Annotated in this window: 99 protein-coding genes, 1 tRNA gene, 1 rRNA gene, 1 pseudogene and 1 riboswitch (1 of these 103 running past the window's edge); of the genes and pseudogenes, 66 read left to right on the top strand and 36 right to left on the bottom strand. The window is 69.4% G+C overall.

Annotated elements, in window-relative coordinates; translation table 11 throughout:
- The first annotated feature begins 209 nt into the window (after nucleotides 1-209).
- From rrf to HQ308_RS00125, 25 genes are all read left to right on the top strand, one after another.
- Nucleotides 210-326: ribosomal RNA gene (rrf, locus tag HQ308_RS00005) — 5S ribosomal RNA — on the top strand.
- A gap of 134 nt (nucleotides 327-460) precedes the next feature.
- The gene (locus HQ308_RS22845; protein ID WP_373425223.1) at nucleotides 461-1,480 is read left to right on the top strand and encodes a hypothetical protein; all 1,020 of its coding nucleotides are present in this window, start codon (nucleotides 461-463) and stop codon (nucleotides 1,478-1,480) included.
- Complete coding sequence (locus HQ308_RS00015) at nucleotides 1,477-2,481, top strand: HAD-IIA family hydrolase (RefSeq protein ID WP_222645163.1); 1,005 nt, start codon at nucleotides 1,477-1,479, stop codon at nucleotides 2,479-2,481. Before HQ308_RS22845 ends, HQ308_RS00015 begins: the two co-directional genes overlap by 4 nt.
- Nucleotides 2,482-2,540: 59 nt before the next feature.
- Entirely contained in the window at nucleotides 2,541-2,795 is a 255-nt protein-coding gene (locus tag HQ308_RS00020; RefSeq protein ID WP_222631329.1) for a hypothetical protein, read from the top strand.
- 1 nt (nucleotide 2,796) lies between these two features.
- Complete coding sequence (locus tag HQ308_RS00025; RefSeq protein ID WP_222645164.1) at nucleotides 2,797-3,630, top strand: TlyA family RNA methyltransferase; 834 nt, start codon at nucleotides 2,797-2,799, stop codon at nucleotides 3,628-3,630.
- On the top strand, nucleotides 3,627-4,571 hold the full coding sequence (locus HQ308_RS00030) for an NAD kinase (protein WP_027505467.1): 945 nt from the start codon (nucleotides 3,627-3,629) through the stop codon (nucleotides 4,569-4,571). The genes HQ308_RS00025 and HQ308_RS00030 overlap by 4 nt, the downstream gene beginning before the upstream one ends.
- Nucleotides 4,572-4,576: 5 nt before the next feature.
- Entirely contained in the window at nucleotides 4,577-6,346 is a 1,770-nt protein-coding gene (gene recN / locus HQ308_RS00035) for a DNA repair protein RecN (protein WP_027505466.1), read from the top strand.
- A gap of 111 nt (nucleotides 6,347-6,457) precedes the next feature.
- A complete protein-coding gene (gene steA, locus HQ308_RS00040; RefSeq protein ID WP_027505465.1) occupies nucleotides 6,458-7,642 on the top strand; it encodes a putative cytokinetic ring protein SteA in 1,185 nt (394 codons plus the stop codon).
- Entirely contained in the window at nucleotides 7,639-8,586 is a 948-nt protein-coding gene (locus tag HQ308_RS00045) for a copper transporter (RefSeq protein ID WP_027505464.1), read from the top strand. Before steA ends, HQ308_RS00045 begins: the two co-directional genes overlap by 4 nt.
- A gap of 150 nt (nucleotides 8,587-8,736) precedes the next feature.
- The gene (locus tag HQ308_RS00050; RefSeq protein WP_222632474.1) at nucleotides 8,737-10,473 is read left to right on the top strand and encodes a CTP synthase; all 1,737 of its coding nucleotides are present in this window, start codon (nucleotides 8,737-8,739) and stop codon (nucleotides 10,471-10,473) included.
- The gene (locus HQ308_RS00055; RefSeq protein WP_056444399.1) at nucleotides 10,470-11,108 is read left to right on the top strand and encodes an NUDIX hydrolase; all 639 of its coding nucleotides are present in this window, start codon (nucleotides 10,470-10,472) and stop codon (nucleotides 11,106-11,108) included. Before HQ308_RS00050 ends, HQ308_RS00055 begins: the two co-directional genes overlap by 4 nt.
- A complete protein-coding gene (xerD, locus tag HQ308_RS00060) occupies nucleotides 11,098-12,024 on the top strand; it encodes a site-specific tyrosine recombinase XerD (RefSeq protein ID WP_222631321.1) in 927 nt (308 codons plus the stop codon). Before HQ308_RS00055 ends, xerD begins: the two co-directional genes overlap by 11 nt.
- Nucleotides 12,025-12,130: 106 nt before the next feature.
- The gene (locus HQ308_RS00065; RefSeq protein ID WP_051613290.1) at nucleotides 12,131-13,030 is read left to right on the top strand and encodes a ParA family protein; all 900 of its coding nucleotides are present in this window, start codon (nucleotides 12,131-12,133) and stop codon (nucleotides 13,028-13,030) included.
- 14 nt (nucleotides 13,031-13,044) lie between these two features.
- A complete protein-coding gene (locus HQ308_RS00070) occupies nucleotides 13,045-13,875 on the top strand; it encodes a segregation/condensation protein A (RefSeq protein WP_308115629.1) in 831 nt (276 codons plus the stop codon).
- Entirely contained in the window at nucleotides 13,872-14,546 is a 675-nt protein-coding gene (gene scpB, locus HQ308_RS00075) for an SMC-Scp complex subunit ScpB (RefSeq protein ID WP_051613243.1), read from the top strand. Before HQ308_RS00070 ends, scpB begins: the two co-directional genes overlap by 4 nt.
- Before the next feature lie 9 nt (nucleotides 14,547-14,555).
- Nucleotides 14,556-15,593: a pseudouridine synthase gene (locus HQ308_RS00080; protein WP_081821205.1), complete on the top strand. Its 1,038-nt coding sequence runs from the start codon at nucleotides 14,556-14,558 to the stop codon at nucleotides 15,591-15,593.
- 29 nt (nucleotides 15,594-15,622) lie between these two features.
- Nucleotides 15,623-16,315, top strand: coding sequence for a (d)CMP kinase (gene cmk / locus HQ308_RS00085; RefSeq protein WP_222645414.1), 693 nt, complete (start codon nucleotides 15,623-15,625; stop codon nucleotides 16,313-16,315).
- Nucleotides 16,312-17,757, top strand: a complete 1,446-nt coding sequence (gene der, locus HQ308_RS00090) for a ribosome biogenesis GTPase Der (RefSeq protein ID WP_056444408.1) — start codon at nucleotides 16,312-16,314, stop codon at nucleotides 17,755-17,757. Before cmk ends, der begins: the two co-directional genes overlap by 4 nt.
- Nucleotides 17,758-17,863: 106 nt before the next feature.
- Nucleotides 17,864-17,937: transfer RNA gene (locus HQ308_RS00095), tRNA-Pro, on the top strand.
- A gap of 233 nt (nucleotides 17,938-18,170) precedes the next feature.
- Nucleotides 18,171-18,776 carry a helix-turn-helix domain-containing protein gene (locus tag HQ308_RS00100; protein WP_308115630.1) on the top strand — a complete coding sequence of 202 codons (606 nt, stop codon included), beginning with the start codon at nucleotides 18,171-18,173 and terminating at the stop codon, nucleotides 18,774-18,776.
- 83 nt (nucleotides 18,777-18,859) lie between these two features.
- On the top strand, nucleotides 18,860-19,207 hold the full coding sequence (locus HQ308_RS00105; RefSeq protein ID WP_222645166.1) for a hypothetical protein: 348 nt from the start codon (nucleotides 18,860-18,862) through the stop codon (nucleotides 19,205-19,207).
- Nucleotides 19,200-20,711 (top strand): ATP-binding protein, encoded by a 1,512-nt coding sequence (locus HQ308_RS00110; RefSeq protein ID WP_222645416.1) that lies wholly within the window; start codon nucleotides 19,200-19,202, stop codon nucleotides 20,709-20,711. The genes HQ308_RS00105 and HQ308_RS00110 overlap by 8 nt, the downstream gene beginning before the upstream one ends.
- Nucleotides 20,708-21,367 (top strand): response regulator transcription factor, encoded by a 660-nt coding sequence (locus tag HQ308_RS00115; protein ID WP_056444417.1) that lies wholly within the window; start codon nucleotides 20,708-20,710, stop codon nucleotides 21,365-21,367. Before HQ308_RS00110 ends, HQ308_RS00115 begins: the two co-directional genes overlap by 4 nt.
- Entirely contained in the window at nucleotides 21,364-22,869 is a 1,506-nt protein-coding gene (locus tag HQ308_RS00120; RefSeq protein ID WP_056444421.1) for an SLC13 family permease, read from the top strand. The genes HQ308_RS00115 and HQ308_RS00120 overlap by 4 nt, the downstream gene beginning before the upstream one ends.
- 28 nt (nucleotides 22,870-22,897) lie before the next feature.
- Nucleotides 22,898-24,118 carry a glycerate kinase gene (locus tag HQ308_RS00125; protein WP_222645167.1) on the top strand — a complete coding sequence of 407 codons (1,221 nt, stop codon included), beginning with the start codon at nucleotides 22,898-22,900 and terminating at the stop codon, nucleotides 24,116-24,118.
- 18 nt (nucleotides 24,119-24,136) lie between these two features.
- Here the strand turns inward: HQ308_RS00125 and HQ308_RS00130 are convergent, their stop codons facing one another.
- Nucleotides 24,137-24,922, bottom strand: coding sequence for a hypothetical protein (locus HQ308_RS00130; protein WP_056444429.1), 786 nt, complete (start codon nucleotides 24,920-24,922; stop codon nucleotides 24,137-24,139).
- A gap of 234 nt (nucleotides 24,923-25,156) precedes the next feature.
- On the opposite strand from HQ308_RS00130, the gene HQ308_RS00135 reads away from it, so the two are divergent.
- The gene (locus HQ308_RS00135; RefSeq protein WP_222637488.1) at nucleotides 25,157-25,453 is read left to right on the top strand and encodes a DUF3263 domain-containing protein; all 297 of its coding nucleotides are present in this window, start codon (nucleotides 25,157-25,159) and stop codon (nucleotides 25,451-25,453) included.
- Nucleotides 25,454-25,546: 93 nt separating this feature from the next.
- Here HQ308_RS00135 and HQ308_RS00140 read toward each other — a convergent pair whose 3' ends face one another.
- Nucleotides 25,547-27,382: an NAD(P)/FAD-dependent oxidoreductase gene (locus tag HQ308_RS00140; protein ID WP_222645168.1), complete on the bottom strand. Its 1,836-nt coding sequence runs from the start codon at nucleotides 27,380-27,382 to the stop codon at nucleotides 25,547-25,549.
- Between the two features lie 193 nt (nucleotides 27,383-27,575).
- Between HQ308_RS00140 and HQ308_RS00145 the strand changes: the two genes are divergently transcribed.
- The 11 genes from HQ308_RS00145 to gcvP all read left to right on the top strand — a co-directional run bounded on the left by HQ308_RS00145 (nucleotide 27,576) and on the right by gcvP (nucleotide 38,664).
- Nucleotides 27,576-28,622, top strand: a complete 1,047-nt coding sequence (locus HQ308_RS00145) for a 2,3-butanediol dehydrogenase (protein WP_222645169.1) — start codon at nucleotides 27,576-27,578, stop codon at nucleotides 28,620-28,622.
- A 41-nt stretch (nucleotides 28,623-28,663) separates the two neighbouring features.
- Entirely contained in the window at nucleotides 28,664-29,443 is a 780-nt protein-coding gene (locus tag HQ308_RS00150) for an acetoin reductase (protein WP_027505446.1), read from the top strand.
- 58 nt (nucleotides 29,444-29,501) lie between these two features.
- Nucleotides 29,502-30,806 carry a GAF domain-containing protein gene (locus tag HQ308_RS00155; protein ID WP_222637492.1) on the top strand — a complete coding sequence of 435 codons (1,305 nt, stop codon included), beginning with the start codon at nucleotides 29,502-29,504 and terminating at the stop codon, nucleotides 30,804-30,806.
- A gap of 19 nt (nucleotides 30,807-30,825) precedes the next feature.
- A complete protein-coding gene (locus HQ308_RS00160) occupies nucleotides 30,826-31,434 on the top strand; it encodes a CoA pyrophosphatase (RefSeq protein ID WP_222645170.1) in 609 nt (202 codons plus the stop codon).
- Nucleotides 31,435-31,480: 46 nt separating this feature from the next.
- Nucleotides 31,481-32,101 carry a CDP-alcohol phosphatidyltransferase family protein gene (locus HQ308_RS00165; RefSeq protein ID WP_051613241.1) on the top strand — a complete coding sequence of 207 codons (621 nt, stop codon included), beginning with the start codon at nucleotides 31,481-31,483 and terminating at the stop codon, nucleotides 32,099-32,101.
- A 109-nt stretch (nucleotides 32,102-32,210) separates the two neighbouring features.
- Nucleotides 32,211-32,615: a glycine cleavage system protein GcvH gene (gene gcvH / locus HQ308_RS00170; RefSeq protein ID WP_027505442.1), complete on the top strand. Its 405-nt coding sequence runs from the start codon at nucleotides 32,211-32,213 to the stop codon at nucleotides 32,613-32,615.
- A gap of 185 nt (nucleotides 32,616-32,800) precedes the next feature.
- Nucleotides 32,801-33,301, top strand: coding sequence for a glycogen accumulation regulator GarA (garA, locus tag HQ308_RS00175; protein ID WP_027505441.1), 501 nt, complete (start codon nucleotides 32,801-32,803; stop codon nucleotides 33,299-33,301).
- Nucleotides 33,301-34,044 carry a MerR family transcriptional regulator gene (locus tag HQ308_RS00180; RefSeq protein WP_027505440.1) on the top strand — a complete coding sequence of 248 codons (744 nt, stop codon included), beginning with the start codon at nucleotides 33,301-33,303 and terminating at the stop codon, nucleotides 34,042-34,044. The genes garA and HQ308_RS00180 overlap by 1 nt, the downstream gene beginning before the upstream one ends.
- 124 nt (nucleotides 34,045-34,168) lie before the next feature.
- Nucleotides 34,169-34,642, top strand: coding sequence for a bifunctional nuclease family protein (locus HQ308_RS00185; RefSeq protein ID WP_027505439.1), 474 nt, complete (start codon nucleotides 34,169-34,171; stop codon nucleotides 34,640-34,642).
- 234 nt (nucleotides 34,643-34,876) lie between these two features.
- Nucleotides 34,877-35,479 (top strand): MerR family transcriptional regulator, encoded by a 603-nt coding sequence (locus HQ308_RS00190; RefSeq protein ID WP_027505438.1) that lies wholly within the window; start codon nucleotides 34,877-34,879, stop codon nucleotides 35,477-35,479.
- A gap of 36 nt (nucleotides 35,480-35,515) precedes the next feature.
- A riboswitch (glycine riboswitch) is annotated at nucleotides 35,516-35,634 on the top strand.
- Nucleotides 35,635-35,802: 168 nt separating this feature from the next.
- Nucleotides 35,803-38,664, top strand: coding sequence for an aminomethyl-transferring glycine dehydrogenase (gene gcvP, locus HQ308_RS00195; protein WP_222637494.1), 2,862 nt, complete (start codon nucleotides 35,803-35,805; stop codon nucleotides 38,662-38,664).
- 18 nt (nucleotides 38,665-38,682) lie between these two features.
- Here gcvP and HQ308_RS00200 read toward each other — a convergent pair whose 3' ends face one another.
- The 3 genes from HQ308_RS00200 to HQ308_RS00210 are packed head-to-tail and all read right to left on the bottom strand — an operon-like array spanning nucleotide 38,683 to nucleotide 43,858.
- Nucleotides 38,683-39,825, bottom strand: coding sequence for a metallophosphoesterase (locus HQ308_RS00200; RefSeq protein WP_222645171.1), 1,143 nt, complete (start codon nucleotides 39,823-39,825; stop codon nucleotides 38,683-38,685).
- A 31-nt stretch (nucleotides 39,826-39,856) separates the two neighbouring features.
- On the bottom strand, nucleotides 39,857-41,635 hold the full coding sequence (locus tag HQ308_RS00205) for a VWA domain-containing protein (protein WP_222645172.1): 1,779 nt from the start codon (nucleotides 41,633-41,635) through the stop codon (nucleotides 39,857-39,859).
- Between the two features lie 42 nt (nucleotides 41,636-41,677).
- On the bottom strand, nucleotides 41,678-43,858 hold the full coding sequence (locus HQ308_RS00210; RefSeq protein ID WP_222645173.1) for a malate synthase G: 2,181 nt from the start codon (nucleotides 43,856-43,858) through the stop codon (nucleotides 41,678-41,680).
- Nucleotides 43,859-44,010: 152 nt separating this feature from the next.
- On the opposite strand from HQ308_RS00210, the gene HQ308_RS00215 reads away from it, so the two are divergent.
- Complete coding sequence (locus HQ308_RS00215; RefSeq protein ID WP_222645174.1) at nucleotides 44,011-44,886, top strand: aldo/keto reductase; 876 nt, start codon at nucleotides 44,011-44,013, stop codon at nucleotides 44,884-44,886.
- A 9-nt stretch (nucleotides 44,887-44,895) separates the two neighbouring features.
- Here HQ308_RS00215 and HQ308_RS00220 read toward each other — a convergent pair whose 3' ends face one another.
- The 9 genes from HQ308_RS00220 to HQ308_RS00260 form a co-directional block, all read right to left on the bottom strand.
- On the bottom strand, nucleotides 44,896-45,789 hold the full coding sequence (locus tag HQ308_RS00220; RefSeq protein ID WP_374198514.1) for a 3-methyladenine DNA glycosylase: 894 nt from the start codon (nucleotides 45,787-45,789) through the stop codon (nucleotides 44,896-44,898).
- A complete protein-coding gene (locus tag HQ308_RS00225) occupies nucleotides 45,786-46,874 on the bottom strand; it encodes a hemolysin family protein (protein WP_222645175.1) in 1,089 nt (362 codons plus the stop codon). Before HQ308_RS00225 ends, HQ308_RS00220 begins: the two co-directional genes overlap by 4 nt.
- The gene (locus HQ308_RS00230; protein WP_222645176.1) at nucleotides 46,867-48,264 is read right to left on the bottom strand and encodes a hemolysin family protein; all 1,398 of its coding nucleotides are present in this window, start codon (nucleotides 48,262-48,264) and stop codon (nucleotides 46,867-46,869) included. The genes HQ308_RS00225 and HQ308_RS00230 overlap by 8 nt, the downstream gene beginning before the upstream one ends.
- Nucleotides 48,265-48,620: 356 nt before the next feature.
- Nucleotides 48,621-50,057, bottom strand: coding sequence for a GuaB1 family IMP dehydrogenase-related protein (locus HQ308_RS00235; RefSeq protein ID WP_222645177.1), 1,437 nt, complete (start codon nucleotides 50,055-50,057; stop codon nucleotides 48,621-48,623).
- A gap of 58 nt (nucleotides 50,058-50,115) precedes the next feature.
- Nucleotides 50,116-50,979 carry a DMT family transporter gene (locus tag HQ308_RS00240; RefSeq protein WP_231476281.1) on the bottom strand — a complete coding sequence of 288 codons (864 nt, stop codon included), beginning with the start codon at nucleotides 50,977-50,979 and terminating at the stop codon, nucleotides 50,116-50,118.
- Between the two features lie 8 nt (nucleotides 50,980-50,987).
- Nucleotides 50,988-52,436 carry an NADP-dependent phosphogluconate dehydrogenase gene (gene gndA / locus HQ308_RS00245; protein ID WP_027505429.1) on the bottom strand — a complete coding sequence of 483 codons (1,449 nt, stop codon included), beginning with the start codon at nucleotides 52,434-52,436 and terminating at the stop codon, nucleotides 50,988-50,990.
- Nucleotides 52,437-52,500: 64 nt separating this feature from the next.
- Nucleotides 52,501-54,042, bottom strand: coding sequence for a DEAD/DEAH box helicase (locus HQ308_RS00250; protein ID WP_051613283.1), 1,542 nt, complete (start codon nucleotides 54,040-54,042; stop codon nucleotides 52,501-52,503).
- A gap of 284 nt (nucleotides 54,043-54,326) precedes the next feature.
- Nucleotides 54,327-55,280: a M56 family metallopeptidase gene (locus HQ308_RS00255; RefSeq protein ID WP_222645178.1), complete on the bottom strand. Its 954-nt coding sequence runs from the start codon at nucleotides 55,278-55,280 to the stop codon at nucleotides 54,327-54,329.
- Nucleotides 55,281-55,322: 42 nt separating this feature from the next.
- Complete coding sequence (locus tag HQ308_RS00260; RefSeq protein ID WP_027505427.1) at nucleotides 55,323-55,712, bottom strand: BlaI/MecI/CopY family transcriptional regulator; 390 nt, start codon at nucleotides 55,710-55,712, stop codon at nucleotides 55,323-55,325.
- 130 nt (nucleotides 55,713-55,842) lie between these two features.
- Here HQ308_RS00260 and HQ308_RS00265 point away from each other — a divergent pair, with 130 nt between their 5' ends.
- Both HQ308_RS00265 and HQ308_RS00270 read left to right on the top strand, forming a co-directional pair.
- Nucleotides 55,843-57,141 (top strand): esterase family protein, encoded by a 1,299-nt coding sequence (locus HQ308_RS00265; RefSeq protein WP_027505426.1) that lies wholly within the window; start codon nucleotides 55,843-55,845, stop codon nucleotides 57,139-57,141.
- Entirely contained in the window at nucleotides 57,138-59,741 is a 2,604-nt protein-coding gene (locus tag HQ308_RS00270; protein ID WP_374198515.1) for a bifunctional lysylphosphatidylglycerol flippase/synthetase MprF, read from the top strand. Before HQ308_RS00265 ends, HQ308_RS00270 begins: the two co-directional genes overlap by 4 nt.
- A gap of 3 nt (nucleotides 59,742-59,744) precedes the next feature.
- Here the strand turns inward: HQ308_RS00270 and HQ308_RS00275 are convergent, their stop codons facing one another.
- The 3 genes from HQ308_RS00275 to HQ308_RS00285 all read right to left on the bottom strand — a co-directional run bounded on the left by HQ308_RS00275 (nucleotide 59,745) and on the right by HQ308_RS00285 (nucleotide 63,228).
- On the bottom strand, nucleotides 59,745-60,602 hold the full coding sequence (locus HQ308_RS00275) for an ABC transporter ATP-binding protein (RefSeq protein ID WP_056444458.1): 858 nt from the start codon (nucleotides 60,600-60,602) through the stop codon (nucleotides 59,745-59,747).
- A complete protein-coding gene (locus tag HQ308_RS00280) occupies nucleotides 60,599-61,627 on the bottom strand; it encodes an iron chelate uptake ABC transporter family permease subunit (protein ID WP_081821226.1) in 1,029 nt (342 codons plus the stop codon). Before HQ308_RS00280 ends, HQ308_RS00275 begins: the two co-directional genes overlap by 4 nt.
- Nucleotides 61,628-61,692: 65 nt before the next feature.
- Entirely contained in the window at nucleotides 61,693-63,228 is a 1,536-nt protein-coding gene (locus HQ308_RS00285; protein ID WP_222637501.1) for an iron ABC transporter permease, read from the bottom strand.
- Nucleotides 63,229-63,387: 159 nt separating this feature from the next.
- Here HQ308_RS00285 and HQ308_RS00290 point away from each other — a divergent pair, with 159 nt between their 5' ends.
- The 8 genes from HQ308_RS00290 to HQ308_RS00325 all read left to right on the top strand — a co-directional run bounded on the left by HQ308_RS00290 (nucleotide 63,388) and on the right by HQ308_RS00325 (nucleotide 69,296).
- Complete coding sequence (locus tag HQ308_RS00290; protein ID WP_156380490.1) at nucleotides 63,388-64,101, top strand: hypothetical protein; 714 nt, start codon at nucleotides 63,388-63,390, stop codon at nucleotides 64,099-64,101.
- A 159-nt stretch (nucleotides 64,102-64,260) separates the two neighbouring features.
- Nucleotides 64,261-64,698: a PaaI family thioesterase gene (locus HQ308_RS00295; protein ID WP_222631273.1), complete on the top strand. Its 438-nt coding sequence runs from the start codon at nucleotides 64,261-64,263 to the stop codon at nucleotides 64,696-64,698.
- A gap of 81 nt (nucleotides 64,699-64,779) precedes the next feature.
- Nucleotides 64,780-65,082, top strand: coding sequence for an urease subunit gamma (locus HQ308_RS00300; protein ID WP_027505419.1), 303 nt, complete (start codon nucleotides 64,780-64,782; stop codon nucleotides 65,080-65,082).
- A 10-nt stretch (nucleotides 65,083-65,092) separates the two neighbouring features.
- On the top strand, nucleotides 65,093-65,425 hold the full coding sequence (locus HQ308_RS00305; protein WP_027505418.1) for an urease subunit beta: 333 nt from the start codon (nucleotides 65,093-65,095) through the stop codon (nucleotides 65,423-65,425).
- A complete protein-coding gene (locus HQ308_RS00310) occupies nucleotides 65,425-67,146 on the top strand; it encodes an urease subunit alpha (protein WP_027505417.1) in 1,722 nt (573 codons plus the stop codon). The genes HQ308_RS00305 and HQ308_RS00310 overlap by 1 nt, the downstream gene beginning before the upstream one ends.
- Nucleotides 67,146-67,808: an urease accessory protein UreF gene (locus tag HQ308_RS00315; RefSeq protein ID WP_222645180.1), complete on the top strand. Its 663-nt coding sequence runs from the start codon at nucleotides 67,146-67,148 to the stop codon at nucleotides 67,806-67,808. The genes HQ308_RS00310 and HQ308_RS00315 overlap by 1 nt, the downstream gene beginning before the upstream one ends.
- Before the next feature lie 26 nt (nucleotides 67,809-67,834).
- Nucleotides 67,835-68,515 (top strand): urease accessory protein UreG, encoded by a 681-nt coding sequence (ureG, locus tag HQ308_RS00320; protein WP_027505415.1) that lies wholly within the window; start codon nucleotides 67,835-67,837, stop codon nucleotides 68,513-68,515.
- Nucleotide 68,516: 1 nt separating this feature from the next.
- Nucleotides 68,517-69,296, top strand: a complete 780-nt coding sequence (locus HQ308_RS00325) for an urease accessory protein UreD (protein ID WP_308115631.1) — start codon at nucleotides 68,517-68,519, stop codon at nucleotides 69,294-69,296.
- 169 nt (nucleotides 69,297-69,465) lie between these two features.
- On the opposite strand, the pseudogene HQ308_RS00330 reads toward HQ308_RS00325, so the two are convergent.
- Nucleotides 69,466-70,804, bottom strand: a pseudogene (locus HQ308_RS00330) (NAD(P)/FAD-dependent oxidoreductase); the annotation flags it as partial.
- 78 nt (nucleotides 70,805-70,882) lie between these two features.
- A complete protein-coding gene (locus HQ308_RS00335) occupies nucleotides 70,883-71,833 on the bottom strand; it encodes an NADP-dependent oxidoreductase (protein ID WP_222645181.1) in 951 nt (316 codons plus the stop codon).
- A 90-nt stretch (nucleotides 71,834-71,923) separates the two neighbouring features.
- Here HQ308_RS00335 and HQ308_RS00340 point away from each other — a divergent pair, with 90 nt between their 5' ends.
- Nucleotides 71,924-72,799, top strand: a complete 876-nt coding sequence (locus HQ308_RS00340) for an LLM class F420-dependent oxidoreductase (RefSeq protein ID WP_222645182.1) — start codon at nucleotides 71,924-71,926, stop codon at nucleotides 72,797-72,799.
- Nucleotide 72,800: 1 nt separating this feature from the next.
- Nucleotides 72,801-73,478: an SDR family oxidoreductase gene (locus HQ308_RS00345; RefSeq protein ID WP_222631246.1), complete on the top strand. Its 678-nt coding sequence runs from the start codon at nucleotides 72,801-72,803 to the stop codon at nucleotides 73,476-73,478.
- A gap of 6 nt (nucleotides 73,479-73,484) precedes the next feature.
- On the opposite strand, the gene HQ308_RS00350 is transcribed toward HQ308_RS00345, so the two are convergent.
- A complete protein-coding gene (locus HQ308_RS00350; protein WP_285184736.1) occupies nucleotides 73,485-74,498 on the bottom strand; it encodes an AraC family transcriptional regulator in 1,014 nt (337 codons plus the stop codon).
- 81 nt (nucleotides 74,499-74,579) lie between these two features.
- Here HQ308_RS00350 and HQ308_RS00355 point away from each other — a divergent pair, with 81 nt between their 5' ends.
- Nucleotides 74,580-76,178, top strand: a complete 1,599-nt coding sequence (locus HQ308_RS00355; protein ID WP_222645183.1) for an NAD(P)/FAD-dependent oxidoreductase — start codon at nucleotides 74,580-74,582, stop codon at nucleotides 76,176-76,178.
- A 3-nt stretch (nucleotides 76,179-76,181) separates the two neighbouring features.
- Nucleotides 76,182-76,901 carry a Clp protease N-terminal domain-containing protein gene (locus HQ308_RS00360; RefSeq protein WP_222645184.1) on the top strand — a complete coding sequence of 240 codons (720 nt, stop codon included), beginning with the start codon at nucleotides 76,182-76,184 and terminating at the stop codon, nucleotides 76,899-76,901.
- Nucleotides 76,902-76,918: 17 nt separating this feature from the next.
- On the opposite strand, the gene HQ308_RS00365 is transcribed toward HQ308_RS00360, so the two are convergent.
- A complete protein-coding gene (locus HQ308_RS00365; RefSeq protein WP_037185420.1) occupies nucleotides 76,919-77,743 on the bottom strand; it encodes an SDR family oxidoreductase in 825 nt (274 codons plus the stop codon).
- Between the two features lie 126 nt (nucleotides 77,744-77,869).
- Here HQ308_RS00365 and HQ308_RS00370 point away from each other — a divergent pair, with 126 nt between their 5' ends.
- Genes HQ308_RS00370 through HQ308_RS00385 form a run of 4 tightly spaced genes read left to right on the top strand, consistent with a single transcriptional unit; the run spans nucleotide 77,870 to nucleotide 81,740 of the window.
- On the top strand, nucleotides 77,870-78,364 hold the full coding sequence (locus tag HQ308_RS00370; protein WP_056444477.1) for an SRPBCC family protein: 495 nt from the start codon (nucleotides 77,870-77,872) through the stop codon (nucleotides 78,362-78,364).
- Between the two features lie 27 nt (nucleotides 78,365-78,391).
- Nucleotides 78,392-79,306, top strand: coding sequence for a TIGR03620 family F420-dependent LLM class oxidoreductase (locus tag HQ308_RS00375; RefSeq protein WP_222645185.1), 915 nt, complete (start codon nucleotides 78,392-78,394; stop codon nucleotides 79,304-79,306).
- Between the two features lie 56 nt (nucleotides 79,307-79,362).
- Nucleotides 79,363-80,352 carry an ABC transporter substrate-binding protein gene (locus HQ308_RS00380; RefSeq protein WP_222645186.1) on the top strand — a complete coding sequence of 330 codons (990 nt, stop codon included), beginning with the start codon at nucleotides 79,363-79,365 and terminating at the stop codon, nucleotides 80,350-80,352.
- Nucleotides 80,353-80,411: 59 nt separating this feature from the next.
- Entirely contained in the window at nucleotides 80,412-81,740 is a 1,329-nt protein-coding gene (locus HQ308_RS00385; RefSeq protein WP_222645187.1) for a lipase family protein, read from the top strand.
- Between the two features lie 61 nt (nucleotides 81,741-81,801).
- Here the strand turns inward: HQ308_RS00385 and katG are convergent, their stop codons facing one another.
- The gene (katG, locus tag HQ308_RS00390; protein WP_222645188.1) at nucleotides 81,802-83,982 is read right to left on the bottom strand and encodes a catalase/peroxidase HPI; all 2,181 of its coding nucleotides are present in this window, start codon (nucleotides 83,980-83,982) and stop codon (nucleotides 81,802-81,804) included.
- Nucleotides 83,983-84,074: 92 nt separating this feature from the next.
- A complete protein-coding gene (locus HQ308_RS00395; RefSeq protein ID WP_037185410.1) occupies nucleotides 84,075-84,479 on the bottom strand; it encodes a Fur family transcriptional regulator in 405 nt (134 codons plus the stop codon).
- Nucleotides 84,480-84,638: 159 nt separating this feature from the next.
- Between HQ308_RS00395 and HQ308_RS00400 the strand changes: the two genes are divergently transcribed.
- Entirely contained in the window at nucleotides 84,639-84,980 is a 342-nt protein-coding gene (locus HQ308_RS00400) for a nitroreductase/quinone reductase family protein (protein ID WP_222645189.1), read from the top strand.
- Here the strand turns inward: HQ308_RS00400 and HQ308_RS00405 are convergent, their stop codons facing one another.
- The 5 genes from HQ308_RS00405 to HQ308_RS00425 all read right to left on the bottom strand — a co-directional run bounded on the left by HQ308_RS00405 (nucleotide 84,981) and on the right by HQ308_RS00425 (nucleotide 87,325).
- Nucleotides 84,981-85,316 (bottom strand): hypothetical protein, encoded by a 336-nt coding sequence (locus tag HQ308_RS00405; protein WP_222645190.1) that lies wholly within the window; start codon nucleotides 85,314-85,316, stop codon nucleotides 84,981-84,983.
- Between the two features lie 346 nt (nucleotides 85,317-85,662).
- Nucleotides 85,663-85,863, bottom strand: coding sequence for a hypothetical protein (locus tag HQ308_RS00410; RefSeq protein ID WP_027505403.1), 201 nt, complete (start codon nucleotides 85,861-85,863; stop codon nucleotides 85,663-85,665).
- Nucleotides 85,864-85,868: 5 nt separating this feature from the next.
- A complete protein-coding gene (locus tag HQ308_RS00415; RefSeq protein ID WP_222645191.1) occupies nucleotides 85,869-86,492 on the bottom strand; it encodes an FKBP-type peptidyl-prolyl cis-trans isomerase in 624 nt (207 codons plus the stop codon).
- A gap of 15 nt (nucleotides 86,493-86,507) precedes the next feature.
- Nucleotides 86,508-86,984 (bottom strand): SRPBCC domain-containing protein, encoded by a 477-nt coding sequence (locus HQ308_RS00420; protein ID WP_056444490.1) that lies wholly within the window; start codon nucleotides 86,982-86,984, stop codon nucleotides 86,508-86,510.
- Nucleotides 86,981-87,325, bottom strand: coding sequence for a helix-turn-helix transcriptional regulator (locus tag HQ308_RS00425; protein WP_056444493.1), 345 nt, complete (start codon nucleotides 87,323-87,325; stop codon nucleotides 86,981-86,983). The genes HQ308_RS00420 and HQ308_RS00425 overlap by 4 nt, the downstream gene beginning before the upstream one ends.
- A 114-nt stretch (nucleotides 87,326-87,439) precedes the next feature.
- Here HQ308_RS00425 and HQ308_RS00430 point away from each other — a divergent pair, with 114 nt between their 5' ends.
- The 3 genes from HQ308_RS00430 to HQ308_RS00440 all read left to right on the top strand — a co-directional run bounded on the left by HQ308_RS00430 (nucleotide 87,440) and on the right by HQ308_RS00440 (nucleotide 89,919).
- Nucleotides 87,440-88,003 carry a dihydrofolate reductase family protein gene (locus tag HQ308_RS00430; protein ID WP_222645192.1) on the top strand — a complete coding sequence of 188 codons (564 nt, stop codon included), beginning with the start codon at nucleotides 87,440-87,442 and terminating at the stop codon, nucleotides 88,001-88,003.
- Between the two features lie 11 nt (nucleotides 88,004-88,014).
- Nucleotides 88,015-88,575: a dihydrofolate reductase family protein gene (locus HQ308_RS00435; RefSeq protein ID WP_222645193.1), complete on the top strand. Its 561-nt coding sequence runs from the start codon at nucleotides 88,015-88,017 to the stop codon at nucleotides 88,573-88,575.
- Nucleotides 88,576-88,728: 153 nt separating this feature from the next.
- Nucleotides 88,729-89,919: an FAD-dependent monooxygenase gene (locus HQ308_RS00440; RefSeq protein ID WP_222645194.1), complete on the top strand. Its 1,191-nt coding sequence runs from the start codon at nucleotides 88,729-88,731 to the stop codon at nucleotides 89,917-89,919.
- Here the strand turns inward: HQ308_RS00440 and HQ308_RS00445 are convergent.
- From HQ308_RS00445 to HQ308_RS00455, 3 genes are read right to left on the bottom strand one after another with little or no spacing between them, the layout of a single operon-like run.
- Entirely contained in the window at nucleotides 89,910-90,323 is a 414-nt protein-coding gene (locus tag HQ308_RS00445; RefSeq protein WP_222645195.1) for a VOC family protein, read from the bottom strand. The genes HQ308_RS00440 and HQ308_RS00445 overlap by 10 nt on opposite strands.
- Nucleotides 90,324-90,333: 10 nt before the next feature.
- The gene (locus HQ308_RS00450; RefSeq protein ID WP_222631207.1) at nucleotides 90,334-90,777 is read right to left on the bottom strand and encodes a helix-turn-helix transcriptional regulator; all 444 of its coding nucleotides are present in this window, start codon (nucleotides 90,775-90,777) and stop codon (nucleotides 90,334-90,336) included.
- Between the two features lie 11 nt (nucleotides 90,778-90,788).
- Nucleotides 90,789-91,367: a TetR/AcrR family transcriptional regulator gene (locus HQ308_RS00455; RefSeq protein ID WP_222645196.1), complete on the bottom strand. Its 579-nt coding sequence runs from the start codon at nucleotides 91,365-91,367 to the stop codon at nucleotides 90,789-90,791.
- A gap of 116 nt (nucleotides 91,368-91,483) precedes the next feature.
- On the opposite strand from HQ308_RS00455, the gene HQ308_RS00460 reads away from it, so the two are divergent.
- From HQ308_RS00460 to HQ308_RS00480, 5 genes are all read left to right on the top strand, one after another.
- Nucleotides 91,484-92,869 (top strand): cytochrome P450, encoded by a 1,386-nt coding sequence (locus HQ308_RS00460; protein WP_222645197.1) that lies wholly within the window; start codon nucleotides 91,484-91,486, stop codon nucleotides 92,867-92,869.
- 25 nt (nucleotides 92,870-92,894) lie between these two features.
- The gene (locus HQ308_RS00465) at nucleotides 92,895-93,449 is read left to right on the top strand and encodes a TetR/AcrR family transcriptional regulator (protein ID WP_222645198.1); all 555 of its coding nucleotides are present in this window, start codon (nucleotides 92,895-92,897) and stop codon (nucleotides 93,447-93,449) included.
- Between the two features lie 91 nt (nucleotides 93,450-93,540).
- Entirely contained in the window at nucleotides 93,541-94,821 is a 1,281-nt protein-coding gene (locus HQ308_RS00470) for a lipase family protein (RefSeq protein ID WP_222645199.1), read from the top strand.
- A 110-nt stretch (nucleotides 94,822-94,931) separates the two neighbouring features.
- Nucleotides 94,932-96,380 carry an aldehyde dehydrogenase family protein gene (locus tag HQ308_RS00475; RefSeq protein WP_056444508.1) on the top strand — a complete coding sequence of 483 codons (1,449 nt, stop codon included), beginning with the start codon at nucleotides 94,932-94,934 and terminating at the stop codon, nucleotides 96,378-96,380.
- Complete coding sequence (locus tag HQ308_RS00480) at nucleotides 96,377-97,243, top strand: oxygenase MpaB family protein (protein WP_222645200.1); 867 nt, start codon at nucleotides 96,377-96,379, stop codon at nucleotides 97,241-97,243. Before HQ308_RS00475 ends, HQ308_RS00480 begins: the two co-directional genes overlap by 4 nt.
- Nucleotides 97,244-97,249: 6 nt before the next feature.
- Here the strand turns inward: HQ308_RS00480 and HQ308_RS00485 are convergent, their stop codons facing one another.
- The gene (locus HQ308_RS00485; protein ID WP_051613280.1) at nucleotides 97,250-97,618 is read right to left on the bottom strand and encodes a hypothetical protein; all 369 of its coding nucleotides are present in this window, start codon (nucleotides 97,616-97,618) and stop codon (nucleotides 97,250-97,252) included.
- 142 nt (nucleotides 97,619-97,760) lie between these two features.
- Between HQ308_RS00485 and HQ308_RS00490 the strand changes: the two genes are divergently transcribed.
- Nucleotides 97,761-98,105 carry an RNA polymerase-binding protein RbpA gene (locus HQ308_RS00490; RefSeq protein WP_027505388.1) on the top strand — a complete coding sequence of 115 codons (345 nt, stop codon included), beginning with the start codon at nucleotides 97,761-97,763 and terminating at the stop codon, nucleotides 98,103-98,105.
- 78 nt (nucleotides 98,106-98,183) lie between these two features.
- On the opposite strand, the gene HQ308_RS00495 is transcribed toward HQ308_RS00490, so the two are convergent.
- The 4 genes from HQ308_RS00495 to HQ308_RS00510 form a co-directional block, all read right to left on the bottom strand.
- Nucleotides 98,184-111,710 (bottom strand): amino acid adenylation domain-containing protein, encoded by a 13,527-nt coding sequence (locus HQ308_RS00495; protein WP_222645201.1) that lies wholly within the window; start codon nucleotides 111,708-111,710, stop codon nucleotides 98,184-98,186.
- Nucleotides 111,711-112,048: 338 nt separating this feature from the next.
- Nucleotides 112,049-113,629 carry an apolipoprotein N-acyltransferase gene (gene lnt, locus HQ308_RS00500; protein ID WP_308115632.1) on the bottom strand — a complete coding sequence of 527 codons (1,581 nt, stop codon included), beginning with the start codon at nucleotides 113,627-113,629 and terminating at the stop codon, nucleotides 112,049-112,051.
- Nucleotides 113,626-115,215 carry an amidohydrolase gene (locus HQ308_RS00505; protein WP_308115633.1) on the bottom strand — a complete coding sequence of 530 codons (1,590 nt, stop codon included), beginning with the start codon at nucleotides 115,213-115,215 and terminating at the stop codon, nucleotides 113,626-113,628. The genes lnt and HQ308_RS00505 overlap by 4 nt, the downstream gene beginning before the upstream one ends.
- A 43-nt stretch (nucleotides 115,216-115,258) precedes the next feature.
- Nucleotides 115,259-115,343, bottom strand: the 3' end of a protein-coding gene (locus HQ308_RS00510; protein WP_222645202.1) for an FxsA family protein. The gene runs 467 nt beyond the window's last position; the window shows 85 of its 552 coding nt (coding positions 468-552); its start codon lies beyond the right edge, outside the window; its stop codon occupies nucleotides 115,259-115,261.

A 115,343-nucleotide genomic window follows, 5' to 3' on the forward strand; every position in this document is an offset into this window, starting at 1 on the left:
GCCAGAACTGGAAGCCCAGCAATGGGTGCAGGTGACTGGTACTAATAGGCCGAGGACTTACCACAAAGAAGCTACGCGTCCACTGTGCAGTATCTGAGACAACACACGAGTTGGTCAGCAGATAACTCCAAACCCGCACCACCGATCCATCACCAGCAGCACCGGTGACAGGAAACGTGTGTGCCTCGTGCTCTGTTGTTTCACAGAGTTTCGGTGGCCATAGCGGAGGGGAAACGCCCGGACCCATTCCGAACCCGGAAGCTAAGCCCTCCAGCGCCGATGGTACTGCACCCGACAGGGTGTGGGAGAGTAGGACACCGCCGAACAATCCGTTCCGAAAGGGGACCCATTCACATGGGTCCCCTTTCGTGTTTCTGCACTCCGATCGTGAGTGCGGCATGATGACACCACCGGTGACGAGCGGGAGAGCTCGGTCGCCGATCGATCGAAAGGAACCACCGTGCCGGAAGAGCCGTCATCGGAAGGTCGTACGTCCGATTCGGACCGCCGGCCGCCCGCGCGCGACAACCGGGCACCTCGCCGCGACAGCGCGGGGGAACGCGGGTCGTTCCGATCATCGGCCCCTCGCTCCGGTGACCGTTCCGGGAGCCAGGACGAACGTCGCCACACCGGCGACCGTGGGCGCTCCGGGGATCGATCGACGTCCGGCGACCGTCGGCAGGGTTCCGGCAGGGGCCAGGCACCCGACCGCACTCGAGGACAGGGTGCACCTCCCCGTCGTCGCGGCGGTGAAGGGAGCGCAGGTCCGCGCGCCGGCGGTGGGCGAGGCCCTGATTCTCGCGCTCCTCGTCCGGTCGAGCCCGATCTGCCGGACGACGTCGACGCGAAAGATCTCGAACCCGGGGTCCGTCGAGACCTGTTGAGCCTTGACAAGAGCAACGCGGAAGCTGTTGCACGACACATGGTCATGGTCAGTCAGCTGATCGGAGACGATCCCGCCGCAGCACTGCTGCACGCGCGAGCGGCGCGGCAGCGTGCCGGCCGCATCGCCGTGGTCCGAGAGACGGCCGGCATCGCCGCGTATCACGCAGGGGAGTGGGCGGAGGCTCTGTCCGAGCTCCGCGCCGCCCGCCGTATGGCCGGTGGGCCAGGCCTGCTGTCCGTCATGGCTGATTGTGAGCGGGGCCTCGGTCGGCCGGAGCGCGCCATCGAGCTCGGACGCAGCGACGAGGCTCGCCAGCTGACGGGTGACGATGCGTCCGAACTGCGCATCGTCGTCGCGGGTGCCCGCATGGACATGGGGCAGTACGACCAGGCGGTGGTGACGCTGCAGACTCCGGATCTCGAGGGAGATCGCACGGGGTCGGCTGCAGCGCGGCTGTACTACGCCTACGCCGACGCTCTCGTGGCCGCCGGTCGAGCGGACGACGGGGTGCAGTGGTTCCTCCGTGCCGCCGCCGCCGACGTCGAGGGTGAGACGGACGCCGAGGACCGAGTCGACGAACTGACCGGTCAGTGACCCGTCTGACCGACGCTCACGACGCCCTGCTGCTCGATCTCGACGGGACTCTGTACCGGGGTCCCGATCCGATCGACGGTGCCGTCGACATTCTCCGCGAGTGCTCCTCTCAGCTCTGCTACGTCACCAACAACGCCAGTCGGTCTCCCGCTCAGGTGGCCGAGCACCTACGCGATCTCGGTTTCCGTGCGCCCGACGAGTCGGTGGTGACGAGTTCCCAGGCGGCGGGGCGGCTTCTCGCTGGTCTCCTGCCCGCAGGTGCGTCCGTGCTGGTCGTCGGAACCGAGGCCCTCGAGGCAGAGGTGTCCGCCGCCGGCCTGGTGCCGGTTCGTACAGCGGACCCCACTCCGGCCGCGGTCGTCCAGGGACATTCCCCCGAGACGGGGTGGGCGAACATCGCCGAGGCGACCTACGCGGTCCGTGCCGGCGCACGCTGGGTGGCCACGAATGCCGACACCAGCCTGCCGACGCCTCGCGGTCTCGGGCCGGGAAACGGTGCCATGGTCGCGGCGGTCGCCGCGGCGACGGGGGCCGCCCCGATCGTGGCGGGCAAGCCCGAGGCACCTCTCATGAAGGACGCGCTCGAGCGCAGCGGGTCGACCACGCCGCTGGTGGTGGGTGACCGTCTGGACACGGACATCGCGGGAGCCAACGAGGTGGGTGTGCCGTCACTCCTCGTGCTCACCGGAGTGAGCACCGTGCACGACGTGCTCACTGCCGTCCCGCACGAGCGCCCCACGTACCTCGCGTCGTCCCTGTCGGCTCTGCTCGAGGAGCCGGCCGCGTCTCTCGTTCCCTCCGAGCCTTCCGACACCTGGTCGGTGTCGCTGTCCGGTTCCGTGCTGCGAGTCGAGACCACGGGCGACGTCGACGCCGACGGCGACCTCTGGATCGAGGCACTGCGCGAAGTTCTCCCTGCGGTCTGGGCGCTCGGCGGCTTCGACACCGTCGAGGGCGCGTCCGGTGCGGCTGCGGATGTCGTCGCGCGGTGGACCGCCTGACTCTGACGGTCACCACCGCCGACCGACGTCGTCGGGGGTATCGGCTAGCGTTGTCCGCGATGAGCACGCCCGTTCCCCGCCCCGGTCAGCACTTGCCGTCGCACTCCGATGTCGAGGGCACGTCCGTCGATCCCGACGCCGTCGTCTCGGCTGTCGACGCGCTGGTCGCCGAGGCTGACGTGGCGGCGTCGGCGCCGTTCGGCGAGGGTACGGACGACCCGCACGGCCTGGTCACGCTGACGCGGCAGGCCCGCATCCTCGACCGCGCGCACGAGGTACTCGTCGACGCGCTCGCGTCCGTGGACAAGAACTGACATGGCACGTCGCGCTCGGGTGGACGCCGAACTCGTCCGCCGCGGTCTGGCCCGCTCTCGGGATCACGCCTCGGAACTCATCTCGGACGGTCGAGTGCTGATCGCCGGCACCGTGGCCACGAAGCCCGCCACCGCGGTCGAGCCCGGCACGGCGCTACGGGTCACCGAGGTCTCCGACGAGGTGTCGTGGGCCTCTCGAGGTGCACACAAGCTGCTGGGCGCGCTCGCCGCCTTCGAGCCACGCGGTGTCACGGTGGAGGGCGCGCGGTGTCTCGACGCGGGTGCGTCCACCGGTGGGTTCACCGACGTGCTGTTGTCCAAGGGTGCACGCGAGGTCGTAGCGGTCGACGTCGGCTACGGACAGTTGGTGTGGCGGCTACGGACCGACGAGCGGGTGCGAGTCCTCGACCGTACGAACGTCCGCGGCATCGATGCCGAGGCCATCGGCGGGCCGGTCGACCTCGTGGTCGCCGACCTGTCCTTCATCTCGTTGGCTCTCGTACTCCCGGCGTTCGCCGCGTGCGCCCGTCCGGGTGCCAGCATCCTCCCGATGGTCAAGCCCCAGTTCGAGGTCGGCAAGGATCGCGTCGGTGCAGGGGGAGTGGTCCGCGATCCCGCCCTGCGCGCGGACGCGGTGCTCGGAGTCGCGCGCGCCGCGGCCGACCTGGGCCTGGTCACGTCCGGTGTGGAGCCGAGCCCACTGCCCGGTCCGTCCGGGAACGTCGAGTACTTCCTGTGGCTCACCGTTCCGGGTCCGGACGACGATCCGAGCACAGCCCAGTCGACGTCCGTCAAGCAACTGGTGTCCGACGCCGTGGAGAAGGGGCCTCAGTGAGCGAGTCGACCGTGCCCGAGCGCACCATCCTGCTCGTCGCGCATCCGGGTCGCCCGGACATCGAGCAGACGGCTCTGCGCGCGGCGAAGGTGTTCCACGATCACGGGATCGCCCTGCGCGTGCTCGTCGACGAGCACGACACGTCGCGGTTGGAGTCGACGTCGGGGATCGACGCGCTCTCCACACCGCAGTCCGACGTCTCCGTCGTGGAGTTCGGTCCGTCGGCGGCGGTGGGCTGCGAGCTCGTCCTGGTCCTCGGCGGCGACGGAACCTTCCTGCGCGCTGCGGAACTCGCGCGGGTGGCGTCCATCCCGGTGCTCGGCGTGAACCTGGGACGCATCGGATTCCTCGCCGAGGCGGAGGCCGACGATCTCGAGGAGACCCTGGCCATCGTGGTGCGCCGCGAGTACCGCATCGAACCGCGGATGACGCTGGACATCACCGTGCACGTCGACGGCGAGATCATCGAACGTGGGTGGGCGCTGAACGAGGCCAGTATCGAGAACGGGTCGCGGCTCGGGGTGCTCGAGGTGGTGCTCGAGGTGGACGACCGTCCGGTGTCCTCGTTCGGGTGCGACGGTGTTCTGCTGTCGACCCCCACCGGGTCCACCGCCTATGCGTTCTCGGCCGGTGGTCCGGTCGTGTGGCCGGAGCTCGAGGCGATCCTCGTCATCCCCAGTAACGCCCACGCGCTGTTCGCGCGGCCGCTGGTGACCAGTCCCGAGTCACACATCGCCATCGAGACCTTCGACGGTGGACACGACGCGGTGGTCTTCTGCGACGGCAGGCGCACCCTGCGCCTGCCCGCCGGTGCTCGCGTCGAGGTGGTGCGAGGATGTGAGCCGATCAAGTGGATCCGGCTCGACTCCGCGCCGTTCGCCGATCGACTCGTACACAAGTTCGCCTTGCCGGTCACCGGCTGGCGGGGGAGGGTGACGTAACCGACGTGTTGTCCGAAATTCGTATCGACGGCCTGGGAGTCATCGCCGAGGCGACGGCGTCGTTCTCGGAGGGCCTGACGGTGCTCACCGGTGAGACCGGTGCCGGCAAGACGATGGTCGTCACCAGCCTGCATCTGCTCTCCGGCGCGCGCGCCGACGCCGGGCGTGTCCGTGTCGGCGCCGACCGCGCGGTGGTCGAGGGTCGTTTCACCACCGACCACGTCACCGACCAGGTCCGCGGCGACGTGGAGCAGTTGCTCGAGTCCACCGGCGGTCGGCGCGACGAGGACGACAGCATCATCGCCCTCCGGACGGTCGGCAGCGACGGCCGATCACGTGCTCATCTCGGCGGCCGCAGTGTGCCCGCAGGCGTCCTGTCGGAGTTCACGGGATCGTTGCTCACGGTGCACGGACAGAACGATCAACTGCGTCTGCAACGCAGCGATCAGCAGTTGGCCGCTCTGGACCGCTTCGCTGCGGACGCCATCGGGCCGCTGCTCGAGACGTACCGCACTCGCCGCTCGCAGTGGGTCGCTGCGGTGACCGAACTGCGGGAGCGGACGGAGAAGGCTCGCGAACTCGCGCGCGAGGCGGACCAGCTCACGTTCGCCCTGAACGAGATCGACGCGGTCGCACCGGCACCGCACGAGGACACCGACATCGCGGCGACCGTCCGGCGGCTCAGCGATCTCGACTCGCTCCGCGATGCGGCGTCCGCCGCGCACACGGCGCTCACCGGTGGCGACGACCCCGGCGACGTGTCCGTCATGGCGCTGTTGGGCGAGGCCCGCGATCGACTCGCCTCGACCGACGACGAGATTCTCTCGGCCGTCGGCCCACGTCTCGCCGAGGCTATCGCGGTGGTGACCGACGTCGGAGCCGAGCTCACCTCGTACCTCGAGGATCTGCCCGCCGATCCGGAGTCACTGGACACGCTGCTCTCGCGTCAAGCGGAGCTCAAGAGTCTGACTCGCAAGTACGCCGCCGACGTGGACGGAGTGCTCGCGTGGGCGGAGGACGCACGAACCCGCCTGACGGGACTGGACGTCTCCGCCGACGCCGTGGCAGCGCTGACCGAGCGCGTCTCCACCACCGGTGCAGCGACCGCCGAGGTCGCACGCAAGCTGTCGGCCGCGCGGGTGAAGGCTGCGGCGAAACTGTCCAAGGCGGTCAGCGCCGAACTCGCCGGCCTGGCAATGGGCAAGGCCAAGCTGGACGTCGAGGTGCGCCCCCGCGCTGCGGGTGCGGACGATCGGTCGGCGCTGTCCGTCGACGGAACCGCGCTGCACGCCGGGTCGACCGGCACCGACGAGATCGAGTTCCGTCTGTCCGCGCACAGCGGTGCGCAGTCGCTGCCGCTCAACAAGAGCGCGTCCGGCGGTGAGCTCTCCCGCGTGATGTTGGCGCTCGAGGTGGTCCTCGCGCGATCGGATGCCGGAGCGACCATGGTCTTCGACGAGGTCGATGCCGGCGTGGGTGGTCGCGCCGCCGTGGAGATCGGCAAGCGGCTGGCACGCCTGGCCAGGACGCACCAGGTCATCGTCGTGACGCACCTCCCGCAGGTCGCGGCGTTCGCCGACACGCACCTGGTGGTGAACAAGACCGACGGAAAACGTGGCGGCCCCAACAGTGGTGTGCGCACTTTGACGGATTCCGAGCGTGTCGTGGAACTCGCGCGCATGCTCGCCGGGCTCGACGACACCGAGACCGGCCGGGCACATGCCGAGGAACTGTTGCGCACCGCGACGGCGGAACGGGAGTCCGCGACCGCCTGAGAGCGATGTGCTGGTGTGACTCATGTGCCGATGTGACTCATGTGAATGATGTGGTAGTTGTTACGGCGCGCCTCCGCCGATGCTGCCGTGTTGTTGTCCATCATCGTGTGCATGAAGATGCCGGCTCTGCTCTCGCGTAGTCATGACTCACTTCCCGGAGTCACGGGAATCGCTCGGGTCGATCGCTCCACGGCCAAGCTCCTGCGCCGTGTCGGTCCCGGAGACATCGTCGTTCTCGACGAACTCGACCTCGACCGGATCACCGCCGACCTGCTGGTACAGGCCGGCGTGACGGCCGTGGTCAACGCCTCCGCCTCGATCTCGGGGCGCTACCCCAATCTCGGTCCGGAGGTGCTCGTCGCCAACGGCATCGAGCTCATCGACGAGGTGGGCTCCGACGTCTTCAAGAAGGTCAAGGACGGTTCGAAGATCCGCCTGCACGACGGCAACGTGTACGCCGGGGAGCGACGTCTCGCCACCGGCACCGAGCAGTCCGAGGCCGACATCTCCGACCGCATGATCGAGGCCAAGTCTGGTCTGATCGATCACCTGGAAGCGTTCTCGGGCAACACGATCGAGTTCATCCGCACCGAGTCGCCGCTGCTGATCGACGGCGTCGGAGTGCCCGAGGTGGACGTCGACATGAACGGTCGTCACGTCGTGGTCGTCGCCGAGGGCACCGACCACGTGGCCGATCTCAAGTCGCTCAAGCCGTTCATCAAGGAGTACTCGCCGATCCTCATCGGTGTCGGCGCCGGCGCCGACACGCTGTCGGAGGCGGGATATCGCCCGGACCTGATCGTCGGCGACCCGGACGACGTGAGCAGCCGCACGCTGAAGTCCGGCGCCGAGGTGGTGCTCCCCGCCGATTCCGACGGCCACGCCAAAGGCCTCGAGCGCATCCAGGACCTGGGCATCGGAGCCATGACGTTCCCGGCCACGGGCACCCCGGCGGACCTCGCGCTCCTGCTCGCCGACCACCACGGCGCCTCACTCATCGTCACGGTCGGATGTGCCGCGTCGCTCGACGAGTTCTTCGACGCCAGCAAGCGCGCGGACACACCGTCGACGTTCATGACCCGACTCAAGGTCGGTCCGAAACTGGTGGACGCCAAGGCCATGGCGACGTTGTACCGCAGCCGGGTCTCCGGTGGCGCGGTGGCGCTGCTCGTCCTCGCAGCCCTCATCGCCGTCATCGCGGCGCTCGTCGTGACCAACGGCAGCGGTGCGACTCTGGACTGGGCGATCGAGACCTGGAACAGCTTCGCCCTGTGGGTGCAGGGGCTGCTTCAGTGATTTCGCTTCGTCAGCACACCATCTCGTTGATCGCGGTGTTCCTGGCGCTCGCGGTCGGAGTCGTCCTCGGCTCCGGCCTGCTGTCCGGTCGAGTGCTGTCCGGACTGCGCGACGACCGGGACGATCTGCAGACCGAGGTGAACGACCTGCAGTCGGCGAACAACGCACTCGGTGAGCAACTCAACGCCGCCGACGGTTTCGACGCGGCCGTCGCGACCCGGGTGGTCGCGGGAGCGCTGGCCGACCGCACCGTCGTGCTGGTCACCACGCCCGACGCAGACCCCGCCGACGTGGAGGGTGTGCAGCGCACCATCGCCGACGCGGGCGGGTCGGTGACCGGACGAGTGGGGCTCACCGAGGCGTTCGTGTCCGCCGCCAGCGGCGACGATCTCCGCACGCGCCTCACCAACGTGGTTCCCGCAGGCGCGCAACTGCGTACGGGATCGGTGGATCAGGGCAGCCTCGCCGGCGATCTGCTCGGTACGGTGCTGTTGCTGAACGCACAGACCGCCCAACCGCAGAGCACGCCGGAGGAACTGGGCCTGGCCCTCGACACCCTGCGCGGCGGCGGCTTCATCACGTACGACGACGGTGCCGTGGCACCGGCACAGCTCGCGGTGGTGGTCTCCGGACAGGCCGCCGACTCGGGTGAGGACGGCAACCGCGGCGCGATCGTGGCTCGCTTCGCCGGCGCTCTGGACGGACGCGGAGCCGGAACCGTGCTCGCGGGCCGTGCCGGTTCGGCCGAGGGCAGCGGTCCCATCGCGGTGGTGCGGTCGGATTCCGCCCTCGCAGCCGGGACCAGCACCGTCGACGACGTCGATCGCACGTCGGGGCGCATCACCGTCGCCTTGGCACTCGGTGAGCAGCTCGCCGGTGGTACGGGTCGGTACGGAACGGGTCCTGCCGCGACGGCCGTGACGGTCGGGGCGACCCCGAGTTAGGTACTCCAGCCGTCGTCGCCCGCGTGGTGTCGACCGAACTCGCGTGAAGGTGTTACCGTGAAGTCCCGTGGGTCGGCCAGGTTCCGAACCACTCGATGTTGAGCGATTCGCTCGCTGTCACCATCGGGTCGCACCGTCACGGGAGTCTCTTTGCAGTCACGCATTCACACGCGGGCCGACATCAAGCACATCTTCGTCAGCGGCGGCGTCGCGTCGTCGCTCGGCAAGGGGCTCACGGCCTCGAGCCTCGGTCAGCTTCTCACCTCACGTGGCCTTCGCGTCACGATGCAGAAGCTCGATCCCTACCTCAACGTCGATCCCGGAACGATGAACCCGTTCCAGCACGGCGAGGTCTTCGTCACCGAGGACGGCGCGGAGACCGACCTCGACGTCGGCCACTACGAGCGGTTCCTCGATCGGGATCTCTCCGGATACGCCAACGTGACCACCGGCCAGGTGTACTCCACGGTGATCGCCAAGGAGCGTCGCGGCGAGTACCTCGGCGACACCGTCCAGGTCATCCCGCACATCACCGACGAGATCAAGGCCCGCATCCTCGCGATGCGCGGACCGGATCTGCAGGGCCAGGAGCCCGACGTCGTCATCACCGAGATCGGTGGCACCGTCGGCGACATCGAGTCGCAGCCCTTCCTCGAAGCGGCGCGTCAGGTCCGCCACGACGTCGGCCGGGAGAACGTCTTCTTCCTCCACGTCTCGCTCGTTCCGTTCCTCGCGCCCTCGGGTGAGCTCAAGACCAAGCCGACGCAGCACTCGGTGGCGGCGTTGCGCAGCATCGGTATTCAGCCCGACGCGCTGATCCTGCGATCAGACCGCGACGTGCCGCAGGCTCTCAAGGCGAAGATCGCGCTCATGTGCGACGTGGACGTCGACGGGTGCATCTCCACACCCGACGCGCCCTCCATCTACGACATCCCGCGCGTGCTGCACGGCGAGGGTCTCGACGCGTACGTCGTGCGGCAGCTCGGACTGCCGTTCCGGGACGTCGACTGGACCGTGTGGGGAACCCTCCTCGAGCGAGTGCACCAGCCTCGTGAGACGGTGCGCGTCGCCCTGGTCGGCAAGTACGTCGATCTGCCCGACGCCTACCTGTCGGTGACCGAGGCGCTGCGGGCCGGCGGTTTCGCCAACCGCGCGAAGGTCGAACTCGTGTGGGTGCAGTCCGACGACTGCGACACCGCGGCCGGCGCCAAGCTGGCGCTCGCCGACATCGACGCCGTGGTGATTCCCGGCGGCTTCGGCATCCGCGGTATCGAGGGCAAGCTCGGCGCGATCACCCACGCCCGGACGCACAAGATCCCGACGCTCGGGCTCTGCCTGGGTCTGCAGTGCATGGTCATCGAGGCGGCGCGGTCCGTCGGTCTCACCGATGCGAACTCGGCCGAGTTCGAGCCCGAGACGACACAGCCGGTCATCTCGACGATGGCGGACCAGGAGCAGGCGGTCGCCGGCGAGGCGGACCTGGGCGGCACGATGCGCCTCGGGGCCTACCCCGCCACGCTCACCAAGGGGTCGGTGGTGTCGCAGGCCTACGGCAGCGAGTCCGTCTCCGAGCGTCACCGCCATCGCTACGAGGTCAACAACAGCTACCGCGACCGCATCGCGGAGAGTGGACTGCAGTTCAGCGGCACGTCCCCGGACGGCCACCTGGTCGAGTTCGTCGAACTGCCGCGGAGCGCGCATCCGTTCTTCGTCGGCACGCAGGCGCATCCCGAACTCAAGAGCCGGCCGACGCGGCCGCACCCGCTCTTCGCGTCGCTGATCTCCGCTGCGCTCTCGTACAAGTCCGAGGAGCGGCTGCCCGTCGACGTCCACGGCGACGAGTCCGACACGGCGCAGCCGGCCGAACCCGCCGCGACGAAGGCCTGACCATGGCCGATCGTCACGAGTTCGAGATCCTCGAGTCGTCCGTCGAGTACCAGGGTGCGATTCTCGCGCTCCGGCTCGATCAGGTGACGATGCCCGGCGGTCGTCGGGCCGAACGTGAGGTCGTCGAACATCACGGTGCGGTCGCCGTCGTCGCGCTGGACGACGACGAGCGCATCGTGCTGATCAGCCAGTACCGGCACCCTCTGGGGCGTCGCCTGCTCGAGCTTCCCGCGGGTCTGTTGGACGAGCCGGGGGAGGACCCCGTCGAGGCCGCGAAGCGTGAGCTGACCGAGGAGACGGGGCTCGCCGCGGCGTCCCTGTCGTTGCTGGTCGACGTGGCGGCGTCACCCGGGTTCACGGACGAGACCGTGCGGATCTACCTGGCCGACGAGGTGACCGAGGTCGATCGACCGGAGGCACACGACGAGGAAGCCGACATCGAGCTCGTCCGCGTCCCGGTGGACGAGGCGGTGTCGCGGGTGTTCAGCGGCGAGATCGTGAACGCGTCGGCGGTGGCGGGAATCCTGGCGCTGGCGGCGGTGCGGTCACGCTCGGTTCCGTTGCGGCCGAGCGATGCACCCTGGCGTGATCGACCCACCGCGTTCGAGAAGCGCAAGGGCGCGCATGGCAGCTGACTCGCCGGGCGAGGTGATCGCGACCTATCTCGATCACCTCGCCGTCGAGCGCGGGTCAGCTCGCAACACCATCACCTCGTACCGCCGCGACCTCTCGCGCTACGCCAGCCATCTGGGTGAACTCGACCGGAACAGTCTCCGCGACGTCACCGAGGTGGACGTCGCGGAGTTCGTGACGGCCCTCCGGTCCGGCAACGAGCTGTTCCCGCCGCTCGCGGCGAGCAGCGCCGCGCGTACGGTCATCGCGGTTCGCGGAGTCCACCGCTTCGCGCTGGCCGAGGGCATCGTCGACGTCGACGTCGCTGCCGGGGTCAAACCGCCGGCGCCGGGCCGCCGGCTCCCGAAGTCGCTCTCCGTCGAGCAGGTGTTCGCGCTCCTCGATGCCGTCGCCGGGGAGGCCGCGGACACCCCGCGCGGTCTTCGCGACCGGGCGCTGCTCGAGCTCCTCTACTCCACCGGTGCGCGCATCTCCGAGGCCGTGGGTCTCGACGTCGACGACATCGACTCCGACTCGCGGTCCGTGGTCCTGCACGGCAAGGGTGGCAAGGAGCGCATCGTGCCCATCGGTCGTCCCGCACTCGACGCCGTCGACGCGTACCTCGTCCGTGGTCGACCCGCACTGGTGTCGCAGGGCACGCCCGCCCTGCTGCTGAACGTGCGAGGCGGCCGGTTGTCACGCCAGAGCGCCTGGCAGGTCCTCCAGACCGCGGCGGAGCGCGCCGGGATCGGAGCCAGCGTGTCCCCGCACACGTTGCGGCACTCCTTCGCGACCCACCTGCTCGACGGCGGCGCGGACGTACGTGTGGTGCAGGAACTTCTGGGTCACGCCTCGGTGACCACCACGCAGATCTACACACTGGTCACCGTCACGACGTTGCGCGAAGTGTGGGCCGAGGCGCATCCGCGCGCACGGTAGCGTGTCCGCACGAAGCTGCACCCGACACGCGGTAGCGTTCAGGGGAACTGCAGCACGAGGTGAGGATGGAGGTCCGGTGGTGTCAGCGGCGCACGACGACGGAGCACTGTTCCGCACTCGTCAGCCCGAACCGGAACATCCCACGCTGGCCCACCCGTCGGGCATGGGGCCGACGGGCCGCCCGTACCGCGACATCCCGGATCCGCAGCCGCTGTCCTCGCACGGACCGGCGACGGTCATCGCGATGTGCAACCAGAAGGGCGGCGTCGGCAAGACCACGTCGACCATCAATCTGGGTGCGTCGCTGGCCGAGTACGGACGTAGGGTCCTGCTGGTCGACCTCGATCCGCAGGGCGCGCTCTCCGCGGGTCTCGGTGTGCCACACCACGAGTTGGACCTCACGGTGCACAACCTGCTGGTGGAGCCGCGGGTCGCGATCGACGACGTCCTCATGCGTACGCGGGTGGACGGGATGGACCTGCTGCCCAGCAACATCGATCTCTCCGCGGCCGAGATCCAACTGGTCACCGAGGTCGGCCGCGAGCAGACGCTGGGACGCGTGCTGCACCCGATTCTCGATCGCTACGACTACGTCCTCATCGACTGCCAGCCGTCGCTCGGCCTGTTGACGGTCAATGCCCTCGCGTGCGCCGATTCCGTGCTCATCCCGATGGAGTGCGAGTACTTCAGTCTGCGCGGACTCGCATTGCTCAACGACACTGTCGACAAGGTGCGCGATCGTCTCAATCCGCGGCTGAAGCTCGAGGGCATCGTGGTCACGATGTTCGACGCCCGCACGCTGCACTCGCGAGAGGTCATGAATCGCGTGGTCGAGGTGTTCGGTGACGTCGTCTTCGACACCGTCATCACGCGCACCGTGCGTTTCCCGGAGACGAGCGTCGCCGGCGAGCCGATCACCACGTGGGCGCCGAAGTCCGCGGGTGCCGACGCGTACCGGTCGTTGGCCCGCGAGGTCATCCACCGGGACACCGCACCCCAGTCTTGACCGACGGGACGGTCGTGACGGACACGGCGGTCGGGGACGCGCCGACGCCCACCGGATTCCAGGTGCGGCTCACCAACTTCGAAGGCCCTTTCGACCTGTTGCTGACCCTGATCGGGCAGCACCGACTCGACGTCACCGAGGTCGCACTGCACACTGTCACCGACGACTTCATCGCGTACACCCGCGCGATGGGCGCGGAGATGGGTCTCGACCAGACCACCGAGTTCCTGGTGGTCGCGGCGACCCTGCTGGACCTCAAGGCCGCCCGCCTCCTGCCGTCGGGCGAGGTGGACGACGCCGAGGACCTGGCACTGCTCGAGGTGCGGGACCTGCTGTTCGCCCGGCTGCTGCAGTACCGGGCCTACAAACAGGTGGCGCAGTTGTTCGGCGAACTGGAGAACGCCGCGCTGCGGCGCTATCCGCGATCGGTCTCGCTCGAGGACTCGTTCGCGTCGCTGCTGCCGGAGGTGTTGCTCGGTGTGGATCCGCGCCGCTTCGCCGAGATCGCCGCGGCGGCGTTCACCCCGCGCGAGGTGCCGACGGTCGGTCTCGGCCATCTCCACGCGTCGGCGGTGTCGGTCCCGGAACACGCGCGGGCGATCCTGGCGATGCTGCGCGACCGCGGAGTGGGTGAGTGGGCGACGTTCGCCGACCTGGTCCGCGACTGCGAGGTCACCGTCGAGGTGGTCGCACGGTTCCTCGCGCTGCTCGAGCTGTATCGCGAGAAGGTCGTCGCGTTCGACCAACCCGAGGCGATGGGCGATCTCGCGGTCACCTGGACCGGCGACGACGACGCTGCCGACATCGACCGGATGGACGTCTCGAGGATGGAGGACTACGGATGACAGCGAGCGAGGACGCTCCCGACGCCCTGTCGGACGCCGAGGTGCGCGCGGCGCTCGAGTCGGTGCTGCTCGTCGTCGACACCCCGGCATCCGTCCCGCAGCTCGCCTCCGCCCTGGACTGTGACGAAACGCGCATCCGGCAGGCGCTGACCGCCATGGCCGCCGACCTCACCGCCCGCGGCAGTGGCATCGACCTGCGGTTCGCCGGCGACGGGTGGCGTTTCTACACCCGCACCGAGTACGCGCCCTATGTCGAACGGCTGCTCCTCGACGGTGCGCGGTCCAAGCTCACCCGAGCGGCACTGGAAACCCTCGCTGTGATCGCCTATCGTCAACCGGTTACCCGCGCACGAGTCAGTGCTGTGCGCGGAGTGAACGTGGACGGCGTGATGCGCACTCTCCTCGCGAGAGGTCTCATCGCCGAGGCGGGTCCCGACCCGGACTCTGCGGCGACGCAGTACGTCACCACGGAAATGTTCCTCGAACGGTTGGGGTTGGCGTCACTGTCCGACCTCCCCGAACTTGCTCCGCTGCTTCCGGGCGTGGACATGATCGACGACATCAGCGACAGCATGGACTCCGATCCGCGGGTCCTGCGTGCCGAGCGTCGACGAGAGAACACCGAGTCGAACTCGACCACCGAGTTCGGCACCGACACCACAGACGAATAGGTAAGAAACGTGAACGACTCCGCTCGCCGTGATGGCACACCGGACCGGGACGGCGCATCCGACGCCTCCACTCCCGAACGACAGAAGAAGCGCCCCAACAAGAAGGTCGCCGCTGCTGCGTACAGCAAGCGCACCGAGAGCCGCAAGCCCGGCGGCAAGTCCGGGTACCCCCGGGTGGCTCCCAAGAACAGCGGCTCCAAGCCCGGCAAGTCGCCGAAGCCGGAGCGCAAGACGACGGCTGCTCCGACCATCAGCAACGCCAAGCCCGCCCGCCATCAGCACACCGACGGCCCGCGGCCGCACGTGGCTCCGGAGGACGGTGTGCGCTTGCAGAAGGTGCTCGCCCAGGCAGGTGTCGCCTCGCGTCGCGCCGCCGAGCAGCTCATCGACGAGGGACGCGTCGAGGTCGACGGCCGCATCGTCACCGAGCAAGGTGTCCGCGTCGACCCCGAGGTCGCGGTCGTGCGGGTGGACGGCACCCGTGTCGTCATCAAGGCCGATCTGGTCCACATCGCGCTGAACAAGCCGCGCGGATGGCAGTCCACGATGTCGGACGACCTCGGTCGGCCCTGCATCGGCGACATCGTCTCGGAGCGGGTCCAGGCAGGACAGCGGCTCTTCCACGTCGGCCGACTCGATGCCGACACCGAAGGCCTGATCCTGCTCACCAACGACGGCGATCTGGCCCACCGGCTGATGCACCCCTCCTTCGAGGTGTCCAAGACGTACCTCGCCACGGTGCAGGGTGTCCTGGACCGCGACGCGGGCAAGAAGCTGCGTTCCGGAGTCGAACTCGACGACGGACCGGCGAAGGTGGACTCCTACGCGGTGCTCGACGTGAACGAGGGCAAGACGCTCGTGAAGGTCGTTCTGCACGAGGGTCGCAAGCACATCGTGCGCCGACTGTTCGACTCGGTCGGGTTCCCGGTGAAACGCCTGGTGCGCACCGACATCGGGGCCGTCGCCCTCGGCGACCAGCGCCCCGGCACGCTGCGGGTGCTCGGTCGCGGCGAGGTCGGCAGTCTGTACGGGGCGGTCGGCCTGTGACCGCGTCGGAGGATCGACTGATCGTCGCGATGGACGGCCCGTCCGGTACCGGCAAGTCGTCCGTCTCCCGCCAGTTGGCGACCCGGCTCGGTGCGTCCTACCTCGACACCGGTGCGATGTACCGCGCGGCGACGGCATGGGTGCTGACGAACGACGTCGATCCCGGAGACGCCGACGCCGTCGCTGCGCTCACCGAGTCCATCGACCTCTCCATCGGCACCGATCCCACGGGGGAGCGGGTCGAGGTGTCGGGCGAGGACGTCACCGGTCCGATCCGCGGGTCCGCCGTGACGGCGGCCGTCTCCGCGGTGTCCGCCGTGCCCGCTGTGCGCGAGAAACTCGTTGCGCTGCAACGACAGATCGCGGACACTGCCGGTCGCATCGTCGTGGAGGGTCGCGACATCGGCACCGTCGTCCTCACCGACGCTCACATCAAGATCTATCTGACCGCGTCCGCGGAGACGCGCGCCACGCGTCGTAACGACCAGAACATCGCCGAGGGCCGCGGGGACGACTACGACGCCGTGCTCGCCGACGTCCAGCGTCGGGACCACGCGGACTCCACACGTGCCACGTCCCCGCTGCGACCCGCGGACGACGCGGTCACCGTGGACACCAGCGACCTCGACAAGGACGCGGTGATCGACGAACTGATGCGTCTGGTCACCGAGCGTCTGGACATCGGGCGTCCGACTCATGCCCCGGAAGGAGCACGCTCATGAGCGACAACACATTCGACACGCTCGACGCGACCGAGGTCTACGCCTCGGACGGCATCTGGTCCGAGGAGTCGGACTGGGAGGACATCGACTTCGAGGGTGACGGCGAGGCCGAGGCCGAGGTCGCCGTTCCCACCCTCGCCGTCGTCGGTCGGCCCAACGTGGGCAAGTCCACGCTCGTCAACCGCATCATCGGCCGCCGCGAGGCCGTGGTGGAGGACGTTCCCGGCGTCACCCGCGACCGTGTCTCGTACGAGGCCAACTGGTCCGGACGTCGATTCATGGTGCAGGACACCGGCGGTTGGGAGCCCGACGCCAAGGGGATGCAGCAGTCGATCGCCCGGCAGGCCGAGATGGCGATGCAGACGGCGGACGCCATCCTGCTCGTCGTCGACGCCGTCGTCGGTGCGACGGCGACGGACGAGGCCGTGGCACGAGTCCTGCGTCGGTCGAAGACGCCGGTCATCCTGGTGGCCAACAAGGTCGACGACGAGCGCACGGAATCCGAAGCGGCACTGCTGTGGTCGCTGGGTCTCGGTGAGCCCCGTCCGGTCAGTGCGACGCACGGCCGCGGTACGGGCGATCTGCTCGACGACGTCCTGGCAGTCCTGCCCGAGACGCCCCGCGAGGGAACCGGTGTCGCCGGCCCTCGTCGTGTCGCCCTGGTCGGCAAGCCGAACGTAGGCAAGTCCAGCCTGCTGAACAAGCTCACCGGCGACGAGCGATCGGTCGTGCACGACGTCGCCGGCACCACCGTCGACCCGGTGGACTCACTGGTGGAACTGGGCGGCAAGGTGTGGCGTTTCGTCGACACCGCGGGGTTGCGCAAGCGCGTCAGCCACGCCAGCGGCGCCGAGTTCTACGCCTCGCTCCGCACCAAGGGCGCCATCGACGCGGCCGAGGTCGCGATCCTGCTGCTCGACGCGTCCGAGGTCATCTCCGAGCAGGACCTGCGGGTGCTCTCGATGGTCGCCGACGCCGGCCGCGCACTGGTCATCGCGTTCAACAAGTGGGACCTCGTAGACGACGACCGTCGTGGCCAGCTCGAGAAGGAGATCGACCGGGACCTGATGCGCGTGCCGTGGGCGCAGCGCGTCAACGTCTCGGCCAAGACCGGTCGTGCGGTGCAGAAGCTCGTGCCCGCTCTGGAGACGTCGCTCGCGTCGTGGGACAAGCGCATCTCGACCGGTCAGCTGAACTCCTGGCTCAAGGAGGTCGTGGCCGCGACGCCGCCGCCGATGCGTGGCGGTCGACTGCCGCGCGTCATGTTCGCCACGCAGGCGAGCACGCGCCCGCCGACGTTCGTGCTGTTCACCACCGGTTTCCTCGAGGCCGGGTACCGCCGGTTCCTCGAGCGCCGACTGCGTGAGGAGTTCAACTTCGACGGCAGTCCGGTGCGGATCTCGGTGCGTATCCGGGAGAAGCGGGACCGCAAGAAGAAGTAGGCGACTGCCCCGGTGGTGCTGCTGAGGCGATTGGCGTCCAGCGTCGCCACTGGGGTAGTGTTTGCTCGTTCCCTTCGGGGCACACACGATCCCTTTCGAGGGATCGCGGGCTGTGGCGCAGCTTGGTAGCGCACCTGACTGGGGGTCAGGTGGTCGCAGGTTCAAATCCTGTCAGCCCGACACAGAAATGGCTCCGGACGGTTGTCCGGGGCCATTTTCCATGTTCGCGTCCAGTGTCGCGGGCGCACCGCACGTCGATCAGCGCAGGATGCAGCGTGCGCGGAGGACCGTGCGGTGCGCGCGGAAGCCGCGCGCCCGTGGTCGTCGACTTCCTCGGCAGCTGAGAGAGCCTGCCGTGGGAGAATGACGGGAGTACATCACCCGTCAGGAGTGCGCGAAGGAGGGCAGCGGCGGTGTCTTCCTCCCCGGCGATGAGCCGTCGAGAACGGAACAAGCAGGACAAGCTCGACCGCATCACCACGGCGGCACGCGACCTCTTCGCCGAGTACGGCGTGAGTGAGGTGACCACACAACAGGTCGCCGACCGCGCCGACGTGGGAACCGGAACGGTCTTCCTGTACGCGAAGAACAAGGGTGAACTGCTTCTTCTGGTGCAGAACTCGGACTATGCGAGCGCGCTCGAGCGGGGCATCGCCGCGGCCGCCCACGTCGTGGATCCGGTCGAGGCCGTCATGGCCGTCCTCATGCCGGTCGTCGAGTGCAACCGCAAGCAGATCGAGAACGGCCGGACCTATCAGCGAGAGGTCGTGTTCGGTGACGACACGGAACCTCATCGTCGTGAAGCGTTGTCACTCGCCGCGCGGACCGAGGCGGTCGTCGCGGAGATCCTCGGCCGCGACGACGACGACGCGACGCACCACCCGGACCGGCAGGTGCAGGCCCACATCGTCTCCGCCATCCTGTTTCTCAGCATGGCTCTGACGGCGAACGCGACCAAGAGTGTCGCGGACGTGGCGACAGAGATCGAGAATCAGATCGGTGTCCTGCTCGGCCGTTGACGCCACTCACGGCGTGTCGAACATGAAGAAACCTTCATCGTCGTCTCATGGGACGGTCATGGACCCCCGGCATAGTTGCTGTCATGCGCTCCTCCCGCCCACTCGCCGCGGCCGCCGTCCTGGTGGCCATCGCGTGCGTTCTCGTCGCCGGGGTCCTGGTGACGCGATCACCGGCGCCACGCCTCGACCCCTCGCCCGTCGTGGTGAGTGTGGCGCCGGAGCCGACGCCCGAGGTGATCGCTCCCACACTTGATGTCCCGTCTGCCTCTCCCGCGCCCGCGCCGGCCGCTCCCGCTCCGATCACACCGCCGCCAGTTCAGGCCCCAGTGCAGGCACCGCCGATCGTCGACTTCTCCGACGACGACGCGGACGACGGCGATGACGGCGCCGACGACGTCGACGACGTCGACGGCGGTGACGACGATGAGTGACGCCGCCGGTGTCTCGGCTCGCCGTGGATCGGCACTTCCGGCACGGTGGAAGATCACCGCCTGGATCATGTTGACGACCCTTCTTCTGTTGGTGGTCGTGCTGGTGACCGCCCGCAATCTGCTGTTGCGCGACGTCGACGTGCGCGCCAACGGGGACGTCGCGCAGGAAGCCGAGGAGTTCCGGACCTTCGCCTCCGAGGGGGTCGATCCCACGACGACGCAGCCGTTCGTCTCGGTGGAGCGGCTTCTCGAGGTGTACCTCGCCCGGCAGTCGGCCGGCACGGGTGAAGTGATGTTCGGCGTCGTGGGCGACTCGGTACTGACTCAGCCCGGCGTCGATGTGCCGACCGTGCTCGCACCGGGGTCACCGATCCTGACGACGGTCGTGCAGTCGGCCGAACCCGCCGGAGTGCTGGACACCGACAACGGCGAGATGCGGTGGGGGCACGTCGTCATCGACGACGCGACCGGCCGCGCCGGCACGTTCGTCGTCACGGCGTTCACCGGTGCGAACCGTGATCTCGTCGATCGGACCATGCAAACCATGGCAGTGGTCGGCGCCGTCGGACTGCTGCTGACGACAGGAATCGCGTATCTCGTCGCCGGTCGCATTCTCGCTCCCGTCCGCACGGTGCGCACGGTCGCGGCCGAGATCGGGGAGACGGATCTGACCGCGCGCGTCCCGGTCCACGGGCGCGACGACATCTCCGATCTCGCCGAGACGTTCAATGCGATGCTCGACCGGCTGGAGCAGGCGTACATCACCCAGCGACAGTTCGTCGACGATGCCGGACACGAACTGCGCACGCCGATCACGATCGTCCGGGGGCATCTCGAGCTCATGTCGGAGGACCCGGAGGAGCGGCGGCGTACGTTGGCGCTCGTCGACAGCGAGCTCGCCCGCATGGGGCGGATCGTCAGCGATCTGCTCATGTTGGCCAAGGCCGAGCAGCCCGATTTCGTCGTGCCCGCCCCCGTCGATGCGGCGCAGCTCGTCCTCGACATCGAGTCGAAGGTGCAGACGCTCGGCGATCGGCAGTGGTTGCTGATGCAGGTCGCGGAGGGCTCGTGTGTTCTGGACGCCCAGCGCGTCACGCAGGCCATGGTCCAGCTCGCGGCCAACGCCGTCGGACACACCGAGGACGGGAGCCGCATCCGGCTCGGATCGACCTTCCACGACGACGGGGACGCTCGACGGTTGTCGCTGTGGATCGCCGACGACGGGCCCGGTGTCCGCCCCGAGGACGCGCCCGTCATCTTCGACCGTTTCCAACGCGGATCGCCCGCCGACCGGACGTCACCGGCAGCGCGGTCGGGAGCCGGCCTCGGACTCGCCATCGTCCGTGCCATCGCCGACGCCCACGGCGGCTCCGCCTGGGTGCGCAGTGTGCACGGCGAGGGGGCGACGTTCGGCCTCGACCTCCCGGCTCCGGGCCACAGCCCGCGGTCCGAGACCGGCCCGGCGCTCACGACAGACGATGCACTCACGAAGGAGATCCGATGAGCCGAATCCTGATCGCGGAGGACGACATCCACATCGCCTCCTTCGTCGGCAAGGGTCTGCGGGCCGCCGGGTACACCACCGAGCACGTCGCCGACGGCGAGACCGCGCTCATGATGGCGCGTGGCGGTGGCTTCGACATGGTGGTGCTCGACATCGGCCTGCCGGCGATGGACGGGTTCACGGTGCTCCGACAGTTGCGCGGCGAGGGTGTGTCGACACCCGTGGTGGTCCTGACCGCTCGGGACAGCGTGCGCGACACCGTTGCCGGGCTCGAGGGCGGCGCCAACGACTACATGACCAAGCCCTTCCAGTTCGCCGAGCTCCTCGCACGGGTACGCCTGCGGTTGCAGGACGACACCGCAGGTTCGGCGGACAACTCGCTGACCTCGGGGGACCTTCGTCTCGATCTGCGGTCACGCCGTGTGCACGTGGGGGAGTCGGTCGTCGATCTGACGGCGCGCGAGTTCGCTCTGCTCGAGACGTTCCTGCGCCACCCCGACCAGGTGCTGTCCCGTGAGCAGATCCTCGGGCAGGTGTGGGGATACGACTTCGATCCGGCCTCGAACGTGGTCGACGTCTACGTGCGTGCGTTGCGCGCGAAGATCGGCGCCGAGCGCGTGGAGACCGTGCGCGGGATGGGATACCGCGTCCGATGACCGTCACCGAGTTCGCGACGACGCCGCCCGGGCGGCGTACTCCCACCAGTCCTGTCCCGACCCGGACGCCGCGGCGAGTTCCGACGCCGTCGCCGCGGACCCTCGTCAGTGCCGTCATTCTCGCGGTGCTCGCCGTCGGTGTCGTCCTGGCAGGAGTGGCCGGCGATCTGACCGCACACGGGACCATCACGGTGCTGGTCTTCCTCGTCGCGGTGTGGATGTGGATCTTCTCGCCCCTCGACGACACCCACGTCGCTCTGGGCGCCGCTCTGACGTTGGTGATCCTGGGTCCCGTGTCCACCGAGACCTTCACGCGCACACTGGGTGACACCGTGATCTGGCTGTTGGTCGGGTCGTTCGTCATCGCCGCGGCGGTGACGGCCAGCGGCCTGTCCGCTCGGGTTGCGGCACGCGTGCTGTCGGTCGCCCGGTCGCCGCGGCAGCTCGTCCATCTGGTCACCCTCGTGCTGCTCCTGACGACCTTCGCGATCCCGTCGACGTCGGGCCGGGCTGCGCTCGCGCTGCCGGTGTTCCTCGCTCTGGCGACCGTTCTGCGTGAACGGCCCCGAGTGGTGCTGACGCTGTCCCTGGTCTTCCCCGCGGTGATCCTCTGCTCCGCGGTCGGGTCGCTGCTGGGGGCCGGCGCGCACCTCATCACCAGTGAGATCGTGCGCACGACGACCGGATCGGGCATCGGGTTCCTGCAGTGGGCGATCCTCGGACTGCCGCTCGCGATCGTGTGGTCGCATCTCGCGGCGGAGATCGCGCTGTCCCTGTTCACCGATCGAGCGGAGCGACGCCGACCGCTCTCGGTGACACGCGACGCGTTCGGCGGGTCCGCCGGACCACTCACCGTCCCGCAGAAGCGTGTCCTGCTCGTCCTGGTCGCCGTCGTGACCCTGTGGTGCACCGAGCCGGTGCACGGTGTCGAACCGGCCATCGTCGCGATGATCGGCGCACTGCTCGCGTCGGCACCGTTCGTCGGGGCCACCACGCTGCCTGCTGCCGTCCGCACCATCCCGTGGAGCCTGCTGCTCTTCATGGCCGGAACACTGTGTCTCGGAGTGGCGCTGACCACGACGGGTGCCGCCGAGTGGTTCGCCGACCTGGTCTTCGGGCCCATCAGCGCGCTCGGGTCGTCCGCCGCGACCGTGTTCGTGGTCGTACTGGTGCTGGTGTCGCTGCTGTCCCACCTCGTGGTCCAGTCACGGTCCGCCCGCTCCGCGGTGCTCGTCCCCGTCGTCGTCGCCACTGCGCCGGTGCTCGGCATCGATCCCGCCGCCGCGGCGTTCGCTTCCACCGCTGCCGCCGGCTTCTGCCTCACCCTCACCAGTTCGGCCAAACCGGTGGCGATGTTCGCCGCGAGCGACTCCGTCCCGGGGTTCTCGGCAGGCCACCTTCTCCGCCTGTCCGCCGCGGTCGCCCCGGTGTCCGTCGCTCTCGTTCTCGTCTGCTCGGTATGGCTGTGGCCTGCCCTCGGTCTTCCGCTGTACCTGCCCTGACTGCTCCCACCCCTATCTCAGGAGAACCATGTCCACACGAGTTCCCCAGCGCATCCTCGTCGCCCCCAGCGGTTTCAAGGAGAGCCTCTGCGCCGAGTCCGTCGCGTCCGCCATCGCATCGGGGGTGCAGCGCGCACTACCCGGAGTTCGGGTCGACACCGCGCCCATCGCCGACGGCGGTGAGGGAACGGCACGCACACTGGCGGCCGCGACGCGCGGCACCCTCCACGAGACGACGGTCGTCGGACCGGTGGGGGAGCCGGTGCCCTCGCACTGGGCCCGACTCGGTGGCTCCGAGCGCTCCGTCGCCGTGGTGGAGATGGCGGCTGCGGCGGGGCTCTCCCTCGTACCGCACGATCGGCGCGATCCCGGCGCGACCACCACCTACGGTGTCGGCCAGCTCATGGCCGCGGCGCTCGACGCGGGCGCGGACACGATCCTGGTGGGTTGCGGCGATTCCGGCACCTGCGACGGGGGAGCCGGGGCACTGCAGGCGCTCGGCGCCAGGATCCTCGACGTGCAGGGCCATGAGATCGGCCGCGGCGGTCGAGAACTGATCCGGGCGCACCACCTCGATCTGACGGCGCTGCATCCCCGTCTCACCGAGGTCGACGTCGTGCTCGCGTGCAATCCGCACAACGTACTGTGCGGACCCAGCGGTGTCGCCCGCGTGTTCGGACCGCAGAAGGGGGCGTCCCCGGATCAGGTGGACGAACTCGCCGCCGCCCTGGACAACTGGGCGCGCGTCCTCGAGCAGGACGGTGTGGCCACCGGCGATGTGGCGACCGGAGCGGGCACGGGAGCGTCGGGCGGACTGGGTGCAGGACTCGCGGCCGGGGTCGGGGCGCAGTTGCGGTCCCGCTTCGATGCGTTGCTGGACTCGGGCCTGTCGGGAATCGACCTCGACCGCCGAATCCGCAAGGCGGACCTCGTCATCACTGCCGAAGGGTCCATCGACTTCCAGACCCCGCGTGGCAAGGTCCCGGCGGAGGTGGCGCGGCGCTGCCAGCAGTTCGGCGTGCCGGTGATCGCGTTGGCGGGATCACTCGGTCGCGGAGCGCCGGCGGTGCACGACGTGGGCATCGCCGCCATCGCGTCCATCATCACGGTGCCGATGCCGTTGTCCGAAGCGGTCGCGAACGGCGAGCGGTTGCTCACCGACGCCGCCGAACGGACCATGCGCATGATCCTGCTCGGTGGTGCGGTCTCCGCTCGATCCGGTAATCGGAGTCGTAAGAAGTCGGCGTGAGGCCGGTCGATGTCGGTGTCAGCGAATGCCGAGGATGGCGTCCAGCAGCGACGGAACACTCGGCGCGGTCACGATCGTCGGGGTCGCCAGATCGAACGCCCCCAGCGCGGTGAGTACGTCGTCGCTCTGGGTCGCCGGGCCGCCGTAGGTGTTGGCCGCGACCGTGAAGTCGTCGCCGATGGAGGCCGAGGCGACGACGCTGGACCCGTCGTCCGCCCAGCCCCACTTCGTTCCGGTGGCGGCGGCGAGCCGACCGGTGCCCCAGTCCTGGACCGTGCCGTCGGCCGCGACCGGTAGCGCCGTGGTCATCCACGTGAGGACGGGGCTGCCGGGATCGGTGCGCTTCTTGGTGTCGAGGAAGCGCACGGTGTCGGCCGTGCTGGTGTAGGAGTCGCCCCAGAAGCTGCCTCGCGAGGTCGCGGTCAGTCCGTACTCGCGCGCCGCGGCGTCGATGGCGCCGGGGTACTTGCTGTCGAGCAGCGAGGCGGCCCAGTCGTCGCTCACCTGGATCATGCGAGCGGCGAGGTCGCGGTCCTCCGCGGACGAATCACCCTGTCGGAGCACGTGATCCGCCAGGTAGAGCTTGACCGTGGAGAGTCCCGGCCGTGCCTCGTTCTCATTGGCAGTGCCGACGTGGACGCCCGTGGAGAGCGAGGTGTACGACAGGGAGGTCCGCTCTGGGACGCCGGAGAAGTCGCCCGGTGCGGGCGCGGCGCTCGCGGGGGCCGCGAGGGCGGTGACCAGTGCGACGCCCACTGCGGCGGTCGCGAACCAGGTGGCCGGTCGTCTGTGTCGAACGTTCATCGTGCTGCCCCTCCGGCGGTAGTGCCGCCGACGAACGACGAACACCGTCGAATCTATTGCCTCCGCTACCGGAACGGTGGACGACGCCGCGGTGGCGTGGTGGGGATCACATACCCGCGCGGCCCGGTGATCACGCTGTCCCGGAGTGAACAGCCGCTGAGAAATTGCTGTGACTCGTCGGCATGTTCACCGATCCGTCACCGCAGTGTCGGATCGATGGGCAATACTCGCGTCGTGACACGCACACCCTTCCCCGCAGCCTCCCGGTCGACGACGCCCGGCGCAGCACCCCTGTCCACCGATCCGACGGATCCGTCGGAGACCGACCTCGCGATGGTCGCCTTCCTGCGGCGGTGGTACGTCTACGGCGGCGGCCGCGCCGAGGACATCCTGGTGGAGTTCGGACTCACGCCCCACGAGTTCTTCGGTCGTGTGAAGGTGTTGCTGGAGAACGGCGTTCGGGTCACCGACCGCGGGCTGGTCGAGCCCATGCTCGCCGTCTGCCGGAAGCGGCTCTGGCTCGGTCAGTGACGACCGGCCTCACACCGACCGTGAAGTGACGTTCTCTCGCTCCGACGACCGCCGTGTGCGTGTCGAGGGACACGCACACGGCGCACGCGTCTGTCAGCGCAGGTGATGGACCTCCTGCAGCCCGTACACGGGGGTGTCCAGGCCTTCGTACCGAGCCTTCAGCTGTAGGCCGAGGTAGAGCGAGTAGTGCCGCGACTGGTGCAGGTTGCCGCCGTGGAACCACAGGTTGTCCTGCTGCGTCGGCTTCCACATGTTGCGCTGCTCGCCCTCCCACGGGCCGGGGTCCTTGGTGGTGTCGGAACCGAGACCCCAGCACTTGCCCACCTTGTCGGCCGTCTCCTGGTCCACCAGGTCGGCCACCCAGCCGTTCATCGATCCGTAGCCCGTCGCGTACACGACGAGATCGGCCTCGAGTTCCGTCCCGTCGGACAGCACCACCGCGTTCTCCGTCAGGTGGTCGACCTGGCCGCCGACGAGGTGGATGCTGCCGTCCGCCACCAGCTCCGAGGCGCCGACATCGATGTAGTAGCCGGAGCCGCGCCGCAGGTACTTCATGAAGAGTCCGGAGCCGTCGTCTCCGAAGTCGTGCTGGAAGCCGGCCTTCTCGAGGCGGTCGTAGAAGTCCCTGTCCTTCTCGGCGATCTGCTGGTACACCGGGATCTGGAACTCATGCATGATGCGGTACGGCAGTGAGGCGAAGGTGAGATCCGCTTTCTGCGTGGTCATTCCGGATTCGACGGCGCGCTCGGAGTACAGGTCGCCCAGCGCGATCTCGCACAGCGAGTCGGACTTGACGATGTGAGTGGACGATCGCTGGAGCATCGTGACGTCGGCGCCCGTCTCGAACAGCGCCTTGCAGATGTCGTGCGCCGAGTTGTTCGAGCCCACCACCACGACCTTCTTGCCGACGTAGGCGTCCGGACCGGGATGCTGACTCGAGTGATGCTGCTCGCCTCGGAAGACGTCCATTCCCGGGAAGTCGGGGATGGAGGCCTTGCCGGACATGCCCGTCGCCATCACCAGCTGCTTCGGTCGCAGCGTCACCTCCTCGCCGTCACGATCGACCACCACGGTCCATTCCCCGGCCGCCTCGTCGAAGGTCGCCGACAGGGCGGTCGTCTTCGTCCAGTACGGCACCTCCATGACCTTCGTGTACATCTCGAGCCAGTCGCCGATCTTGTCCTTCGGGGCGAACACCGGCCAGTTGTCCGGGAACGGCAGGTAGGGGAGGTGGTCGTACCAGACCGGATCGTGGAGGCACAGCGACTTGTAGCGTCCTCGCCACTGATCACCGGGGCGCTCGCCGCGATCGACGACGATGGCCGGGACGCCCATCTGACGCAGGCGAGCGCCCAGAGCGATGCCACCCTGACCGCCGCCGACGACGAGGGCGTAGGGCTGGATGCCGTATCCCAGTTCCTTCTCCTCCGCCTCGCGTCGCTCGGCCCAGGTCTTCGTCTCCTTGTTCGAGCCGTGCACAGCCCCCATCGGTCGCGCGTGCCCGCGCGGTTCCTCGTACCCCTTCAGTTCCTGCATCGTCGTCAGCAAGGTCCAGGCGAGCGACTCACCGGACTCCGCGTCGGTGCGTAGCCGCAGATGTCCCTTGCCGCGTGCCGTCGCGGTCTCGAACTCGATCCATGCGGAAGTGACACCGTCGGCCTCGTCGGGTGTCTCGGTCGTGCGAAAACCCTGCGGAGCGACGTCGGCGAGCCGTGCCGTCAGCATGTCGGCGATACCGTCGCGTCCCTCCACCGTCTTGAGGTTCCAGGTGAACGTCACCAGGTCGCGCCAGAAGCTGTCGACGGCGAACATCGCGACGACTCGATCGATGTCCCGCGCAGCGAGCCCCGCTTCGAAATCGGCCAACCATGCGTCGACCCGCTGCTGCGGCGAGATGCTCTGCGTGGGTGGCTCGAGGGTCTGGGTCATGACAACTCCGTCTTCGTCGTTCCGTGGTCGTGCTCGTGTGATGCACAGCACACGCCGTGGACGCGGTCCGAGGAAGAGTTGCAGCGGGTTGCAGTCGCAGGTGCAACCGACTGCAACCCTGTCGTGCTGTGCCGCGTGTCACATAGAACGGTGATCACGGCCGTCGCTGGGACGGCCGGTGAGGAGTCGAACGATGCGCGCAGCGGTGTACCACGGGCCCGGCAAGGTCGAGATCGCCGATGTCCCGGAGCCCGACCCGGGACCGGATCAGGTGAAGATCGCCGTCGGTGCCAACGGCATCTGCGGTACCGACCTGCACGAGTACTACGCCGGTCCGATCTTCATTCCCACCGAGCCGCACGCCCTGACCGGTCAGCAGATGCCGCTGATTCTCGGACACGAGTTCTCCGGCACCATCACCGAGCTCGGCGCGGGAGTGACGGGATGGTCGATCGGCGACCGTGTCGCCATCGAACCGCTATACCGCTGCGGGCACTGTGGTCCGTGTCGAGCCGGCAACTACAACGTGTGCCAGTCGATCGGCTTCCACGGACTGATGTCCGACGGCGGTATGGCCGAGTACACGGTGGTGCCGACCGACATGCTGCACGCGCTGCCGGACTCCGTGTCCCTCGATCTGGGTGCGCTGGTGGAGCCGATGTCGGTGGCCTACCACGCGGCGACTCTGGGTGAGGTGCGCGAGGGCGACACCGCGATGGTGTTCGGGGCGGGACCGATCGGCATCGGACTCTGGTTCGCGCTGCGCGGCAAGGGGCTCGACGACATCCTCGTGGTGGAGCCGTCCGCGACCCGGCGGGCAGCGATCGAGGCGCTCGGTGCACGCACTCTCGACCCCACGTCCGTCGACGTCCCCGCTGTGGTGGCCGACGAGACCGACGGGCGCGGCGCCGACGCCGTGTACGACGCGGCCGGTGTCGCGCCGGCGGTGGCGACCGCGCTGGCGTGCGTCGGGTCCCGCAAGCCGATGGTCAGCGTGGCCATCTACGAGAAGCCGCTCACCACACCGCTTCTCGATCTGGTGATGAAGGAGGCCCGCATCCAGGGGTCGCTCTGCTACACCTCCGCCGACTACGACGCCGTCATCGCTCTGATGGCCGACGGCGTGTACGACCCCACCGGGTGGGTGTCGCGCATCGGGATGGACGCGGTGATCGACGACGGCTTCGAGGCGCTGCATGCTGGCACGAAGATGAAGGTTCTCGTCGATCCGTCGCTCTGACCTCCGTCCCGGACATCCACCATCACATGAAGGAGACACGCATGAGCATCGACGGACAGGTCGCACTCGTCACCGGCGCAGGACAGGGAATCGGGAGGGGAATCGCCCTCCGACTCGCGCGGGACGGCGCGGACATCGCCCTCGTCGACGTGCACCCCGACGGCATCGGCAAGGTCGCCGACGAGGTGCGGGAGCTCGGTCGCGCAGCCACGACGATCGTCGCCGACGTCAGCGATCGCCGCCAGGTGTTCGACGCCGTGAACCGGGCCGCCGCCGAGTTGGGAGGTCTCGACATCATGGTCAACAATGCCGGGATCGCACTCGTCGGCCCGCTGTCCGAGGCCACGCCGGAGGAGGTCGGCCGCATCCTGTCGATCAACGTCGAAGGTGTGCTGTGGGGTATCCAGGCGGCCGCCGCGACGTTCATCGAACTCGGTCGGCCCGGCCGCATCATCAACGCGTCGTCCATCGCAGGGCACGACGGGTTCGAGATGCTCGGTGTGTACAGCGCCACCAAGTTCGCCGTGCGCGGTCTCACGCAGGCCGCCGCCAAGGAGTACGCGTCCGCCGGGATCACCGTGAACGCCTACTGCCCGGGTGTGGTCGGCACGGACATGTGGGTCACCATCGACAAGCGGTTCGCCGAACTGACCGGCGCGGAGGAGGGCGCGACCTACGAGAAGTTCGTGGGCGGTATCGCGTTGGGCCGAGCCGAGACTCCCGACGACGTCGCGGGATACGTGTCCTACCTCGCCGGGCCCGACGCGGCGTACATGACCGGTCAGGCCGGTCTCATCGACGGCGGACTCGTCTACCGATGACCGATCGGGACAGACCCGGGCATGACGCGCACTGTGATGTGGAGCACAATCGGTGTCGATGACTCGAACCTCCGAACCCGAGCCCGCCGTCGCGGCAGGTGAGGACCCACGTCGGTACGCACAGCTGCTGTCCGCCGTGTACGACGCGACCATGTCGGGTGCCCGCGCGCCCGCTCGCCCCCGCGACGTCATCGGTGACTCGTGGCAGCGCGTGATGAACCTGGGTGTCGATCCGGAGAACCGCGGACCCGCCGATGCTGTCGACGCCGCGGCACTCGAGCAGATGCGTCGGGACTCGGGGCTCGTGGAGATCCTGCCGGAGTTGACCGGGAGCCTGCGTTCGGTTCTGCAGGACTCCGACAACCTACTGGTGGTCGCGGACCGGCTCGGGCGGGTGCTGTGGCGCAGCGGGGCACCCTCGGTGCTCGACCGCGCCGATCGGCTCGGCTTCGTCGAGGGGGCCGACTGGGCCGAGGACAGTGTGGGAACCAACGCCATCGGCACGGCACTGGTCTCGCGCTCGGCGGTGCAGATCTTCTCCGCCGAGCACTTCGTGCGCACTCACCACGCGTGGACCTGCGCGAGCAGTCCCATCAAGGATCCGCGTACCGGCCGGGTGCTGGGCCTCGTCGACGTCAGCGGACCTGCGAGTTCGGTGCACCCGACCACGCTGGCGCTGATCGATGCCGTGTCTCGACTCGCCGAAGCTCAACTGCGTGAACAGCATCGACGCACGCTCGACAATCTGCGCTCGGTGGCGGCGCCGATGCTGGCTCGGTCGGAGACGCCCGCGCTGGCCGTCGACGGGCACGGGTGGGTCGCGGCGGTGGCGTCGGTCCCGGTGCGCAATCGGGTGCTGCTCCCCGACGAGGTGGCGCCGGGCCGACTGTGGGTACCGACGCTCGGCGTGTGCGATCTGGAGCCGCTGCCCGGTGGCTGGATGGTGCGACCGGCGTCCTCGCAACGCGACGGAGTGGTCGACGGGGAGTCGACGCCGACGAACATCCGCATCGACGTGTCCGACCCCTCGCGCACCGTGGTCGAGGTGTCGAGTCCCTTCGGAACCTGGTCCCACGAGCCGACACCTCGGCACGCGGAGATCCTCTTCCTGCTCGCCGCGAGGAGAGACGGGCGCACGGCGGCAGAACTTGCGACGGAACTGTTCGGCGACAACGGCCGTGCCATCACGGTCCGGGCCGAGATGTCACGGCTGCGCAAGGCCTTCGCCGGCGTGGTGCTCGCGCAGCCGTACCGGATCGACGAGTCCGCTGTCGTGGAGCTGGCCCTTCCGGCGGATCGCTCGCGCATCCTGCCGTACTCGGCGGCGCCGGCCGTGCGCGCGCTGCGCGCACCGGCCCGGTGAGCCTGGCTAGTGTCGCCTGATGGACACGCGCCTCGAACGTGCAGAGATCGTGCGGACGCTGGACGGTTTCGAGAGTCGGCTCATCGAGGGCGGTGACGAACGGCGGGCATCGGTCGTGGTGGCCGTCGGCGGGGAGCCCGGCGATCGGCACGTGCTGCTGACGAAGCGGCCCTCCCGGATGCGCGCGCATCCGGGCCAGTTCGCGTTGCCCGGCGGGCGTGTCGACGACGGCGAGAAACCGGTCGAGGCCGCCCTGCGCGAACTCGACGAGGAGGTCGGCATCCGAGTCGGCCCGGACTCCGTGCTCGGGACGCTCGACGACTATCGGACCCGCTCCGGCTATGTCATCCGTCCGTTCGTGGTGTGGATCGCGGACTGGACCGGGGACGCGGTGCCCAATCCGGACGAGGTGGAGTTCCTGTACCGCGTCACCGCGGACGAGCTCGACGTCGACGCCCGGTTCGTGTCGATCGCCGAGTCGCCGCGACCGGTGGTGCAGTGGCCTTTTCGCTCGAGCCTGGTGCACGCGCCCACGGGCGCGGTGGTGCACCAGTTCCGCGAGGTGGTGCTCGGTGGGCGGCACACCCGCGTGCACGACTACGAGCAGCCGGTCTTCGCCTGGCGGTAGCGGCTCGTCGGGTCCGGACGGCGCGCCCGTGTGGAAAGCTCGGGGAATGACCGATCCGGCGTCCGACAGCCCTCGCGACGTGGTCGCCGGTGTCGTCGGCGATCGCATCCTGACGGTGCCCAATGCTCTGAGTGTCGTTCGTCTGCTCGGGGTGCCGGTGTTCCTGTGGTTGTTGCTGGGGGAGCAGGCGTACGGCTGGGCGCTGCTGCTGCTTCTGCTCAGCGGGGCCACGGACTGGTTGGACGGCAAGCTCGCCCGGCTGCTCGACCAGTCGTCGGCCCTGGGCGCTCTGCTGGATCCGTTCGTCGATCGCCTGTACGTCGTCACCACACTCGTGGGGTTCGCCCTCGCGGGCATCCTCCCGTGGTGGGTGGCCGTGGTCCTGATCGCGCGGGACGGCATCCTCGCACTCACCCTGCTGCTCTACCGGCGGCGGGGACTCGCTCCACCCGAGGTGATCTACCTCGGCAAGGCCGCGACGTTCGTCCTGATGAGCGCCCTGCCGTTCCTCCTCGCCGCGCGGGTGGACTGGGTCGGCGCCGACGTGATCGCGGTTCCCGCGCAGGCCCTGCTGGTGTGGGGGACCGCGCTGTACCTCTACACGGGCGCGCTGTACCTCGGCCTGGCGCTCGGTCCGGTCCGACGCCTCCCGCTCGCCGCACGATGAGCCGGGGAGCGCCCGCCTTGCGGAGGCGGAAAGCTCGCCAATACGCTCAGCGCGAGTGCGGTTCTCCTCGTCCGCACCGCGACAACGCCTGCGAAAGGACCCGGTTCACGTGAGCCAGACCGATATCCCCACCGAGTTGCGGTACACGGCCGAGCACGAATGGGTCCAGCGGACCGGCCCCACCACCGTGCGCGTGGGCGTCACCGACTACGCACAGTCGCAGCTCGGCGACGTCGTCTTCGTTCAGCTGCCCACCGAGGACGATGCGGTGTCGGCCGGTGAGTCGCTCGGCGAGGTGGAGTCCACCAAGAGCGTCTCCGACATCTACGCCCCGCTGTCGGCCAAAGTGGTTGCAGTGAACGGTGAACTGGACGGCGACCCCGAACTGGTGAACAGCGATCCGTACGGCGCCGGCTGGCTCGTGGACCTGTCCGTCGACTCCGAGAGCGATCTCGACGACGCTCTCGAGGCGATGATGGACGCCGAGGGGTACGCGTCGATCACGACCACGTAACAGCCGTGCCCGGCGGGCGGGCAAGCACGCCCGGGCGACGGTGTGTGCAAGGTACGGTCGGTAAGGTCCTCACGTGGTTCGGCGGCACCCCGGTCGGGGAACCGCGGAACCGTCAGACAAGCGTGACAAGAGAATGTGCTGAATCGCCTCGTGGGTGAGGGGCGATCAGATCGAGGAGGAGAAACGTGAGCGATAACGGCAACGACGGCGTCTACGGAGAGTCCCCCGCGGAGACCACCTCGGTCTTCCGAGCGGACTTTCTGAACGAGATCGATTCCGCAGCGGCGCCCCAGGGCTCCTCCGACGCACCGGTCTCCGGGGTCGAGGGTCTGCCCGTCGGTTCCGCCCTGCTCGTCGTCAAGCGGGGCCCCAACGCGGGCTCTCGCTTCCTGCTGGACCAGCCCACGACGTCCGCGGGACGCCACCCGGACAGCGACATCTTCCTCGACGACGTCACCGTGAGCCGTCGCCACGCGGAGTTCCGTCAGGACGACGAGGACTTCCAGGTCGTCGACGTCGGCAGCCTCAACGGCACCTACGTCAACCGTGAGCCCGTCGACTCCGCCGTTCTGGCGAACGGCGACGAGGTGCAGATCGGCAAGTTCCGCCTCGTGTTCCTGACCGGTCCGAAGGGTCAGTCCGCAGGCGGCCAGCTCGGCGAGACGTCTGCCGGCGCAGGTAGCTGATGACGGCAGTCGGGCAGCAGTCCGGTGGCGGCATGTCGATCGGGTCCGTACTCGATCGACTGCGCCCGGACTTCCCCGACGTCACCATTTCGAAGATCCGTTTTCTCGAGGCCGAGGGACTGATCTCCCCGGAACGAACGGCGTCGGGTTACCGGAGATTCTCCGTCGAGGACTGCGAGCGCCTGCGCTACGTCCTCACGGCGCAGCGTGATCACTACCTCCCGCTGAAGGTCATCAAGGAGCAGTTGGACGCGCTGGATAACGGCATCCGTTCCGTGGGTCCCGACGGTGTCGCCGCGGCGCCGAAGGGGCCACGTGTGCTGGCTCTGGCGCCCGGAAGTGTCTCGCCCACCGAGTTTCTCGGGGAGCGGCGCGTCCGGATGAGTCGTGCCGACCTGCTCGAGCGTGCGGGCGTGGACGAGCCGTTCCTGCTCGAACTGCAGAAGAGCGGCCTCGTCTCGGCGGGTCCGGCCGGCTTCTACGACGAGGAAGCCGTGGTGCTCGTGCGCACCGCGTGGGCGATGGCGCAGTACGGACTCGAGGTGCGGCATCTGCGCGCGTTCAAGCTCGCCGCGGACCGCGAGGCGAACCTGCTGGCTCAGGTCGCCGGGCCGGTGGCGCTGGGCCGTGACGCGGGCGCGCGAGACCGCGCCGAGGAGCTCGTCCGAGAGCTGGCCGCGTTGTCGCTGTCGCTGCACACGTCATTGGTCAAGTCCGCGGTGCACGGGATACTGGACAAGTAGTCCCGAGGGCGTGCGTCGGCCGCTCGCACGGCCGGTCGTCGGCGCCGCGGGTCAATACACTGGAGAGCACGTCCGCCCCGTCGAGTGCGCGGGCGACGAGTCACAGCAGCTGGGAGGCGGCGCGATGGGCGAGATGCGCGTGATCGGTATCCGGGTGGAGCAGCCACAGAATCAGCCTGTTCTGCTGTTGCGGGAGTCGGACGGCGAACGGTACCTGCCGATCTGGATCGGCCAGACGGAAGCCACGGCGATCGCACTGGAGCAGCAGGGCGTGCAACCGCCGCGTCCGCTGACCCACGATCTCATCGGTGACATCGTCACGGCCCTCGGGCGATCCCTGAAGGAAGTCCGCATCGTCGATCTCCAGGAGGGCACCTTCTACGCCGACCTGGTCTTCGACCAGGACGTGCGTGTCTCGGCACGCCCGTCGGACTCGGTCGCCATCGCCCTGCGAGCCGGCGTGCCGATCTTCGCGGAGGAGCCCGTTCTGGCCGAAGCCGGTCTGGTCATGCCCGACGAGCGCGAGGACGAGGTGGAGAAGTTCAAGGAATTCCTGGACACCATCTCGCCGGACGACTTCAAGGCGACCGACGGTTAGATAACGATCGAGTCTCACCCTTGAGTTGAGGTTGAGGCTTACCGCGTGGCGCGTTGCCTCACGGCTCCGCGGTCCATAGCGTTCGGGTCGATGAAGGACGTGCCGCTCACCGCGGTGAGGGCGTATTCTCGACCTCGCCGAGCGTCACGGATGTCATCGTCGTTCTCACCGCGCGTACCGCACAGGTCCGCGGACGAGGACTCCAGGCGGACCATCCGAGAGGGAGAGAAACACGTGGCAGATCAGCCGCAGGAGCCGGAGCAGATGAGCCTGCTGGCATCGAACGACGTGGACGAGGTGCAACCCGGTCTCTTCCCCGACGATTCGGTTCCGGACGAGTTGGTCGGCTACCGCGTCCCCAGTGCGTGCCAGATCGCCGGCATCACCTATCGGCAGCTGGACTACTGGGCCCGCACCGGCCTCGTGGTGCCGTCCATCCGCGGCGCGGCAGGATCCGGCAGCCAGCGGCTGTACTCCTTCAAGGACATCCTGGTCCTCAAGATCGTCAAGCGACTGCTCGACACCGGCATCTCGCTCCAGAACATCCGCGTCGCCGTCGACCACCTCCGTCGTCGTGGCGTGGCGGATCTGGCCCGCATCACGCTGTTCTCGGACGGCACCACCGTCTACGAGTGCACGTCCGCCGAAGAGGTCGTCGACCTGCTGCAGGGCGGACAGGGCGTCTTCGGGATCGCGGTCAGCGGAGCCATGCGTGAACTGACCGGTGCCATCGCCGACTTCCCCGCCGAGCGTGCCGACGGCGGCGAGAGCCAGCCGACGCCCGAGGACGAGCTCGCCTCCCGCCGCAAGAATCGCGCGAGCCGCAAGACCGGCTGACCCGCCGGCGCGCACTCCCATATACTGAGGGAGCGTCGACGCCGCACGGGAGAGCTTCGCCGGGACACGGTCCGTCACAGGACCGAGCCCGACGAGCGCCGAAGGAGCAGCACCTCTCCGTCAATCTCTCAGGCACCCGGGACCGTGCGGGCTCCGACGCCTCTGGAAAGTGGTGGAATCGTCCACCCGCCCACGGGGAAAGGCGCCGTACACGGCGGCCGAATCTCTCAGGCGCCCGGTGGTCTCGGGCATCACGACAGAGGGAGAGGGGCGTCCCTCCCTGCGTGTGGGGCGTGCACCTCGCCACCACCACGGGAGATCACGTGACCGCCGAACCCCGCTCGACCTCCGGACTCCGTACCTTCGTCGACCGCCACATCGGGCCCGACGCGGAGCAGACCGCGCGACTTCTCGACGTCATCGGTGTGGCGAGCCTGGACGATCTCGCTGCCGCCGCGGTTCCCGCCGACATCCTCGACGCGGCCGTCGACGGCATCGCGGACGGCCTGGACGCTCTGCCCGCGCCGGTCTCCGAGCACGAGGCACTCGCCGAACTGGCCGCGCTGGCCGCGAGCAACACCGTCGCGACGTCCATGATCGGCCAGGGTTACAGCGCCACGCTCACCCCGCCCGTCCTGGTGCGCAACATCCTCGAGAACCCGGCCTGGTACACCGCGTACACGCCGTACCAGCCCGAGATCAGCCAGGGCCGACTCGAGGCACTGCTCAACTTCCAGACCATGGTGTCCGACCTGACGGGTATGGACATCGCCAACTCCTCGATGCTCGACGAGGGCACCGCCGCGGCGGAGGCCATGACGCTGCTGCGCCGAGCCGGCAAGTCGAAGTCGGCCCGCCTGGTCCTCGACACCGACCTGTTCCCGCAGACCCGCGCCGTCATCGCGACGCGCGCGGAGCCGCTCGGCATCGAGCTCGTCGACGCCGACCTCGCGGCGGGCCTGCCCGAGGGCGAGTTCTTCGGTGTCGTGTCGCAGACGCCGGGAGCATCGGGCCGCATCGTCGACCTCACGTCGGTGATCGCCGAGGCGCACGATCGGGGCGCCCTCGTGGCCGTCGGCGCGGACCTCCTCGCCGCCACTCTCGTCACCTCGCCCGGCGAGCAGGGGGCCGACGCGTGCTTCGGCACGTCGCAGCGGTTCGGCGTCCCGATGGGCTTCGGTGGACCCCATGCGGGATACCTGGCCGTGCGCACCTCCCACGCTCGTCAGTTGCCGGGCCGACTCGTCGGCGTCTCCGTCGACGCCGACGGATCGCCCGCCTACCGCCTGGCTCTGCAGACACGTGAGCAGCACATCCGCCGCGAGAAGGCGACGTCCAACATCTGCACCGCGCAGGTGCTCCTCGCCGTCGTCGCCGCGATGTACGCGAGCTACCACGGTGCCGACGGGCTCACCGCCATCGCGCGTCGCGTCGCCGGCCACGCGGCCTCGCTGGGTGCCGCGCTGCGCGCCGGTGGCGTCACCGTGGTGCACGAGAACTACTTCGACACCGTCCTCGCCCGCGTACCCGGCCGCGCGGCCGAGGTGGTCGCCGCCGCGAAGACGACCGCCGCGATCAACCTCCGCTTCGTCGACGACGACCACGTCGGCATCTCCTGCGACGAGGCCACGATCGACGCTCATGTGAAGGCCGTGCTGCAGGCCTTCGGTGTCGAGCCGGCCTCCGGCTCCGCGCCGATCGCCGTTCCCGACGCCCTCTCCCGTACGTCGGAGTTCCTGACGCACCCGGCGTTCACGCGGTACCGCACCGAGACCGCCATGCTCCGGTACCTCCGCGCGCTGTCCGACAAGGACATCGCCCTCGACCGCAGCATGATCCCGTTGGGCTCGTGCACCATGAAGCTCAACGCCACCGCGGAGATGGAGCCCATCACGTGGCCGGGCTTCAACGCCCTGCACCCCTTCGCGCCCGCGGACGATGCTCCCGGCATGGCGCGCATCATCAACGACCTCGAGAAGTGGCTCGTCGCGGTCACCGGCTACGACGCGGTGTCCCTCCAGCCGAACGCGGGCAGCCAGGGCGAGTACGCAGGCCTGCTGGCGATCCGCAACTATCACCGCAGCCGCGGGGACGACGCACGCACCATCTGCCTCATCCCGTCCAGTGCCCACGGCACCAACGCGGCGTCCGCCGTGATGGCCGGGATGAAGGTCGTGGTGGTGGCGTGCCGCACCAACGGTGACGTGGACGTCGACGACCTGCGCGCCAAGGTGGCCGAGCACGCCGAGTCGCTGGCCGCCATCATGATCACCTACCCCTCGACCCACGGCGTCTACGAACACGAGATCGGCGACATCTGCGCCGCGGTGCACGACGCGGGTGGCCAGGTGTACGTCGACGGCGCGAACCTCAACGCTCTGGTCGGCGTGGCGCGCCCCGGTCGCTTCGGCGGCGACGTCAGCCACCTGAACCTGCACAAGACGTTCTGCATCCCGCACGGCGGCGGCGGCCCCGGCGTCGGTCCGATCGGCGTCCGCTCCCACCTCGCGCAGTTCCTGCCCGGACACCCGTTCGTGGAGGGTCTCGGTGAGACCGGTGCGATCTCGGCCGCACCGTACGGTTCGGCGTCCATCCTGCCGATCACGTGGGCCTACATCCGCATGATGGGTGCCGCCGGTCTACGGCGCGCGACCCTCACCGCGATCGCGTCGGCGAACTACATCGCCCGCCGACTCGACGAGTACTTCCCGGTGCTCTACACCGGCGATCGCTCGATGGTCGCGCACGAGTGCATCCTCGATCTGCGGCCCATCACCAAGCGCACCGGGGTGACGGTCGACGATGTCGCGAAGCGGTTGGCGGACTACGGTTTCCACGCACCGACGATGAGCTTCCCGGTGTCGGGCACCCTCATGATCGAGCCGACCGAGAGCGAGAATCTCGACGAGATCGACGCCTTCGTCGACGCCATGATCGCCATCCGCGCGGAGATCGAACGAGTGGCGTCAGGGGAGTGGACCGTGGACGACAACCCGCTCCGGGGCGCGCCGCACACGGCGCACTGCCTCGTCACGGACTGGACGCACCCGTACTCGCGCGAGGAGGCCGTCTACCCGGCCGGCACCTCGCGCGCCAAGGTGTGGCCGTCGGTGCGGCGGATCGACGGCGCACACGGCGATCGCAACCTCGTGTGCTCCTGCCCGCCGATCGAGGCCTTCGCCTGACCCACTGACGCGATGTGATCAGCGCGCCGTCCGGAGCTCCAGCAGAGAGATCTCGGGCGGCGCGCCGATGCGTACCGGGGGACCCCAGGCGCCGGCGCCGCGGGTGGTGTACAGCGTGGTGTCGCCGATGGTGTCGAGGCCCTGGACCGAGGGCTGTTGCAGCGGTACGAGATACACGATCGGCCAGATCTGTCCGCCGTGAGTGTGGCCGGAGACCTGCATGTCCACACCGAGATCGGACGCCTGCGTCGCCTGCTTGGGCTGGTGCGCCGAGAGCAGCTGGAAACGGGCCGGGTCGGTGCCCTCGAGGGCTGCCGCCAGATCCGGCTCGTACGGTTCCGGCGCCGTGAGGTCCTCGATGCCGACCAGGTCGATCGTGTCGACGCCGCGGGTGAGCGGGACCGTCTCGTTGCGCAGGACCCGCAGTCCCAGCGAGTCGTACAGGTCGAGCCACGCGCCGCCGTCGCCCGCGTAGAACTCGTGGTTGCCGCTGGTGACCACGACACCCAGCGGCGCCGACAGTTCGCTCAGCGGAGCCAGCGCCGGGCCCACGAGGTCCACGGTTCCGTCGACGAGGTCCCCGGCGATGATGACGAGATCCGGCTTCTCGGCCATGAGGGTGTCGACGACCCCCTGCACGAACGCCTCGCCGCGCGCCGGGCCGACGTGCAGGTCGGACACGAGTCCCACCCGCACACCGTCGAACGACGCGGGCAGTGCTGCGAGTTCGACTGTCGTCCGGGTCACCTTCGGGGTGGCGGCCGCGACGACTCCGTACGCGACGGCCACCACGGTGCCGAGGACGAGAACGGCGGTGGCGGGACGCACGAAGGTGCGCCGTGCGGACACCCCGTCGCGGTGGGCGACACGCGCTCCGATCCGCACCACCAGGGCGCCCACGGCGATCAGCAGGGAACCGAGGCAGAGGTACAGGAGTGCGGCGAGCCAGGTCAGACCCGGGTACGCGACGTAGCGGGCCCACGAGGGATCCAGTACCTCACCGCTGCCGATCCCGACCACCGCGGCGGCCCAGAACACCACGAGAACGGCATCTGCGGCGAGGCGCGCGGCGCCGGTGAGTCCGGTGGCCACCACCAGACGGCGGTGCAGGACGAACGTCACGATCGCCAGGAGCACGGCGAACGTCAGCATGCGAATCACGGGGAAGCCCTTCGGCATTCGGTGGAGATCGTCACCGGTCGGAGGACAATCGGTCGAGCGTGGCGGTGAGTGAGGGGTCGGAGGAGGACACCTCGACGAGGTCGCCTCCGGTCTGGCCCGCGAGGCTGCGCAGCGTCGCGATGTCCGAGTTCTGGGTCAGCGACACCACGTCGATGCGGACCGGACGCGCAGGGTCCGTCGCGGCGGCGATCGACTGGAGGAAGGACGCGGCGGAGATCGAGGTGTCGTCGTTCGGGCCGTCGGTGACGAGAAGAACCGAGTTGGTCCCGTCGCCCGACCAGTTCTGCACCGCCGATTCGTAGGCCGCCTGCGCGGAGGCGTAGGTCGAGGTGGCGGTGGCGGGAGACAGACCGGCGAGAGAGCTGTCCAGTGCGGCGCGGGACTCGGAGTTCGCCTCCGTGAGCGGAACCTCCACCCGGTACGGCCGTGATCCGTCCAGTGCCCGGCTGTACGTCCACAGGCCGATTCGGCTGGTGTCGGGAACCGCGCCGATCACCTGACGCAGGGCGGACGTCACGTTGGTCAGGCGCGTGGCGGACCCGTCGATCGACTCCATCGATCCCGACACGTCGAGCAGGACGGTGGTGCTCGACGGGCGGGTGGGTGACGCGAGGGTGTCGAGCACCGCCGTGCGCGCCGCCGGCTCGGGCGACGCGGCGGGCTGACCGATCGCCGGGAACGTCAGTCCCGCCACCGACGGAGGTGTCGCCTCGGTGGTTCCGTCGGCGGTGGGAACGCGGAATCCCTGTCGCAGGAACGCCTGCTGCTGATCGGCTCCGCGGGCGAACTCCGCGAACGCGGCCGCAGCCGCGCGTCCGGTCGCATCACCGTCCGAGAGCACCACTGCAGGATGGTCGGCGCTCGGCGTCGAACCGGCCGGGCGGAAGGCGGCCAGCTGCTGGCCCTCCGTGATCCGGCCGTACAACTGCTGTTCGGTGACCGGGACGGCGTGGACCGGGGCGGCCGCGGGGTCGTCGCCCTGCACCATCGCATCGAGAGCGGCCGCAGCATCGGCGGGCGGTGTGGGAGTCGCGTCCGTCGCCGCGCGGGAGAGCGCGGAGACCGCCGACACGACGGGCGCGGACGCAGCCTGATCGGCGGTCAGCGACGCGGTGGAGGCGGTGGGATCGACGACCGCCGCAGCCACCGACACCAGAGCCGCGGTGGTGGTCGACCCCGCCGGCAGTGCCGGTCGCAGGGATCCCCAGCCCACGGCGCCGATGGCGTCGAGCGACCCGGGGGTGGCGGCGAGACGAGGTAGGTCGGCCCACCCCACGGCAGCCGCTCCCAGGGTGTCGGCGAGCGTCGGCGCGACGCCGAGGACGACAGGACTGGTGGCGAGAGACCGGGGGGTGCTGTCGACCCGCCGCGCGTCGATCAGCGGCGCCGCATCCGCCGAAGTCGCCGGGATCCACAGCGACGGACGAGGACCGGCCGCCGCGTCGGACGGATCGGCCGCGAGGGCCGCTGCCGCGACGTCCGACGCCGTCTCGGTCACCGTCGTGGTGACGCAGTGATCGCGCACCACCGGCGCCGTGGCGTCCCACGCCGCGGCGACCGTACGCACGGCGTCGGCGATGTCGGGATCGGCCGTGACGGCCAGCACGGCGTCACCCTCCACACAGGCCTTCGCGGCCTGCTCACCCTCGTCGGTGATGCGATCGCGCAGGGCGAACCAGCCCAGGACGGCCGCGACGAGCAGCACGAGAACGACGACGACCACGACGGGTCCGCGGCTCACACCGCGACGACCACCCGACGTGGACGCGGTGCGACGATGCTCTCCCACCCTCGGGACCCGTCCTCTCTCCTGCTGCTCCCGGCCTCCCCGTCAGGATGACTGGTTCGCTGCCTTGTACTCGCGACGGCGCGCGTGGAGGATCGGCTCCGTGTACCCGTTCGGCTGCCGGGTTCCCTCGAGGATGAGGTCCTTGGCGGCGTTGAAGGCGATGTTGGAATCCGAGTTCTCGGCGAGCGGTCGGTAGGTCGGGTCGCCGGCGTTCTGCCGATCGACCACCGGCGCCATGCGCGTCAGCGAGGCGACGACGTCCTGCTCGGTCACGACGCCGTGACGGACCCAGTTGGCCAGCAACTGGCTCGAGATGCGCAGCGTCGCACGGTCCTCCATGAGCGCGACGTCCTCGATGTCCGGAACCTTGGAGCAGCCGACGCCGTGGTCGATCCACCGGACGACGTATCCCAGGATCGACTGGCAGTTGTTGTCGAGCTCACGCTGCTTGTCCTCGTCGCTCCAGGAGGTGTCGGCGGCCAGTGGGATCTCGAGGATGTCGTCGACCGTGGCGCGGCGAGCCTTCGCGATCTCCTCCTGGCGGGCGAAGACGTCGACCTGGTGGTAATGGGTGGCGTGCAGCGTGGCCGCGGTGGGCGACGGGACCCACGCGGTGTTCGCACCCGCGCGCGGGTGACCGATCTTCTGCTCGAGCATGTCGTGCATGAGATCGGGCATCGCCCACATTCCCTTGCCGATCTGCGCCTTGCCCTCGAGGCCCGCCGCGAGACCGGTGTCGACGTTCCAGTCCTCGTAGGCGGCGATCCACTTCTGCTTCTTCATCTCGGCCTTGCGCACGACGGCTCCGGCCTCCATGGAGGTGTGGATCTCGTCGCCGGTCCGGTCGAGGAAGCCGGTGTTGATGAACACGACGCGTTCCTTCGCCGCGAGGATGCAGGCCGCGAGGTTGACCGTCGTGCGACGCTCCTCGTCCATGATGCCGACCTTGAGGGTGTTGCGGGGGAGGCCCACGACGTCCTCGACCCGCGCGAACAGCTCGTTCGTGAAGGCGACCTCGTCGGGACCGTGCATCTTGGGCTTCACGATGTAGAGCGAGCCGGTGCGGCTGTTGCTCAGCGCGACGTCGTCTCGCAGGCTGTGCTTGCCCGTCAGGGACGTCATGACGGCATCGAGAATGCCTTCGGGGATCTCGTTGCCGTCCTTGTCGAGGATCGCATCGGTGGTCATCAGGTGCCCGACGTTGCGGACGAACAGAAGCGACCGGCCGTGCAGCACGAGTTCGGAGCCGTCCAGAGCGGTGTAGACGCGATCCGGATTCATGGTGCGGGTGAAAGTCTTCCCGTTCTTCGACACCTCCTCGGCGAGATCGCCGCGCATCAGACCGAGCCAGTTGTGGTAGCCGAGCACCTTGTCGTCGGCGTCCACGGCGGCGACGGAGTCCTCGAAGTCCATGATCGCGGTGACCGCGGACTCGAGCAGCACGTCCTTCACGCCCGCGGCATCGGTGCTGCCGATGGGACTCTCGGCGTCGATCTGCAGTTCGAAGTGCAAGCCGTTGTGGACGAACAGGATGCCGGTCGGTGCGGACGGCTCACCCGTGTAGCCGAGCAGCGAGTCCGGTGACGCGAGACCGACGGTGTCGCCGGAGGACAGGGTGACCGCCAGGGCGGACCCGTCGACGACGTACGACGTGGCGTCCGCGTGCGAGCCGGACGTCAGCGGCACCGCGTCGTCGAGGAACGTGCGAGCCCACGCGATGACCTTGTCGCCGCGCACCTTGTTGTAGCTGGTGCCCTTCTCCGCGCCGCCGTCCTCGGAGATGGCGTCGGTGCCGTAGAGCGCGTCGTACAGCGAGCCCCACCGGGCGTTGGAGGCGTTGATGGCGAAGCGTGCGTTGAGGACGGGGACGACCAGCTGCGGGCCGGCCGTCGTGGTGATCTCGGTGTCGACGCCCTCGGTCGTGATCGCGAACGCGGCGGGCTCGTCCTGCAGGTACCCGATCTCCTTCAGGAACGCCTTGTACTGCGCGCGGTCGTAGCCGGCTCCGGGGTGCTCGGAGTGCCAGGCGTCGAGCTTGCCCTGGATCTCGTCGCGGGCCTCGAGGAGCGCCCGGTTACGGGGCGCGAGATCCTCGAGGAGGGACTGCACACCCGCCCAGAACGCATCCTGATCCACACCCGTGCTGGGCAGAGCCTGCTTCTCCACGAACTCGTGCAGCACTGCCGCCACCTGCAGATCGCCGACCTGGACGCGTTCCGTCATCACAGCCCCTCACTTGACTCTCGCCTGTCGCGGCGTCGTGCCGCGCTGGATCGCCCCGATGTTACCCAGTGGTAGTGCGGAGCCCACCGGTGGTGGCGCGCGGGACGATCACGAGCAGGAATACCTGCGACCCCCACGGCGTCGTACTCGCCATGACGACATCGACGACTTCCCGCCCCGCCGACGCGAGCGGCACCTTCCTGCTCGGTGGAGACCTCGAGATCACCCGGCTTGGTTACGGCACCATGCAGCTGCCCGGAGAAGGCGTCTGGGGGCCGCCGCGTGACCGCGACGAGGCGATCCGCGTGCTGCGGCGATCGGTGGAGCTGGGCGTGACCTTCTTCGACACCGCAGACAGCTACGGCCCCGAGGTGGCCGAGGACCTGCTCGCCGAGGCGCTGCGTCCCTACGCCGACGACATCGTGATCGCGACCAAGGCCGGGCTCACCCGGCAGGGCCCCGGGCAGTGGACCCCGGTCGGTCGTCCCGCATACCTCCGCCAGCAAGCCGAGTTGTCGCTGCGCCGTCTCGGTGTGGACCGCATCGACCTGTTCCAGCTGCACCGCATCGACCCGGACGTCGCGCTCGAAGATCAGGTCGGCGAACTGAAGGCGCTGCAGGACGAGGGCAAGATCCGGCACATCGGCCTCAGCCAGGTGTCCGTCGAGGAGGTGACACAGGCGCAGAGGATCGCTCCGATCGTGTCCGTCCAGAACCTCTTCAACCTCACGGACCGCTCCTCCGAGGAGCTCCTCGACTGGTCGACCGAGCAGAACATCGGCTTCATCCCGTGGTTCCCGCTCGCCACCGGAAAGCTCACCGGCGAGGGCAGCCCGCTGACCGAGCTGGCCCAGCGGCACGGCGTCTCCGCGTCGCAGCTCGCCCTCGCGTGGCTGTTGCGTCGATCCCCGGTGATAATGCCGATTCCCGGAACGTCGTCGGTGTCCCACCTCGAGGACAACGTCGCCGCCGCGAGCATCGAGCTCAGCGACGAGGAGTTCGCCGAACTCTCGGCCGTGGGCGTCTGACCCGAACCGTCAGCGCAGATCGGCGAGCAGGCCGCCGATCGCGACTCGCAGAGCGGCGCCTCGTTCCGCGATCGCCGACTGGGCGCGCACGTACTCGGCGCGCCCGGTCGGGGTCTCGACACGCACGGGGGAGTAGCCGTACTCCGTGAGGTCGTACGGGCTCGCCCGCATGTCCAGTTCGCGCGCCGTCATCGACAGCGCGAAGCAGTCGAGCAGCAGTTCGGACGGCAGCAGCGGTCCGAGCTTCGCCACCCACTTGTACAGATCCATCGAGGCGTGCAGGCAGCCCGGCTGTTCCGTCAGGAGCCGGTGCTCCGGCGTCAGCTCGAGCGTGTTCCGCGGGACCGCGTCCGGGGTGAAGAAACGGAACGCGTCGTAGTGGGTGCAGCGCAACGGCATTGACTCCACCACCGCGTCGGTGCCGTCGTGACCGAGGCGCAGCGGCACGTCGTGACGCAGAGCCTCGTCCCCGCCGCGGTAGACCATCGCCCACTCGTGCAGACCGAAGCAGCCCAGCTGCGCCGGGCGGGTGGCCGTCCGGCCGATCAGGGTGCTCACGAACTCGATCGCGGACGACCGCCGGTCGAGGAACTCGGACGACACCGTCACGCCGGGTCGCCCGCCCACGGCGACGTCCACGTACCCGGAGCGTCCGCGGTAGTCCTCGATGCCCGCCCCGGTCAGTACCGAGCCGTGACCGGGGTGCCACCGGCGCAGATGGCCCGGCTTGAGGCTGTAGTAGGTGAAGAGGAAGTCGAGCACCGGATGCGGCTCGCCGACCGCGCGCCGCTCCAGGTAGGCACCGATCATCTCGTCCACCCGCTCGCCGTGAGCGTGCCGCCGAGGATGCCACGCGTCTGGTCCGAGAACGACGAGATCGGTGTCCGACACGACGGACGTCACGGCGCGTCGGGTCCGGGGACGACGTCCTCCACGAGGTGGGTGCCGTCGCGCACCGTGCCGACGAACTCCTCGACGAGGTCCTCGAGAGCGACGATGCCGATGGTGCCCTTGCCTGTCTCCACCACGGCGCCGAGGTGACTGCGGCGGCGGCGGAGACCTGCCAACGCCTCGTCGAGAGGGGTGCGCGCGTCGATGATCGGCAGAAGGCGGACGTCCGAGCGCGGGATGATGGTCCCCGAGTCGGCCAGCGGGTCCGCCATCAGATCGAGGACGTCCTTGATGTGGAGATACCCGATCATGCCGTCGGTCTCGTCGCGGACCGGGTACCGCGAGAAACCGGTCTCGCGGACGGCCTCCTCGATCGCACCCAGCGTGGGTCCCTTCGGTCCGCAGACCACCGTGCGGGCCTTGTCCAGCGGGATGAGGACCTCCCGCACGGTGCGACCCGACGTCTCGAGAGCCTGTGTCAGCCGGCGGTGCTCCTCCTCGTCGATGAGTCCCTCCGAGCGGGACTCGCCGATCATGTCGGAGAGCTGGTCCGCCGACACCGACGAGTCCAGCTCGTCCTTCGGCTCGACGCGCAACAACCGCAGTGTGCCGTTGGCGCACAGGTTGTAGAACGAGATCAGCGGCTTCGCGACACGTAACCACCACAGATGCACGGGCACCAGCAACATCGCCGTCGCTTCCGGTCCGGCGATCGCGATGTTCTTCGGCACCATCTCGCCGATGAGGATGTGCAGGATCACCACGATGCCCAGGGCGAGGGCGAACCCGATGGGGTGCAGCAGGGAGTCGGGTACGCCGAGCAGCTCGAACGGACGCTCGATCAGGTGGGCCACGGCGGGTTCCGCCACGCGCCCGAGCAGGATCGAGCAGATGGTGATGCCGAGCTGCGCGGCCGCGAGCATCATCGACAGGTTCTGACCGGCCTCGATGACCGTCTGAGCCCGTTTCTTGCCCTGCACCACCAGACTCTCGAGGCGGTCGCGGCGTGCCGAGATCAGAGAGAACTCGGCACCGACGAAGAAGGCGTTGAGGAGAAGGAGGACGACCGCGAGGCCGACGGCGAGAAGGTCACCCATCGAGGGCCTCCCGGTCGTGCTCGCGGACGGTCTCGGCGCGCAGCCGGGCGATCTCGTCCTCCGCGGCCGGGCGTACGAGGATCCGGTCGATCCGGCGCCCGTCCATCGCGTCCACGCGCGCGACCCAGCCGCCCTCGTCGGACTCGAGGTCTCCGCTCGGGGGCGGCAGGATGACCTGGTCGCCGGCGTCGGGGATGCGTTCGAACTGTGTCAGCACCAGGCCACCGAGGGTGTCGTACTCGCCCTCGGGTGCCGCGTACCCGGTGAACTCGGTGACCTCGTCGATGCGCAGGAGTCCGGAGCAGAGCCACCCGTCGGCGACGCGTTGGACGTCGACCTCGCGGGTGTCGTGCTCGTCGCGGACGTCGCCGACGATCTCCTCGATGAGGTCCTCCATGGTGACGATGCCCGCGGTGCCGCCGTACTCGTCCACCACGATGGCGACCTGCATGCCGTCGGCGCGCACCCGTTCCATGACGGTGTCGCCGTCCAGGCTCGAGGGGACGTTGGGAACACGCTGCGCGAGGGAGCTGACCGTCGTTCCGGCGCGGCGCTCGGCGGGCACGGTGAACGCGTGCTTGATGTGGACGACGCCCACGGTGTCGTCGAGGTCACCGTTGACGACGGGGAACCGGGAGAACCCGGTGCGGGCCGCGGTGTCGATGAGGTCGGCGACCGTGTCGTCCGCGGCGAGGGTCTCGATCTTCACGCGGGGGGTCATCAACTCCTCCGCCGTGCGCTCGCCGAACTGCAGCGAGCGGTCGACGAGGAGAGCGGTGCGCTGGTCGATGGAGCCGTGTTCCGCGGAGGAGCGCACCAGCGACCCGAGTTCCTGGGGCGAGCGCGCCGAACGCAGTTCCTCCGCGGGCTCGACGCCGAGGCGGCGGACCACCCAGTTCGCGGAACCGTTGAGACCGTTGATGGCCCAGCGGAAGACGAGGGAGAACCCTGCCTGCAGGCCGGCCGTCGCCCGCGCCACCTTCATCGGATTGGAGATGGCCATGTTCTTGGGCACCAGCTCGCCGAACACCATCGACGCCGAGGTGGCGATGACGAGCGCCAGCACCAGTGACACGGCGCCGGCGAGCGAGTCGGACGCACCGAGTGCCGTGGCGGCGGGGGTGATGAACCGCGCCAGCACCGGTTCGGCGATGTAGCCGGTGATCAGTGTGGTGATGGTGATGCCGAGCTGCGCACCGGAGAGCTGGAACGACAGCGTCCTGTGCGCGTGCTGGACCTGGCGGGAGCGCATGTCACCGTCGCGGGCCGCCGCGTCGACGGTGCTGCGTTCGAGTGCGGTGAGGGAGAACTCCGCGGCGACGAAGATCGCCGTTCCCGCCGTCAGCGCGACGAAGCCCACGAGGGACAGGATCGGAACGAGAACGGTCACGAGGGACACACCTCGCTGCGACTCGAGGTGGTCGTCGGGGAAGCGCCGGGTGAGCCCGGCGACCTAGAGGAGCCCTCCGGAGAGAGACCGCCGGACGACTCCCCGTCGGGGGAGGGGCGGTCTCGGGACGGTCGGTCCGGGGACGGAGTGCCGGACCCGGGGGTCGGCGTCGTCGTGGGTGCCTCGGGCACCGGTGTCCTTCCTGTCGTGTGGCGTTCGCGTGGAGGCGACGCCTGCGCCGCAGAATCGGCGCGTGTCACAGCAGTACCCGCTCGGGGGCGCCGCTATCGCACACATCGTATCGTCGCCGACCCGGAATCACCGAGTCGGCGGCGTGAGCACGAGTGCGGCCGAGATCACCAGCCGGACGGGAGCGGCCGCCCCTCGGCGAAGCCCGCCGCAGACTGGATGCCGAGCACGGCATCCCGATGCAGCTCCTCGAGCGAGCGCGCACCGGCGTACGTGCAGGTGCTGCGCACACCCGCGCAGATGTGATCGATGAGGTCCTCGACACCGGGCCGCTCCGGATCGAGGCGCATCCGCGAGCTGGAGATGCCTTCCTCGAACAGGCCCTTGCGCGCCTGGTCGAACGCGCTGTCCGCCGCGGTGCGTGCGGCCACGGCTCGCTTCGACGCCATGCCGAAGCTTTCCTTGTAGGCCACCCCGGCGGCGTCGACGCGGAGATCTCCGGGCGACTCGTGGGTGCCGGCGAACCAGGACCCGATCATGACGTTGGAGGCACCCGCAGCGACGGCGAGCGCGACATCGCGGGGATGTCGGACCCCGCCGTCGGCCCACACGTGCTTGCCCAGCTCGCGCGCCGCGGCGGCGCACTCCTCGACGGCCGAGAACTGCGGGCGGCCCACGCCGGTCATCATGCGGGTGGTGCACATGGCGCCGGGGCCCACACCGACCTTGACGATGTCCGCGCCGGCCTCGATCAGGTCACGGGTACCTGCTGCGGACACGACGTTGCCGGCGACCAGGGGCACGCCCAGATGGAGCGCCGCGACGACGGCCAGCGCATCGAGCATCTTCTGCTGGTGGCCGTGGGCGGTGTCGAGCACCAGGACGTCGGCCCCGGCCTCGACCAGGGCGGCGGCCTTCGCGCCCACGTCACCATTGATGCCGACGGCGGCGGCGATGCGCAGGCGTCCGTCGGCGTCGGTGGCGGGCCGGTAGATGCCGGCGCGGAGCGCACCGGTGCGGGTGAGCACTCCCGCGAGTGCGCCGTCCGGTCCGGTCAGCACGGCGAGGTTCTCGTGCCGGGCCTCGAGCTGCTCGAAGATCTCGCGGGGACTCGTGTCCACGGAGGCCGTCACGAAGTCCTTGTCCATCACCGTCGAGAGGCGCGCGAAGCGATCGACGTCCGTGCACGCCGCCTCGGAGACGATGCCCACGGCCGTGTCACCGTCCACGACCACGACGACGCCGTGGGCACGCTTGGGCATGAGGGCGAGAGCGTCGGAGACCGAGTCCTCCGCCGTCAACACGACCGGGGTGTCCGCCACCAGGTTCCGGCTCTTGACGAAGGAGACCGTCTCGGCGACGGCCGCGGTCGGCAGGTCCTGCGGGATGACGACGATGCCGCCGCGTCGCGCGACCGTCTCCGCCATCCGGCGGCCGGCCACGGCGGTCATGTTGGCGACGACGATGGGAATGGTGGTCCCGGAGCCGTCGACACTCGCCAGATCGACGTCGAAACGGGACGTGACCGTCGTGTGGTTCGGGACGAGGAACACGTCGTCGTACGTCAGGTCGTAGGGCGGGCGCTGGTCGCGAAGGAAATGCACGGGACGCCAGCGTACGCGACCGACGGATATATCTTGCGGCGGCGACGTCCAGGGTGGGTCAGACAACCGGGACGGCGTCGTCCGCACGCCCCTGCTCCCGCGAGAGAACCACGGTGGTCACGATCATGACGATCACGGCGGAGGCGACGACCACGCCGCGCAGTCCGTCGAGGCGGAGCCGTTCGTCGAGCACCACGATGCCGAGGAACACCGCCGCCAGCGGCTCGCACACGGTCACCGCCGGCAGCGACGCCGCGAGCGGACCGGCCTGGAACGCTCGCTGCTGCAGGTAGAAGCCCGAGACTCCCGCGGCGATCAACGCGTACGTCTGCCACGCGGTGAGGGCGCCGAGCAGATCGGACTCCACCAGGTCGGTGACGTACTTGGTGAACGCGACGGCGACGCCGAACAGCAGCCCACCGCCGACTCCGAGCAGCAGCGCCGCACGACCGGGCTCGCGAGTGAGCACACCGGCGACGGCGCCGACCAATGCCACCGCCACCACGGCGGCCAACGGCAGTGCCCACACCGACAGCGGCGCGTCGGCGGTGCCCTCGGTGGGGTCGCCGACCGCGACGAACGCCACCAACGCGACCGTGAGACCCACGGCCGAGATCCAGGTGGCGCGCCGCATCCGCAGACCGGAGTACTTCGCGGCGAGGGGAAGCGCGAACAGGAGCATGCTGACGAGCAACGGCTGCACCACGGACACCGACCCGACGGCCAGGGCCGCCACCTGCACCAGGTATCCGCCCAGGTCGCCGACCACCCCGGCCCACCACCGCGGGCTGCGCACGAGACCCGAGATCAACGAGTCCCCGTCCGCGACCGCCGACGCCGCCGTCTGCTGAGCGACGGCGGCGCAGGCGAAGAGAAATGCCGCGACGAGCGAGAGCCCGACCGCGAGCACGGACGAACTCACGGCGGAGGTCAGGCCTCGATCTCGGACCGGTCCTCGCTCCACAGGGTGTGGAACTTGCCGTCGGCGTCGATGCGCTCGTAGGTGTGCGCTCCGAAGAAGTCGCGCAGACCCTGCGTCAGCGCGGCGGGCAGACGTTCGGCGCGCAGTCCGTCGTAGTACGACAGGGCGGAGGCGAAGCCGGGCACCGGGATTCCGAGGAGTGTCGCGGTGGACACGACGCGACGCCAGCTGTCGACGGCGTTCTCGACGGCGTCACGGAAGTACGGCGCCAGCAACAGCGCGGGCAGTTCCGGGTTCTCGTCGTAGGCGTCCTTGATGCGGTTCAGGAACCGGGCGCGGATGATGCATCCTCCGCGCCAGATGGTGGCGAGATCGCCGGGGTGCAGATTCCAGTCGTACTCGGCCGAACCGGCGGCGATCTGATCGAAGCCCTGCGAGTAGGCGACGACCTTGGAGGCGTACAGCGCGGAACGGATGTCCTCGGTGAAGGTCTCGATGTCCTCGGGCTTCGCCGAGAGCGTTCCCGACGCCAGACCCTTGGACGCCTCGCGCTGGCCGCGCGCGCCCGAGAGTGCTCGGGCGAACACCGCCTCGGCGATGCCGGTGACGGGGACTCCGAGATCCAGCGCGGACTTGACGGTCCAGCGACCGGTGCCCTTCTGCTCGGCGGCGTCGACGATGACGTCGACCAGCGGCTTCCCGGTCTTCGCGTCCTTGTGGGCGAGCACCTGCGCGGTGATCTCGACGAGGTAGCTCTCGAGGTCGCCCTCGTTCCACTGGCGGAAGACGTCTGCGACCGCGTCCGGATCCATGCCCAGCGCGTCGCGTAGCAGGTTGTAGGCCTCACCGATGAGCTGCATGTCGGCGTACTCGATGCCGTTGTGCACCATCTTCACGAAGTGCCCGGACCCGTCGGGGCCGATGTGGGTGCAGCACGGGGTGCCGTCCACGTGTGCCGAGATCGACTCGAGCAGGGGCCCGACCGACTCGTACGACTTCGCGGGGCCGCCGGGCATGATCGAGGGGCCGTTGAGTGCACCCTCCTCGCCGCCGGAGATGCCGGCGCCGACGAAGAGAAGGCCGCGGTCCTTCAACGAGGACTCGCGGCGGATGGTGTCCGTGTAGAGGGCGTTGCCGCCGTCGATGATGATGTCGCCCTCGTCCATGACGCCGGCGAGTTCCTCGATGACCGCGTCCGTGGGATCGCCGGCCTTGACCATGATGACGACCTTGCGTGGCTTCTCGAGGCTGGCCACGAAATCCTCGATGCTCTCGGACGCGACGAAGGTGCCGTCACTGCCGTGCGCGTCGAGCAGAGTCTGTGTCTTGGAGTAACTCCGGTTGTGCACCGCGACCACGTGTCCGTGGCGGGCGAAGTTCCGCGCCAGGTTGGACCCCATGACAGCGAGGCCGGTGACACCGATCTGGGCGAGAGGTGAAGAATCCGAGGAAGTCATTCCCCCAGCTTTCCCTGCCCGGCCCCGACGCGAAAGTCGGGGCCGGACAAGGACGGGAGAGCTGTCAGTCGCGCGCGGTGCCCGCAGCACGGCTGCGGAACCCGCCGGTGCGCGAAGCCGTTGCGCCCGTGCGGTTCTCGTCGCGGCCCTTGTAGCCACCGGTGGACTCGCCGCCGCGGTAGCCGCCGGTGCGGTTCTCGTCGCGGCCCTTGTAGCCACCGCTGGACTCACCGCCGCGGTACCCACCGGTGCGGTTCTCGTCGCGACCCCGGTATCCGCCGGAGTCGCCGCCACGGTAGCCACCGGTGCGCGGGGATCCCGAGGCGCCGAAGCGCGAGGGGCCACTGGGACGCTCGCGACGCGGTGCCTCACGCACCGGCTCGCCGGACGGAGCCTTGGCTCCGGTGATGGAACCGAGCTCCACCGAACCGGGGGAGACGTCCACCGAGGTGACCTTCACACCGGCCTGGCCGGTCAGTCGGCTGATGATGCGGCGCTGGTTGGGCAGCGCGATGGCGACGACGGTGCCCGCCGCACCGGCACGTGCCGTACGGCCGGCGCGGTGCATGTAGTCCTTGTGATCCGCGGGCGGATCGACGTGCACGACCAGGTCGATGCCGTCGACGTGGATGCCGCGTGCGGCGACGTCGGTGGCGACGAGCACGGGGGTGCGGCCGCTCTTGAAGCGGTCGAGCACGCGGGTGCGCTGGTTCTGAGCCTTGCCGCCGTGCAGCGACTCGGCGTGGATGCCGACTGCGCGCAGGCGATCGGTGATGCCGTCGCAGCCGAGCTTGGTGCGGGCGAACATGATGGTCCGGCCACCCTCGCGAGCGGCGATCTCGGACAGGACGATGTCCTTCTGTCCACGGCCGACATTGAGGATGTAGTGATCCATCGACTCGACGGCGGCCTTGCTGTCACCGGTCGAGTGCTGGACGTGGTCGGCCAGGAACTGGCGGACCAACGACTGGACCTCGCGATCCAGCGTGGCGGAGAACAGCATGCGCTGGCCACCGTTCGCGGTCTGTCCGAGGATGTCGCGCACCTCGGGCAGGAAGCCCATGTCGGCCATCTGGTCGGCCTCGTCGAGTGCGGTGATCTCCACTGCCTCGAGGACGCAGGTGCCCTGACGCAGGTGATCGCCGAGGCGTCCGGGGGTGGCGACGAGAACGTCGACACCGCGGCGGAGCTGATCGGCCTGACGACCGAACGGGGTGCCGCCGACGGCCGGACGCACGCTCAGTCCGAGGACGGTGGCGTAGGACTGCAGCGAGTCGACGACCTGGAAGGCGAGCTCGCGGGTGGGGACCAGCACCAGTGCGCGGGGACGCTTCGCGGCGGGCTTGGTACCGGTCGACGCCAGGCGGGCGAGCATCGGCAGACCGAACGCGAGCGTCTTGCCCGATCCGGTCTGTGCGCGGCCGAGAACGTTACGGCCGGCGAGGGCGTCGGTGATGGCCATCTTCTGGATGGGCGAGGGAACGGTGATGCCGTTCTTGGCGAGCGCCGCGACGATGGCCGCGGGAAGTCCGAGGTCGGAGAACGTGGTCTCCGACGCCTCGGGAGTGCTGGTGGCAGAAACAGAAACGGGGGTGGCGCTGGTCAACGCGGTGGTACCTCTCGGGGTTGCAGGCGCGTCGGTGCACAGCAACGATGAATCACCGCGCAGCGTGACGAGCCAGGGCACACATCACCTGGTCATCGATGCGCAAGCGGGGCTCGGGCGCAATGTGAGGTGTCTTGTCACCGGTACGACTCCGTGGCGTCCACGAGGGGACGGATCGGAGCGACGGCGAAATTTGTGCCATATCGACTAACGGATGGTTCTGATGAACCACCGGTAACACTACGCGACGAGTGGTGCCGATGCCGACTCGTGTGAGCCAGTAGTCATGAACCGTGTCGTGCGAGGCGCGTCAGCTCGGTCAACCACGGCACGGCGACGTAGATGGTCGGCACCACGAGGATGGCCGCCGACGCGAGATAGGCGAGAGTGGCGACACCCGGGGTGGAACCGGGAGTGGCCAACCGGCGCACCCGCACCAGCGTGCTCGGCCCACCCGCGGCCAGAGCTCCCCGCGGCGCCGACGATCCGGAGCAGGCCACGAGAGCGCGGGCGAGGGGACGAGGGCCCGTGACGCGCACCGCGGAATCGTCCGCGAGCAGCTCGACCAGCAGCTGCACCGAACCCAGCGCGGACCGGCTGCGCACGACGTGCGGGAACGCCTGGTTGACGGCCATGAACGCCTCGAGAACGAGATCGTGCCGCGCGCGCAGGTGGGAGCGTTCGTGGGTCAGGATGGCGGCCAGCTCGTCGTCGTCCAGGTTGGACAACGTGCCCTCGCTGACCACGACGCGTTGCCGCAGTCCGGGCAGGCAGTAGGCGATGGGGTCGAGGCTCTCGAGGACCCGCACGTCGGTTCCGTGGGCACTGGTCTCGCCCGCACTGCGATCGAGGATGTCGACCAGCGTGCGGTGTCGCGCACGCCGTCGTCGGGTCTTGATCGCCACCAGGGACGTGGCCCAGACGAGCCGCGCACCGATGACGAGGGTGATCGTGAGCACCGTCACGTAGAGGATCCACAGCGGGAGGCCGAGGGCGTCGATCTCGGCCGTCGGCGCCGTGGTGGGCCGGCCGTCCGGTCCGGGGACGAGCAGCTGGCTCGCGATCGCGAGACCGGAACTGAAGGCCGAGAGCACCGCGGCGAGTGCGATCGCCTGCCACAGCACCAGGGCGGCGCGCGGTGTCCGGTGCGGCCATGTCGCACGGGACAGCATCGCGGGAACCGGTCCCGTCAGGATCAACGCGAGTACCGCGAAGACCAGTGCTGTCGGTGCGTTCATGTCCTCACCGTCGTGTGGGAGGGAGCGTCGAGGGTCGAGAGGTCAGGCGTTGGAGGAACCGTCGTCCTGCGTCTCCAGTGCCGCGAGGGCCTCCCGGAGTGCGGCGGCCTCGTCGGCGCCGACCCGACCCACGAAGTGGACCAGGGCCGCAGCGCGTCCGCCGGAGCGGTCGGCCTGCTGGAGGGCGTCGACCATGAGGCTGGCGACAAGCTCTTCGCGCCCATGTACCGGAGCGTACCGATGCGCGCGGTCGTCCCGCTGCTGGGTGACGAGCTTCTTCTTCGCCAGACGCTGCAGGACCGTCATGACCGTCGTGTACGCGAGCTCACGCTTCGACGCCAGTGCCTCGTGGACCTGACGGACGGTCTGCGGCTCCGAACTCGACCACAAATGTTCCATCACTGCTCGTTCGAGATCGCCCAGGCCTGCCATTCGTCAGATGATACGGCCACTCCGACGCAAATGCGTACTACACGGTGTAGCAGCGGGTCGTCGCACGTCGGCGCGCGTCCACCGGCGCGGAAACACGCGTCGAGAACTACTGCGCGGCTACTGTTGCGCCGTGGCATTCGTCGACACGTCGTTGGTCAGTGGACCGGTCCCGATCGTCGTCACGGTCGTCGGAGTGCTCGGGCTCGTCTGGCTCGTGCTCGCGCGGCGTCGGCGGCACCTCACCCGCGCCGTCCCGGTGGCGGTCGCGGTGGCGGCCGTCCTCACGGTGGCGGCGTGGTTCGGCATCGAGAAGATCTGGCGGGTCTTCCCCGATCCCGTCGAGACGTCGGTCTACGTCTGGGTCGGTCTCGGAGTCCTGGGTCTGTTCCTCCTCGTGCCGCGGATGCTGGCCGCGACACGGTGGTGGACCCGCGTGGTGACCGTGATCGCGACGGTGGCCGTGGTCGCGACGTCCGCGCTGCAGGTCAACCTGGTCTTCGACGCCTACCCCACCGTCGGTACCGCCCTGGGGATCTCGTCCGTGCAGGAGGTGGACGTCGACGACGTCACCGGCCGCACCGCCGACCCGATCACCGGTACACCTCTCGCGAGCGTGTGGACCGCCCCCGCCGACATGCCGACCGGTGGTCGCATCCTGGACACGCCGATCCCGGGCACGGAGTCGGGTTTCTCCGCTCGGAACGCGAAGGTCTACCTGCCGCCCGCGTACTTCACCGCACGCCGGCCGCTGCTGCCCGTCCTCGTGCTGCTCGCCGGCCAACCCGGAGCGCCCGACGACTGGCTCACCGGCGGCCGGTTGGTCCAGACGATGGACGCCTACGCCGCCGATCACGCAGGTCTCGCACCCGTCGTGGTGGTGGCGGACGCGACCGGGTCCACCATCGCCAATCCGCTCTGCGTCGACTCTCCGCTCGGCAACGTGGCGTCCTATCTGGCGAAGGACGTGCCGGCGTGGGTGAACGCGACCCTGCAGGTGGACACCGATCCGGCGCACTGGGCGATCGGCGGGCTCTCCTACGGCGGTACCTGCGCCATGCAGATGACCACCAACTACCCGCAGCTGTACCCGACCTTCCTCGTTCTCTCGGGGCAGCTCGAACCGACGTTGGGGGACAAGCAGCGCACGCTGGACGCGGCGTTCGGCGGAAGCGAGGCCGCGTTCGAGGCCGTGAACCCGATGAACCTCATGGCCACACGCCAGTACCCCACCAGCGCCGGCGCCTTCGTCGTCGGCGCCAGTGATCCCGATTACCAGAACTCGGCGAAGCAGCTGCTCGCCGCCGCACAGAAAGCCGGAATGGACGTGCGTTATGCCGAGGTCCCGGGTGGACACAGTTACGAGACGTGGTCTGCGGGCCTGAAGCTGGAGCTGGACTGGCTCTGCACCCGGCTGGGGTTGACGTCGTGACCGATCCGTCCGCCGCAGGATCTCCCGCGCAGGGTCCGGTCGCCCGTGCGCGGACCGACATCGCCGCGTGGTGGGGACGAACCGGTCGCCAGGGCGCACGGTTGTGGTCCACGATCGCCTACGGCGCCAAGGGGGCTCCGGTCAGCCTCGCACTGCTGGCCGTCATGTGGGTAGGGCTGATCGTGCTCTCCCTCACCACACGCAGCTATCGCAGCTTCCTCGACCACCACACCGCGCTGGGCATCGTTCCGATCGAGAACCTGCGGCTCTGGACCCCCGTCACGTCGGGGCTCTTCGCCGTGGGGGTGGCCGCCTTCGTCGTCGCCACCGCGTTGTTCCTGGTCGTGGCAGCGCCGATCGAGCACCGGATGGGTACTCGGCGCTTCGCGGTCGCCGTCCTGGTGACCCAGGTGGGCGGCTCGCTGCTGGGTCTCGCGCTGGCCGCTCTCGGGCAGTTGCTCGACGAGGGGTGGGGCTTCCAGCTTCATCTCGGCGTCACCTCGGGCCCCACGGCCTGGATCCTCGGCACGCTGATGGTGGCCAGCGCGAACATGGGAACGCTCTGGCGTCGGCGGGTGCGGGTGGGCCTCGTGGCGCTGACCGTCGTGATGGCCCTGTTCGGTGGCCATCTCGCCGACATCACCGCGCTCGGCTCGGTCGTGGTCGGCGCAGTGGCGGGTCCGTTGATCGTCGGACGATCCTCTCGCGCCACCCATCTCGCCGGTACCCGCCGCGAGGGTCGGGTGCTGGTGGCCCTCATCGTCGCGGCGTCCGCGATCGGCCCGATGATCGCTGCCTTCTCGCCCAATGCGGTGGGCCCGTTCGCCGTGCTGCGCGAACTGTTCCGCAGCCAGGAGTGGACGCTCGACGAGGTGAACCTGGTCTGTGGTGCAGATCCGGGGTCCACCGACTGCCGACGCGGGCTGCTCGATCTCCGACTCGGCGGAGTGGGACCGGTGCTGGCCAGCGTCATGCCCTCGGTCTATCTGCTGGTCCTCAGCGACGGACTGCGCCGCGGGCGTCGGTTCGCCTGGATCGGTGCGATGGTCTCGCAGGTCGTGCTCCTGGCCCTGGCGCTCGCCAACTACCTGATCCGCTTCGCCGATCTGGACAACGGCGACACGCTGTTCTACGGCGTCGCAGATCCGACGCTCTACCGCACCGCCGTCCCGTTCGTCGTCCCCCTGGCAGTCATGGCACTGCTGGTGGTCACGCGCACGAACTTCGACGTGTCCGCGCCTGCCGGTACGTACACGCGACTGTGGGCCACCGTGGTCGGGGCCGGCGCGGTTCTCGCCGTTCTCTACGTCGCCGTCGGCGCGCTGATCCGGTCCGGCTTCGACGGCAGCCCGGGAGTGCTGACGCTGCTCGGCGACTTCCCGCAGCGGCTCGTGCCCCCGGTTCTGCTGCAGTGGTTCGACCCGCCCTTCCTGCCGACGAGCTGGCTCGCCACCGTGCTCTACGAATGGACCGGCATCGTGTTCTGGGCGGTGCTGGTCGTCGCGACCGCGGGGTCGTTCGTGAGACCGGCGTACGGCGTGGAGACCGACGCCACCGAACGCGCTCGGGCGGTGCTGACGAGCAGCAGCGGCAGCGCCCTGTCCTGGATGACGACGTGGCGCGGCAACCGGTACTGGTTCTCGCCCGACGGTCACAGTTACGTCGCGTTCCGGGTGATCTCGGGCATCGCCCTCACCACCGGCGATCCGGTGGGTCCGCCCGCGGACCGGGAGGCGGCCATCGTCGGCTTCTCCGAGTACGCCGCCGCGAACGGATGGTCGCCCTGCTTCTACTCGGTGACGCCGGACGTCGCGGCGATCACCGGCGCTCTGGGCTGGGAGAGCATCCAGGTGGGGGAGGAGACCGTGCTCCCGCTCGCGGATCTCGCCTTCACGGGCAAGAAGTTCCAGGACGTCCGCACCGCGGTGAACCGGGCGAAGAAGGCCGGTGTCGAGGCCGAGTGGATCTCGTTCCCGACGGCGCCGCTGTCGATCACGGACCAGATCACCGCGATCTCCGAGGAATGGGTCGCCGACAAGGGCATGCCCGAGATGGGCTTCACGCTCGGCGGCCTGGACGAGGTCGACGATCCGCAGGTCCGGTGCCTCATCGCCGTGGACGAGCAGCGCACCGTGCACGGCATCACCTCGTGGATGCCGGTGTACCGCGACGGCGTCGTCGTGGGCTGGACCCTGGACTTCATGCGCCGTCGGTCCGAGGGCTTCCGGCCCGCGATGGAATTCCTCATCGCGTCCGCCGCACTGTCCCTGCAGGAGGAGGGCGCGCAGTTCCTCAGTCTGTCGGGAGCGCCGCTGGCCAAGGTGGGCGATCCGACCGAGGACACGGCGCAGACGTCGACACTCTCGGGGATGCTCGAGCGTCTGCTCGACGTCGTGGGCCGCACGCTCGAACCGGTCTACGGCTTCCGGTCGTTGCTGGCGTTCAAGTCGAAGTTCCAGCCGGTGTACGAACCGATGTACATGACGTTCCCAGATCCGGCTGCGCTACCGAGCATCGGCAACGCCATCGGACGGGCCTACCTGCCGGACGTGTCCTTCGGTCAGAGTGTCCGGCTCGTGAAGACGATGATCGACCGCTGACCGTCAGGCCGGTCGGATGCCGGCGCCCGCCCGGACGTGGCGGGTGCCGATGGGCACGATCAGCGGACGATCGGAGACCGGGTCGTCGATGACGGCCGCGGACAGGCCGAAGACGTCGAAGAGCATCTTCTCGGAGATGACCTCGGACGGCGTACCGCTGGCGACGATCGCTCCCTCGTGCATGACCACGAGACGGTCGCTGTAGCGGACGGCCAGGTTGAGGTCGTGCAGCACCATCACCACGGTCCGGCCCATCTCGTCGTGCATCCGGTCCACCAGGTCGAGGACCTCGATGGAGTGCGCGAGATCGAGGTAGGTGGTCGGCTCGTCGAGGAGCAGGACGTCGGTGCCCTGCGCCAGTGCCATGGAGATCCAGGCACGCTGGCGCTGTCCTCCCGAGAGCTGGTCGACGGGACGTTCGGCGAGATCCTCGATACCGGTGAGCTTCAGCGCACGCGCCACCTCGGACTCGTCGTCGCGGGACCACTGCCGGATCCAGGACTGGTGCGGATGGCGGCCTCGTGCCACCAGGTCCGCCACCGTCAGCCCCTCCGGGGCGATCGGCGACTGCGGGAGCACCCCGAGAGTGCGCGCGACGTCGCGGGTCTTCATGTGACCGATCGCCTTGCCGTCCAGCGTCACCTGGCCCTGGCGCGGGGACAGCAGGCGGCCGAGGGCGCGCAGCAGAGTCGACTTGCCGCAGCCGTTGGGTCCGATGACCGTCGTGACGACGCCGGTGTGGATCTCGAGGTCGAGCCCCTCGATGATGATGCGGTCGCCGTAGCCGACCGAGATGTTCTCCGCGGCGAGACGGTGCGGAGGTGTGGCTCCGGTGATCTCCGGATGCGCGTGCACGCTCATACTGTCGCCTTTCGGTTGACTCGGACCAGCAGATAGAGGAGGAAGGGTCCGCCGAGGACGGACGTGACGATGCCGACGGGGAGCTCGACCGGCAGAATCGTGCGCGCCACCAGGTCGGACCCCACCACGGTGACGGCGCCGGTGAGGGCCGAGGCGATCAGCGGAGGCTCGGCGCACCGGGTCAGCCGCAGGGCGATCTGCGGCGCGGCGAGGGCCACGAATCCGATCGGGCCGGCGACGCTCGTGGCGATGGCGGCCATCGCGACCGAGATGACGAGCAGGACGGCCTGAGACCGCTGCACGTCCACGCCCAGCGAGCGGGCGGTGTCCGGCCCGAGCCGCATGGCGGACAGTCGGAACGACATGATCACCGAGCCCGCTCCGAGAACGACCACGGCGGCGGTGACGGGCCACACCTGCGACCACGTGGCGCCGGAGAGCGTACCGGTGAGCCACAGCTGGGCGCGGGTGACGTCGGTGATGTCGGCATTGACCAACATCCAGCCGATCAGCGCGACCATCATGGCGTTGATCGCGATGCCCACGAGCACCAGCCGCATGCCCTGCACTCCGCCCCGCCACGACAACAGGTACACCAGCGCTGCGGTGAGCAGCCCGCCGACGAGAGCGGCGAGGGTCACGCCGAGCGTGGCGAACAGGCCCACGGCCGTACTGGTGCCGCTCAGGACGATCAGCGAGATGGCGGCGACGCTCGCGCCGGACGTGATGCCGAGAATGTCCGGGCTCGCGAGTGAGTTGCGGGTGATCGACTGCATCAACGCGCCGGAGACGGCGAGCGCGGCGCCGACGAGCGCGCCCGTGAGGGCACGCGGCAGGCGGAGGTCCATGACGACGAAACGCTCGATCCGCGAGCCGCCGCCCACCAACACGTTCACGACGTCCGGGATCGACAGCGGGTAGTCGCCGCGCCCGACGTTCAGACAGAACACGAGGAACAGCACGATCGCGAGGGCGAGGGTGACGAGCACCCTGGCGGGGCGACGCACCGTCGACAGCGGTCCCATGCGGAAGGCCGGGCGACCCGCCACCGACGGCGCGGTCGCCGCGGAACGGACGGTCGGGTGCGCGGTCACAGCGACACCAACGTCCGACGGCGTACCAGGGCGATGAAGAAGGGCGCGCCGATCAGCGCGAGCACGATGCCGACCTGCAGTTCACCGGGCCGCACGACGACGCGACCGATGACGTCGGCGAGCACGAGCAGGACACCGCCCAGCGCGCCGGCGAACGGGAGCAGCCAGCGATAGTCCGGGCCGGTGATGGCACGCGCGATGTGGGGCACCACCAGTCCGACGAAGGCCACGGGCCCACACGCAGCGGTCGCCGCGCCGGTCAGAAGTGTGATGGCCACGATGCCGACGACGCGCGTGAGGGTGATGTTGGTGCCCAGTGAGCGGGCGACGTCGTCACCGAGGCTGATCGTGTTGAGGGCGGGCGTGCCCGCGACGGCGATGATCAGCCCGATGACGATGAACGGGAGCACGGTCCAGAAGATGTCCGGCCCGCGTCCCGAGACGGAGCCGACGACCCAGAACCGGTAGCTGTCGAGGGTGGTCTGATCGAGCAGCACCACCGCGTTGGTCATGGCCTGCAGGAAGAACGCGATCGCGGCTCCCGCGAGGGCCAACGACAGCGGGTTGGCCCTCGCCCCGCCCAGAGACGCGGTACCGAACACGACGATGCTGGCCGCGGCAGCGCCGGCGAAGGCGAACCAGAGGTAGCCACCGGGGGACGTGATGCCGAAGAGGTAGATCGCCATGACGACGAAGAAGGCGGCACCGGCGTTGAGGCCGAGCAACCCGGCATCGGCGAGCGGATTGCGGGTGTGGCCCTGGATCAGGGCGCCGGCGACGCCGAGTGCGATGCCCACGACGAGTCCGAGGATCGTGCGGGGGAGGCGTAGCGACCGGACGATCACGTCGGTGTCGGTCCCGGTGGCGGAGAACAGCGCATGGAAGATCTCGGCGAAGGTGAGCGGCCGCGCACCGACGGCCACGCTCATGAGCGCGACGAGCACGATGGCGGCGACGAGGATGATCAGTCCGGAGGTTCGGCGTCGACGGGTCGCTGCCGAGGAGGTGTCCGGAGCGACCGGTTCGAAGTCCTCCGCGACCGCGACGGTGAGCCGGACCGTCTCGACACCGGGCTTCCGACGCAGCGTCAGAGCAGGTCGGACGCCCACCGCGTCACCGGTCTCGGCGTCCCGCAGCACGAGGGCGAACAGGGACTTTCCGACGCTCTGTCCGGCGCGACCGTCCCGGAACCCCCGGTTCCACACCAGCACACCCGCGGCCGCGAGCACCGCGATGACGCCGAAGACCGCGCGGTCGACCTGGCCGCCGCCGTTGTCGTCGGCGAGCGATCGGACGACGACGAGGCCGAGCACGAGGGGGAGCAGGACGACACCGACGTCGACCGCCGAGGCTGCCGCGACGGTCACCCGGCCGGGCGCCCGCCGATCCGCGTCGGCGATCGAGTAGTCGCGATCGGGACGAACCGTGGTGCCGGGCTCGGGGAGGTCGTTCGGGCCGGGGTGAGATGCGAGAGGTCCGGACGCGGTGTCGGTCACGCGGTCCTCCTCGATCGGTGTGGTGGTGTCTCTCATGGAAGGTTACGCAAGCCTAAGCAGTCGTGTGGCGGCGCGGTCTCGCGGTGATGCGAACCACACCCGGTTGTCTTCGATGTATTGGTTAGGCTTACCTTATGACTCGACCGGTCGGTGCGTGTCACCGTCCGGGCACCTGCAGACGAGGAGTTCCATCCGATGACAGTCACGATCGACACCGTCGTCTCACCGCACGATCGTCGAGCCGCGGTGTCCACCGCCTTCCGGCACACCATGACCGCTCTGCGACACCTCGATCCGGAGGCCCCCCGCGTGTACGCCGTCGCGGACATGGCCGAGCAGAGCAAGCGTCGCTGGTGGTCGTTCGCCACCGGGCTCGAGTCGGGCCGCTTCGAGGCCCTGCTGCGCCGGTCGTCGCTCGACCATCCGGACCCGCGTCGTGCGGTGGACCAGGTGGCGGCCGCACTCGTGCACGCGGTCGTGGGACGGTCGGCCGCGGCGTTCGTCGGATGTGGACGGGTGTGGGACCCCGGCCCCGAGAATCTCTGGATCCATCTCGACAGCGACGTGGGCATCGACTGGGCGGGCGTGCGGGACACGGCGCTGCGCTCGGTGTCCGGCTCGGGCGCGACCGCGGGAACGGTGGTCATGCCGTGCGACGAGGCGCTCGCGGCCTGGACCGCGCATCGCGCTGCTCGCTCGCTCGAGGTCGCCGCGGCAGGGTTGTCCGCGCTCGGTCCTCTGGACGCCACGCAGATGAGCCGCATCGTGGGCGAGTCGGTCCTCGGCGCCTCGGCACGAGTTCCGTTGCTGGGTGGCGTGTCTCGTGACGGCGGCTGGCGCAGGGGGCAGATGCTCCTCGATGCGTTCGTCGACGCGGGGTGGCGCGTTCGGTTACGGCGACCTGCGTGACTTAGGCAAGGCTATCCTGTATAGTCCGAGCCACACGAACTTCGGATCGTGCCGACGTCCTGAGGGCTGCAGCGACGTCGGCGTCCGTGCCCCGGCGGGCCTCGCGACACACTGCGAGGCCCGCCGCTTCGTGTCCGTCCACGTGATTCACTGAACGCCATGAACGATGTGTCACCGTCGGTGTCGGACGAACTTCGAGAGCAGCTGGACAGCGGTTTCGGGAAGGTGCTGGGTCTGCAGTTCCGCGAACTGGGACCCGATCGGGTCACCGCGGAGTGGACCGTGCGCCCGGAACTCCTGCAGCCGTTCGGGATCGTGCACGGCGGCGTGCACTGCGCCGTCGTCGAGTCGCTGGCGAGCACGGCGGGCGCCCTGTGGTTGGGGGATCGCGGCCACGTCGTCGGAGTCAACAACACCACCGATTTCATCCGCGCCGCCCGCGAGGGCGTGCTCACCGCCGAGGCACTGCCCGTGCACCGCGGGCGGACCCAGCAGATCTGGACCGTCACCATCACCGATGCCGCGGACCGTCTCATCGCCCGCGGCCAGGTCCGACTGCAGAACATCGAGGACACGGGGCGGATCGGCGCGTCCTGACGCGCGTCCGGCGAGCGCGACGGCCGAGGTCGTGCCAGCATTGCCTGTCGCCGTCGTTCGCCGCGAAGGGAAGTGTCCCCCATGAGATTGTCTCCGCACGAGCAGGAGAGGTTGCTGCTCAGCTACGCCGCGGAACTGGCGCGTCGCCGGCAGCAGCGCGGACTCCGGTTGAACCATCCGGAGGCGATCGCGCTGATCACCGACCACCTGCTCGAGGGCGCACGCGACGGGCGGTCCGTGGCGGAACTGATGTCGTCGGGCCGTGAGGTGCTGACCCGCGCCGACGTGATGGACGGCATCCCGGAGATGCTGCACGAGGTGCAGGTGGAGGCCACGTTCCCGGACGGCACCAAGCTCATCACCGTTCATGACCCGATCTCGTGAAGGAGTGCGCGTGATTCCCGGAGAGATCATCACCGAGGACGGGTCGATCGAGCTCAACGCCGGTCGTGCGTCGCTCACTCTCGACGTCGTGAACGACGGCGATCGGCCGGTGCAGGTGGGAAGTCACGTCCATCTCCCGCAGGCCAACGCCGCGCTGACGTTCGATCGCGTCGCCGCGCACGGGAAGCGCCTCGACATCCCGGCGGGCACCGCGGTGCGGTTCGAACCGGGTATCGCTCAGGAGGTCGTGCTCGTCGACATCGGCGGTCTCCGCGAGGTTCACGGCATCTCGCTCACCCCGCCCGGCGCACTGGACGACACGACACCCCGGGACGGTCACTGATGGCGTACCTCGATCGTTCGCGCTACGCGGAGCTGTACGGACCCACCACGGGTGACCGGATCCGCCTGGCAGACACCGACCTGCTGATCGAGATCACCGAGGACCGCAGCGGTGGGCCGGGTCTCGCCGGCGACGAGGCCGTGTTCGGCGGCGGCAAGGTGATCCGCGAGTCGATGGGACAGTCGCGGGCCACGCGGGCCGACGGTGCGCCCGACACCGTCATCACCGGTGTCGTGGTGCTCGACCACTGGGGTGTGATCAAGGCCGACGTCGGACTGCGTGACGGACGGATCGTGGCGCTGGGCAAGGCCGGGAACCCGGACACCATGCCGGGAGTGCATCCCGGTCTCGTCATCGGGCCGTCCACCGAGATCATCGCCGGCAACGGCAAGATCCTGACCGCCGGCGCCATCGACTGCCACGTGCACCTCATCGCCCCCCAGCTCATGGAGGAGGCGCTCGGCGGTGGCATCACCACCATCATCGCCGGCGGCACCGGCCCCGCCGAGGGCACGAAGGCGACCACCGTGACCCCGGGTGCCTGGCATCTGGCGCGGATGCTCGAGGCCATGGACGGGTGGCCGCTGAACGTGGCGCTGCTGGGCAAGGGCAACACCGTCTCACCCGACGCGATGTGGGAGCAGTTACGTTCCGGCGCATCGGGATTCAAGCTGCACGAGGACTGGGGCTCGACCCCGGCCGCCATCGACGCGTGCCTGCGGGTCTGCGACGAGGCCGGTGTGCAGGCGGCGCTCCACTCGGACACTCTGAACGAGGCGGGCTTCGTCGAGGACACCCTCGGCGCGATCGCCGGTCGCGGCATCCACTCGTACCACACGGAGGGTGCGGGCGGCGGGCACGCGCCGGACATCATCACGGTCGCCTCGCAGCCCCACGTGCTCCCGAGTTCGACCAACCCGACTCGGCCGCACACGGTCAACACTCTCGACGAGCATCTCGACATGCTGATGGTCTGTCACCACCTCAGCCCGTCCATTCCCGAGGACCTCGCCTTCGCCGAGAGCCGCATCCGCCCCTCGACCATCGCGGCCGAGGATCTGTTGCACGACATGGGTGCCATCTCGATGATCGGCAGCGACTCGCAGGCAATGGGACGCATCGGTGAGGTAGTCATGCGGACGTGGCAGACCGCACACGTGATGAAGAAGCGTCGTGGCTTCCTCGCCGGTGACTACCGTGCGGACAACAACCGCGCGATGCGGTACGTCGCGAAGTACACGATCTGCCCGGCCGTGGCGCACGGACTCGACGGCGAGGTCGGATCCGTCGAGCCCGGCAAGTTGGCCGACCTCGTGCTGTGGGAGCCGGCGTTCTTCGGTGTCCGGCCGCATCTGGTGATCAAGGGCGGCATGATCGCGTGGGCCACCATGGGCGACGCCAACGCCTCGATTCCGACACCGCAGCCGGAACTGCCGCGACCGATGTTCGGAGCGGCACCCAAGGCGGCGGCCGCCACGTCCGTGCACTTCGTCGCGCCCCAGGCGCTCGACGACGGGCTGGCCGATCGCCTCGACGTCGCGCGTCGACTCGTTCCGGTCGGGAACGTCCGCGGCATCGGGAAGGCACAGATGGTGAACAACGACGCGGTTCCCCGCATCGAGGTCGATCCGGACACCTTCACCGTCCGCATCGACGGCGACGTCTGGACCGAGCAGCCGGCGACGGAGCTGCCGATGGCGCAGCGGTACTTCCTGTTCTAATGACGAATCCGCATTCCGGTGTCGGCCTCGCCACGTTGCTCACCCTCGCCGACTCACGGCTCCCGATCGGTGGGCACGTGCACTCGGGGGGAGTCGAGGAGGCGATCGCCGAGGGACTCGTCCGGGACCTACCGACGCTCGAGGCGTATCTACTCCGGCGTATGCGCATCAGCGGCGCCGTGGCGGCGTCGATCGCTGCCGCTGTGGCCGCCGGTGTCCTGCCCGCGGACGCCGCCGATCGCGAGACCGACGCCCGCACGCCGTCTCCTGCGGCTCGCGCCGCGTCCCGCGCCCAGGGGAGGGGATTGCGTCGCCTCGCCGAGACGGTGTGGCCGGACCACGACTGGACGGCGGTCGGACGGCGCCCGCACCTGCCCGTCGTGGCGGGAGTCGTCGGTGCCGTCACCGGCGCGGGACCGTACGAGACGGCGTCCGTGCAGATCTACACGGCCATGACGGGCGCCGCCATCGCCGCCCAGCGACTTCTCGCGTTGGATCCGGGCGCCGTGGCGGGGTGCACCGTGGCGCTCGCGGCCGAGTGCGACCGGATCGCGGCCTCGGTCGCGCGCGCGCTCCCGGCTCTGTCCGACGAATCGGATCCGCTGCTGGACCACCTCGGCGAACGTCACGTCCGGCGCGAACGCCCCCTCTTCGTCTCCTGATCACCCCACAGAAAGAGAGAACACCCATGCCTCCGCATCTCATCGACGGCGAGCCCCACTCCCACGCCCTGGACCGGCCCAAGCGCGTCCGCACACCCGGAGAAGCGCTGCGCGTTGGTATCGGCGGTCCCGTCGGATCCGGCAAGACCGCACTGGTGGCGGCGCTGTGCCGCCAGCTGCGCGAAGAACTGTCGCTGGCCGTGCTGACCAACGACATCTACACGACGGAGGACGCCGACTTCCTGCGCCGTCACGCAGTTCTGCCGGACGAGCGCATCACGGCCGTGCAGACCGGCGGCTGCCCGCACACGGCGATCCGTGACGACATCACGGCGAACCTGGATGCCATCGACGACCTGGTCGACGCCAATCCGCCGCTCGATCTGATCCTTGTCGAGTCGGGCGGCGACAACCTCACCGCGACCTTCTCGTCCGGGCTGATCGACGTGCAGATCTTCGTCGTGGACGTCGCCGGCGGTGACAAGGTGCCGCGCAAGGGCGGTCCCGGCGTGACGTTCTCAGATCTGCTCGTGATCAACAAGACCGATCTCGCCCCCATGGTGGGTGCCGACCTCACGGTCATGGAGAACGACGCGGTGCGGGTGCGCGAGGGTCGTCCCACCGCTCTGATCTCGCTCACGGAGGACCCTGCCGCGACGGTGGTGCTCACCTGGGTGCGCGAGCAGCTCGCTGCCGTCGCCGCCTGACGTGACGACGCACGGCGCGCTGCGCTCGACGGTGCTCGTCGTCGCGTCGCGGAGCAGGTCACCGCGCATCGAGGCGGTGGGTGGGCTCGCCGTACGCCGGACCGGAGTCGACCGTGTCCACCTCGTCGGCTCGGCCGCGACCCCGCTGGGTGGGGACACCATCGACGTCCGGATCGTGGTCGAGGCGGGGGCGCGGCTGCACGTGTGCAGTGTCGCCGCCTCGGTGGCGTTGCCCGGGCGCTCGACCGACGTGTCACACGCGTCGTGGACCGTGGAAGTCGAGGACGGTGCCGAGGTGATCGTGGACCCGGAACCCACCATCGTCGCCGGATCGGCGGACCACCGATCGTCGGTGTCGCTGCATCTCGGCGACCGGGTACGCGCCGCCGTGCGCGAACGGATCCAGATCGGCCGCACCGGGGAAGTGGACGGCCGGTGGTCGGGTCTCTTTCGAGTCGACGGCGTGGCCGGTCCGGTGCTCCGCCACCGACTCGACCTGGGTTGGGGCGCCGCAGGGCACGACGCTCTGTTCGCGCCGACCGCGTCGATCAGTACGTTGACCTGGCCGGAGTGTCTGTCGGACAGTCCCTCCGGCGACACCGTGGCCGGACTGGAGACGACGATGCCGATGGCCGGAGGCGGAACACTGTCCACCTGGCTCGGCCATCGGCTCCCGGTCACCCGGTCGGTCGCTGCGCTCTCGGCGCGGGGAGATCAGCCTGCGCGCTTGGCCTCCGCGGTCTCCGCCGCTCCGTCGTTCGCGGAGGGCTCCTCGCCCTGACGCTCCGCCGGTGTGGGTGAGGCACCGGAGGCGGCCCGCTTCTCCGTGCTGTCGAGCTGCTTGCTCTGTTCCGCTGCGTCGGCCGTGGCACCGGACTCGCGGTCCGCCGCCTTCGAGGTCGCCTCGACCGTGCGGGTGGGGATCGCCACGCCGTCGACGCGGTTCTCCTGCTCGAGTGTGTGGAGTTGCTCGATCGCGAGGCGCGCGAACACCTGCTGTTCGGTGGACGCCATCTGCGCCCGACCCTTGCCCAGGAAGGTGACGAACCAGGAGATCACCGTCGTCAGACGGTTCCGGTATCCCACCTGGTAGAAGAGGTGGAGTCCGAGCCATGCGACCCAGGCGATGAATCCGCCGAACTCCAGCTTGCCGACCTTGCACACGGCGCTGAATCGCGACACCGTGGCCATCGACCCCTTGTCGAAGTACGAGAACGGCTTGCGCTCGGACGGGTTCTGTCCGTCGAGTGACGCCTTGATCTGCTTCACCGCGTACTTGGCGCCCTGGATCGCGCCCTGCGCCATACCCGGGACGTCCTTGACCGACATCATGTCGCCGACCACGAACACGTTGGGGTGTCCCTTGACGGTCAGATCCGGCTCCACCACGACACGGCCCGCGCGGTCGACCTCGGTGCCGTCGGACTGGTCGGCGAGCTGCTTGCCCAGCGGGCTGGCCTGCACGCCGGCGGACCAGACCTTGCACTGCGCCTCGATGCGGCGTTCGGTGCCGTCCTTGTCCTTGACGGTGAGACCGTCGTTGTCGACGCCGGTGACCATCGCGTTGAGCTGGATGTCGACACCGAGCTTGGTGAGGCGCTTCGCGGCCTTCTCGCCCAGCTTCTTTCCCATCGGGGGGAGCACGGCGGGCGCCGCGTCGAGCAGCACCACCTTCGCGTCCTTGGCGTCGATGTTGCGGAAGGCTCCGTCGAGCGTGCGCGTCGCGAGCTCGGAGATCTGGCCCGCGAGCTCGACGCCGGTGGGGCCTGCGCCGACCACGACGAACGTCATCAGGCGCTCGCGCTCGGCCGGATCGGTGGACAACTCGGCCTGCTCGAACGCGCCGAGGATGCGTCCGCGCAGTTCCAGGGCGTCGTCGATCGTCTTCATGCCGGGTGCGAACTCGGCGAAGTGGTCGTTGCCGAAGTAGGACTGCTGTGCGCCCGCAGCCACGATGAGACTGTCGAACGGCGTCACGGTCTCGCGCTCGAGCAGCCGCGAGGTGACGGTCTTGTTCGTCAGGTCGATGGTCTCGACGTCACCCATCAGAACCTCGGCGTTCTTCTGCTTGCGCAGGATGACGCGGGTCGCGGGGGCGATCTCGCCGACCGAGAGGATGCCCGTGGCCACCTGGTAGAGCAGTGGCTGGAACAGGTGGTGGGTGGTCCGCGCGATGAGCGTGACGTCCACATCGGCTCGCTTGAGGGCCTGTGTGCCGAAAAGGCCACCAAAGCCGGAACCGATGACGACGACGCGGTGGCGCTTCTTCTCGTTCGTCTCGACGCTCATGTATCCGCTCCTAGATGTCTATGCGTTCTGAGCTCAACGGTAGTCTCCCCACCCCCGCGCGTCTCCGCGAGGCCGTCGTCAGGGGACGAGGACGTACTTGCCGCGCGGGTGGTGCGTCTGCAGTTCGCGGTGGGCGGTGGCCGCCTCCGCGAGGGGAAACGTCCCGGCCACCGTCACGGTGATCACCGATCCGGCCAACTCGAGCAGAGGCAGACGCGCCTCCTTGCGCCGTGCGGCGCTCTCGTGGTTCCCGCCGCCCGCGGACCGGAAACCCTCGTCGGCTGCCCGACCGAAGGCAGTGATGGTCACGATGCGCGTCCGGTCCTGCACCACCACCAGGGACACGTCGATCGCCTCGTCGGTGCCGGCCGTGTCCAGCGCGGCATCCACGCCGTCGGGCGCCGCGGTGCGTACCCGGTCGAGCAGACCGTCGCCGTACGCGACTGCGACGGCGCCGAGGGCGCGCACCGCGTCGAGGTTGCGGGGATTCGCGGTGCCGATCACCTGTGCTCCGCGGTGCAGGGCGAGCTGGACCGCCTGCGAGCCGACGGCGCCGGATGCTCCGTGGATCAGGACGCAGTCGCCCTCCTCTACGCTCGCGAGTTCCGCCATGTCGTAGGCGGTGGCCGCAGTGAGGGAGTACCCGGCCGCTTCCTCCCAGCCGAGCGCCTGCGGTTTCGGCAGCACCGCGTCGGCATCGACGAGAAGGCGATCGGCGTAGGCACCGTCTGCCAGAACGATGACCTCGTCGCCGACACGGACGGGACCCGCCGGTCCGACGGCGTCGCGCCCCACCGCGGACACCACGCCCGACGCCTCGCTGCCGAGGTGCAGCGGGAGTGTGCTCTCGTCCGTCCCGAATGCGCCGCTGTAGAGCTTGTGATCGAACGGATTGACGCCGGCGGCGCGAATGTCCACGACGACCTGTCCGGGACCCGGTTCGTCGACCACCTCGTCGCGGATCGCCAGGACGTCGGGTCCACCGAAGGCCGTGGCGACCACGGTGCGTGTCGTTCTCGAACCAGTCATACGAGGACCAACGGTGCCCGGTGCTCCGAATGTTCCCCGGGAGTGCACCGCGTCGGCGGAGTGCTGATCCGACCATCGAGGAGAACCATCGTGCAGTTGGCAGTCCACTATCCCTACTTCACCCTTCCGGGTGGCTCCGCGGCCACGGCGGGACTGCTCTCCGACTCCGCGCGCGCTGCGGAGGACGGCGGGTGCACGCTGTTCACGCTCATGGACCACTTATTCCAGATGGAGAATCTGGCGACCGCGCAGGACCCCATGCTCGAGGGCTACACCTCGCTGGGCTTCCTCGCGGGCCGGACCGAGAGCATCCGCCTGGGCCTGCTCGTCACGGGCGTGACCTATCGGCATCCGGGGCTCCTGGCGAAGACGGTCACGACCCTGGACGTGCTCTCCGGCGGTCGAGCGATGCTCGGCATCGGTGCGGCCTGGTACGAGCGCGAGCACCGCGGCCTCGGTGTGCCGTTCCCGTCGACGGCCGAGCGGTTCGAGCGTCTCGAGGAGACGTTGAGCATCTGCAGACAGATGTGGAGCGACGACGACGGACCCTTCGAGGGCACGCACTACTCGCTGGCCGAGACGCTCTGCGAGCCGAGGCCGCTGCAGAGTCCGGGTCCGCCCATCATGGTCGGCGGGTCGGGGGAGAAGAAGACACTCGCGTTCGTCGCGCGGTACGCCTCGCTGTGCAACCTCTTCGCCCCCGACCAGGAGACCGTGGCACACAAGCTCGACGTGCTGCGCGGTCACTGCGAGCGCGAGAACCGCGACTACGCGGAGATCGAGAAGACCATCATCACCTCGCTCGACCCGGTGGCCGACGAGGCCGGATTCCTCCGGGAGATGGAAGGGTTCGCCGCGCTCGGAGTCGACACCGTGTGCGTGAGCCCGCAGGGACAGGACCCGGTGACCTGGACCCGGTCCGCCACCGCAGCCGTGGTCGACACACTCGCCGGATTGGAGAACTGACATGGACCTCCCGGGCAAGCACTTCCTGGTGACCGGCGCTTCCGGCGCTCTCGGATCGCGCATCACTCGCCGCCTGCTCGACGCCGGCGCCACCGTCACCGCGTCCGGCCGCTCGGAGCAGACGCTGGCCGGTGTCGACCTGGGCAGCGCGCACCTCGTGGCGTCGGACCTGACCCACCCCGCGGCCCCGGCCGACCTGATCGCGGCGGCCAAGAGCCACACCGGAACGCTCGACGGCGTCGTGATCGCCTCGGGCGTGGTGGCGTTCGGACCCGCGGCCGAGGTGGACGACGACACCGTCGACGATCTGCTGCTGGTGGATCTGCTGGCGCCACTGCGGCTGGTGCGATCGGCACTCACCGAGGTGGAGTCCGGGGGCGTCGTCGTCAGCATCAGTGGGGTGATCGCGGAGAAGCCCGTCGGCGGGATGGCTGCGTACTGCGCGGCGAAGGCCGGGATCAGCGCGTTCGTCGAGGCGGCTCGACCGGAAGCGCGTCGGCGCAAGCTGCGGGTCGTGGACGTACGTCCGCCGCACACCGAGACCGGTCTGGCCGGGCGCGCGATCGCGGGCACGGCGCCCACCATGCCGGACGGTCTCGATCCGGACGCTGTCGCCGACCGGATCGTCAAGGCCATCGTGGACGACGAGAAGGATCTGGCGTCGACCGACTTCAGTTGAGTCGGGTCAGAGAGCGCCGCGGCGGACGGTGGTGGGCGTCGCGTTCCACCACCGTCGGCACGCACGAGTGAAGGCGGACTGCTCGGACAGTCCCACCGCGGCCGCGATCTGACTCATCGGCAGCGACGTCGTCGTGAGGTACCGATGGGCCTCCGTGCGGCGCACCTCGTCGACGATCGCCGCGAACGACGTTCCCTCCCCGGCCAATCGGCGTTGCAACGTCCGCGGGTGCAGGTTCAGCAGATGTGCGGCACCGTCGATGTGCGGTGGGGTGGTGCCGAGGGACTGCTGCAGGATGGTGCGCACTCGCGGTGCCACCTCGGTGGTGGGTCCGGCGCCCTGCCGAGCGAGAAAGGCCAGGGCCAGCCGTTTGAGGTTCGAGTCTCCGCCGTGGAGCGGTCGGTTCTGGAGTGTGGCCGGGACCCGGAGGACGGCGGCGGGACGGCCGACGCTGACCGCGACGCCGAAGAAGTTCTCGTAGACCGACACCGGAGCCGCCGGCACGTAGGGGAGCTCGACCGAGCGGAGTCCGTACGACCCGCCGACCAGTGCGATGGTGGCGCGGTGGAGGAACCCCAGCCCCATGTCGGTGCCCTGGACGGGCGCGACGACCCCGGGCTTCGTTCCGTACCGCAGCGCGACGATCCCCGGCGTCCCGTACGGGTCGGGTTCGGCACGCAGGCTGAGCGACTGGGCATGGATGAACAGGTAGTGCTCGGTGCACTCGAGTGCCTCGCCCACGGTCGAGGAGTTCTGGATCGCGAGTGCGAGCGGACCGAGCATGCCGAGATCCTGGCGCCGTGCGATCCGCAACCCCAGATCGGGGCACGCCAGCTCCGCCGCGGCGATCTCGAGAACTGCGGCCATGGCGACGTCCTCGACGAGGAGGTCGTCGGCGTCGAGCGCGTCCACGGGCAGCCCCGCCGCGACGGCGTACGCCTCGGCGTCCCCGCCCAGTTCGGCCACGGTCGCGCGGAAGCCGCGGAGACCGGCGGAGCGGATGGCGGGCACAGCGCTCACCTTGGGTCAGTTGTCGTCTGAAGTCAACTAGTTGTCGTGAGGTGTCAAGCCATCGGGTGGTGGCACGAGGACACTGGAGTCATGACGTCCACCACCGATCGACTCGACTCGTCCCCGACCGACACCACCCTCGAGCATCTCGACGTGATCGTCGTCGGCGCCGGGCTCTCCGGCGTCGGTGCGGGCTACCGCCTGTCGACGGAGCATCCCGGCAAGTCCTGGGCCATCCTCGAGGCGCGGTCCTCGATGGGCGGCACCTGGGATCTGTTCCGCTACCCGGGTGTGCGCTCGGACTCCGACATGTACACGCTCGGCTACCAGTTCAAGCCGTGGCGCGAGGCGAAGTCCATCGCCGACGGGCACTCGATTCTGTCGTACATCAAGGAGACCGCTGCGGAGTTCGGGATCGACGAGCACATCCGGTACGGGACCCGCGTCGTCGGCGCAGATTTCTCCACCGCGGAGGCTCGCTGGACCCTGACTCTCGACGTGACCGACCAGTCGGGCACCTCGCAGCAGCAGATCACCTGCGGCTTCCTGTACTGCTGCTCGGGCTACTACGACTACGCCAAGGGCTACAACCCCGACATCCCGGGACTCGACACGTTCGAGGGCACCGTGGTGCATCCCCAGTTCTGGCCCGACGATCTGGACTACGCCGGCAAGAACGTCGTCGTGATCGGCAGTGGCGCCACCGCGGTGACCCTCGTGCCGTCGATGGCGCGCGACGCCGGTCACGTCACGATGCTGCAGCGTTCACCCACCTGGATCAGCGCGGTCCCCGGACGGGACAAGCAGGCGGACAAGATCCGTGATCTTCTCCCGGCAGGCTTGGCGCACAGCGTGATCCGCATCAAGAACATTCTGTTCAGCACCGGTTTCTACCAGTTCTGTCGGCGTCGTCCGCAGGCGGCACGGCGGCTCCTCACCAACCTCTCGACCAAGATCCTGGGCGACGAGAAGCTGGTGGCCGAGCACTTCACGCCCGAGTACAACCCCTGGGATCAGCGACTGTGCGCCGTCCCCGATGCCGATCTGTTCAAGGCGATGAAGAAGGGGAAGGCGTCGGTCGTCACCGACCGCATCGCCTCCGTGCGGCCCGACGGCATCGACCTGCAATCGGGCGCCTCGTTGCCCGCCGACGTCATCGTCACCGCGACGGGACTGCAACTGCTCGCCTTCGGCGGTATCGAGCCCAAGGTGGACGGCGTGACCGTCGATCTGTCGAAGCAGTTCGTGTGGCAGGGCGCCATGATGACGGGTGTCCCCAACTTCGCCATCTGCATCGGATACACCAACGCGTCGTGGACTCTGCGCGCCGATCTGACGTCGCGTCTCGTGTGCCGCGTGCTCGGCTACATGGACGACAAGGACTTCGCGTCCATCGTCCCGCAGCCCGACGGCCCGCTCGAGGAGCGTCCGCTGCTGGACCTGCAGTCCGGCTACGTCCAGCGCTCGATCGACGCCTTTCCCCGGCAGGGCGATCACGGCCCGTGGCTGGTGCGTCAGAACTACATCCTCGACTCCGTCACCACGCTGCGGGGCGATCTCGGCAAGACCCTCTCGGGCACGCCGCGTCGGTCGGTGCGACGCGCCGCCGGAGTCGCCCGACGCGCACCGCAGAAGACCACCCATCGTCAACTTGGGGTTGACGATGGGTGGTCGTCACCCTACGGTTGACGCATGACCGATACCGATCCCGCGCCCGGCGTGCGCCTCGACGATCTGATCGTCGCCGTCTCTCGCACCGACACCGACCCCCTGATCCAGCTCTCGCGAGCCGTCGTCGCCGCCGAGCGACTCGGCGACGTGGCCGACCATCTCGTCGGACACTTCGTCGACCAGGCTCGTCGGTCCGGGGCGTCCTGGACCGACATCGGCCGCAGTATGGGAGTGAGCAAACAGGCCGTGCAGAAGAAGTTCGTGGCCAGGCCGCACGCCGACGAGGCATTGAACCCGAGCCAGGGTTTCGCTCGTTTCACCGAGCGCGCGAAGAACATCGTGGTGGCGGCGCAGACCGAGGCCCGAGCGCAACGAGCATCGTCGATCACTCCCGACCATCTCGTGATCGGACTGGTGCAGGACCCCGACTCGTTCGGCACCCGTCTGCTCGCGACACAATCGGTGACGCCCGACGACGTACGCGCCGCCGTCTCGGCACGAGGTTCGTCCGCGGGGGAGCACGGTGAGCCGCCGGCACTCGTTCCGTTCGATGCTGCGACGGCGAAAATTCTGGAACTGACGTTCCGCGAGGCGCTGCGCCTCGGCCACGACTACGTCGGCACCGAACACGTGCTGCTCGCGATGCTGGAGTTCGAGAACGGGACGGGGCTGCTCAGTGGTCTCGGCGTGACGAGGGACCAGGTGGAGACCGACCTCGCTGCCGCTCTCGATCTGTCCTGAGAGCGGCAGCGCGTCCGTCACATGCCGCGGCGCATCACGGCGTAGTAGGCGGACGGGAACACGCGGGCGAGGATGTCGACGGTGTGGGCACTCGCGGCGATGAGGACCCGTCCCTTGCGCTTCTCGACCCCGTCGAGGATGCGGAGTGCAGCCTTGTCCGCGGGATAGGTGAGCAGTTTGGCGAAGGTGGCCTTGCCGTCCGCAATTTCCTTGTCCGTCGCTCCGGCGGCCGAACCGGCCGTCTCGGCGATGCGGGTCTTGATGCCGCCGGGGTGCACCGACGTCACGCCGATCGTCGGCGCCAGTTCGTGGCGCAGGCACTCGGTGAACCCGCGGATGGCGAACTTCGACGACGAGTAGGCCGACTGCCCCGGAGGCGCCACGATGCCGAACAAGCTCGACACGTTGACGATGTGCGCGCCCGTGGATCGGCGCATCGTCGGCAGCAGACGTCGGGTGATGTCCACCGGCGCATGGAAGTTGATGGTCATCACCGAGTCGAAGTCCTTGGCGGTGAGTTGCTCGAACGAGCCGCCGAACGCGATACCGGCGTTGTTGATCAGCAGGTCGATGCGCTCGTGCCGCTCGATCACACCGTCGATGACCACGCCGAGCGCGTCGAGGTCGGAGAGGTCCGCGACGACGACGTCGACGCTGCGTGCCGGTGAGGCGGACTCGATGGCGCGTGCGACGTCGGCGAGCCGATCGGCGTCCCGGTCGAGCAGGATCAGATCGGTGCCCCGTCGCGCGAGCTCGTGGGCCATCTGCTCACCCATGCCACTGGCGGCGCCGGTGACGAGCGCGGTGGCGCCGGGAAAGCGGAAGGGGGGCAAGGACGACATGACAACTCCTGAGCTCGGCGGTACCAACGTCTCGATCATCGCGGACGGCGGGCCGTCGTTCTTGACTTCAGGCGACACCGTCGTCGATCGCCCGCATCGAGGCTGTCGGGTCGCTACGGTGCACCGGTGACGCCTGACTCGACCGCTCCGCTCGCGTCCGGATCCGTGACGGTCCGCGCCGATGCCGAGGACGTGTACGCCCTCCTGACCGATCTCGACCGACTCGCCGATCTGGCGGACGAGACACACTCGATGCGGTGGGTGGGGAGCTCCGGCGCCCGTCCGGGTGCGTCCTTCGTCGGTCGGAACCGCAACGGTCTGCATCGATGGTCGACCACATGCACCGTGACCGCCGCCGACCCCGGAGCAACCTTCGCCTTCGACGTGCACTACGGCCCGTTCTCGCTGCCGATCGCGCACTGGCGCTACGACATCGACGGCGGTGGCGACGGCGGCGAGACCACGGTGACCGAGCGGATGTGGGACCGGCGTCCGCGGTGGTTCGTCGGCGTCGGCGGACTGGCGACGGGTGTCCGCGACCGCGCCACGGTCAACGGCGACCACATCGCGGCCACCCTCGAACGGCTCCGGCAGACCGTCGACGGTCCCCCGGATTCGTAGGGTGCGAGTGCGGGCACACTGGACGCCATGACGGCACACGCGACGATCGGCATCTGGACCGGAACGCTCGACGGGGTCTCCGCCTCCGCGGTTCCCGACGTGGTGGGGGAGGTGGAGTCGCAGGGCTGGCACTCGCTCTGGTTCGGCGAGGCCTACGGCCGCGAGGCGCTCACCGCCGCGCAGATGTACCTCGGCGCCTCGTCGTCGCTGATCGTCGGTACCGGCATCGCGAGCATCTACGCCCGCGACGCCGTGGCGACCGCATCGGCGGCACGTACCCTGCATGCCGTCTCGGGTGGTCGGTTCGTTCTGGGACTCGGCGTGTCGCACGCTCCGCTGGTCGAGCGCATGCGCGGTCACAACTACGGCAAGCCCGTCGCGGCGATGCGGGAGTATCTCGACGCACTCGACAACGCACCCGCAGCAGTGGCGGGGGAAGAGCAGAACCCACCACGACTGCTGGCGGCGCTGGGTCCGAAGATGCTCGAGCTGTCTCGCGATCGCACCGCGGGGGCGCATCCCTACCTCGTCACACCGGAGCACACGGCGATGGCCCGCGAGATCCTCGATGCCGGGGACGGCGAGAAGCGCCCGGAACTGGTCGTCGAGCAGGCGGCGGTGGTGGACCCGGTCGCCGACACCGACGCGGAGGTGTGGGCCGAACGCGCGCACGCGCATCTGAACATCTACACCGGGCTGCCGAACTACCGGAACAACTGGGAGCGTCTGGGTTTCGGGCAGGACGACTTCGTCCGCGGCGGCAGCGAGAAGCTCGCCGAGGCGATGGTGACGCGCGGACTCGACGCGACTGTGGCCCGAGTGCGCGAGCACATCGAGGCGGGAGCCACCAGCGTCCTCGTCCAGGTCCTCGGATCCGCGATGAACGTTCCGCCGGTGGACGACTGGCGTCGACTCGGTGAGGCCCTCGAGCTTCCCCGTTGAGCTGAGGGTAGCCTTACCGCAAGCCTGCTCCACCAGTCGTCCCCGAAAGGTTCTTCATGCGCGTCTCCGTCGGTGTGTCCGTCGCGGCCACCGTTCTTCTGCTCGGAACGGCGGCGTGCAGCTCGTCGGACACGGATTCGGCGCCGGCCGCGGACGCGTCGGGAGCCTTCCCGGCCGAGGTCACCGACAAGTTCGGGACCGTGACGGTCGAGGGTGCGCCGGAGCGTCTGGTGACCGCCGGGTACAACGACCAGGACTTCGCGCTCGCTCTCGGTGTCACACCCGTGGCCACCCGCGGATTCACGGGGTACGACTACACCACCCGACCGTGGGCCCAGCAGCAGCTGAACGGTGCCACGATTCCCGAGGTGGGAAGCGACACACTCGATCTCGAAGGTGTCGCGGCCGCGGAGCCCGACCTCATCATGGCGACGTACGCCTATCTGGAGGAGCCCGAGTACCAGCAGCTCGGACAGATCGCCACGACGGTCGGCGACATCCCCGGCTCGGACGGGTCGGAGACCCCGTCGTGGCGAGACCAGTTGGCCGCGTACGGAACCGCCCTGGGCAAGACGGCCGAGGCAGAGGCCGTGCGTGACGAGGTCGACGCGACGTTCGTAGACGCCACGACCCAGAACCCGTCCTTCGCCGGCCGCACCGCTGCGGTCGCGCTCTATCTCGACGGCACCTTCTACATCCTCGACAGCGGTGACCCGCGGAACAGGTTCTTCACCGACCTCGGCTTCGCGACGCCCGAGACCACCGGAACGGTGAGCCCGGAGCGCTACGACCTGCTCGATCAGCAGACTCTCGTGCTGCTGGGCGTCACTCCCGAGGACGTCGCCGGTGATCCGCTGCTGCAGAGCCTGAACGTGGTGAAGGAGGACCGCACCGTCTACGTCGGCGAATTCGGGACCACCGTGCCGGCCGCTCTCGGTTTCGCCAGCCCCCTCAGCCTTCCGTACGCGGTGGACGCGCTCGTCCCGGTGCTCGCACGGGCCTCGGACGACGATCCGGCCACCCGCGTCGGCACCGTCGAGGGCTGATCGGTCCTGCTCACGGGTCGGAAGGTTAGTGTGACCCGACGACAGGGGTAACCGTGGGCATGAGCATCGAGCAGTACGACAGGGACGCGGGCGGCCCGCCCGAGACCGAGCACTGGTCCGAGGGCCCGGTCACCACCCCGGAGCGAGACCCGTTCTACGCCGCGCCCGACGGTTTCGAGAGTGCCGCGTGCGGCGACGTCCTGCGCACCAGACCCGTGCGCATCGGTGTGTTCGGTAGGGTGCGGCAGCGCGTGCAGGCCTGGCAGCTGCTGTACCGCACCGAGGATCTCGAGCGCGTGCCACGCGTGAGTGTCACCACGGTCTTGCTGCCCGCCGGAGCCGTCCCCGACGCGACGCGACCACTCCTGTCGTATCAGTGCGCCATAGACGCCGTCTCCGGTCGATCGTTCCCGTCGTACGCGCTCCGGCTCGGGTCACGTGCGCGCGGCACGGTGCCGCAGTACGAGTTCCTGCTCGTCCTGCACGCCCTGCGCTTGGGTTGGGCGGTCTCGATCCCGGATCACGAAGGTGCCGAGGGGCATTGGGGCGCCCCGCTCGAGCCCGGGTACTGCACTCTCGATGCCGTCCGGGCCGCGCTCTCGTTCGACGAGCTCGGTCTCGACACGACCACACCGGTCGGACTGTGGGGATACTCGGGTGGAGGGCTCGCGTCGTCCTGGGCGGCGGAGGCCGCGGAGGAGTACGCACCCGAGATCCAGGTCGTCGGAGCCGTTCTCGGGTCGCCGGTGGGTGATCCGGCGTCGGCGTTCTTCCGGCTGAACGCCACCCGCTACGCCGCGCTGCCGACTCTCGTCATCGAGGGTCTGCGGCGTACCTACCCGGCCCTGGACGACGTCATGCAGGAGTTCGTCACCGAGGAGGGTCTCGAGCTGCTGGCGTCGACGAACAAGATGACCACGATGCAGGCCATCATCGCGCTCCGCGGGTTCGACCTCGACGCCTACTCGACCATTCCCATCGCCGACGTCATGGCTCGTCCGGAGATGGTGACGATCTTCGAGGAGATCCAGCCGGGCCGCTCGGCGCCCGGATTCCCGCTGCTCGTCCTGCAGGCGACGCACGATCAGATCATCGCCGTGGACGACGTCGACGGGCAGGTCACGCGGTACCGCGATGCGGGTGCCGAGGTCGAGTACGTCCGCGATCGCACGAGCGAGCACATCACGCTGCTGCCGCTGTCGGTCCCGCTGACGCTCCGATGGCTCGACGACCGGTTCGCCGGGCGCCGACCGGGACCCGCGGCCACCAGGACCGTCTTCTCGGTGGCGGCGTCGTGGCGCAGCGCCGCGGGTTATCTGGCCATGGCAGGCTCGGCGGCGAGAGCGCTGACCGGGCTCCCCATCTCCGTCCGCTGCACCCGACGCTGAGACGACACCACCCCCGCACCGAGGACTCGGTGCGGGGGTGGTGTGGTGTTCAGGAGCGAGATCAGGCCAGTTCGAAGCGATCCAGCATCATGACCTTGTCCCACGCGGCGACGAAGTCCTGGACGAACTTGTCCTTCGCGTCGTCGCAGGCGTACACCTCGGCGATGGCGCGGAGTTCGGAGTTCGAGCCGAACACCAGGTCGTTGCGGGTGCCGGTCCACTTCGTCTCACCGGTGGCAGCATCCTTGGCCTCGTAGATGCCGTCCTCCCACGTGGGAACCCACTCGGTGCCCATGTCGAGAAGGTTCACGAAGAAGTCGTTGGACAGTGTGCCGACCTTGTCGGTCAGAACGCCGTGCGACGAGTTCTGGTAGTTGGCGCCGAGAACACGCAGACCACCGACGAGGACGGTCAGCTCGGGTGCGCTGAGTGACAACAGGTTCGCCCGGTCGACGAGGGAGTACTCCGCCGGCAGCTTCTGGCCCTTGCCGAGGAAGTTACGGAAGCCGTCGGCCTTCAGCTCGAGGTCCGAGAACGAATCGACGTCCGTCTGCTCCTGCGTGGTGTCCATGCGGCCCGGGGTGAACGGAACGCTGACGCCCGATGCCTTCTCGAGTGCCGCGACGCCGCCGAGGACGACGAGGTCGGCAAACGACACCGTTCCGGAGAACGACTCCTGGATGCCCTCGAGCACGCGGATGACCTGTGCCAACTCGTCAGGCTCGTTGACCTCCCAGCCCGCCTGCGGCTGCAGGCGCAGGCGACCGCCGTTGGCGCCGCCGCGCTTGTCGCTGACGCGGAAGGACGATGCTGCGGCCCACGCGGTCGAGATGAGCTGCTCGGTGCTCAGTCCGGAATCGAGGATGGTGGACTTGAGCTCGGCGATCTGTGCATCGTCGATCAGTTCGTGGTCGACGGCCGGGATCGGGTCCTGCCACAGCAGGGTCTCCGACGGCACCTCGGGTCCGAGGTACCGGCTGACCGGTCCCATGTCGCGGTGGGTGAGCTTGAACCACGCCTTCTGGAACTCTTCTGCGAGCTCCTCGGGGTGGTCGAGCCAGCGACGGGTGACCTGTTCGTAGATCGGGTCGACGCGCATCGCGATGTCCGAGGTCAGCATCGACGGATGGCGACGCTTGGTCGGGTCCGCGGGATCCGGAACCAGGTCCGCACCCTCACCGTTCTTCGGACGCCACTGGTGTGCGCCGCCGGGGCTCTTGTAGAGCTCCCACTCGAAGCCGTAGAGCGTCTCGAGGAAGGTGTTGTCCCACTGCGTCGGGGTCGGGGTCCAGATGACCTCGAGGCCACTCGTGATCGCGTCTGCGCCGACACCGCTCTGGAAGCTGTTCTTCCAGCCCAGGCCCATCTGCTCGATCGGGGCGCCCTCGGGCTCGGCTCCGATGTGCGCATCGGGGTCGGCCGCACCGTGGGTCTTGCCGAAGGTGTGTCCGCCGACGGCCAGTGCTGCGGTCTCGACGTCGTTCATGGCCATGCGACCGAAGGTCTCGCGGATGTCCAGTGCGGACTGCACGGGATCCGGGTTGCCGTTCGGGCCTTCGGGATTGACGTAGATCAGGCCCATCTGCACGGCGGCCAGCGGGTTCTCGAGGCTCGTGCGATCACCGTCGTAGCGCTCGTCGCCCAGCCACGTCTGCTCGGGGCCCCAGTAGACGTCCTCGTCCGGCTCCCAGGCGTCGACGCGACCGCCGGCGTAGCCGTAGGTGGGCAGTCCCATGGACTCGATGGCGACGTTGCCGGTCAGGACGATGAGGTCGGCCCAGGAGAGCTTGCGGCCGTACTTCTGCTTCACGGGCCAGATCAGGCGACGGGCCTTGTCCAGGCTCGCGTTGTCCGGCCAGCTGTTCAACGGTGCGAAGCGCTGCATGCCGGCTCCGGCTCCGCCGCGTCCGTCCTGCTTGCGGTACGTGCCGGCCGCGTGCCACGCCATACGGATGAAGAAGGGGCCGTAGTGGCCGAAGTCCGCGGGCCACCACGGCTGCGAGTTCGTCATGACGGCTTCGATGTCGCGCTTGACCTCGGCGAGATCGAGCGAGTTGAACTCGGCCGCGTAGTCGTAGTCGGCGCCCATCGGATCGCCGACGGCGGGGTTCTTCTTCAGGATCTTGAGGTTCAGTGCCTTGGGCCACCACTCGTGGTTGGTGCCACCCTCGACCGGCATCGGCATCTTGTCGTGCATGACAGGGCAGCCGCCGGACGCGTCCTGCGGCTGGTCCTGGTTCATCTCTTTTTCGCGTGTTGTGTGGTCCTCGGACACGAGTTTCCCTCCAAGAGAAGATGAATGAACTGATTTCGCGGCGCCTTCGCGCCTCGAGATCAGGGGCTGACGCTGGTGGAGCAGTTCTCGCACAGGCCCCAGTAGATGACCTCTGCCTCGTCGACGACGAAACCATGGGCCTCCGACGGAGTGAGGCACGGAGCCTCGCCGACGGCGCATTCCACGTCGGCGATGGTGCCGCACGCGCGGCACACGACATGGTGGTGATTGTCGCCGATTCTGCTCTCGTACCGCGAGACCGAGCCGGACGGCTGGATGCGCCGTACCAGTCCTGCGGTGGTGAGAGCGTGGAGCACGTCGTACACGGCCTGGCGGGAGACATCGGGCAGGGTGGCCCGAACGGCTCCGTAGACGGTGTCGGTGTCGGCGTGCGGATGTTCGTGCACCGCGTCGAGCACCGCCAGACGGGGGCGGGTGACTCGGAGCGCGGCACCACGCAGCATCTCCGGGTAGTTCGACGATGGGCTCACGTCGAACAGTATGCACGACTTTTCTGGAATGAGTCAGGAAACGGGGCGCGAACACGGGTCGAACGGCGTGTCGTCCGGCCCCCGCGGGGGCATGATGCGAGGCGACATCCAACGCTCGCAGGGGGTACGAAGATGACCGCGTTCCAGACCGTCGCCAACGCCGCGAACCAGGTCGTTCGACCGCTGATGCGACTGCCTGTGCTGTCCGCCGTTCTCGGGCGTGGCCTGGCCACCATCACCTACACCGGCCGACGGTCGGGCCGGACCATCTCGCTGCCCGTCTCCTACCGGCGATCGGGCGACAGGGTCACCGTGATGGTCGCGGCACCGAGCCAGAAAGCCTGGTGGCGCAACTTCCATCCCGACCCCGCCCCGGTGACCGTCGACATCGCGGGCCATCAGCATCGGGGGAGCGCACAGGCGGTGGTCTCCGACAAGGGGGGCGTGCGTGTCGTGATCACCCTCGACAGCTGATCAACGGAGTACGACGAGCTGCTTGGTCGCGCGGGTCATCGCCACGTAGCGATCGACGGCGCTGTCCGCACTCGACCGGTCGACGAGATCGAACCCGAGGCCCTTCGCCGATCGTGCGCTCGACGATCGGATCCTCGCGGTGTCCGGTAGAGACGGCATCCCGATGACGCAGGCCACACCCTCACTCGTCGCGGCCCGCTCGTCCAGCACCGCCGCCAGGTCGTCGACGTCGGCGTGCCGGACGCCCACGCCGGTGGTGCGCACCGAGCGTGGCACGAGCGCGGCGCGCGCGCATCGCCGTCGCCCGTGGATCGCCGAGGCGGCGACGAGCGACATCGAGGACCGGGAGATCTGCTGTGGTCCAGGGGGACCCGACGTTCCTGCGGACCGCCGCCCTGTCATCGTCGTCGAGCCAGGGTGCGCAGTGGCGTAGGTACGCCCGCACAGTCCAGAGGTCGGCGACGAGATCGGGAGCATCGATCACCGTCCACGACGACTCCACTCGGTCGCAGAGCTCGTCGATTTCACGCAGCGACGACGCCAGCTCGCGGGCCGACACGTTCGCGACGAGGCGGTCGACGAGGATCTCGCCCAGAACCGCCCAGATCTCCTCTCGCGCATCGTTGTGCGGAGTCTCCGCCTGCGGTGCCGCAGTGCCGCGTCGATTCTGGCGAGGTTCCCCTCATCGCCGATCGTCGCGTGCCTCGGCCAACCGCCTGATCGCGGACGGCCCCACTCCGTGTAGCGCGGACAAAGTCGCGAGGTTCGCCGGGAGGTCGTGCACCGTGCGATACCCCGCGTCGATCAACGCACCGGTCGCCGGCCGGCCGATGCGGACACCGTCGAACAGCGGTCCGCGGTCGACCGGCACGTCCCTCGTCATGCTGCTCAGCTGACGCCGAGAACCTTGATCGCGAAGATCAGAGAATCGCCCTGCTGGATGCCCGCGCGCGGCTGACCGTTGGGGTAACCGTCCGCGGAGGTCACCGCGACGCCGATCGTCGATCCCACGGTCTGGCCGGCGATGGCCTTCTGGAAACCGGCCACGACACCGTCGAGGGGGAATTCGACCGGGGCGCCGCGCTCGTAGCTGCTGTCGAAGGTGGATCCGTCGCGTCCGTTGACGCCCATATAGCAGACGGAGACGGTGGCGTCCGCCGCGACGACGGGGCCGTCGCCGGTCTGCAATGTCTGCACCTGCGTCTCCGCGACGCTGAAGGGTGCCTCGACGGTGACCAGGGGAGCGGCATCGTCGGTGGACCCGGTCACCGCGATGCTGCCCGTGTCACCGTCGAGGTCCCACTCGGCCGCGGCACCGGACTCGGGCGCCGCGGTGGGGCACGACTCGGCAGCTGCGGTCGACGACGACCCCGCGGACGAGGATGCGGCGCTGGAGGAGGTGGCGGCAGATGGCGTGTCGTTGTCGGAGCTGCATCCGGACAGCACCAGGACGAGCGACGCGGACGAGGCCAGCAGGACACCGAGGGTACGAGAGGAGTTCACGCCCGACACGCTACAGCCGCCCGACTACTCGACCAGCCGGGCGAGTGCTGCGGTGACCGAGCCCCACCCTTCCGCGAACCCGAGGCTCGCGTGACGATCGCGTGTCGTCGGATCTCCGTGACGGACGACGGCCCGGTAAGCAGTGCCGCGCGGGTGGTCGGTCAGCGTGATCTCCGCTGACATCGCGACCGGCTGCGGCGACGCGGGGCGCCACCCGCTGTCGAGAGTGTTGGTGAACACCAGCCGGGTGTCGGGCTCGACGACGAGGAACACGGCGTCGGTGTGGGGCACGAATGTCGTTCCGTCGTCGCTCATCTCGGTGACGAACGCCCCGCCCGGTCGCACCTCCAGGTGGTCCACCCGAGTGACGGTGGGTGCCGGTGTCCACCACTGTGACAGCAACGACGAGTTCGTCCATGCCTCCCAGATGCGGTGACGAGGAGCCGCGATGACGCGATCGAGTACGAGGTCGAGGGCAGGATCGATCGGGAGCGCGGTCATGAGTCTTCTTCCGTCGGAGTCGGGGAGGTGACGAGTTGTTCGAGCCGATCCGTGCGGCTCTCCCAGAGGTGTCGTTGATCGTCGAGCCAGTCCTGGACGAGGTCGAGTCGTTCCCTGTGCAGAGTGCACGTCCGGACGCGTCCTACTTTGGCCGTGCGAATGAGCCCGCTCGACTCGAGACTGCGGACGTGTTTGAGGAAGGTGGGAAGCGCGATCGGGAACGGCGCCGCCAGTTCACCGACGCTTGCCGGACCGGCACCGAGACGCCGGACGACTGCTCGCCGCGTCGGATCTCCGAGGGCGGTGAGCACGGCGTCGAGTTCTGCCGTATGGTTAGCCATAAGGGTAAGTATTACAGGCGATCCGGGGTGTGGCGCAACCGATGACTTTCGGGGTGCGCGTCGGTCAGAGTGTTCGTGGGCCGACCAGCGCCCACCGGGAACGAAGGAGTGCACATGCGCACGTTGATCGTCACCGCGTTCGTCTCGCTCGACGGCGTGATGGAGGCGCCTGGTGGAGAGGCCGGATACCGCAACGCGGGCTGGACCTTCAGGGACGTCGAGTTCGACGAGGCCGCGTACGAGATCAAGGGGCGGGAGCAGGGGGAGGCCGCCGCACTGCTGCTCGGTCGCCGATCCTACGAGGCGTTCGCGCCCGTGTGGCCGACGATGGAGGACTTCGCCGGATACAACGCCATGCCGCGGTACGTGGTCTCGACGACGCTCGACGATGATGATTCGCGTTGGCCTGCAACGGTTCTTCGATCACTCGACGACGTCGCCGCGCTGAAGGAGACCGACGGCGGACCGATCCTCGTGCACGGGAGCGCGACGCTGGGACGTGCGTTGGCCGACGCCGGGCTGGTCGACAGATACCACCTGCTGGTGTTCCCGTTGCTGCTCGGCGCCGGACTGCGCCTGTTCAGCGACACGGACAAGGACACCACGGTGCTGACGCTCGTCGAGCACGAGGTCTACGGCAACGGTGTCCAGAAGCAGGTGTTCGATGTGCGCCGCTGACGGGGAACGTCATGCGGACACTGAGATTCGCGATGAACGCGAGTGTGGACGGTTACGTCGCGGCGCCCGATGGCGACCTCGGCTGGAGCGTGCCGAGCGACGAGGCGTTCCAGTGGTGGTTCGACCGCGTCGACTCGACGGGACTCACGCTCTACGGGCGGAGGCTGTGGGAGTCGATGAACGCGCACTGGCCGTCGGCCGATCGGCGGCCAGGGGCGACGCCCGCGCACGTCGAGTACGCCCGTCGGTGGCGCGACATGCCCAAGGTGGTGTTCTCGTCCACCCTGGACGCGGTGGAGGGCAACGCGCGGCTCGTCACAGGTGACGCCGTGGCGGAGATCGTCCGACTGAAGGCCGGCGACGGTGGGCCGATGGACATCGGCGGCGCCACACTGGCCGCGGCGGCGATGCGGGCCGGGCTGATCGACGAGTACGTGATCATGACGCACCCCGTTCTGGTGGGCGCCGGTACGCCGTTCTTCACGGCGCTCGACGAGTGGGCGGGTCTGGAGTTGGTGGAGACGCGGACGTTCTCGGGTGGACTGCACCTGGCGAGGTACCTGGCGCGGTAGGGGGCGGGAGATTCACGATAGTTGACATAATGTCGATTATCGGCACGATCTGGTATCACCTGGACACCGTGCCTGAGCACGTCGACCGACGTACCGTCGGTCGACGAAGTCCTTCCTGTACCTCACAGGTAGTGAGCACGGAAGGCGAAGATCGTGACTGTGGAACGACGCGTACTGATCACCGGGGCCAGCATCGCCGGCCCGACCCTCGCGTACTGGCTCGCGAGGTCGGGTCGTGCCGTGACGGTCGTCGAGCGCGCTCCGTCGCCTCGGCTCGGCGGGCAGAACATCGACATTCGTGGTCCCGGCCGCGAGGTCGTACGCCGCATGGGTCTGGAGGACGCTCTCTTCGCCGCGACCACGACGGAACAGGGCACCCGGTTCGTCGATCGACGGGGCGCGACGATCGCGGCGTTCCCGGCCGGTACGGCGGACAGCGGAGGCGCGACGGCCGAGCTGGAGATCCTCCGCGGCGAACTCGCGCGCATCCTCGTCGACGCGTCGGGACCGGACGTCGAGTACCGCTACGGCGACCGGGTCGTGGGCTGCGATCAGGACGCCCACGGTGTCGACGTGACGTTCGAGCACGGCGCTCCCGAGCGCTACGACCTCGTGGTGTTCGCCGACGGAGTGCGGTCCGGGAGCCGGGAGATCGTCTTTCCCGGCGAGGCCGTCACGCGAGATCTCGGGCTGTTCACCGCCTACGGGGTGCTCCCCCGCACCTCGGACGACGATGCATGGTGGCGCTGGTACAACGCGACCGGCGGACGTGTGGCCGGCTTGCGCCCGGACAACCAGGGCACCACGCGCTTCAGCCTGTCCTGGTTGTCGGGGCCGACCGGCCTCGAGCGGGCAGGGCAGTCGGAGGTCGTCGCCGCCCTTCGGGCGACGTTCGCCGGCGCCGGCTGGGAGACTCCCCGCATCCTGGAGTCGCTCGATTCCGCCTCGGAGCTGTACGTCGACCGCCTCGCTCAGGTCCACGCCCCACGGTGGTCGTCGGGCCGGGTCGCGATGGTGGGCGACGCGGCCTGGTGCGCGACTCCGGTGAGTGGGATGGGCACGACACTGGCCATCACCGGTGCCTACGTACTGGCCGCCGAACTCGCCCGCACCGATGATCACCGGGCCGCGTTCACGGCGTGGGACGCGCGGATGCGGCCCTTCGTCGACACGGTGCAGTCGCTGCCGCCGGGAACGCCGAGGCTGGCGCACCCGAAGACGGCAGTGGGGCTCGCGGTCTTCAACTCTGCTGTGCGACTGGCCGGTTCGGCGCCGGTGCGAGCGCTGGCCGGCAGGTTCGGCGGCTCGGACGACGCGAACCTCGATCTGAGCGACTACCGCTGACGCTGCTGGATGCGGATCAGGTTGCCCGCGGGATCACGCACCGCGCAGTCCCGGATCCCATAGGGCTGGTCGGTCGGTTCCTGCACGATGTCGGCATCCGCGGCCTGGAGTGCATCGAAGGTCGCCTCGAGGTCGTCGCTCGCGAGCAGGATGCCGCCGTACGTGCCCTTGGCCATCATCTCGGTGATGGTGCGGCGCTCGTCCTCGGTGATGGCGGGGTCGACCGCGGGCGGTGTCAGAACGATGGCGGTGTCCGGCTGCCCGGGCGGGCCGACGGTGAGCCACCGCAGGTTCTCGTACCCGACGTCGAGGCGGATCTCGAAGCCGAGAAGGTCGCGGTAGAAGGCCAGTGCGGCCTCCGGATCGTCCTGCGGGAGGAAGCTGGAGGCGATGGTGAGTGTCATGGCGACGACACTAGGTTCGCCTGGCGCGGTCCGCTTCTCGATTCCTGATCGGTCGGGTGACCACTTTCTCGACACACGACGGCGCGCCGGCCTCCGTGGACTGGTTCTGCTGCCGATACGCGGACGGGGACAGTCCGGTCAGTTCGGAGAACCGGGTGCTGAAGGTGCCCAGTGAGGAGCACCCCACGGTGAAGCAGATCTCCGTCACCGACCTCTCCGACCCCCGGAGCAAAGCCATGGCTCGCTCGATGCGCCGCGTCATCAGGTACGCGTAGGGCGACTCTCCGTACGCGGCGCGGAACTGCCGGCTCAGGTGCCCCGCGGACATGTGCGCGTCGCGCGCCAGGGTCTCGAGGTTCAGTGGTGTGGCGTACTCGCGGTCCATTCGATCCCGTACTCGACGGAGACGACGCAGATCGTCGAGGTGTCGCGAGTCCGCACCGGTGTCGGTCACGCGTCCTCCTCTCAGGAATGCCGCAGCAGTCCGTGCAGTGCGCGCATGCAGAGATCATGCACCTCGTCGGCCGAGATCGACTGCCGGTCCACCCAGTCCACGCACACGGCGCGAACGAACGACACCCACCCGGCCACGGCCACCCGCGTCACCTCGTCTGCGCCGTCGTCGGGTCCCAGAGCCGCCAGGATCCGTTGCTGCTGCGTCTCGAACTCGGCCGTGAGGATCGCCTGGATACCGACGTCGCCCGACATCGTTCCTCGATTGATGGCCCGTAGTCCGTGAGCGTGATCGGTGGAGTAGCGGATGTAGGCGCGCAGTCCGGCGGACACCTGGTGCTCGACGGGCAGCGTGGTGTCGGGAGCCGTGATCTCGACCATCCGAGCGGATTCGAGCCGGATGATGTCGGCGAAGAAATCCCTCTTGGACGAGAAGTAGTGATACATCAGCCCACGCGAGACGCCGGCCAGGTCGGCGACCTCCTCGATCCACACCTCGTCGTAGGGCCGTTCCGCGAACAGTCGTGACCCGATCTCGAGCAACTGTTGCCGACGCTGATCGGGTGACAGGCGTTTGCGGGGAGAGGTCATGACCTGCGCCATGTTACGGGACTGCTCGTGATACTTGACACGCGTTCAGTAGGGGGTACCGTCCGCTGTTGTATCCCGGTTCAGTACGCCGGCCACCCACGCGAAAGGGTCCGACCGTGGTCACCACGATCTCGTCCACTTCTCCGCTTCCCCATCCCCCTCGACGACTCCCGGTGCTGGGCGACGTGCTGGGCGTACACGCGAGCACCCCGGTGCAGGACTCGGTGGCGCTGGCCGCGCAGCTGGGCCCCATCTTCGAGCGGGTGGTCCTGGGGCGCCGGTTCGTGATCGTGTCGGGCGCCGATCTCGTGGAGGAACTCAGCGACGAGTCGCGGTTCGTCAAGCACGTGGCACCCGCGGTCGCCGGACTTCGCTCGATCGGCGGGGACGGAATGTTCACGGCGTACTCGCACGAACCGAACTGGCGCAAGGCCCACGATCTCCTCCGGCCGGCGTTCACGCAGTCGGCCATGCGGAGCTACCACGACATCATGGTGGACGTCGCCGGACAGCTGGTGTCGCACTGGTCGTCCCGTGATCGGGTCGACGTCTCCTCGGACATGACCAAGTTGACGCTCGAGACCATCGGCCGCACCGGGTTCAGCTACAGCTTCGACTCGTTCACCCGCGCCGAGACGCACCCGTTCGTCCGGGCCATGGTGCGGACCCTGCAGCACAACCAGCGCCGCGCACTGCTGCCGCTCCCCGTCGTCGGCGACCTGGTGTTCCGGCGTCGCGAACGGCGGAACGATGCCGACAAGGCCTTCATGGCCGAGTTGCTCGACGACATCGTGCGGGCCCGCCGGGACGGTGAGACGAGCGGCGACGGCGATCTGCTGGACATCATGCTCCAGGCGGCACGCGACGGTGATCCCAACGCGCTGGACGAGGTGAACATCCGGCATCAGATCGTCACCTTCCTCATCGCCGGACACGAGACGACCTCCGGCTCACTGTCGTTCGCCCTGTACTACGTGTCGAGGCATCCCGAGATGTGGGCTCGGGCGCGTGCGGAGGTGGACGAGGTGTGGGGTGCGGACACGCCGTCCTTCGAGCAGGTGGCGAAGTTGCGCTTCGTCCGACGGGTTCTCGACGAGGGACTGCGCCTGTGGCCGACGGCCCCTGGTTACGCGCGCGAGGCACGCCACGACACGACGGTCGGCGGGCGTCCCATGGCCGCGGGCGACTGGGCCCTGGTGCTGATCCCCGGTCTGCATCGCGATCCCGTATGGGGGCCGGATCCCGAGGTGTTCGACCCGGACCGCTTCCTGTCGGCGAACGTGCGGGCCAGGCCGCCGCACGCCTACAAGCCGTTCGGCACGGGCGAGCGTGCCTGCATCGGGCGCCAGTTCGCTCTCCACGAGTCGCTGCTGGTGCTGGGCACGATCCTCCAGACCTTCGACGTCGCTCCCGATCCGGGCTACGAGCTCGCCATCGAGGAACGCCTGACCCTCATGCCGGCCGGGTTCGAGCTCGAGGTGGCTCGGCGCGACCGCAGCTGACGTGAGGATCCCGCACACTGGTCCCATGCGATCGCGCGGCAAGATCATGGAGGCCACCCTCGAGGTGATCGCGGAGCACGGTTTCGACGGCGTCACCATCGCGGGTGTGTCCGCCGCTGCCGGGGTCTCCCGACAGACCGTGTACTCCATCTTCGGCACGCGCGAGGTGTTGGTGACCCGCACGATGGAGCATTTGGCGGTCGAGGTCATGACCGAGATCCGGTCGCGCCTCGACGGCCCGGAGACCGTGCGCGACTACGTCGTGGAGATGGTGATCGGTGGTCGGCGGGCGGTGCGCGACATTCCCGCGATGGGAGCGCTGCTGCGGTTGGACGGCATCAACCCGGTGCTGCATCCCGATGTCGTCCAGCACGCCATTCCCGTCGTGCGAGATCTACTGTCCCCGCTGACCGCACTCGACCCCCGGGTCGCGGAGGTGTTGGACGACATCGTCCTCATCACCACTCGTCTCGGACTGTCCGTCGTGCTCTTCGACGATCCGTCCATCGCGGACGACGACGACCTCCGCGCCTTCCTCCTGCGGTGGCTCCCGGCGTCGATGACCGTGCCGCGGGAGTGACGGGCTTCACCTCGTGACCTTGACACCTGGTGCCGGAACTGTCTAACTTCAGGGCGCCTGCCAGGGGGTCCGCGCAGCGGGAAGGAAGTCGATGACACTGTCACGCAGTCTGATCGTGGGAGCGGTGCTCGTGGCGTTGATCGGTGTCGCACCCGCACTCGCCGACGCAGCCCCCGGTGACGACTTCTACTCCCCACCGACGGACGTCGCGGGTGCGCCGGGCACGGTGCTCCGCACCGAGCCGATGTCGCTCTTTCTCGCTGCGCCGGGAGTGGACGGTCGCTACCCCGCCACCGCGCAGCGCGTCATGTACACCTCGCGGACCGAGAACGACGAGCCCGTCGCGGTGACCGGAACGTTCATCGACTCGGCCGTTCCCTGGCGCGGCGCCGGCCCCAGACCCACCGTCGTGGTCGCTCCGGGGACGGTGGGGCAGGGCGACCAGTGCGCGCCGTCGCGGGCGTTCCCGCTCGGGCTGAACCTCACGACGGACCCGCTGTCCCTCTCGGCGAACCAGGAACTCGTGTCGTCGACGCTCTGGGGGTCGATGGGCGCGCGCGTCTTCGTGACCGACTACATCGGTCTCGGCACGCCGGGGTTGCACACCTACGTCAACCGGCCGGAGGAGGCGCACGCGGTGCTCGACGGCGCGCGAGCGGCGAACGCGCTGGCAGGCGACCCCGACTCCCCCATCGGTCTCTGGGGCTATTCGCAGGGCGGCGGCGCCACCGCCGCCGCGGCCGAGTCGGCGGCGAGTTACGCACCGGAACTGAACATCAAGGGCACCTGGGCGGGCGCACCGACGGCCGACCTGCTCGACGTGCTGAACACGGTGGACGGCACTCTCATAGGCGGCGTCATCGGGTACGCACTGAACGGAGTCCTCGAGCGGAACCCGTCGTTGCGGGCCCGCGTCGAGGAGCGCGTCTCCGATCACGGCAAGACGGTGCTGAACGACCTGTCGACCCAGTGCATCGCCGACACGATCCTGACGTATCCGTTCCTGCGCACCGAGACGCTGACGAAGGACGGGCGCTCGATGTCGGAGAATCTGAGATCCGTGCCCGAGGCCGGTCCCATCTTCGAGAAGCTGCGTACCGGCACCCTGCGGCCGTCGGCCCCGGTGTTGATCACCAGCGGCATCAACGACGACACGGTGCCGTACGGGCAGGCGCGGGAGTTGGCGGAGGAGTGGTGCGGCCAGGGTGCGTCGGTGACGTTCCGGTCGAACCCGCTGCCGCCGATCCTGCCGGGTGCGGTGCTGCCCAACCACTTCGGTCCGCAGATCATCGACGGCTACGGCGGTGCGGCCGCGGCGTACCTGATGGACAGGTTCGCCGACGTACCCACCGAAGGGTGCGACATCGCCTGACGGTCGGTTCGGGTCACCGACCGCGGTCGGCTCGGTCATTGTCGCGGACGGCGATCAGCCATAGTGTCACCGATCACAGTGGATCATTCGGCTGACTAAGGGGTACACACATGACGGTCCAGCACTCTCCGGAACGCACCGCGGCACCGACGCCGTCCGACGGAGAGGTGCACGCGGCCGTCGCCCGCGCGCGTGACGCGGCACTGTGGTGGGGCGCTCTCGATTTCACGGATCGCAAGGGGTGGCTGCTCGAGTTCCGATCCAGGATCGCCCGGACGTCGGGGTCGCTCGTCGACACCGTGCGCGAGGAGACGGGCAAGCCGAAGGACGACGCTCTGCTCGAGGTCATGCTGGCGGTAGAGCATCTCACGTGGGCCGCGAAGAACGCGCGACGTGTCCTGCGGGAGCGGTCCGTCTTCCCGGGTCTGGTGAGCATCAATCACGCTGCCTCCGTGCGGTATCAACCGATGGGTGTCGTCGGCGTGATCGGCCCGTGGAACTATCCGGTCTACACACCGATGGGGTCGCTCGCGTACTCGATGGCCGCCGGCAACGCCGTCGTCTTCAAGCCCAGCGAGCTCACTCCCCGCACCGGCACCTGGCTGGCCGACGCCTGGGCGTCGCTGGCGGCGCCGCACCAGGTGCTCCAGACCGTCACCGGCGACGGTCGGGTCGGCGAGGCGCTGTGCCGCTCGGGAGTGGACAAGCTCGCCTTCACCGGGTCCACCGCGACGGCGAAGAAGGTCATGGCGGTGTGCGCGGAGACGCTCACGCCGATCGTGGTCGAGGGCGGCGGCAAGGACGCGCTCATCGTCGACGCCACCGCCGACCTCGAGGCCGCGGCGACCTTCGCCGCGTTCGGCGCCATGGGCAACGCGGGCCAGACCTGCGCGGGTGTGGAGCGCATCTACGTGGTCGAGGAGGTCGCCGATCGTTTCGTGGACATCCTGACCTCCCGTGTACGCGACCTCCGGGTCGGCGACGCGGACGATGCGCAGTACGGACGCATGACGTTGCCGAAGCAGGTCGACATCGTGCGGGACCAGGTCGAGGACGCGCTGGCGCGCGGTGGTCGCGCCGTCGTCGGCGGACTCGAATCCGTCCGGGCGCCGTACGTCGATCCCATCGTGCTGCTCGACGTGCCGGAGGACAGCTCGGCCGTCGCCGAGGAGACATTCGGTCCGACCGTGGTGGTCAACCGCGTCCGTGATCTCGACGAGGGCATCGAGCGGGCCAACGCCTCGAAGTACGGGCTGGGCGCGTCGGTTTTTACCGCGTCGAAGGCCGCGGCCGAGCGGGCGGCGGACCGGCTCCGCGTCGGAGTGGTGACGGTCAACTCCGTGCTGGGCTTCGCGGCGGTGGGCGCGCTGCCGTTCGGCGGAGTGGGCGACTCGGGCTTCGGACGGATCCACGGCGCCGACGGGTTGCGGGAGTTCTCCCGAGTGAAGTCGGTGACGAAGCAGCGCTTCGCCGCCCCGCTGGGCCTGGTGACGATGACGCGCAAGCGGCGCGACGTCGCGGTCGCGCGCCTGTTGTTGACCAAGGTCTACGGGCGATGACCACCCTCCCCCGACCGCGCTTCGGGCGGTACGGGTGGGTGCGGGTGATCGACGAGCTGGATCCCGTGGCGGACGCGGCCACCGTCCTCAAGATCACAGCGGGCTGCGAATTTCCGTGGGACTACCAGCGCGCGTTGGAGTTCGCGCTGTTCCGCACCTACTGCGTGCCCACCATCTCGGCCCTGCTCCGCAGGACGGGAGAGTTCGAGCACCGCCCACAGAAGCGGTACGACGACACCGCGCTGCTCATGTCGGAACTCGTCGAACACGGCTACGACTCCGAGCGCGGGCGCGCGTCGCTCCGCGCGGTCAACCGCATGCACGCGCGCTACGACATCTCGAACGACGACATGCTGTACGTGCTCTCCACCTTCGCGTTCGATCCGCTGGACTGGATCGACCGCTACGGGTGGCGGCGCCTGCATCCGCACGAACGGATCGCGAGCGTCGCGTTCTACCGCGAGGTCGGGATCCGGATGGGCATCCGCGACATTCCCGCGTCGACAGCCGACTTCCACGCCTTCAAGGTGCGGTACGAGCGCGAGCGGTTCGTCTACTCCGACGACAACAGGGCCATCGGCGAGTACACCCGCGACCTGCTGGCGTCGTGGTACCCGCGCCCGGTCCGCTCCGCGGTGCGCGGCGCCGTGCTGTCGATGATCGATCAGGACATGACCCGCGCCTTCGGGTTCGGCGACCCGGTCCCCGCCGTGCGCCCGGCGCTCGAGTCGGCGCTGCAGGCCCGAGGCCGCGTGGAGCGTCTGCTGCCCAAGCGGACGGCATCGCGGTCGGCGCAGGATCCGCGCAACCGGACGTACCCCGGGTATCCGCAGGGCTACCACCCGAGCGACCTCGGTGTCTGACCAGGATCAGCGCAGTCGTTCCGCGTCCTTGGCCAGGGTGACCAACCGGTCGCAGAGTTCGGCGAGTTCGGCCGCGTCGGCGCCCTCCGCGACGGCCGTGGCCACGTCCTCGGCGGCGCACCGGACTCCGAACGCGCGATCGGCGGCGGCACCGGCCTCGGCCTCGGTGAGCACCACGGCGTCGTCCGCGACGACGGTGTCCTTCAGCGACGTCCGCTGTTCGTAGGCGCGCTGACGGCAGGACTGACGGCAGTACCGTCGGCGCCGGCCCGCAGCGCCCTCGACCACCGGCCGACCGCACCACAGACACGTGCTCGGGCGCCGTGCGCGGGACCGACCGATCCCACCGCCCACCGTCCCGGATTCACCCCGCATCGACCCGACGATACCGACGTGCGCGGACCCTGCCGCATCACCGGTTAGAATGGGGCGTTCGCGTGCGGGAACGTTCCGCGCACCACGCGCGTTGAATTCGACGGACGCGACATGCGTACCACGATCGAGAGAGGACTCCACCATGGCAGATCGCGTTCTACGAGGTAGTCGACTCGGAGCGGTGAGCTACGAGACCGATCGCGACCACGACCTCGCGCCCCGGCGCATGGCTCGATACCGGACGGACAACGGCGAGGAGTTCGACGTTCCCTTCGCCGACGACGCCGAGCTGCCCGGCACCTGGCTCTGCCGCAACGGTCTCGAGGGCAGTCTGATCGAGGGCACCGCGCCCGAGGCCAAGAAGGTCAAGCCCCCGCGCACCCACTGGGACATGCTGCTCGAGCGGCGTTCGGTGGAGGAGCTCGAGGAACTGCTCAAGGAGCGGATGGATCTGCTCAAGGCGAAGCGTCGCGGCGCCGGAGTCTGACCGCCTCTCCCCTGTCGTCACCGAGGGCCCCGGAGCATCTGCTCCGGGGCCCTCGGTGTGTCTCGGGTCCGTCCGAGATCAGCGCAGGTGCTGCGCGACGATCGGTCCGATGATCGCGAGTGCCTGCGGATCGGTCATCGCGGAGTGTGCGACCGGCACCGCGTGATCGTGGATGGCACCGCGGACGTGTCGACGCCAGGCCGAGGCGGTCCGCCGTACGTCGTTCCGATTCACCTCGTCCTCGGTCGCCGTGAAGAACAGCACGTCGCAGTCCACGACGCCCGGTGAGTACCCGTGCGCCAGCGAGGTCCCGTTCACGTAGCCCGCGTACAGCCGCTCGAGGGTGTCGACGGTCATCGCCGCCATCGGACCACCCTCGGACCGCAGCGCGGCCGCAGCCTCCGCGACCGTCGGTTCCACGCCTGCCGGCAACTCGTGGCCGGTGAACTCCTCGATGAGATCCCGCACCGACGGTGTCGACTCGAGGTACTCGTCGGCGAGCACGTAGCTGTCGAGCATGGTCAGCGTCGCGACGCTCTCCCCCACCCGCTGCAGCTCGACGGTCATCGCGTGGGCGATGAGGCCGCCGAGCGACCAGCCCAGCAGGTGGTACGGACCGTGCGGCTGGATCGACCGGATCTCGCGAACGTAGTACCGGGCCAGCTCCTCGACCGTGTCGAACTCCTCGGTGCGCCCCGAGACGACGGGTGACTGCAGGCCGTACACCGGCTGATTCGAGTCGAGGTGGGCGAGCAGACCGCTGTAACTCCAGGACAGTCCGAACGCCGGATGGATGCAGAACACCGGTGACGCGGAACCCTGCGGGCGCAGCGGCAGCAGCATGTCCAGTGACGCCGTGGCCGTCGCCGCGACCTCGTCCGCCGACAGATGCGCGGTGTCGTCGATGCGCGCGGCGAGAGCTGCCGGCGTGGAGTCGGTGAACAACCATTGCATCGGAACCGTCGTGCCGAGGGTCTCCTCGAGTCGAGCGACCACGCGCGTCCCCACCAGCGATGTGCCGCCGAGTTCGAAGAAGCTGTCGTCGAGTCCGACTCCGGCCACCCCCAGGATCTCCTCGTAGACAGCGCAGACGGCGCGCTCGGTCGCGGTGCCCGGATCGCGATGCTCGCCGGTGACGGCGAACTCCGGAGCGGGCAGCGCTCGCCGATCGAGCTTGCCGACGGAGGTCAGCGGCAGCTCGTCCAGCAGCATGATCGACTGCGGCACCATGTAGCCGGGCAGTCGCTCCTGCAGATGGCGACGCAGCGACGCCGTGTCGACCGACGACTCCCGGTGCGGCAGGACGTAGGACACCAGCACGGTGTCCCCCGAGGGCAGGACGTGGCCCATCGTGGTCGCGAAGTCCACGCCGTCGTGCACGTCGAACGCGGCGTCGATCTCACCCAGCTCGATGCGGAACCCGCGGATCTTGACCTGATGATCGGTCCGGCCCACGTAGGACAGGGTCGGGTCGCCGTCGGCGGACTCGCGCCAGCGCACCAGGTCACCGGTGCGGTAGAGGCGCTCACCCGGCTTGCCGTGCGGATCGGCGACGAACCGCGACGACGTCAACGCCGTGCGCCCGAGGTATCCGCGAGCGAGTTCCGGTCCGGCGAGGTACAGCTCGCCGACGACGCCGAACGGCACCGGTTGCAGCTGGCGGTCGAGGACCTGCGCCGCGACACCGCGGATCGGTCCACCGATCGTGACCGGACCCTTGGGCACCATCGGCGCACTCATCGTCGTGACGATGGTCGTCTCCGTCGGCCCGTACACGTTGTACAGCGAGCGTCCCGGAGCCCAGCGCTCCACCAGTTCCGGTGGGCACGCCTCGCCGCCGACGAGGATGTGTCGCAACGACGTCGCGCTCGCCGGGTCCGCGGTCGACAATGCCGCGGTCGTGATGAAGGCGTGCGTGATGCGTTCCGATCCCAGCAGGTCGCCCAGTTCGCGGCCGCCGTAGACCCCGGGCGGTGACACGACGAGTGTCGCGCCGGATCCGTACGCGAACAGCTGGTCCATGACGGCGGCGTCGAAACTCGGTGTCGCGAAGTGCAGTACGCGTGCCGTCTCGTCGACCTCGAATCGATCGCGCAGCTCGCCGGCGAAGTTCGACAGGCCGGCGTGGGTGACGACGACGCCCTTCGGTGTCCCGGTCGACCCCGAGGTGTAGATGACGTACGCGGGGTGCACGAGAGCGATGGGTCCGAGAAGCTCTGCGGGCGTGAGGGGTTCGTCGGACGTACGAGCCAGCTCGGCCAGGGTGTCCGCGTCGTCGAGCACGAGCCACCGTGTCGACGAGACTCCGTCCACGGCCGCCCGGTGCTCCGCGGTCGTCAGTCCCCACGTGGTCGCCGAGTCCGTCAGCATGTGACGGACGCGGTCGGCCGGGTAGTGCGGGTCGACCGGGACGAAGGCGCCGCCGGCCTTCGCGACGGCCAGGACCGCGACGAGAGAGTCGAAGGATCGCGTGAAGCCCAGGGCCACCAGTGATTCCGGTCCGACACCGCGCCGGACGAGAGCTCGGGCCACCGTGGTCGAACGTCGGTCGAGCTCGCCGTAGGTGATGTGGGCGCCGAGGTACTCCGCCGCGATGCGGTCGGGAACCCGGCGTGCGGTCTGCTCGAACACCTCGGACAGGGTCAGCGACGGATCAGGATCGGTCTCGCCGCCGTGCACGGGCACCAGATGGGCTCGCTCCTGCGAGGTCAACATCTCGACGCTGCCGATGCTGCGGTCGGGTTCGGTGGCCAGGACGCCCAACACGCCCACTAGACGATCGAGCATGGTGCTCACGGTGGCGGCGTCGAACAGATCCGTCGCGTAGTCGGCGGTGACGGTCAGCCCCGCCGGCTCCCGGTCGTCGGTGCGCCGGTCGGTGACCGTGAACTGGATGTCGAACTTGGCGACGGCGACGTCCACCTCGGCCGCGTCGACGGTCACCTCGCCCATGCGTGCAGTCGTCGGAACGTCGTCCTGCAACGACAACATGATCTGGAACAACGGGTGATGGCTCGTGCTGCGCTGTGGGTGCAGCACGTCCACCAGACGTTCGAACGGAACGTCGGGGTGCGCGAACGCGTCCAGATCGACCGCGCGCACGTGCTGCAACGCCCCGGTCAGCGACGCGGTCGGCGAGACCCGCGTGCGCAGGACCAGCGTGTTGACGAACATTCCGACCAGCGCGTCCAGTGCCTGGTCGCCGCGGCCGGCGACCGCGGTACCGACGGACGTGTCGAAGCGGCCGGCGAGACGGCCGAGCACGACGGCGAGGGCGGTGTGGACGGCCATGAACAGCGTCGCGTTCTCCCGCCGCGCAAGGTCGACGAGCCGCCGGTGCGTGTCGACACCCACCGTGGTGGTGACCACCCCGCCCCGGTGAGACGGCACGCTCGGCCGCGGACGGTCGGTGGGGATGTCGATACGGTCGGGAGCTCCGGTCAACGCCGCCGTCCAGTACGCCAGTTGCGTCGAGACGAGGCTCGACGGGTCGTCCTCGGAGCCGAGCCGGTCACGCTGCCACAGCGTGTAGTCCGCGTACTGCACCGTCAGTGGCTCCGTCGCGGGTGCCGTGCCGGTGGACCGCGCGGTGTAGGCGGTGAGCAGATCGGCGGCGAGCGGCGCCAGCGACCAGCCGTCCGCGGCGATGTGGTGCAGCGTGACGACGAGGACGTGCTCGACCCCGGCCGTCACCTCGAGCAGGTCCACCCGCAGCGGAGCCTGCGTGGTCACGTCGAACCCGCGGGCCGCGCTCGTGACGATCGCGGCCGTCACCGCGGAGGGCTCGGTCACGACGGGCTCCAGCGCCGCCGGCACCTCGTGCGCAGGCAGGATCACCTGGTGCGGGCCCTCGGGCGAGTCCGGGTACACGGTCCGGAGCACCTCGTGGCGGTCGACGAGGTCGCGCAGCGCGGCCTCCAGCGCGGCGATGTCGAGCGGTCCCGTCAGGCGCACCGCGAAGGGCACGTTGTACGCCCCCGACGCCCGGTCGAACCTGTTGAGGAACCACAGGCGTTGCTGCGCCGAGGACAGCGGGATCCGGTCGGGTCGAGGCCGTGCCTCGAGAGCGGGGCCGGCGGACTCGGCGAGCCCGTCGATGTGCGCGGCGAGGGCTGCGACCGTCGGGTGCTCGAAGAGTGCGCGGACCGGAACCCGAACGCCGCGAGTGGAACCCAGGCGGGACGCGACCTGTGTGGCCAACAGGGAGTTGCCACCGAGTGCGAAGAAGCTGTCGTCGCGTCCGACCTCGACGTCGAGGTCCAGCACTGCCGCCACGGTCTCGGCGACGGTCCGCTCGGTCTCGGAGGCCGGCGCGTCGTGAGTGCGGTCGACGGCCACGACGACCGGGGCGGGAAGCGCCCGCACGTCCAGCTTGCCGACGGGAGTGAGAGGGATGCGCTCGAGAACCGTCATCGATGCCGGCACCATGTGGCCGGGCAGGACGGAGCGGACGCCGCCCGTGACCGCGTCGACATCGATGTCGTGTCCGGTGGCGGCGACGACGTAGGACGCCAGCGAGGCGCGACCGGAGGCATCGGTGTGCACCAGAGTGTGCGCGAAGCCGACGGACGGGTCCCTCGTCAGTGCGGCGTCGATCTCACCGAGCTCGATGCGGAATCCGCGGATCTTGACCTGGGTGTCCGAGCGTCCGACGTAGTCGAGCCGGCCGTCCGCAGTCCACCGCACGACATCGCCGGTGCGGTACATCCGCTCCCCCGCTGTGCCGTACGGATCGGCCACGAACCGGCCCGCCGTCAGTCCCGCGCGGTCGAGGTAGCCGCGAGCGACGCCGACACCCGACAGGTACAGCTCACCCGTGACGCCGACCGGCACTGGATGCAGACGCGCGTCGAGCACCACGGCGCGGACTCCGGCGATGGGCGTACCGATGGTGACCGGTTCGTCGGCACGCAGTTCCGCGATGGCGGCGACGATGGTCGCCTCCGTCGGGCCGTACCCGTTGTACAGCGAACGTCCGACCGACCAGCGCCGCACCAGGTCCGCGGAGCACGTGTCGCCGCCCACCACCACGGTGGTGAGACTCGGCAGTGATCCGGCGGCGACGTCGACGGTCGCGAGCGCGGCCGGGGTGACGAAGGCGTGCGAGACCGACTCGCGGTCGATCAGTTCGGCCAGTTCCGCGCCGCCGTAGACGTCGCTCGGGGCGACGACGACGGTGGAGCCGGCGCCCATCGCCATCAGGATCTCGAGCACCGACGCGTCGAAGCTCGGCGAAGCGAAGTGCAGGGTCCGCGATGTTCCGATGATGCCGAACGTCGTGCGCTGCACCTCTGCGAACGAGGAGAGTCCCGAGTGCGTCACGGCGACGCCCTTGGGCAGTCCCGTCGATCCGGAGGTGTAGATGACGTAGGCCGGATGGTCGACACGCAGCGTGGACGTCCGGTCACGGTCGGTGACGGGTTCCGTCGACCGGGTCGCGATGTCGGCGACGGTGGCCGGGTCGTCGAGCACGATCCAGTCGACGTCCCGTCCTGCCGCCGGGCGGTCGGCCACGGTGCAGACACCGAGGTCGGCCCCGCTGTCGGTGAGCATGTGGTCGATGCGGTCCGCCGGGTAGCGCGGATCGACGGGGACCCAGGCCGCGCCCGTCATCGCCACGGCGAGCATCGCCGCGACGGACTCCGCCGACCGGGTGAGCGCCAGGGCGACGACACGCTCGGGTCCGGCCCCGCGTTCGAGGAGGACCCGGGCGAGACGGGTGGTGTCGGCATCGAGCTCGGCGTACGTGCGCGACCGCCGAGCCGTGACGTCGACGCCGTGGGACGGATCATGCACCAGTGCAGTGGTGTTCGCGTTCTCCCGCGCGACGGCGGCCCACAGGTCGGGCAGCAGTACCGGTGCGCCGGGACGCTCGCCGGCCCGTGTCGTCAGCTCGCGGGACTCCTGATGGGACAGGAGTTCGATGTCGCCCACGGTCACCGACGGGTCTCGGGCCACCGTGGTGAGCACGGCGCTGACACGGTCCGCGAAGGCGGCGATGGTGCTCTCGTCGTAGAGATCGCGCGTGTAGGTGACGCGGAACCGCCACGACCGCTCACCGTCGGCGTCGGTGCTCTCCGTGACGGCGAGCTCGACGTCGAACTTGCTGCGCTGCAGGTCGATCTCCGACGCGGTGACGGTGAGACCGTCGAGTTCGCCGCTGGTTACACCGTCGGACTGGAAGGCCAGCACGACCTGCACGAGCGGGTGCCGACCGGCCGTCCGCGACGGCGACAGAGCGTCGACCAGACGCTCGAACGGCAGGTCCGCGTGGGCGAACGCGTCGAGATCGGTGCTGCGGACCCGGCCGAGAAGGTCGGCGAAGGTGTCGGACGGCGCCACGTCGGAGCGCAGGACAAGAGTGCCGACGAACATGCCGACCAGCTCGTCCAGTGCGCGATCGCGTCGGCCGGCGATCGGGGTGCCGATCACCACGTCCCGGGTGTCGGCGAGCCGAGCGAGCGTGACCGCGAGTGCGGCGTGCATCGCCATGAACGTGGTGCTGCCCCGGCGCTCGGCGACGGCCGACAGTGCGGTCATCACGGCCGGATCGACGGCGAACTCGTGGACGCCGGCCCGGTGGGACGGCGCCGCCGGGCGGACGCGGTCGCCGGGCAGGGTGCACTCGTCCGGAAGGTCGGCGAGAGTGTCGGTCCAGAAGGAGAGGTCGCGGTGTGCCCGGCTCTCCGGGTCGGCCTCGTCACCGAGCACGGCCCGCTGCCACAGGGTGAAGTCGCTGTACTGCACCGGAAGTGGGGTCCACTGCGGGGCAGCTCCCCGGATGCGGGCGGCGTAGGCGACCATGACGTCGCGGGTCAGCGGTCCGAGGGACCACCCGTCCGCGGCGATGTGGTGTACGACGAGACCGAGCACGTGCTCCGTCTCGGAGATCGACAGAAGAGTGGTGCGCAGCGGGGTCTCGACCGTGAGATCGAACCCGCGACGGGCGAACCGGGTCAGCGCGTCCGCGACGTCGCCGCGGTCCACGACGGTCGTCGTGAGCGGTGCGGGTACTGCCGGTGCGACGACCTGGTGCGGTCCGTGATCGCTCTCGGGGAACACGGTCCGCAGGCTCTCGTGCCGTTCCACCACGTCGGCCAACGCCAGTGCCATCGCGGGGGCGTCGAGGACGCCGTCCAGGTGCACCGAGAACGAGATGTTGTAGGCGTCGGAGGTGGGGTCGAAGCGGTTGAGGAACCACAGCCGCTGCTGCGGCGACGACAGCGGAATCCGGTCCGGACGGCTCGCCGCCGGAATCGCGACGAGCGGGATCCGCGACGCCGCACCGCTGTCGGCGTCGAGGTGAGCCGCGAGCGCCTCGACGGTCGGGGCCTCGAAGAGAGTGCGCACTTCCACCTCCCGGCTCAGCGCGGCGCCGATCGCACTCGTGACACGGGTCGCCATCAACGAGTTGCCACCGGCGTCGAAGAAGCTGTCGTCCAGACCGACCCGGGGCACCGTGAGGACGTCCGCGAACACGCGGGCGACGGTCCACTCGGTCTCGGTGCGGGGCTCGCGGTACGCCGCCTCCGTCGTCTCCGGTGTGGGCATGGGCAGCGCGCGGCGATCGAGCTTGCCCGACGGGGTGAGGGGCACCTCGTCGAGCACGACCACCGCGGACGGCACCATGTACCCGGGCAGGGTGCGGCGGGCGTGCTCGAGCACCGGTTCGGTTCCGGCGGCGCCAGGCGCGAGCGTGAGGTGCGAGACCAGGCGGGCGTCGGCCCGGCCCGCGTTCTGCACGCTCGTGATGGAGAACGTGACCGACGGATGACGCTGGAGCACCGCGTCGATCTCGGCGAGTTCGATGCGGTGGCCCCGCACCTTGACCTGGTCGTCCGCTCGGCCGCGGAACACCAGTTCGGTTCCCGCGGTGGTGGTCACGGCGGCGACGACGTCGCCGGTGCGGTACATACGGTCACCCGGCGTGCCGAACGGATCGGCGACGAAGCGGGTGGAGGTCAGCGGCAGGCGCCCGAGGTACCCGCGGGCCAGCGCCGGCCCGGACAGGTAGAGCTCGCCGGGAACTCCGGGGACCACCGGGCGCAGACGACGATCGAGCACCCGCACGTCGACACCGCGGCGCGGGGCGCCGATGGTGACGGGCGAGCCGGGTGCCATCGGCGGTGTCAGGGTCGCGACGACGGTGGCCTCGGACGGCCCGTACAGGTTGAGCATGCGGCGGCCGGGCGCCCACCGTTCGACGAGGGCGGGACTGCAGACGTCGCCGCCGACCCCGACGAAGGTCAGAGCGTCGAGGTCCGCAGGGTCCACCGTCTCGAGAGCAGCAGGGGTGACGAAGGCGTGGGTCACCCGCTGATCACGCAGCAGTGCGGTGAGGCGGTCGCCGCCGTAGACGTCGGTACCGGCGACCACGACGGTCGCGCCCGCGGCGAATCCCATGAGCAGTTCCAGGATCGAGGCGTCGAAACTCGGCGAGGCGAAATGCAGTGTGCGCGATCGCGGTCCGACTCGGTAGGTCGCCACCTGCTCGCGGGCGAAGTCGGCGAGGCCGCGGTGCGGCACCACGACCGCCTTGGGGGTGCCCGTGGATCCGGACGTGAAGATGAGGTATGCCGGGTTCTCCGGGCGCACCCGTACGGGCAGTGCCGCCGAGGACTCGTCGGATCGGTGATCGACGGTGACCCACCGGACCGCGACGGGCAGTGCGGCTCCCGCGGCAGCGATGCCGAGGGACGCGGCGACGTCGGTGACCATGCGCTCGATGCGGTCCGCCGGGTAGCGCGGATCCACCGGGAGGAAGGCGGCGCCGGTCTTCGTCACGGCCCAGGTCGCGACGATCGAGTCGATCGAGCGCTCGAGGCACACGGGCACGATCGATTCCGGGCCGACTCCCTCGGCGATCAACGCGTGCGCCAGAAGGTCCGACGCGTCGTCGAGTTCGCCGTACGTGACGGAGCCGTCCGCCGTGACGACGGCGGTGGCGGACGGATCGCGCCGCGCGGCCGAGACGAGGATGTCGGCGAGCGACGAGGTGGGCCCGGCTGCCGCGCCCACGAGGACGGCAGGAGCGTCGGTGGACGTGGACAGGTCGATGTCGCCGATCGCTCGGGTGGGATCCACCGCGACCGATCGCATGACGGACACCAGTCGCTGCGCCATCGTCGCGGCTGTCGCGTCGTCGAACAGATCGCGGGCGTAGCCCAGGCGCGCATCGACCCCGTCGGGCCGACCGTCGACCGTGGTGCGCTCCGAGAGCTGCAGTGTGAGGTCGAACTTGGCTGTGCCGGAGTCGATCTCGGCGACCTCGACATCCAGTCCGGCCATCTCGACGCGGACCGGCGCGAGGTTCTCGAAGGAGAGAACGACCTGGAACAGCGGGTGGCGCGACGTCGAGCGTTCCGGTGCCACCGCGTCGACGACACGCTCGAACGGGACGTCCGCGCGGGCGAACGCCTCGAGGTCGTGATCGCGTACCTCGCGGAGGAGTTCGGTGAACGGGACGTGCGGCGCGGGCGTCGACCGCAGCACCAGTGTGTTGACGAACATGCCGACGAGTCCGTCGAGCGCGCGGTGGCCGCGACCGGCGATGGGCGACCCGATCGCGACGTCGTCCGAGTCCGCGAGCCGTCCCAGCAGCGCGGACAGTGCCGCGTGCAACACCATGAACAGGCTGGCCGAGGTGTCCGATGCGAGCACGAGGAGCTGCTGGTGCAGATCGGCGTCGATGTGGAAGTCGTGGGCGCCGCCGCGGTGCGACGGTGCAGCGGGACGGGGGCGATCCGTCGGCAGCTCGAGCGTGTCGGGCAGGCCGTCCAACCGCGCGGTCCAGTAGTCGATCTGACTGCGCAGGATCGAGGTCGGATCGTTCTCGTCTCCGAGTGCGGCGTGCTGCCAGAGCGTGAAGTCCGCGTACTGCACGTCGAGCGGTGCCCACAGCGGCGCACTCCCCTGCGTCCGCGCAGCGTAGGCGGTCATGACATCGGTCGCGAGGGGGCCGAAGGAGAACCCGTCCGACGCGATGTGGTGCAGCACCACGGCCAGCGTGTGCGACGTCGGCGAGGTGCGGAACAGGCGGACGCGGACCGGGTGCTCCCGCGTGACGTCGAATCCGTGAGACGCGAACTCCCGCACGGTGTCGGCCAGCGCCGAGTCGTCGGTGTCGATCGGCGCGAGGTCGTGGTGCGCAGGGTCCTGCACCACCTGGTGCGGACCGTCGGCGGAGTCGGGATACACGGTGCGCAGCGTCTCGTGGCGCTCCAGAACGTCGGCGAGCGCGACAGTCAGAGCGTCCGCGTCGAGGTCGCCGTGCAGCGTGATGGCGAACGGCATGTTGTACGCCGGGGACGCCGAGTCGAACCGGTTCAGGAACCACAGTCGCTGTTGGGCGAGCGAGAGGGGAATGCGATCCGGGCGAGGTCCTGCGACCAGCGGCGGCCCGGTGGTGACCACGGGCGCATGGGCGACGCGATCCGCCAGACGTGCCACGGTCGGCGCCTCGAAGAGGTCCTTGATGCCCACGTCGGCACCGAGCTCGGCGCTGATGCGGGAGACCACGCGCGTGGCCAGCAGCGAGTTGCCGCCGATCTCGAAGAAGCTGTCGTGGACACCGGGAGCGGGGACGTCCAGCACGTCGGCGATGGTCTCGGCGATGCGTCGCTCGACCTCTGTGCGCGGCGGGACCGAGGGCACGTCGGCCCGGCGGCGCACCGGTTCCGGCAGTGCCTTGCGGTCGACCTTGCCGTTGGCGCTCAACGGAAGTGCGTCGAGAACGATCACCAGCGACGGCACCATGTAGGACGGGAGGCGGTCGGCGACGGTCGCGGCGACAGCGCGGACCTCGACGCTCGCCGCGTCGGTTCCGGGCTCGGGTGCGACGTACGCGACGAGCGTGGTCTCGCCGCGCTCGTCGACGTGGGCCACGGCCACCGCGTGGTGCACGGCGGGATGCGCGACCAGAGCCGCCTCGACGTCGCCGAGCTCGATCCGCAGTCCGCGGATCTTGACCTGGAAGTCGGTGCGGCCCAGGTACTCGACGGCGCCGTCGGCCCGCCAACGCGCCAGGTCGCCGGTGCGGTACATGCGGGTGCCGTGCGCCGACAGCGGGTCGGCGACGAACCGATCGGCGCTCAGATCGGGCCGACCGACGTAGCCACGGGCGAGCTGGTCGCCCGCGAGGTAGAGCTCGCCCGCCGTTCCCACCGGAACCGGCTCGAGCCGGGCGTCCAGGATCTGCAACGCGGTGTTCCACACCGGCCGTCCGATCGGCACCGTGACGGCGTCGGCGTCGGTCACCTCCCAGTAGGTGACGTCGACGGCGGCCTCGGTCGGCCCGTAGAGGTTGTGCAGCGCGGACCCGGTGAGCGAGCGGAATGCCGATGCCGTCTCCGCGGGCAGTGCCTCACCGCTGCAGAACACCTGGCGCAGGTCACCGAGCCGGGCGTCGGACGCGCGCAGTTCAGCGACGAAGGCGCCGAGCATCGAGGGCACGAAATGTGCCGTGGTGACGCCCGATCCGGCGATGATCGAGGCGAGGTAGCGCGGGTCGCGATGCCCGTCGGGCTCCGCGATCACCAGGCGGGCGCCGACCTGGAGCGGCCAGAAGAACTCCCACACCGAGACGTCGAACGTCGCCGGAGTCTTCTGCAACACGGCGTCGTCGGCGCCGAGGTAGTACTCGTTCTGCATCCACAGCAGTCGGTTGACGATCGCCTGGTGCGACACCCCGACACCCTTGGGGCGGCCCGTGGAACCCGACGTGAAGATCACGTACGCCAGCGAATCGGGTCGCAGAGTCGCCGTGCGCTCACTGTCGCCGACCGGCGTGTCGGCGAGGCCGGCGAGATCGAGCATGTCGACGTCGACGCGTGCAGCGGTGTCGGGCAGGACGACACCCTGCGTGGACACCGTCAGCACGCACGCGGGCCGGGCGGTGTCGAGGACGTGGCCGAGACGCTCGGCGGGATGATCGGGGTCGAGCGGTACGTAGGCGCCGCCGGCCTTCTCGATCGCGTACATCGCCACGACGAGGTCGAGCGAGCGCTGCATGGCCAGGCCCACGAGCACGTCGGGTCCGACGCCGCGGGCGATCAACGCCCGCGCCAGGCGGGACGAGCGACGATCGAGTTCCGCGTACGTCAGTGCGGTGCCGGCGAAGTCGAGGGCCGTCGCGTCCGGGGTGCGCCGCACCTGTGCGTCGAACAGCGCGGGCAGCGTGGTCCGCGGAACGCTCACGGCTGTGTCGTTGAACTCGGTGACCACACGGTCGTACTCGTCGGGCAGCACGACGTCGAGACCGGAGACGCGAGTTCGTGCCCCGCGTCCCAGGAAGTTCTCGAAGAAGGCGAGGAACCGCCGATGGTGGGCGGCGAGGGTGTCCTCGTCGTACAGCGACGGGTTGCCCTCGAAGTCGATGTTCAGCGAGTTGCCGCCGCTGTTGTAGACGTTGAAGGTGAAGTCCTCGATGGGACCGCTGGAGAGCAGGTGCAGCCGGCCCACCAGATCGCCCAGACCGACGGTCCAGTCGAACAGCATGATGTTCACCATGGGTCCGAAGAACCCGCGGTGCATGGTCGAGCTGCCGTGGTCGCGGCGGATGTCCTCGTGGCGGTATTTCTGGTGGCGCAGCGCACCGGTGATCTCGAGGGTCACCGACGACACCAGGTCGCCGATGTTCATGTCGGGCGAGATGTGCACGCGGATCGGTACGACGTTGGACACCATGCCGCCCGAGCGGCGCAGCGCCGCGGTGGTGCGGACGGACACCGGCAGACTCATGACGACGTCGGCGCGCCCGGTGACCCGGTGCAGGTAGGCGGCGAAGGACGCGGCCACGACGGCAGCGGCACTGGCGTCGAATCGCTCCTCCGCGGAGGTGAGCATGTCGCCGACGGTCTCGTCGGTGACACCGTTGAGTCGCAGGCGACTCGGCGCGGCCGGGGCGGTGCGATCGGCGAGGGAGAAGGTGTCCGGCAGACCCTGGAGCGTGTCCTGCCAGAAGGCGCGGTCGGTCTCGAACCTGGTGGAGGTGCGATACGCGCGTTCTGCCGCGTAGAGCGTGGCCAGGTCGCCGGCCTTGCTGTCCGGGGTGGGAACACCGGCCTGCTCGTTGGTGTACAGCTCGGCGACGCGCTTCATGGCGGTGACGGCGCCGTATCCGTCACCGGCGATGTGGTGCATGCGGGTGTACCAGAAGTAGCGGTGGTCCTCGACGCGGAAGACGACGTTGACGGTCAGCGGATCGCGGTCCAGATCGACCGGGGAGCGCATCTCATTCTGCATCCAGGCCAGGGCCGCGGCGATCGGGTCCGCCTCGGACCGGACGTCGAGCCGAGTGGTGCGCACGGTGGCTGCCGGGTCGACGACCTGATACGGCTGACCGTCGATCTCCACGAGCCTGATCTCGCCGGACTGGAGTTCCGCGGCCGCGCGGGCACCCACGCGCTCGAGCAGGTCGATGTCGAGGTCACCCTGCACGTCGACGTACTGCGCGACGGTGAGGGGAACCTCGGGAGCGAGCTTCTGGGCGAACCACAGGCTGGCCTGCGCCGGGGAGAGCGGGAAGGGATCGGACGCTGTCCGGTTCACGGTAGGTGTCGTGTCGGCCGGTTCGGTGGTTCTCGGTGCGCTGTCCGACGTCGTCATCGTTCGCTCCTCCTCGTCGGTCCCGTGGCCGAGGAGCGGTCCTGCTCCCCGGGCTGTGCGAGACGACGCACACTTCCACCGAACGGACGCAGAGAGCATTGACGCCGCGGCCGATTCGGCCGCACGTCTGCGTGCTGTGTGTGACTTCCGGTGTCCCCGACCGTGGTCGCACTCTGTACTGAGCTGTATGTGGCATTCGCTCAACCACCCGTCGTGGATGGGTGAGACTTACCAACTTCTCGGTTTGCGGACCCGAAACGTTACGTCCATCGCGGTGACAGATCACGAAAAGTGCGGAAGGACCGCCCCGACCAGCGGACGCGGAGCCGTGTGCCCGGTCAGCGGGCCAGGCGCCGTCGAACGTTCGGTATCGTGGCGCCGATCACACTCAGGACGCCGAGGGCCACGAACACGTACTCGACGGTGGATCCCAGCCGTGTCGCGAGTGTGGTGTCGGTGCGCAGACCCACCGTGGCGACCAGATGGTCGGCGTCGAAGAGAGCGGTTCGCGAGGTCACGGAACCGTCGGGCGCGATGACGGCGCTGACCCCGCTGGTGGCGGCGACCACGACGGTCCTCGAGTGCTCCACCGCCCGGACTCGCGACATGGCCAGCTGCTGGTAGGTCATCTCCGTGTCGCCGAAGGTCGCGTTGTTGGTGGGCACCGCGAGAATCTGGGCGCCGGCGCGCACCGCCTCGGTGGGTGCGCGGTCGAAGGCCACCTCGTAGCAGGTCGCGACTCCCACGGCGAGAGCCCGCTGCTCGCGATCCGTGCCGGCGGGCACGTGCACGACGCCGTCACCGTCGCCGGGCACGAAGTTGCCCGCCGAGTCGGCGTACGAGGAGAACAGCCGGAAGAAGCTGCGGTACGGCAGGTACTCCCCGAACGGTTGAACGATCTTCTTGTCGTGGCGCTCCCCCGGTCCGGCGGCTCCGTCCCAGGCGATGACCGAGTTGGTGGAGGTGCCGTCGGCATTCGACAGCACCGCGCCCACGAGAATCGGTGCGTCGGTCCGCACGGAGGCGGCGGTGATCTCGGCCGCTGCGGTCGCGTCGCGGGTGGGATCGACGTCCGACGCGTTCTCCGGCCAGATGACGACGTCGGGCTTCGGTATCCGCCCCGCCTCGACCTCCTCCGCCAGCCGGAGAGTCTCGTTCACGTGGTTGTCGAGCACCTGGCGGCGTTGCGCGTTGAAGTCGAGGCCCAGCCGGGGAACGCTGCCCTGGATGGCCGCGATGGTGATCGTGTCGTCACCGTCCTGTGGACCCGCGAGCGTGGGGCGCACGGCGAGTGCGACGACCGGCGCCACGGCGGCGAGCGCGACCAGCCCGGCGACCGAGGTGACGGCGAAGCCGGTGCGCACCGTCCTGCACAGCAGCGTCAGGCACACACCGATCAGTGCCACCGCGGCGCTGAGCAGTGGGGCGCCGCCGAGTGCGGCCAGCGGAAGCAGGGGTGACTCGGACTGACCGAAGGCCAGACGGCCCCAGGGGAATCCGCCGAACGGGACCGTGCTGCGCAACCACTCCGTCAGTGACCACACCATGGTGATCCACACCGCGGCGAACGGCAGGCGGGACACCACCACGGCGAGCAGTCCGAACAGACCGAGGAACAGTGACTCCGCGACGGCGAGCGCGATCCACGGCAGCGGTCCGACGTACACGCCGATCCACGGGAGCAGCGGCAGGAAGAAGCCGAGGCCGAAGGCGAACCCGTACAGGAAGCCGCCTCTCAGCGAGAGGGCGCGCACCGGACCGTCGACCCGCCGCTCGGTCAGGACGAACGTGACGAGCGCCAGGGCGACAGGCGCGAGAAACCACAGTGATCGCGGTGGGAACGACGCGAACAGGAGCGCGCCGGCGCCGGCCGAGAGAGCGAGCCGCGCGGGTGGGATCAGTCGAGCGGGAACGCTCACGCGCGGTACACCGTGGTGCCGCGGTGCACGGTCTCCAGGCACACCGGGTCCGGCGCCTCGGGATCGAGGCGAGGCAGGGCCGGAACTCGTGACCGCGGGTCGGTGGACCAGCGCTGCACCGAGTCCCGTGGTGCGCTCACGACCAGTTCCGCGGCGTCCCACACCGCATAGCTGGCCGGCGCGCCCGGCACCAGCGTGCCGGCCAGGCCGTCGCGTACTCCCCCGGCGCGCCAGGCGCCGCGCGTCGCCGCGGAGAACGCGGCGCGGGGCGAGACGGCACTGCCCGGTGTGCGGTGGTTGACCGCTCCGCGGACACCGCGCCAGGGCTCGAGCGGCGTGACGGGTGCGTCCGACCCGATGGCCAGCGACACCCCGGCGGACGCCATCATCGCCAGCGGGTTGAGTGCGCGAGCGCGCTCTGCGCCGAGTCGGGTGGCGTACAGGCCCTCCTCACCGCCCCAGTAGGTGTCGAACACCGGTTGCACGCTCGCGATGACACCCCACGCCGCGAGGGCGTCGGCCTGCTCGGACGACACCATCTCGATGTGCTCGAGGCGATGGCCGCGAGACGCCACGGCGGGGCCACCGAGCTCGGCCACGACCCGCCCGAACGCCTCGACCACGGCACTGGTGGCGGCGTCGCCGATGACGTGGAAGCCGCCCTGGATCCCGGCCCGCGTGCAGGCGGAGACGTGCGCCGCGATCACGTCGACGTCGAGATACGAACGGCCGCAACCGGAGTGGTCAGCATAGTGGTCGTGCAGCCAGGCGGTGTGCGAGCCGATCGAACCGTCGACGAAGAGGTCGCCGCCCAGGGCGTGCGCGCCGGTCGCGGCCAGGAGTGCCGTCGCCTCGTCCGGGGTCGAGACGGCCTCGCCCCAGTAGGCGCGCACCTCGACGCCGTGCTCGAGGGCGAGGAGTTCGGCCAGGTCGACGCGGCCGGAGATGTCGGGGCCGGCGCACTCGTGCACGGCGGCGACCCCGTGCGCGGCAGCATGATCGAGCGCGGCGACGCGGGCGCGGTGCCGGCCCGCGGGGCTCAGCAGGTCCAGCGCCCGGGTGCGCACGGCATGGTGCGCCTCCGCGATGAGCGGCCGTTGCGGATCTGCGGTGGCGACCACGTCTCCGGCGGCGCGACGCAGCACCGTCGAGCACGCCGCGGAGTGCGCGTCGATGCGCGAGAGGTACACGGCCCGTCCGGGTGCTGCGGCGTCGAGCTCCGCGGTGGTGGGGCCGCGCCCCTCCGGCCACGTCGACTCGTCCCAGTTCTGCCCCCAGATCAGGGTGCCCCCGTCCTCGGCCGCGTACGCGGCGAGAGCGCGCAGGCACTCGTCGAGAGACCGAGCGCCGCTCAGATCGAGTCCGATGAGCGCCAGACCGGTGGCGGTGGTGTGGACGTGGGTGTCCACGAACGCGGGAGTCACGAACTCCCCGTTCAGTTCCACCACCTCGGCGTCGGGATGCAGCGCCCGCGCGGGGCGATCCTCACCGATCCAGACGACGGTGCCGTCGGTGACGGCCATGGCTGTCGCGTCGGGCGCGGACGGGCTGTAGATCCGTCCGCCGACCAGCAGTTGCGTACTCACGCTCGCCAGTGTGCCCGGTGTCGGGCGGCCGGGGTGTCGGGGGTCAGCGCTCGTCGCGGCCGGTGGTGCCGTCGATCACACCGCGGGTGTCGCGAGGGGCCGAATTCCCGCGGTCCGGCATCACATCG

The sequence above is a fragment of the Rhodococcus sp. BP-241 genome (genome assembly GCF_019836145.1).
Classification (GTDB): domain Bacteria; phylum Actinomycetota; class Actinomycetes; order Mycobacteriales; family Mycobacteriaceae; genus Rhodococcoides.

Coding starts and splice junctions, on each gene's coding strand:
- HQ308_RS00020 (WP_222631329.1), top strand. CDS start 2,541: ATGAGCACGCCCGTTCCCCGCCCCGGTCAGCACTTGCCGTCGCACTCC.
- HQ308_RS00025 (WP_222645164.1), top strand. CDS start 2,797: ATGGCACGTCGCGCTCGGGTGGACGCCGAACTCGTCCGCCGCGGTCTG.
- steA (WP_027505465.1), top strand. CDS start 6,458: ATGAAGATGCCGGCTCTGCTCTCGCGTAGTCATGACTCACTTCCCGGA.
- xerD (WP_222631321.1), top strand. CDS start 11,098: ATGGCAGCTGACTCGCCGGGCGAGGTGATCGCGACCTATCTCGATCAC.
- scpB (WP_051613243.1), top strand. CDS start 13,872: ATGACAGCGAGCGAGGACGCTCCCGACGCCCTGTCGGACGCCGAGGTG.
- cmk (WP_222645414.1), top strand. CDS start 15,623: ATGGACGGCCCGTCCGGTACCGGCAAGTCGTCCGTCTCCCGCCAGTTG.
- der (WP_056444408.1), top strand. CDS start 16,312: ATGAGCGACAACACATTCGACACGCTCGACGCGACCGAGGTCTACGCC.
- HQ308_RS00105 (WP_222645166.1), top strand. CDS start 18,860: ATGCGCTCCTCCCGCCCACTCGCCGCGGCCGCCGTCCTGGTGGCCATC.
- HQ308_RS00110 (WP_222645416.1), top strand. CDS start 19,200: ATGAGTGACGCCGCCGGTGTCTCGGCTCGCCGTGGATCGGCACTTCCG.
- HQ308_RS00115 (WP_056444417.1), top strand. CDS start 20,708: ATGAGCCGAATCCTGATCGCGGAGGACGACATCCACATCGCCTCCTTC.
- HQ308_RS00120 (WP_056444421.1), top strand. CDS start 21,364: ATGACCGTCACCGAGTTCGCGACGACGCCGCCCGGGCGGCGTACTCCC.
- HQ308_RS00125 (WP_222645167.1), top strand. CDS start 22,898: ATGTCCACACGAGTTCCCCAGCGCATCCTCGTCGCCCCCAGCGGTTTC.
- HQ308_RS00130 (WP_056444429.1), bottom strand. CDS start 24,922: ATGAACGTTCGACACAGACGACCGGCCACCTGGTTCGCGACCGCCGCA.
- HQ308_RS00140 (WP_222645168.1), bottom strand. CDS start 27,382: ATGACCCAGACCCTCGAGCCACCCACGCAGAGCATCTCGCCGCAGCAG.
- HQ308_RS00145 (WP_222645169.1), top strand. CDS start 27,576: ATGCGCGCAGCGGTGTACCACGGGCCCGGCAAGGTCGAGATCGCCGAT.
- HQ308_RS00150 (WP_027505446.1), top strand. CDS start 28,664: ATGAGCATCGACGGACAGGTCGCACTCGTCACCGGCGCAGGACAGGGA.
- HQ308_RS00155 (WP_222637492.1), top strand. CDS start 29,502: ATGACTCGAACCTCCGAACCCGAGCCCGCCGTCGCGGCAGGTGAGGAC.
- HQ308_RS00160 (WP_222645170.1), top strand. CDS start 30,826: ATGGACACGCGCCTCGAACGTGCAGAGATCGTGCGGACGCTGGACGGT.
- HQ308_RS00165 (WP_051613241.1), top strand. CDS start 31,481: ATGACCGATCCGGCGTCCGACAGCCCTCGCGACGTGGTCGCCGGTGTC.
- HQ308_RS00180 (WP_027505440.1), top strand. CDS start 33,301: ATGACGGCAGTCGGGCAGCAGTCCGGTGGCGGCATGTCGATCGGGTCC.
- HQ308_RS00185 (WP_027505439.1), top strand. CDS start 34,169: ATGGGCGAGATGCGCGTGATCGGTATCCGGGTGGAGCAGCCACAGAAT.
- HQ308_RS00210 (WP_222645173.1), bottom strand. CDS start 43,858: ATGACGGAACGCGTCCAGGTCGGCGATCTGCAGGTGGCGGCAGTGCTG.
- HQ308_RS00215 (WP_222645174.1), top strand. CDS start 44,011: ATGACGACATCGACGACTTCCCGCCCCGCCGACGCGAGCGGCACCTTC.
- HQ308_RS00225 (WP_222645175.1), bottom strand. CDS start 46,874: ATGGGTGACCTTCTCGCCGTCGGCCTCGCGGTCGTCCTCCTTCTCCTC.
- gndA (WP_027505429.1), bottom strand. CDS start 52,436: ATGACTTCCTCGGATTCTTCACCTCTCGCCCAGATCGGTGTCACCGGC.
- HQ308_RS00255 (WP_222645178.1), bottom strand. CDS start 55,280: ATGAACGCACCGACAGCACTGGTCTTCGCGGTACTCGCGTTGATCCTG.
- HQ308_RS00260 (WP_027505427.1), bottom strand. CDS start 55,712: ATGGCAGGCCTGGGCGATCTCGAACGAGCAGTGATGGAACATTTGTGG.
- HQ308_RS00275 (WP_056444458.1), bottom strand. CDS start 60,602: ATGAGCGTGCACGCGCATCCGGAGATCACCGGAGCCACACCTCCGCAC.
- HQ308_RS00280 (WP_081821226.1), bottom strand. CDS start 61,627: ATGGGACCGCTGTCGACGGTGCGTCGCCCCGCCAGGGTGCTCGTCACC.
- HQ308_RS00285 (WP_222637501.1), bottom strand. CDS start 63,228: ATGAGAGACACCACCACACCGATCGAGGAGGACCGCGTGACCGACACC.
- HQ308_RS00290 (WP_156380490.1), top strand. CDS start 63,388: ATGACAGTCACGATCGACACCGTCGTCTCACCGCACGATCGTCGAGCC.
- HQ308_RS00295 (WP_222631273.1), top strand. CDS start 64,261: ATGAACGATGTGTCACCGTCGGTGTCGGACGAACTTCGAGAGCAGCTG.
- HQ308_RS00300 (WP_027505419.1), top strand. CDS start 64,780: ATGAGATTGTCTCCGCACGAGCAGGAGAGGTTGCTGCTCAGCTACGCC.
- HQ308_RS00310 (WP_027505417.1), top strand. CDS start 65,425: ATGGCGTACCTCGATCGTTCGCGCTACGCGGAGCTGTACGGACCCACC.
- HQ308_RS00315 (WP_222645180.1), top strand. CDS start 67,146: ATGACGAATCCGCATTCCGGTGTCGGCCTCGCCACGTTGCTCACCCTC.
- ureG (WP_027505415.1), top strand. CDS start 67,835: ATGCCTCCGCATCTCATCGACGGCGAGCCCCACTCCCACGCCCTGGAC.
- HQ308_RS00335 (WP_222645181.1), bottom strand. CDS start 71,833: ATGACTGGTTCGAGAACGACACGCACCGTGGTCGCCACGGCCTTCGGT.
- HQ308_RS00345 (WP_222631246.1), top strand. CDS start 72,801: ATGGACCTCCCGGGCAAGCACTTCCTGGTGACCGGCGCTTCCGGCGCT.
- HQ308_RS00355 (WP_222645183.1), top strand. CDS start 74,580: ATGACGTCCACCACCGATCGACTCGACTCGTCCCCGACCGACACCACC.
- HQ308_RS00360 (WP_222645184.1), top strand. CDS start 76,182: ATGACCGATACCGATCCCGCGCCCGGCGTGCGCCTCGACGATCTGATC.
- HQ308_RS00365 (WP_037185420.1), bottom strand. CDS start 77,743: ATGTCGTCCTTGCCCCCCTTCCGCTTTCCCGGCGCCACCGCGCTCGTC.
- HQ308_RS00375 (WP_222645185.1), top strand. CDS start 78,392: ATGACGGCACACGCGACGATCGGCATCTGGACCGGAACGCTCGACGGG.
- HQ308_RS00380 (WP_222645186.1), top strand. CDS start 79,363: ATGCGCGTCTCCGTCGGTGTGTCCGTCGCGGCCACCGTTCTTCTGCTC.
- HQ308_RS00385 (WP_222645187.1), top strand. CDS start 80,412: ATGAGCATCGAGCAGTACGACAGGGACGCGGGCGGCCCGCCCGAGACC.
- katG (WP_222645188.1), bottom strand. CDS start 83,982: ATGAACCAGGACCAGCCGCAGGACGCGTCCGGCGGCTGCCCTGTCATG.
- HQ308_RS00395 (WP_037185410.1), bottom strand. CDS start 84,479: ATGCTGCGTGGTGCCGCGCTCCGAGTCACCCGCCCCCGTCTGGCGGTG.
- HQ308_RS00400 (WP_222645189.1), top strand. CDS start 84,639: ATGACCGCGTTCCAGACCGTCGCCAACGCCGCGAACCAGGTCGTTCGA.
- HQ308_RS00405 (WP_222645190.1), bottom strand. CDS start 85,316: ATGTCGCTCGTCGCCGCCTCGGCGATCCACGGGCGACGGCGATGCGCG.
- HQ308_RS00410 (WP_027505403.1), bottom strand. CDS start 85,863: ATGACGAGGGACGTGCCGGTCGACCGCGGACCGCTGTTCGACGGTGTC.
- HQ308_RS00420 (WP_056444490.1), bottom strand. CDS start 86,984: ATGACCGCGCTCCCGATCGATCCTGCCCTCGACCTCGTACTCGATCGC.
- HQ308_RS00425 (WP_056444493.1), bottom strand. CDS start 87,325: ATGGCTAACCATACGGCAGAACTCGACGCCGTGCTCACCGCCCTCGGA.
- HQ308_RS00430 (WP_222645192.1), top strand. CDS start 87,440: ATGCGCACGTTGATCGTCACCGCGTTCGTCTCGCTCGACGGCGTGATG.
- HQ308_RS00435 (WP_222645193.1), top strand. CDS start 88,015: ATGCGGACACTGAGATTCGCGATGAACGCGAGTGTGGACGGTTACGTC.
- HQ308_RS00445 (WP_222645195.1), bottom strand. CDS start 90,323: ATGACACTCACCATCGCCTCCAGCTTCCTCCCGCAGGACGATCCGGAG.
- HQ308_RS00455 (WP_222645196.1), bottom strand. CDS start 91,367: ATGACCTCTCCCCGCAAACGCCTGTCACCCGATCAGCGTCGGCAACAG.
- HQ308_RS00465 (WP_222645198.1), top strand. CDS start 92,895: ATGCGATCGCGCGGCAAGATCATGGAGGCCACCCTCGAGGTGATCGCG.
- HQ308_RS00470 (WP_222645199.1), top strand. CDS start 93,541: ATGACACTGTCACGCAGTCTGATCGTGGGAGCGGTGCTCGTGGCGTTG.
- HQ308_RS00475 (WP_056444508.1), top strand. CDS start 94,932: ATGACGGTCCAGCACTCTCCGGAACGCACCGCGGCACCGACGCCGTCC.
- HQ308_RS00480 (WP_222645200.1), top strand. CDS start 96,377: ATGACCACCCTCCCCCGACCGCGCTTCGGGCGGTACGGGTGGGTGCGG.
- HQ308_RS00485 (WP_051613280.1), bottom strand. CDS start 97,618: ATGCGGGGTGAATCCGGGACGGTGGGCGGTGGGATCGGTCGGTCCCGC.
- HQ308_RS00490 (WP_027505388.1), top strand. CDS start 97,761: ATGGCAGATCGCGTTCTACGAGGTAGTCGACTCGGAGCGGTGAGCTAC.
- HQ308_RS00495 (WP_222645201.1), bottom strand. CDS start 111,710: ATGACGACGTCGGACAGCGCACCGAGAACCACCGAACCGGCCGACACG.